At 70.9% G+C, this 114151-nt stretch carries 98 protein-coding genes (2 of these 98 running past the window's edge); 38 read left to right on the forward strand and 60 right to left on the reverse strand.

All coding sequences use genetic code 11. From position 1 onward, the window contains the following. Nucleotides 1-1437: the 5' portion of a cytochrome c oxidase assembly protein gene (locus ACQEVI_RS10650; RefSeq protein ID WP_432897991.1), read on the reverse strand. The gene continues 612 nt to the left of window position 1, outside the view; 1437 of the gene's 2049 nt are visible here — the first part of the coding sequence; the start codon lies at nt 1435-1437; its stop codon lies beyond the left edge, outside the window. A gap of 66 nt (nt 1438-1503) precedes the next feature. On the opposite strand from ACQEVI_RS10650, the gene ACQEVI_RS10655 reads away from it, so the two are divergent. Next, on the forward strand, nt 1504-1887 hold the full coding sequence (locus tag ACQEVI_RS10655; RefSeq protein ID WP_432897993.1) for a WhiB family transcriptional regulator: 384 nt from the start codon (nt 1504-1506) through the stop codon (nt 1885-1887). 188 nt (nt 1888-2075) lie between these two features. Here the strand turns inward: ACQEVI_RS10655 and ACQEVI_RS10660 are convergent, their stop codons facing one another. The 4 genes from ACQEVI_RS10660 to hisC all read right to left on the reverse strand — a co-directional run bounded on the left by ACQEVI_RS10660 (nt 2076) and on the right by hisC (nt 7253). Continuing rightward, on the reverse strand, nt 2076-3542 hold the full coding sequence (locus tag ACQEVI_RS10660; protein WP_432897996.1) for a dihydrolipoamide acetyltransferase family protein: 1467 nt from the start codon (nt 3540-3542) through the stop codon (nt 2076-2078). 64 nt (nt 3543-3606) lie between these two features. Continuing rightward, a complete protein-coding gene (locus ACQEVI_RS10665; protein WP_432905896.1) occupies nt 3607-4638 on the reverse strand; it encodes an alpha-ketoacid dehydrogenase subunit beta in 1032 nt (343 codons plus the stop codon). Between the two features lie 5 nt (nt 4639-4643). Then, nucleotides 4644-5813, reverse strand: a complete 1170-nt coding sequence (gene pdhA, locus ACQEVI_RS10670) for a pyruvate dehydrogenase (acetyl-transferring) E1 component subunit alpha (protein ID WP_432897999.1) — start codon at nt 5811-5813, stop codon at nt 4644-4646. A gap of 351 nt (nt 5814-6164) precedes the next feature. Further along, complete coding sequence (gene hisC / locus ACQEVI_RS10675) at nt 6165-7253, reverse strand: histidinol-phosphate transaminase (RefSeq protein ID WP_432898002.1); 1089 nt, start codon at nt 7251-7253, stop codon at nt 6165-6167. A gap of 14 nt (nt 7254-7267) precedes the next feature. Between hisC and ACQEVI_RS10680 the strand changes: the two genes are divergently transcribed. Further along, nucleotides 7268-7675 (forward strand): phage holin family protein, encoded by a 408-nt coding sequence (locus tag ACQEVI_RS10680; protein WP_432898005.1) that lies wholly within the window; start codon nt 7268-7270, stop codon nt 7673-7675. On the opposite strand, the gene ACQEVI_RS10685 is transcribed toward ACQEVI_RS10680, so the two are convergent. Both ACQEVI_RS10685 and ACQEVI_RS10690 read right to left on the reverse strand, forming a co-directional pair. After that, nucleotides 7665-9245 carry a hypothetical protein gene (locus tag ACQEVI_RS10685; RefSeq protein WP_432898008.1) on the reverse strand — a complete coding sequence of 527 codons (1581 nt, stop codon included), beginning with the start codon at nt 9243-9245 and terminating at the stop codon, nt 7665-7667. The two genes, ACQEVI_RS10680 and ACQEVI_RS10685, sit on opposite strands and share 11 nt — an antisense overlap. Further along, a complete protein-coding gene (locus tag ACQEVI_RS10690) occupies nt 9242-9499 on the reverse strand; it encodes a hypothetical protein (RefSeq protein WP_432898011.1) in 258 nt (85 codons plus the stop codon). The genes ACQEVI_RS10685 and ACQEVI_RS10690 overlap by 4 nt, the downstream gene beginning before the upstream one ends. 221 nt (nt 9500-9720) lie before the next feature. On the opposite strand from ACQEVI_RS10690, the gene purB reads away from it, so the two are divergent. The 3 genes from purB to ACQEVI_RS10705 all read left to right on the forward strand — a co-directional run bounded on the left by purB (nt 9721) and on the right by ACQEVI_RS10705 (nt 13067). Then, nucleotides 9721-11217, forward strand: a complete 1497-nt coding sequence (purB, locus tag ACQEVI_RS10695) for an adenylosuccinate lyase (protein WP_432898014.1) — start codon at nt 9721-9723, stop codon at nt 11215-11217. 28 nt (nt 11218-11245) lie between these two features. Next, nucleotides 11246-12616 carry a M20 family metallopeptidase gene (locus ACQEVI_RS10700; RefSeq protein ID WP_432898017.1) on the forward strand — a complete coding sequence of 457 codons (1371 nt, stop codon included), beginning with the start codon at nt 11246-11248 and terminating at the stop codon, nt 12614-12616. 76 nt (nt 12617-12692) lie between these two features. Continuing rightward, nucleotides 12693-13067 carry a hypothetical protein gene (locus ACQEVI_RS10705; protein WP_432898020.1) on the forward strand — a complete coding sequence of 125 codons (375 nt, stop codon included), beginning with the start codon at nt 12693-12695 and terminating at the stop codon, nt 13065-13067. Between the two features lie 98 nt (nt 13068-13165). Here ACQEVI_RS10705 and ACQEVI_RS10710 read toward each other — a convergent pair whose 3' ends face one another. Together ACQEVI_RS10710 and ACQEVI_RS10715 are read right to left on the reverse strand one after the other, a co-directional pair. Next, on the reverse strand, nt 13166-15475 hold the full coding sequence (locus ACQEVI_RS10710; RefSeq protein WP_432898023.1) for a hypothetical protein: 2310 nt from the start codon (nt 15473-15475) through the stop codon (nt 13166-13168). Then, nucleotides 15472-18351, reverse strand: coding sequence for an MMPL family transporter (locus tag ACQEVI_RS10715; RefSeq protein WP_432898026.1), 2880 nt, complete (start codon nt 18349-18351; stop codon nt 15472-15474). The genes ACQEVI_RS10710 and ACQEVI_RS10715 overlap by 4 nt, the downstream gene beginning before the upstream one ends. Nucleotides 18352-18476: 125 nt before the next feature. On the opposite strand from ACQEVI_RS10715, the gene ACQEVI_RS10720 reads away from it, so the two are divergent. Continuing rightward, entirely contained in the window at nt 18477-19172 is a 696-nt protein-coding gene (locus ACQEVI_RS10720) for a TetR/AcrR family transcriptional regulator (RefSeq protein WP_432898029.1), read from the forward strand. Nucleotides 19173-19237: 65 nt separating this feature from the next. Here ACQEVI_RS10720 and ACQEVI_RS10725 read toward each other — a convergent pair whose 3' ends face one another. Continuing rightward, nucleotides 19238-20221 carry a glycoside hydrolase family 6 protein gene (locus ACQEVI_RS10725; protein WP_432898032.1) on the reverse strand — a complete coding sequence of 328 codons (984 nt, stop codon included), beginning with the start codon at nt 20219-20221 and terminating at the stop codon, nt 19238-19240. 193 nt (nt 20222-20414) lie between these two features. Next, complete coding sequence (pgm, locus tag ACQEVI_RS10730; protein ID WP_432898035.1) at nt 20415-22106, reverse strand: phosphoglucomutase (alpha-D-glucose-1,6-bisphosphate-dependent); 1692 nt, start codon at nt 22104-22106, stop codon at nt 20415-20417. Nucleotides 22107-22180: 74 nt separating this feature from the next. Between pgm and ACQEVI_RS10735 the strand changes: the two genes are divergently transcribed. After that, on the forward strand, nt 22181-22516 hold the full coding sequence (locus ACQEVI_RS10735; protein WP_432898038.1) for a rhodanese-like domain-containing protein: 336 nt from the start codon (nt 22181-22183) through the stop codon (nt 22514-22516). 50 nt (nt 22517-22566) lie between these two features. On the opposite strand, the gene ACQEVI_RS10740 is transcribed toward ACQEVI_RS10735, so the two are convergent. Both ACQEVI_RS10740 and ACQEVI_RS10745 read right to left on the reverse strand, forming a co-directional pair. Further along, nucleotides 22567-24267 (reverse strand): family 10 glycosylhydrolase, encoded by a 1701-nt coding sequence (locus tag ACQEVI_RS10740; protein WP_432898040.1) that lies wholly within the window; start codon nt 24265-24267, stop codon nt 22567-22569. Between the two features lie 263 nt (nt 24268-24530). Then, nucleotides 24531-24851 carry a GNAT family N-acetyltransferase gene (locus ACQEVI_RS10745; protein WP_432898043.1) on the reverse strand — a complete coding sequence of 107 codons (321 nt, stop codon included), beginning with the start codon at nt 24849-24851 and terminating at the stop codon, nt 24531-24533. A gap of 117 nt (nt 24852-24968) precedes the next feature. Between ACQEVI_RS10745 and ACQEVI_RS10750 the strand changes: the two genes are divergently transcribed. The 3 genes from ACQEVI_RS10750 to ACQEVI_RS10760 all read left to right on the forward strand — a co-directional run bounded on the left by ACQEVI_RS10750 (nt 24969) and on the right by ACQEVI_RS10760 (nt 28304). Beyond that, a complete protein-coding gene (locus ACQEVI_RS10750; protein WP_432898046.1) occupies nt 24969-26189 on the forward strand; it encodes an MFS transporter in 1221 nt (406 codons plus the stop codon). 108 nt (nt 26190-26297) lie between these two features. Beyond that, nucleotides 26298-26759 carry an NfeD family protein gene (locus ACQEVI_RS10755; protein WP_432898049.1) on the forward strand — a complete coding sequence of 154 codons (462 nt, stop codon included), beginning with the start codon at nt 26298-26300 and terminating at the stop codon, nt 26757-26759. Nucleotides 26760-26849: 90 nt separating this feature from the next. Beyond that, nucleotides 26850-28304, forward strand: a complete 1455-nt coding sequence (locus tag ACQEVI_RS10760) for a flotillin family protein (RefSeq protein WP_432898052.1) — start codon at nt 26850-26852, stop codon at nt 28302-28304. Between the two features lie 87 nt (nt 28305-28391). Here the strand turns inward: ACQEVI_RS10760 and ACQEVI_RS10765 are convergent, their stop codons facing one another. The 4 genes from ACQEVI_RS10765 to ACQEVI_RS10780 form a co-directional block, all read right to left on the reverse strand. After that, on the reverse strand, nt 28392-29702 hold the full coding sequence (locus ACQEVI_RS10765; protein WP_432898055.1) for an MFS transporter: 1311 nt from the start codon (nt 29700-29702) through the stop codon (nt 28392-28394). Nucleotides 29703-29961: 259 nt separating this feature from the next. Continuing rightward, the gene (locus tag ACQEVI_RS10770) at nt 29962-31083 is read right to left on the reverse strand and encodes a hypothetical protein (RefSeq protein ID WP_432898058.1); all 1122 of its coding nucleotides are present in this window, start codon (nt 31081-31083) and stop codon (nt 29962-29964) included. Nucleotides 31084-31164: 81 nt separating this feature from the next. After that, the gene (locus ACQEVI_RS10775) at nt 31165-32619 is read right to left on the reverse strand and encodes a hypothetical protein (protein ID WP_432898060.1); all 1455 of its coding nucleotides are present in this window, start codon (nt 32617-32619) and stop codon (nt 31165-31167) included. A gap of 225 nt (nt 32620-32844) precedes the next feature. Further along, nucleotides 32845-34059: a VIT1/CCC1 transporter family protein gene (locus ACQEVI_RS10780; RefSeq protein ID WP_432898063.1), complete on the reverse strand. Its 1215-nt coding sequence runs from the start codon at nt 34057-34059 to the stop codon at nt 32845-32847. A 144-nt stretch (nt 34060-34203) separates the two neighbouring features. Here ACQEVI_RS10780 and ACQEVI_RS10785 point away from each other — a divergent pair, with 144 nt between their 5' ends. Continuing rightward, entirely contained in the window at nt 34204-34812 is a 609-nt protein-coding gene (locus ACQEVI_RS10785; protein ID WP_432898066.1) for a ribonuclease H family protein, read from the forward strand. Nucleotides 34813-34932: 120 nt separating this feature from the next. Here the strand turns inward: ACQEVI_RS10785 and ACQEVI_RS10790 are convergent, their stop codons facing one another. From ACQEVI_RS10790 to ACQEVI_RS10835, 10 genes are all read right to left on the reverse strand, one after another. Continuing rightward, nucleotides 34933-36462, reverse strand: a complete 1530-nt coding sequence (locus tag ACQEVI_RS10790) for a class-II fumarase/aspartase family protein (protein WP_432898069.1) — start codon at nt 36460-36462, stop codon at nt 34933-34935. Between the two features lie 513 nt (nt 36463-36975). Beyond that, nucleotides 36976-37113: a hypothetical protein gene (locus ACQEVI_RS10795; protein ID WP_432898072.1), complete on the reverse strand. Its 138-nt coding sequence runs from the start codon at nt 37111-37113 to the stop codon at nt 36976-36978. A 163-nt stretch (nt 37114-37276) separates the two neighbouring features. Next, the gene (locus tag ACQEVI_RS10800; RefSeq protein ID WP_432898075.1) at nt 37277-38293 is read right to left on the reverse strand and encodes a branched-chain amino acid ABC transporter permease; all 1017 of its coding nucleotides are present in this window, start codon (nt 38291-38293) and stop codon (nt 37277-37279) included. Next, on the reverse strand, nt 38290-39189 hold the full coding sequence (locus tag ACQEVI_RS10805) for a branched-chain amino acid ABC transporter permease (RefSeq protein ID WP_432898078.1): 900 nt from the start codon (nt 39187-39189) through the stop codon (nt 38290-38292). The genes ACQEVI_RS10800 and ACQEVI_RS10805 overlap by 4 nt, the downstream gene beginning before the upstream one ends. Before the next feature lie 39 nt (nt 39190-39228). Beyond that, nucleotides 39229-39945: an ABC transporter ATP-binding protein gene (locus ACQEVI_RS10810; RefSeq protein WP_432898081.1), complete on the reverse strand. Its 717-nt coding sequence runs from the start codon at nt 39943-39945 to the stop codon at nt 39229-39231. Continuing rightward, a complete protein-coding gene (locus ACQEVI_RS10815) occupies nt 39942-40739 on the reverse strand; it encodes an ABC transporter ATP-binding protein (RefSeq protein WP_432898084.1) in 798 nt (265 codons plus the stop codon). Before ACQEVI_RS10815 ends, ACQEVI_RS10810 begins: the two co-directional genes overlap by 4 nt. 48 nt (nt 40740-40787) lie before the next feature. Beyond that, entirely contained in the window at nt 40788-42098 is a 1311-nt protein-coding gene (locus ACQEVI_RS10820) for an ABC transporter substrate-binding protein (protein WP_432898087.1), read from the reverse strand. A 122-nt stretch (nt 42099-42220) separates the two neighbouring features. Further along, nucleotides 42221-43120, reverse strand: a complete 900-nt coding sequence (locus tag ACQEVI_RS10825) for a dioxygenase (RefSeq protein WP_432898090.1) — start codon at nt 43118-43120, stop codon at nt 42221-42223. Then, nucleotides 43113-44942: an FAD-dependent oxidoreductase gene (locus tag ACQEVI_RS10830; RefSeq protein WP_432898093.1), complete on the reverse strand. Its 1830-nt coding sequence runs from the start codon at nt 44940-44942 to the stop codon at nt 43113-43115. The genes ACQEVI_RS10825 and ACQEVI_RS10830 overlap by 8 nt, the downstream gene beginning before the upstream one ends. Nucleotides 44943-45006: 64 nt before the next feature. Further along, nucleotides 45007-46044 carry an AraC family transcriptional regulator gene (locus ACQEVI_RS10835; RefSeq protein WP_432898096.1) on the reverse strand — a complete coding sequence of 346 codons (1038 nt, stop codon included), beginning with the start codon at nt 46042-46044 and terminating at the stop codon, nt 45007-45009. A gap of 183 nt (nt 46045-46227) precedes the next feature. On the opposite strand from ACQEVI_RS10835, the gene ACQEVI_RS10840 reads away from it, so the two are divergent. Both ACQEVI_RS10840 and ACQEVI_RS10845 read left to right on the forward strand, forming a co-directional pair. After that, a complete protein-coding gene (locus ACQEVI_RS10840; protein WP_432898099.1) occupies nt 46228-46911 on the forward strand; it encodes a histidine phosphatase family protein in 684 nt (227 codons plus the stop codon). Between the two features lie 15 nt (nt 46912-46926). After that, nucleotides 46927-47418 carry a PH domain-containing protein gene (locus ACQEVI_RS10845; protein ID WP_432898102.1) on the forward strand — a complete coding sequence of 164 codons (492 nt, stop codon included), beginning with the start codon at nt 46927-46929 and terminating at the stop codon, nt 47416-47418. Between the two features lies 1 nt (nt 47419). Here ACQEVI_RS10845 and ACQEVI_RS10850 read toward each other — a convergent pair whose 3' ends face one another. Continuing rightward, nucleotides 47420-48256, reverse strand: coding sequence for a MerR family transcriptional regulator (locus tag ACQEVI_RS10850; protein WP_432898104.1), 837 nt, complete (start codon nt 48254-48256; stop codon nt 47420-47422). A gap of 42 nt (nt 48257-48298) precedes the next feature. On the opposite strand from ACQEVI_RS10850, the gene ACQEVI_RS10855 reads away from it, so the two are divergent. Beyond that, entirely contained in the window at nt 48299-48790 is a 492-nt protein-coding gene (locus ACQEVI_RS10855) for a DUF6194 family protein (RefSeq protein WP_432898107.1), read from the forward strand. A gap of 23 nt (nt 48791-48813) precedes the next feature. Here ACQEVI_RS10855 and ACQEVI_RS10860 read toward each other — a convergent pair whose 3' ends face one another. From ACQEVI_RS10860 to ACQEVI_RS10870, 3 genes are all read right to left on the reverse strand, one after another. Continuing rightward, nucleotides 48814-49533 (reverse strand): MOSC domain-containing protein, encoded by a 720-nt coding sequence (locus ACQEVI_RS10860; RefSeq protein ID WP_432898110.1) that lies wholly within the window; start codon nt 49531-49533, stop codon nt 48814-48816. Between the two features lie 99 nt (nt 49534-49632). Beyond that, nucleotides 49633-50874 (reverse strand): metallophosphoesterase family protein, encoded by a 1242-nt coding sequence (locus ACQEVI_RS10865; protein WP_432898113.1) that lies wholly within the window; start codon nt 50872-50874, stop codon nt 49633-49635. Between the two features lie 75 nt (nt 50875-50949). Beyond that, a complete protein-coding gene (locus ACQEVI_RS10870) occupies nt 50950-52320 on the reverse strand; it encodes an amino acid permease (RefSeq protein WP_432898116.1) in 1371 nt (456 codons plus the stop codon). A gap of 80 nt (nt 52321-52400) precedes the next feature. Between ACQEVI_RS10870 and ACQEVI_RS10875 the strand changes: the two genes are divergently transcribed. The 4 genes from ACQEVI_RS10875 (at nt 52401) to ACQEVI_RS10890 (ending at nt 56971) form a co-directional block, all read left to right on the forward strand. Further along, nucleotides 52401-53789: an NAD(P)/FAD-dependent oxidoreductase gene (locus ACQEVI_RS10875; RefSeq protein WP_432898119.1), complete on the forward strand. Its 1389-nt coding sequence runs from the start codon at nt 52401-52403 to the stop codon at nt 53787-53789. A 101-nt stretch (nt 53790-53890) separates the two neighbouring features. Further along, the gene (locus tag ACQEVI_RS10880; RefSeq protein ID WP_432898121.1) at nt 53891-54952 is read left to right on the forward strand and encodes a glycoside hydrolase family 5 protein; all 1062 of its coding nucleotides are present in this window, start codon (nt 53891-53893) and stop codon (nt 54950-54952) included. Between the two features lie 140 nt (nt 54953-55092). Next, complete coding sequence (locus ACQEVI_RS10885; RefSeq protein ID WP_432898124.1) at nt 55093-56133, forward strand: low molecular weight phosphatase family protein; 1041 nt, start codon at nt 55093-55095, stop codon at nt 56131-56133. A 100-nt stretch (nt 56134-56233) separates the two neighbouring features. Then, nucleotides 56234-56971 carry a VOC family protein gene (locus ACQEVI_RS10890; protein WP_432898127.1) on the forward strand — a complete coding sequence of 246 codons (738 nt, stop codon included), beginning with the start codon at nt 56234-56236 and terminating at the stop codon, nt 56969-56971. 33 nt (nt 56972-57004) lie between these two features. Here the strand turns inward: ACQEVI_RS10890 and ACQEVI_RS10895 are convergent, their stop codons facing one another. Next, the gene (locus tag ACQEVI_RS10895; protein ID WP_432898130.1) at nt 57005-57646 is read right to left on the reverse strand and encodes a uridine kinase; all 642 of its coding nucleotides are present in this window, start codon (nt 57644-57646) and stop codon (nt 57005-57007) included. A 205-nt stretch (nt 57647-57851) separates the two neighbouring features. Between ACQEVI_RS10895 and ACQEVI_RS10900 the strand changes: the two genes are divergently transcribed. Next, nucleotides 57852-58475, forward strand: coding sequence for a hypothetical protein (locus tag ACQEVI_RS10900; protein WP_432898133.1), 624 nt, complete (start codon nt 57852-57854; stop codon nt 58473-58475). On the opposite strand, the gene ACQEVI_RS10905 is transcribed toward ACQEVI_RS10900, so the two are convergent. Continuing rightward, complete coding sequence (locus ACQEVI_RS10905) at nt 58472-58954, reverse strand: CoA-binding protein (RefSeq protein ID WP_432898136.1); 483 nt, start codon at nt 58952-58954, stop codon at nt 58472-58474. The two genes, ACQEVI_RS10900 and ACQEVI_RS10905, sit on opposite strands and share 4 nt — an antisense overlap. Then, nucleotides 58951-60306, reverse strand: coding sequence for an O-acetylhomoserine aminocarboxypropyltransferase/cysteine synthase family protein (locus tag ACQEVI_RS10910; protein ID WP_432898139.1), 1356 nt, complete (start codon nt 60304-60306; stop codon nt 58951-58953). Before ACQEVI_RS10910 ends, ACQEVI_RS10905 begins: the two co-directional genes overlap by 4 nt. 110 nt (nt 60307-60416) lie before the next feature. On the opposite strand from ACQEVI_RS10910, the gene ACQEVI_RS10915 reads away from it, so the two are divergent. After that, nucleotides 60417-63902, forward strand: coding sequence for a S41 family peptidase (locus ACQEVI_RS10915; RefSeq protein WP_432898142.1), 3486 nt, complete (start codon nt 60417-60419; stop codon nt 63900-63902). A gap of 36 nt (nt 63903-63938) precedes the next feature. Here the strand turns inward: ACQEVI_RS10915 and ACQEVI_RS10920 are convergent, their stop codons facing one another. Next, nucleotides 63939-64664, reverse strand: a complete 726-nt coding sequence (locus ACQEVI_RS10920; RefSeq protein WP_432898145.1) for a class I SAM-dependent methyltransferase — start codon at nt 64662-64664, stop codon at nt 63939-63941. Nucleotides 64665-64901: 237 nt separating this feature from the next. On the opposite strand from ACQEVI_RS10920, the gene ACQEVI_RS10925 reads away from it, so the two are divergent. The 10 genes from ACQEVI_RS10925 to ACQEVI_RS10970 all read left to right on the forward strand — a co-directional run bounded on the left by ACQEVI_RS10925 (nt 64902) and on the right by ACQEVI_RS10970 (nt 74304). Beyond that, nucleotides 64902-65825 carry a cation diffusion facilitator family transporter gene (locus ACQEVI_RS10925; protein WP_432898148.1) on the forward strand — a complete coding sequence of 308 codons (924 nt, stop codon included), beginning with the start codon at nt 64902-64904 and terminating at the stop codon, nt 65823-65825. Beyond that, the gene (locus ACQEVI_RS10930; RefSeq protein ID WP_432898151.1) at nt 65822-66769 is read left to right on the forward strand and encodes an AraC family transcriptional regulator; all 948 of its coding nucleotides are present in this window, start codon (nt 65822-65824) and stop codon (nt 66767-66769) included. Before ACQEVI_RS10925 ends, ACQEVI_RS10930 begins: the two co-directional genes overlap by 4 nt. Nucleotides 66770-66849: 80 nt before the next feature. Continuing rightward, a complete protein-coding gene (locus ACQEVI_RS10935; protein WP_432898154.1) occupies nt 66850-67647 on the forward strand; it encodes an amino acid ABC transporter substrate-binding protein in 798 nt (265 codons plus the stop codon). Between the two features lie 44 nt (nt 67648-67691). Further along, nucleotides 67692-68351 carry an amino acid ABC transporter permease gene (locus ACQEVI_RS10940; protein WP_432898157.1) on the forward strand — a complete coding sequence of 220 codons (660 nt, stop codon included), beginning with the start codon at nt 67692-67694 and terminating at the stop codon, nt 68349-68351. Continuing rightward, nucleotides 68338-69168 carry an amino acid ABC transporter ATP-binding protein gene (locus ACQEVI_RS10945; protein ID WP_432898160.1) on the forward strand — a complete coding sequence of 277 codons (831 nt, stop codon included), beginning with the start codon at nt 68338-68340 and terminating at the stop codon, nt 69166-69168. Before ACQEVI_RS10940 ends, ACQEVI_RS10945 begins: the two co-directional genes overlap by 14 nt. A 76-nt stretch (nt 69169-69244) precedes the next feature. Then, nucleotides 69245-69913, forward strand: a complete 669-nt coding sequence (locus tag ACQEVI_RS10950; protein ID WP_432898163.1) for a hypothetical protein — start codon at nt 69245-69247, stop codon at nt 69911-69913. Between the two features lies 1 nt (nt 69914). Beyond that, nucleotides 69915-70874 (forward strand): hypothetical protein, encoded by a 960-nt coding sequence (locus tag ACQEVI_RS10955; protein WP_432898166.1) that lies wholly within the window; start codon nt 69915-69917, stop codon nt 70872-70874. 51 nt (nt 70875-70925) lie between these two features. Continuing rightward, complete coding sequence (locus ACQEVI_RS10960) at nt 70926-71249, forward strand: DUF6507 family protein (protein ID WP_432898169.1); 324 nt, start codon at nt 70926-70928, stop codon at nt 71247-71249. Between the two features lie 137 nt (nt 71250-71386). Next, nucleotides 71387-73618 carry a hypothetical protein gene (locus ACQEVI_RS10965; RefSeq protein ID WP_432898172.1) on the forward strand — a complete coding sequence of 744 codons (2232 nt, stop codon included), beginning with the start codon at nt 71387-71389 and terminating at the stop codon, nt 73616-73618. Next, nucleotides 73615-74304, forward strand: a complete 690-nt coding sequence (locus tag ACQEVI_RS10970; RefSeq protein WP_432898175.1) for a hypothetical protein — start codon at nt 73615-73617, stop codon at nt 74302-74304. Before ACQEVI_RS10965 ends, ACQEVI_RS10970 begins: the two co-directional genes overlap by 4 nt. Nucleotides 74305-74549: 245 nt before the next feature. Here ACQEVI_RS10970 and ACQEVI_RS10975 read toward each other — a convergent pair whose 3' ends face one another. The 6 genes from ACQEVI_RS10975 to ACQEVI_RS11000 all read right to left on the reverse strand — a co-directional run bounded on the left by ACQEVI_RS10975 (nt 74550) and on the right by ACQEVI_RS11000 (nt 81085). Then, nucleotides 74550-75275, reverse strand: a complete 726-nt coding sequence (locus tag ACQEVI_RS10975) for an ABC transporter ATP-binding protein (protein ID WP_432898178.1) — start codon at nt 75273-75275, stop codon at nt 74550-74552. Continuing rightward, entirely contained in the window at nt 75272-76306 is a 1035-nt protein-coding gene (locus ACQEVI_RS10980) for an ABC transporter substrate-binding protein (protein ID WP_432898181.1), read from the reverse strand. The genes ACQEVI_RS10975 and ACQEVI_RS10980 overlap by 4 nt, the downstream gene beginning before the upstream one ends. Continuing rightward, nucleotides 76303-77091: an ABC transporter permease gene (locus ACQEVI_RS10985; RefSeq protein ID WP_432898184.1), complete on the reverse strand. Its 789-nt coding sequence runs from the start codon at nt 77089-77091 to the stop codon at nt 76303-76305. Before ACQEVI_RS10985 ends, ACQEVI_RS10980 begins: the two co-directional genes overlap by 4 nt. Continuing rightward, nucleotides 77088-77381 carry a thiamine-binding protein gene (locus ACQEVI_RS10990; protein ID WP_432898187.1) on the reverse strand — a complete coding sequence of 98 codons (294 nt, stop codon included), beginning with the start codon at nt 77379-77381 and terminating at the stop codon, nt 77088-77090. Before ACQEVI_RS10990 ends, ACQEVI_RS10985 begins: the two co-directional genes overlap by 4 nt. Before the next feature lie 329 nt (nt 77382-77710). Then, a complete protein-coding gene (locus tag ACQEVI_RS10995) occupies nt 77711-78691 on the reverse strand; it encodes a Gfo/Idh/MocA family protein (protein WP_432898190.1) in 981 nt (326 codons plus the stop codon). Between the two features lie 87 nt (nt 78692-78778). Continuing rightward, the gene (locus ACQEVI_RS11000; protein ID WP_432898193.1) at nt 78779-81085 is read right to left on the reverse strand and encodes an immune inhibitor A domain-containing protein; all 2307 of its coding nucleotides are present in this window, start codon (nt 81083-81085) and stop codon (nt 78779-78781) included. A 256-nt stretch (nt 81086-81341) separates the two neighbouring features. On the opposite strand from ACQEVI_RS11000, the gene ACQEVI_RS11005 reads away from it, so the two are divergent. Next, complete coding sequence (locus ACQEVI_RS11005) at nt 81342-82574, forward strand: MFS transporter (protein ID WP_432898196.1); 1233 nt, start codon at nt 81342-81344, stop codon at nt 82572-82574. Here ACQEVI_RS11005 and ACQEVI_RS11010 read toward each other — a convergent pair. Next, nucleotides 82555-83094, reverse strand: a complete 540-nt coding sequence (locus ACQEVI_RS11010) for a septum formation family protein (RefSeq protein WP_432898199.1) — start codon at nt 83092-83094, stop codon at nt 82555-82557. The two genes, ACQEVI_RS11005 and ACQEVI_RS11010, sit on opposite strands and share 20 nt — an antisense overlap. Nucleotides 83095-83281: 187 nt before the next feature. Between ACQEVI_RS11010 and ACQEVI_RS11015 the strand changes: the two genes are divergently transcribed. Further along, nucleotides 83282-84580 carry an endonuclease/exonuclease/phosphatase family protein gene (locus ACQEVI_RS11015; protein WP_432898202.1) on the forward strand — a complete coding sequence of 433 codons (1299 nt, stop codon included), beginning with the start codon at nt 83282-83284 and terminating at the stop codon, nt 84578-84580. 90 nt (nt 84581-84670) lie between these two features. Beyond that, nucleotides 84671-87010, forward strand: coding sequence for a S9 family peptidase (locus tag ACQEVI_RS11020; protein ID WP_432898205.1), 2340 nt, complete (start codon nt 84671-84673; stop codon nt 87008-87010). 8 nt (nt 87011-87018) lie between these two features. Here the strand turns inward: ACQEVI_RS11020 and ACQEVI_RS11025 are convergent, their stop codons facing one another. The 7 genes from ACQEVI_RS11025 to ACQEVI_RS11055 all read right to left on the reverse strand — a co-directional run bounded on the left by ACQEVI_RS11025 (nt 87019) and on the right by ACQEVI_RS11055 (nt 95483). Continuing rightward, on the reverse strand, nt 87019-88275 hold the full coding sequence (locus ACQEVI_RS11025; RefSeq protein WP_432898208.1) for a glycoside hydrolase family 3 N-terminal domain-containing protein: 1257 nt from the start codon (nt 88273-88275) through the stop codon (nt 87019-87021). A gap of 60 nt (nt 88276-88335) precedes the next feature. Continuing rightward, a complete protein-coding gene (locus ACQEVI_RS11030) occupies nt 88336-89439 on the reverse strand; it encodes a threonine aldolase family protein (RefSeq protein WP_432898211.1) in 1104 nt (367 codons plus the stop codon). A gap of 97 nt (nt 89440-89536) precedes the next feature. Next, on the reverse strand, nt 89537-90322 hold the full coding sequence (locus tag ACQEVI_RS11035; protein ID WP_432898214.1) for an ABC transporter ATP-binding protein: 786 nt from the start codon (nt 90320-90322) through the stop codon (nt 89537-89539). Next, a complete protein-coding gene (locus ACQEVI_RS11040; protein ID WP_432898217.1) occupies nt 90319-91458 on the reverse strand; it encodes an ABC transporter ATP-binding protein in 1140 nt (379 codons plus the stop codon). Before ACQEVI_RS11040 ends, ACQEVI_RS11035 begins: the two co-directional genes overlap by 4 nt. Next, nucleotides 91448-92434, reverse strand: coding sequence for a branched-chain amino acid ABC transporter permease (locus ACQEVI_RS11045; protein ID WP_432898220.1), 987 nt, complete (start codon nt 92432-92434; stop codon nt 91448-91450). The genes ACQEVI_RS11040 and ACQEVI_RS11045 overlap by 11 nt, the downstream gene beginning before the upstream one ends. A gap of 13 nt (nt 92435-92447) precedes the next feature. Beyond that, nucleotides 92448-93878 (reverse strand): branched-chain amino acid ABC transporter permease, encoded by a 1431-nt coding sequence (locus ACQEVI_RS11050; protein WP_432898223.1) that lies wholly within the window; start codon nt 93876-93878, stop codon nt 92448-92450. 321 nt (nt 93879-94199) lie between these two features. Further along, entirely contained in the window at nt 94200-95483 is a 1284-nt protein-coding gene (locus ACQEVI_RS11055) for an ABC transporter substrate-binding protein (RefSeq protein ID WP_432898226.1), read from the reverse strand. Between the two features lie 532 nt (nt 95484-96015). Here ACQEVI_RS11055 and ACQEVI_RS11060 point away from each other — a divergent pair. After that, a complete protein-coding gene (locus ACQEVI_RS11060) occupies nt 96016-96219 on the forward strand; it encodes a cold-shock protein (protein ID WP_116677330.1) in 204 nt (67 codons plus the stop codon). Nucleotides 96220-96410: 191 nt separating this feature from the next. Then, entirely contained in the window at nt 96411-97145 is a 735-nt protein-coding gene (locus tag ACQEVI_RS11065) for a hypothetical protein (RefSeq protein WP_432898229.1), read from the forward strand. A 101-nt stretch (nt 97146-97246) separates the two neighbouring features. Here ACQEVI_RS11065 and ACQEVI_RS11070 read toward each other — a convergent pair whose 3' ends face one another. Continuing rightward, nucleotides 97247-101245, reverse strand: a complete 3999-nt coding sequence (locus ACQEVI_RS11070) for a TM0106 family RecB-like putative nuclease (protein WP_432898232.1) — start codon at nt 101243-101245, stop codon at nt 97247-97249. A 157-nt stretch (nt 101246-101402) separates the two neighbouring features. Here ACQEVI_RS11070 and ACQEVI_RS11075 point away from each other — a divergent pair, with 157 nt between their 5' ends. After that, nucleotides 101403-102605: an excalibur calcium-binding domain-containing protein gene (locus tag ACQEVI_RS11075; RefSeq protein WP_432898235.1), complete on the forward strand. Its 1203-nt coding sequence runs from the start codon at nt 101403-101405 to the stop codon at nt 102603-102605. A gap of 161 nt (nt 102606-102766) precedes the next feature. On the opposite strand, the gene ACQEVI_RS11080 is transcribed toward ACQEVI_RS11075, so the two are convergent. From ACQEVI_RS11080 to ACQEVI_RS11095, 4 genes are all read right to left on the reverse strand, one after another. Next, a complete protein-coding gene (locus ACQEVI_RS11080) occupies nt 102767-104104 on the reverse strand; it encodes a hypothetical protein (protein WP_432898237.1) in 1338 nt (445 codons plus the stop codon). Between the two features lie 2 nt (nt 104105-104106). Then, the gene (locus ACQEVI_RS11085; protein ID WP_432898240.1) at nt 104107-104958 is read right to left on the reverse strand and encodes a SigE family RNA polymerase sigma factor; all 852 of its coding nucleotides are present in this window, start codon (nt 104956-104958) and stop codon (nt 104107-104109) included. 90 nt (nt 104959-105048) lie between these two features. Further along, a complete protein-coding gene (locus ACQEVI_RS11090; protein ID WP_432898243.1) occupies nt 105049-106464 on the reverse strand; it encodes a hypothetical protein in 1416 nt (471 codons plus the stop codon). Beyond that, entirely contained in the window at nt 106461-107036 is a 576-nt protein-coding gene (locus tag ACQEVI_RS11095) for a SigE family RNA polymerase sigma factor (protein WP_432898246.1), read from the reverse strand. Before ACQEVI_RS11095 ends, ACQEVI_RS11090 begins: the two co-directional genes overlap by 4 nt. Nucleotides 107037-107238: 202 nt before the next feature. On the opposite strand from ACQEVI_RS11095, the gene ACQEVI_RS11100 reads away from it, so the two are divergent. Together ACQEVI_RS11100 and ACQEVI_RS11105 are read left to right on the forward strand one after the other, a co-directional pair. Then, nucleotides 107239-107961: a response regulator transcription factor gene (locus ACQEVI_RS11100; protein WP_432898249.1), complete on the forward strand. Its 723-nt coding sequence runs from the start codon at nt 107239-107241 to the stop codon at nt 107959-107961. Continuing rightward, entirely contained in the window at nt 107958-109001 is a 1044-nt protein-coding gene (locus tag ACQEVI_RS11105) for a sensor histidine kinase (protein ID WP_432898252.1), read from the forward strand. The genes ACQEVI_RS11100 and ACQEVI_RS11105 overlap by 4 nt, the downstream gene beginning before the upstream one ends. Before the next feature lie 61 nt (nt 109002-109062). Here the strand turns inward: ACQEVI_RS11105 and ACQEVI_RS11110 are convergent, their stop codons facing one another. The 6 genes from ACQEVI_RS11110 to ACQEVI_RS11135 form a co-directional block, all read right to left on the reverse strand. After that, entirely contained in the window at nt 109063-109878 is an 816-nt protein-coding gene (locus tag ACQEVI_RS11110; protein ID WP_432898254.1) for an amino acid ABC transporter ATP-binding protein, read from the reverse strand. Continuing rightward, nucleotides 109875-110849, reverse strand: a complete 975-nt coding sequence (locus tag ACQEVI_RS11115) for an amino acid ABC transporter permease (RefSeq protein ID WP_432898257.1) — start codon at nt 110847-110849, stop codon at nt 109875-109877. The genes ACQEVI_RS11110 and ACQEVI_RS11115 overlap by 4 nt, the downstream gene beginning before the upstream one ends. A 31-nt stretch (nt 110850-110880) precedes the next feature. Then, complete coding sequence (locus tag ACQEVI_RS11120) at nt 110881-111807, reverse strand: ABC transporter substrate-binding protein (RefSeq protein ID WP_432898260.1); 927 nt, start codon at nt 111805-111807, stop codon at nt 110881-110883. 277 nt (nt 111808-112084) lie between these two features. Further along, on the reverse strand, nt 112085-112261 hold the full coding sequence (locus ACQEVI_RS11125) for a methionine/alanine import family NSS transporter small subunit (protein WP_432898263.1): 177 nt from the start codon (nt 112259-112261) through the stop codon (nt 112085-112087). Next, nucleotides 112258-113820 carry a sodium-dependent transporter gene (locus tag ACQEVI_RS11130; protein WP_432898266.1) on the reverse strand — a complete coding sequence of 521 codons (1563 nt, stop codon included), beginning with the start codon at nt 113818-113820 and terminating at the stop codon, nt 112258-112260. Before ACQEVI_RS11130 ends, ACQEVI_RS11125 begins: the two co-directional genes overlap by 4 nt. A gap of 48 nt (nt 113821-113868) precedes the next feature. Next, on the reverse strand, nt 113869-114151 hold the 3' end of the coding sequence (locus tag ACQEVI_RS11135) for a D-arabinono-1,4-lactone oxidase (RefSeq protein ID WP_432898269.1). 977 nt of this gene lie beyond the right edge of the window; 283 of the gene's 1260 nt are visible here — the last part of the coding sequence; its start codon lies beyond the right edge, outside the window — the gene reads right to left on this strand; the stop codon is at nt 113869-113871.

The following is a 114151-nucleotide window of genomic DNA, read 5'->3' on the forward strand; positions in this document are numbered from 1 at the left end:
GCGTGCCGGGACCGCCCGGGCGAGCAGGGTGACCGGCGCGGCCAGCACGAGGAACAGCGGCACCACCATCGCGAGGACCATGTGCTGGACCATGTGCGCGCTGAACAGGACGTGGCCGTAGGCGGCCGCGCCGCCGTTGGTGGCCCAGAACAGGACCAGGATGCCGAGGCACCAGGAGATGGTGCGGCCGACCGGCCAGGCGTCCCCACGGCGCCGCAGCCGCAGCGTCCAGCGCACGTACACGAGGACGGCGGCCGCACACGCGAACGCGACGATGACGTCCCACTGGAACTCGGTGAACCAGCGCAGCACGGTGGGCTCGGGCGGCAGCGGGTGGCCGGTGACGAGCTCGGCGGGGGTCGGGTCGGCGATCTCGTCGTCGGGCACGGGCGGTGCGGTGGAGCCGAGGGCGACCGCCACACCGGACACTGCACCCATCACCCCGATCTCCACGGCGGCGAGCCGCCAGAACAGGCCGATCGCCGCGTTCCTGGTGGTGGTCGCGGCGGAGAGCCGGTTGATCACCGTGGTGCGGTGCAGGTAGCCGAGGCTGCCGAGGACGACCAGGAGTGCGGCCTTGACCACGAGCAGGATCCCGTAGTCGGTGCTCAGCCCGTCGAGCGAACCGATCCGGACCCAGGCGCTGACGACGCCGGAGACCGCCACGGCCGCAAAGCACCAGAACGCGATCTCCGAGTAGCGCCGGATCACGTCGGCAGTCGCGGCATGCCGGAGGCCGACGAAGGCGATGGCCGCGAGCCCGCCGATCCAGAGGGCAGCACCCCCGAGGTGGAGGAACAGGGCCGAGATGGCGACGTCGTGGCTGGCGGCCCCGGCGGCGTGGCCCGTCGAGGACTGCATGCCGAGGGCGAGCAGCGGCAGCGCGATGGTGCCCAGCGCGCCCACGGGCCCGCGGACCAGCAGGGCGACGGCCGCCGTCAGCGCGGCGACGATGACTATCCCCAGGTACGTGCGGCCCACGGGGATGGTCGTCACGTACTCGATCAGCGCGGGGCCGAACCCCTCCGCGTCCAGCGGCAGGTACCAGGACCACGAGAACCGCAGCACCAGCTGCACCAGCGCCGCGAGCGTCCAGACCCCGGCCGCGACGCCGGCGACGCCGAGGGCCCGGTCGGCCAGCGGCCCGCGCGGCAGCACGAAGGCCGCCAGCGCGAGGGCCCCGACGGTCAGCGCCACGGCCAGCTCGGTGATCACCGTCGCGACCGGAGCGCCCCAGCGCACGAAGGCGCCCGGGTCGGTGAAGTTCGCGAACGCGGTGAAGGCGCCCGAGAACGTGCCCGCAGCGAAGAGCACAGCGAGCGCCACGAGGCCAGCCGCGGGCAGGGCGGTGACGAGCCACGAGGGGCTCGTCGGGCCGCTCGCTGTGCTCGTCCGAGCAGGTCTGCTGGTCCTGTTCCGGGCGTCGGTCGGCGTCACGCAGACCAGCCTACGGCGCGGTCCGTAGCAGTTCCGACCGTCCGTGGGCGTCCGGTTGACCACGTCATGACCCCGGAAACCAGGCATTTCGACCGAGTTCAGACGAAGCTCAAGAAGAATCTGGCGGATTTGTGCACCAAACCCAACCCTTTAGCCCTCTTCTGCGTTGTGACCAGTGTGGACCTCGCGAACATCATCACCGTGACCGACGCCTCCGTGCCGTGCTCGGAACAGCCCGAGCTCTGGTTCGCGGAACATCCCGCGGACCTCGAGGAGGCGAAGCGCGCGTGCGCAGTCTGCCCGCTGAAGGCGCAGTGCCTCGCGGGCGCGCTCGCACGCCGCGAACCGTGGGGTGTCTGGGGCGGCGAGATCGTCGTCGACGGCACCGTGCGCAGCCGCAAGCGCCGTCGTGGCCGGCCCCGGTCGATCGGAGGGATGCGCGTGGCGTGACCGCCACGTGACCAGAGACTTTCCCTGAGGCACGGCGATCGAGTCCATTCGCCGTGAGAAACCGAGGCAGTGCGCTCTCCGCACCGAGGATCTCCCAGACGGATCCGGACGAGCGCACTGCCCCGGTCGTACTACGAGTCAGACCCCCAGGTCACCCGCCTGGGGGTCTGACTCGTTCTCAGCTCTTCTCAGCCCCAGACGAGGCCGTGTGCGGGCTCCTCGAGCACGCGGGCGACGTCCTTGATGAACCGCGCGCCCAGCTCGCCGTCGGCCAGCCGGTGGTCGAAGCTGAAGCTCAGCTGCGTGACCCACCGCGGCTTCACCTTGCCCTTGTGCACCCAGGGCTGTTTGCGGATCGCGCCGAAGGCGAGGATGCCCGCCTCCCCCGGGTTGAGGATCGGCGTGCCCGTGTCGATACCGAAGACACCCAGGTTGGTGATCGTGATGGTGCCGTCGGACATGTCCGTGACCGAGGTGCGTCCGGCCCGTGCGGTCGCCGTCAGCCCGGCGAGCGCCTTCGCGAGACCGAGCAGGTCGAGCGTGTGCGCGTCCTTGATGTTCGGCACCACGAGCCCACGGGGTGTCGCCGCGGCGATGCCCAGGTTCACGTAGTGCTTGTAGACGATCTCCTGTGCGGCGTCGTCCCAGGAGGCGTTGATCTGCGGGTGCCGCTTCACGGCGAGCAGGATCGCCTTGGCCGCGACGAGCAGCGGCGTCACCTTGACGTCCGCGAAGTCACGGTCCTCCCTGAGGTTCGCGACGAGCTTCATGGTCTTGGTGACGTCGATGGAGTGCAGCACCGTCACGTGCGGTGCCGTGAAGGCGCTGGCGACCATCGCCTCTGCGGTGCGCTTGCGCACCGACCGCACCGGGACACGCGTCTGACGCCCGTCCGGTGAGACCACGCCGGAGGCGAGCCACGGCTCGTCGTCCGGGTAGTGGGTGAGGGTCCGCACCGACGAGCGCTCGGCGTGGGCGACCACGTCCTCACGCGTCACGATGCCGCCCGGACCCGACGCGTGCACGCCCGCCAGGTCCACCCCCAGGTCCTTGGCGAGCTTGCGGACCGGCGGCTTCGCCAGCACCCGCGCCCTCGCGGCGGTGGTGGTCCCGGTGTCCGACGCCGGGGCCGCCGCCCGCACCGGAGCGGCTGCCACGGGGGCTGCCGCTGGTGCGGGTGCGCGGGTCTCGACAGGTTCGGCCACCGCTACGGGTGCCGGCGCGACCGGTGCCGGGGCGGGCGCGCCCGCCTGGTGCCGGCGACGACGTCCGCTGGCCTTGGCCTCCACCGTGCCGTAGCCGACGAGCACCGATCCGGAGCTCTCGTCCTGGGCGCCCCCGGCTGCGGGGGTGCCGTCGGAGCCGGCCGCCGCACCGGACGGGGCCGAACCGACAGAGCCTCCGGTGTCCGGCACGGTGATCTCGATGATCGGGGTGCCGACGTCGACGGTGGTGCCCGCCTCGACGAGCAGGGCGGACACCGTCCCCGTCCACGGCGACGGCAGGTCGACGAGCGACTTCGCCGTCTCGATCTCCACGATCGTCTGGTTCACCTCGACGGTGTCGCCGACGGCGACCTGCCACTCGACGATCTCGGCCTCGGTGAGGCCCTCACCGACGTCGGGGAGCGGGAACCTCTGGGTCTTCAAGCTCACTCTGGGCTCACTCTCGGCTCATCCAAACAGCAAATCCGTGGCTGCTTCATCTCTCGCTCACCGGTCAGTGCGCGAAGGCGCGGTCGACGGCGTCGAGCACACGGTCCACGCTCGGCAGGTACTCGTGCTCGTGCTTCGCCACCGGGTACGGGGTGTGGAAGCCGCCCACGCGGAGCACGGGCGCCTCGAGAGCGTAGAAGCACTCCTCGGTGACCCGGGCCGCGATCTCGGCGCCCGCTCCGAAGAACACGGGCGCCTCGTGGATCACCACGCAGCGTCCGGTCCTACGCACGCTCGCCACGATCGCCGCCGTGTCGAGCGGGGAGATGGCGCGCAGGTCGAGCACCTCGGCGGAGCGGCCCTCCTCGGCGAGCGCGTCTGCAGCCTTGAGCGCCGTCGCGACGGACGGGCCGTAGGCGACGAACGTGACGTCGGTGCCCTGGCGGACGACGTGTGCCGAGTTCAGCGTCTCCGTGCCGACGGGTGCGTCCAGGTCGACCGCGCCCTTGCCCCAGTACCGGCTCTTGGGCTCGAAGTACAGCACCGGGTCCGGGGAGGCGATGGCCTCCTGGATCATCGTGTACGCGTCCTGCGGGGTGCTCGGCGAGACCACGCGCAGGCCCGCGGTGTGCGCGAACAGCGACTCCGGGCTCTCGCCGTGGTGCTCGACGCCGCCGATGCCGCCGCCGTACGGGATGCGGATGACGACGGGCATCTGCACCGCGCCGCGCGTCCGGTTGTGGATCTTCGAGAGCTGCGTGGTGATCTGGTTGAACGCCGGGAAGACGAACCCGTCGAACTGGATCTCGCAGACCGGCCGGTAACCGCGCATGGCCAGGCCGATGGCGGTGCCGACGATGCCGGACTCCGCCAGCGGCGTGTCCACGACGCGCTGCTCGCCGAACTCCGCCTGCAGACCGTCGGTCACGCGGAAGACGCCGCCCAGCGGGCCGATGTCCTCGCCCATGAGCATGACCTTGTCGTCGCGGCGCATCGCGGCGCGCAGGCCCTCGTTGATCGCCTTGCCGAACGAGAGCGTCTGGATGCCCGACGCCGGTTCGGGGGCGCCGGATGTGGTGTGCGTGCGTTCCGCCATGGTTGTCATCGTGCGCCTCCCTGCGCTGAGTCCGCGATCGCGTACTGCGGGGCCGGCGGGTCGCCGGCGTCGTAGGCCTCGTACCAGGCACGTTCGGCGGCGACCGTGCCGTGGGGTGTGGCGTACACGTCGTCGAACATGCTCGAGACGGCCGGACCGCCGTCGAGGGCGCGGACGCCGTCGCGCAGCTCTGCGCCCAGCTCGTCGCCCTGTGCCTTGATCTCGGCCTCGAAGTCGTCGTCGAGCGCGCCCTCGGCACGCAGCAGCGCGCCCAGCCGGTCGATCGGGTCGCGGCCCCGCCACAGCTCCTCCTGCTCGGAGGTGCGGTAGCGGGTGGGGTCGTCCGACGTCGTGTGGGCGCCCATGCGGTACGTGAACGCCTCGATGAAGCTCGGGCCCTGGCCCGTCCGGGCGCGCTCGAGCGCTTCCTGGGTGGCGGCGTACACGGCGAGCACGTCGTTGCCGTCGACCCGCAGGCTGGGCAGACCGAACGCCTCGCCCCGCTTGTACAGCGGGGTCTTGGTCTGCCGGGTGGTCGGCTCGGAGATGGCCCACTGGTTGTTCTGCAGGAAGAACACCACCGGCGCGTCGTTCACCGCCGCGTAGACCATCGCCTCGTTGACGTCCCCCTGCGAGGTGGCGCCGTCGCCGAAGTAGGTGATCACGGCGGTGCCGTCCTGCTTGTCGAGCGGGGTGTCGTCCCGCTGGACGCCCATGGCGTAGCCGGTGGCGTGCAGCGTGTGCGCGCCGATCACGATCGTGTAGACGCTCGTGTTGTGCTCGGTCGGGTTCCAGCCACCGTGGTCCGAACCGCGGAAGAACCGCAGCCGGTCGACAGGGTCCAGGCCGCGGACGTGCAGCACACCGTGCTCCCGGTAGGACGGGAACACGTAGTCCTGCGGCCGCAGCGCGTAGGCACTGCCGACCTGCGCGGCCTCCTGGCCACGAGCGGGCGCGAACAGGGCCAGCTCACCCTGTCGCTGGAGCGAGGTCGCCTCGTCGTCGAACCGGCGAGTCAGGACCATGTCGCGGTACATGCCACGAAGGTCTTCCGTGGTCAGGGCCGCAGCGCGGTCGCGATACCCCTTGGACCCGCGCGTCGTGACGCGGTTCCCTTGGGGATCGAGTAGCTGCAACGTCGGGATCGCCTCGTTGGAGCCGTTGGTCGTAGTCACGCTTCCTCCTTCAACTGCGGACGCGAGCGCCCGCTGTTGCGGAGACGCCCGGCCCGTCCCGGGGACCTTTCCATCCTGGCACGGGTCCGGCCGGAAATTTAGCCGATCCGCAACCTACGCTCTCGTAGCCTACGCAAGCGTAGGCTACGGAACCGTAGGTTGGTCTGCCGTGATGTGGGCCAATCCTGCGGCGGAGCGTTTGTCGGATTCCACCAAGCCGCGCGACGGAGTCTCGACGCACGGGCTTCGGCGTTCGCCGAGAGGCGCCTCGGTCTCGGCGACGTCGGCCGGGGCGGTGCGGTGCGGGCCGGTTCCGCAGGGCCGATGCGCCCGAGGTGCTCGCCCGGACGATCAGCGCCAGCTCGACGCGACGGCCAGGAAGGCGTCGTTCGCCTCGGGGTCGCCGATGCTCACCCGGATCCCGTGGCCGGCGAAGGGACGCACGAGGACGCCCGCCTCCTTCGCCTCCGCAGCACGCTGCATGGTCGGCTCGCCCAGGTCGAACCACACGAAGTTCGCGTGCGTCTCCGGCAGCACCCAGCCCTGATCACGGAGGCTCTCCACGACGCGAGCGCGCTCGCCGACCAGCGTCTCGACGTGCTCCATCAGCCGGCCCTGCGCCTCCGGCTCCAGCGAGGCCAGCGCCGCGGCCTGCGCGACGTGCGAGACGCCGAACGGCGTGGACACCGCACGGATCCCGGCGGCGAGACGCGGCTCGGCGATCGCGTAGCCGACGCGGAGCCCCGCCAGGCCGTGCGCCTTGGACAGGGTGCGCAGCAGCACCACGTTCGGGTGGCGCGTGTACACGTCGAGGCCGACGGGCGCCTCGGGGTCACGCACGAACTCGAGGTACGCCTCGTCCAGCACGACCAGCACGTTCTTCGGTACCGCCGCCAGGAACGTCTCCAGCTCGTCCGCGTGCACCGCGGGGCCGGTCGGGTTGTTGGGCGAGCAGACGAACACCACGCGGGTGCGCGGCGTGATCGCGGCCGCCATCGCGGGCAGGTCCAGCCGGCCCGTGCCCTCCTCGAGCGGCACGGTCACGGCCTTGCCGCCGGACACCGCGGCAGCGATCGGATAGGCCTCGAACGAGCGCCACGGGAACACGATCTCGTCCCCGTGATCGACGACGGCGCTCAGGATGTGCGACAGCAGCGCGACGGACCCGTTGCCGACCACGACGTTCTCGACGGCCACGCCGCTGTGTGCCGCGAGCGCCCCGACGAGCTCCTCGGCGTACATGTCGGGATACCGGTTCACCTCGGCCGCGGCACGTGTGATGGCGGCCTGGACCGACGGCAGCGGTGCGTACGGGTTCTCGTTGGACGAGAGCTTCCACGCCGGTGCGCCCGCGCCGACGCGCGCGCCGGGAACGTAGGCGGGGAGTGCCGACACGGCCGGGCGGAGCGGTACGAATGCTTCTTCCACGGGGGTCAGCATGCCACGATGGCCAGATGAAGCTCGTGGCGCGCATCCTCATCACCGCACTTGCGATCGGGCTGTCAGCCCTGATCCTCGGCTCCCACATGGACATCGTCAGCGACGGCACCACACTGGGCACGATCCTCGCCACGGTGATCGTCGCGGTGATCTACGGCCTGGTGCACATGATCGTGAAGCCGATAGTCCAGCTCATCTCGCTGCCGCTCTACATCCTCACGCTCGGCCTGGTGTCGCTCTTGATCAACGCGTTCATGCTGTGGATCACGACGCTCATCACCAACCAGTCGTGGTTCTCGGACCAGCCCAACTGGGGTCTCGAGGTGACCGGCGGCTTCTGGTGGTTCGTGCTCGCGGCGCTCGTGATCTCGGTGGTGCAGACGGTTCTCCTGGCGGTCCTGCCCAACAAGGTCACGGACTGAGAGATCGCTGACTGACCCGTTCCGCGCGGTAGAAGGCGGTGCTCACCGTCGTCCCGTCCAGTCGCGGACCGATCCGGTCCGCCACCTCGGTCACCCTGGGGTCGCCGAGGCCGATGGCCAGGTCGAGCGTGCGGACGTGCGTGCTGACCGAGTGGGCTCGCGCCACGTCGCCCGACGCCGCACGGTCGTCCGCGTCGGCGGAGTCCCGGAGCGAGCGGACCACCGTCACCCGGTCCCTGGTGCGGGGGTTCTCCGAGGCGGACCGGCCGTCGGCGTGCGAGACGACCTCTTCCGGGGTCTCGAGGTGCAGTGCCGGGATACCCGGCGGCGTGGTCAGCAGGCCTGTCGGTGACCCGGCGGTGACGAGCCCACCGACCCGGTAGCGCTCCGCGAAACCCGCCCGCGACACCAGCGCCGCCGCGGCGATCCCGCCGAGGCTGTGTCCGACGAGGGTCACCGGCTCGTCGGGTCCGACGCCGGAGTCGGCGAGCGCACGCTCGACCGCGGCGGTGGCGCCGTCCGCCTGGTCGGCGACGAGCTCGACGTCGGTCCGGCCGTCCCACGGATGTTCCGCGGGCAGCGCCGACTGGGTGCCGGGGATCAGCACGGTCCACGAGACCCCGCCGTCGGGCGCGGTGACCTTCTGGACAGCGACGGTGCCCGGCGGCGCCCCGCCCGTTGCCGGGTACAGGCTGTCGATCCTGGCCACTGCCTCCTGCACGGACCCGGCGCCGGTGTCCGACCAGGCCGGGGGCGAGCCGTCCGCGAAGTCCTCCGCGGTGATCCGCGTGACCCGGACCCCCTGGTCGTCGTTTCCCAGCAGCGGGAGCTCCCGGGACACGTGCGCGAGCACACGTGCCCCTCCGGCTATGCCGGTGTTGCCGTTGGCGAGCCCCGGCTGCGCCCGCCCGACACCGCTGCCCAGGCCCGCGAACACCTCGTCCGAGTACGGGGCCAGGTCGCGCACGGCGGCCGGACCGAGCCAGGAGCCGAGCCATCCGCTGAGCGCCCAGGGCACGCCGCCGGTGATCAGTCCCCCGCCCGTACGGCCCGCCAGGTCGCCCGCGGCCAGGATGCCTGCTCCTGCCAGCCCGAACCCGCCCTGGCTGCCGAGTGCGGCCCCCGTACCGAAGGCCCCCGCGGTCACGAGGGCACCGACCACTCGCTCCGCCGTCGACTCCGCCTCCTCGTAGAGGCCCGCCGCGCGCAGCAGCCGCCAGCCCAGCAGGTCGCACAGGTCGGCGTGCTGGACGAGGCTTCGTGCCACGTCGTGCACGGCCTCCTCCAGCGCGCGGACCACGGGGGCGAGCGCGGCGACGGGTCGGCCGATCCCGGCGCCGGGGCCCCGGGACATCGTTGCTCCGGTGACTCCGGGCAGCACGATGTCCGCGCTCGCGGCAAGGCACAGTCTCGCGGCCGACCGGAGGTCCTCGGCGGCAGCAGCCACCCGGGCTGCTGCCGCGCGCACCGAGTCGGACTCGACCGCTGTGACACCCGCGCCCCCGAACACCGTGACGGTGTCGGGCGCGAGGCGCGGGCCGTCCGGCGGCGCCGTCAGGGGTGTCGTCATCCCGGCCCGCCCGCGGCACGCAGGACGGCGACCCGACTCATCGCCTCCTTCAGCTGTGAGACGTCGCGTGCGACGGTGAGCGCCGCCTCGGCCACGTCTGCCCGGTACAGCTCCGCCGCGGGCGCCTCCCAGTCAACCTCCGCGGCAGCGGCCAGCAGCTGGTCGGTCCCCCGGGCCAGCAGCTCCACAGCGGCCGCGAACGCCGCCGTCGGATCCCCTGATCCGGGTACGAGCGGTCCGCACGCGCCGGTCATCGACTCTTCCTCGTTGCTCGCTCTGCCCTACGCATCCCTCGTGCTCCCCGTCTGGTTTCTCATCCGTGACGACGACGCTATGCGCGGGCCGGGCCCCGTCGTCGGCCGGGGACGACCGCCTGTGCACAGGCCGCCGAACCGGTCGGGTGTGGTCGGGCTCGCAGCGGTGCGGTGCCGTCGTGCGGGTCTGCGCGGGTCCCCTGCGGATCTCCCGTGGGACAATGGAGAACGTGCCTGAGACGACCGCGCCCGCCGCCAGCCCGACCAGCCCCGCCACCCGCGTGACCCTCGCGGAGGTGAGCCCGGCCATCGCGCTCGGACCGCTCGACGGCCGGTATCGCAAGGCCGTCGCCCCGCTCGTCGACCATCTGAGCGAGGCCGCGCTGAATCGCGAGCGCATCCACGTCGAGGTGGAGTGGCTCATCACGCTGTGCAACGGCGCGGCCGGCATCGCGGCGCCCGTGGTCCCCGGCGCACCGACCCTGTCGGCGCAGGAGATCGACTACCTCCGAGCGATCCCCGCGACGTTCGGTGCGGACGAGATCGCCGAGCTGGCCGATATCGAGCGCGAGACCGTGCACGACGTCAAGGCCGTCGAGTACTTCATCAAGCGCCGCATCGCCGCGGCGCCCGAGGCCCTGGGTACGACGAGCCTCCCCGCGGCGAGCGAGCTGGTGCACTTCGCCTGCACGAGCGAGGACATCAACAACCTCTCGTACGCGCTGATGGTGCGCGGCGCGGTCCGCGACGCCTGGCTCCCGGCCGCGACCGCCGTCGTCGACCAGCTCGCCGGCATGGCGCGCGAGCACGCCGCCGCGCCGCTGCTCAGCCGCACGCACGGCCAGCCGGCGACGCCGTCCACCCTGGGCAAGGAGCTCGCCGTCCTGGCGCACCGCCTGCGGCGTCAGCTCCGGCGCGTCGAGGGGGCCGAGTTCCTGGGCAAGCTGAACGGTGCCACGGGCACCTACGGCGCCCACACCGTCGCCGTCCCGACCACCGACTGGCCCGCCGTGTCGAAGGCGTTCGTCGAAGGTCTCGGGCTGGACTGGAACCCGCTGACCACGCAGATCGAGTCGCACGACTGGCAGGCGGAGGTCTACGCCGACATCGCGCGCTTCAACCGGATCCTGCACAACCTCGCGACCGATGTGTGGACCTACATCTCGCTCGGGTTCTTCACGCAGATCCCGGTCGAGGGCGCCACCGGCTCGTCCACGATGCCGCACAAGGTGAACCCGATCCGGTTCGAGAACGCCGAGGCCAACCTCGAGATCTCGTGCTCGCTCCTGGACACGCTCTCGGCGACGCTCGTGACGAGCCGTCTGCAGCGCGACCTCACGGACTCGACGACCCAGCGGAACATCGGCCCGGCGTTCGGGCACAGTCTGCTCGCGATCGACAACGTCTCGCGCGGTCTGGACCGGCTCGCCGTGAACGAGAGCCTGCTGCGCGAGGATCTCGACGCGAACTGGGAGGTGCTGGGCGAGCCCGTCCAGTCCGCGATGCGCGCGGCGTCGGTCGCGGGGGTGCCCGGCATGGAGAACCCGTACGAGCGCCTCAAGGACCTCACCCGCGGCCAGCGCGTGGACGGCGCGCGCATGCGCGAGTTCGTGGCAGGCCTCGGCCTGCCGGACGACGTCGCCGCCCGCCTCGCCGCGCTGACCCCCGCCACGTACACGGGGCTGGCCGAGCAGCTGGTGAAGGTCTACCTCGGCTGAGCACGGGCGCCTTCCATACGATGGCCGTATGAGCCGTTCCACCCCGCCCAGCACCGCCTACCTGGACCACCTGGTGGCCGAGACCGCCGGACGACGGGGGGCACTGGCCGGCGTGACACCCGCGGGCGGCCTCGGCCTCGCGAGCGGGCAGGATGCTGAGCTGCCCGACGGCGGCGCGCCGGCCACCCTGGTGGCCGCCGTCGAGCGCGCGGCCGAGCGGCTGGAGCCGGAGCTCGCCGAGATCGTGCGGCGGCTGCACGAGCACCCCGAGACCGCTTTCGAGGAGCACCGCAGCGCGGCGACGCTGATCGAGGTGCTGGCTCGGTACGGCGTCGAGGCAGAGCTGGGCGCCCACGGGGTGCCGACGGCGTTCCGGGCGGAGATCGGCGATCCCGCTGGGCCGACCATCGCGATCTGCGCGGAGTACGACGCGCTGCCCGGCATCGGTCACGCCTGCGGCCACAACGTCATCGCGGCGTCCGGTGTCGGCGCGTTCCTCGCCCTGCACGAGGTCATGACCTCGGTCGACGCGCCCGCCGGACGGGTGGTGCTCCTCGGCACACCTGCCGAGGAGGGACACACCGGCAAGGAGGTCCTGGCGCGCAACGGAGCCCTCGACGGAATCGATGCCGCGATCATGGTGCACCCGTACGGGCTCGACGTCGCCAACCAGGTCTGGCTCGGTCGCCGGCTGCTGACCTGGACCTTCACCGGGCGGCCCGCGCACGCCTCCGCCCAGCCGTACATGGGCCGCAACGCGTTGGACGCCGCGAGCCTGGCCTACCAGGGCATCGGCCTGCTGCGGCAGCAGATGCCGCCCGTGGACCGGGTGCACGCGACGATCGCGGAGGGTGGCACCCGGCCGAGCATCATCACGGAGCGGGCAGTCGTGCACCTGTACGCGCGGTCCAAGTACGCGGACACCTTGCGCGACCTGTCGCGCCGCCTGGACGACATCGCACACGGCGCCGCGCGCATGACGGGCACAGATGTCGAGATCACCTGGGACGACGGCGCACACCCGAGCCTCCCCGTGCGCACCAACCAGCGGCTCACCGACCGCTGGGTCACGGCTCAGCGCCGCCGTGGGCGTGACCCGTTACCTGCGGGCGTGCTCTCGGAGACGCTCGCGGCGTCGACCGACTTCGGCAACGTCTCCTTCCGCGTACCCGGGATCCACCCTCTGGTGCAGGTCTCGACCCCGGACGTCGCGCTGCACACCGCAGAGTTCGCCGCTGCGGCAGCAACCCCGGCGGCGGTGTCCGCCGCGGTCGACAGCGCGGCTGGGCTCGCGTCGACGGCCCTGGACTACCTGTCCGACGCCGGGCTGCGAGCGGCGGTGCACGCGGAGTTCGCCGAGGAGGGCGGCGCCGTAGACGTGCCCGCGTACTTCGACTGACCGTCGGACCGGGCTGCGGTCGGTACGGGTCGAAAAACAGGAGGCCTCGGGCAGCGGCCGACCCTATGGTCGGGCCATGACGACGCCGGAGATCGCGCCCATCGACACCTGGCTCGCCGTCACGCGGGAGGACGGCGAGACCGTTGGCTACCTCGAACCGCTCACCGCCGACTACGCCGACGTGATCCCGCGCAACCGCCTCGGTCATGCTGTCGGCGAGGCGCAGGACTATCACGCGGCCGAGGAGCTCGTGCTCGAACGCGGTCTGGGCGAGCTGGCGGAGTACTGGTTGCTCGACGGCGAGGGTCCTGAGCTCACGGTCATCGAGCTCTCGCCCGAAGGGATAGTGCTGCGCGACGCGTTCCTGTCCAAGGCGCTGTCGCCCACGAAGCGGGTGCATGTCCCGTGGCCGGACACGGCGGAACGTCTCCACCGAGCCCCGGCGAGGTAGAACTCGTGGCGAAGTACTGGGGCGAGGTAGAACCGCAGCATCTACGGTTCTACCTCGCCCTAGTTCGCCAGGGTTCTACTCGGGCCTCGTGACCGGGGTCAGGCCGTTCGGAGCAGTTCCGCGACCCGGACCGTGCGCTGTCGCGCCACCATCATGGTCGTGACGGCCAGGCCGGCGATGCCCCACAGGACCACCGAGGCGGTCGCCAAGCCGACGCTTCCCGTGCCGGGTTCGATGAGGCGGCCCAGTCCGACGATCGCGGGACCGACCGGCAGGAACGCTGCCAGGCCTTCGAGCACCGCCGGCACCGTCGACACGACGCCCGTCGCGATGACGAGCACCGCGATCAGCAGGCTGATCCCCCGGCCGACGTGTCCGAGCGCCGCTGCGAGCGCCTGGTTGACCGCGACGAAGGCGATCGAGACCAGTGCGCCGACGCCCATGGTCGCCGCCCATCCGCCGGCGTCGAGATCCTCGATCCCAGCCAGGACGGCGCCCGCCGCGAGGCCGGTAGCCAGACCGACCGCCGCAGGGACGGCGAACGTCTCGAGCGTGAGCCGCAGCGCACCGCGAGTCGACCCACGGGCGTGCAGCGGGACCGGCGAGAACACGGTCATCAGCGCGAGCGCGCCGAGCCAGAGCGCCAGGACCGCGAACATGGGGCCCGTCGCACCGGTGTCGAGGTCGGTGACCTCGCCGTCGGTGGCGACCGGGTCGGCCACTACGGAGGCGAGCGACTTGCGCTCATGCTCCGTGTAGGACGGGATCTCCTCGGTGGCCTGCCCCAGACCGTTCGACAGGTCCTTCGCTCCGCCGGCCAGCTCGCCGACGCCGTCGGCCAGGCCATCGACGCCCGTCGCGAGCTGACTGGTGCCGGTCTCCAGCTCACCGACACCGTTGGCGAGCTCCGTCGCACCGGACGCGATGCCGCCGGCTCCGCCGGAGAGCTCACGCGCGCCGCTGGCCAAGCCGGAGGCACCGGAGGCGAGCTGCGACGAACCGCCGGCCAGCTGGGTCGCGCCGGACGCGACCTGTGTCGAGCCGGACTCCAGCTGACCGAGGCCGTCGGCAAGCTGCTGACTGCCTGACGACAGACCCTTTACACCACCAGCGAGCTGGTCGATTCCACCGGAGAGCTGCTTGGCGCCCTTTGAAGCCTCAGAGGCTCCGGCGGCGAGGGCGTACAGGCTCTCCGAGCTCTTCTTGTCCGACATCGCGGCGAGGCCGTACTCGACGGTGCCTGCGTCGACAGGAAGGTCTGGGTACTTGGCAAGAACGGCACACAGGTCCGAGACCTGGACCGCGAGAAGCGGATCCGCGCAGACTTCCGCCGTCTTGGTGACCAGGGCCACGGCTCCCGCTGATGCGTCGGCCGCGTGACCGGCTAGGACCTGCGCACCGTCCGCGGCGCCCTTCGCGCCCACGGCTAGCTTGCCGGACCCGTCCGCGAGAACTGAGGCACCCTCCGCAAGGTCGGAGGCACCGACAGAAAGCTGCCCCGCACCGCTGGCCAGCTTGTCCGCTCCCTCAGCGCTCTGCCCCACACCGTCCGCCACCTGGTTGGCACCGTCCGCAAGACCGTTGGCGCCGGAAGCCAGTCCCGCCACACCGGCGGAGACCTGGTCCGCACCCGCGGCCCACTGGTTCGCACCCGTGGCCCACTGCCCGACACCGCCGGCCAAGCTGTTCACGCCGTCGCCGACCCCGGCCACGCCCGCTGAGGTCTGATGTGCGCCGTCGGCCAGCTTCTCCGCGCCCTTGCCCGCGTCGTTCGCACCGTCAGCGAGCTGGTCGGCGCCGTCGGCGGCCTTGCCCAGTTCCTCCGAGAGTGTGGAGAAGCCGACGAGGACGTTGTCCACGTAGGTCTCGGTGAGGGTGCTGCCGAGCACGCCGGTGGCGGTCTGCGCCACTATCTGCGCGAGGGCGTCGTCGAGCACGCGGCCGTTGGCCGGGGTCGCGACGTCGATGGTGGCCTGGCGTGCCTCCGTCGGGTCGTCGCCGCCGAACGACGTCGCAGCGGCGGAGAAGCCCTCCGGGATGGTCACGACGGCGGCGTACGTGCCGTCGGCGAGACCATCGGCCGCGCTTGCCTCGTCACTGATCTCCCAGTCGTAGCTCGCGTCGGACGCGGGGATCGCTGCCGCCTCGCCGGCCGGGGCGTCCGCTGTCTCACCGCCGCTCACCAGACCTGCGGCGAGCTGACGGCCGAGCGGAACGGTCTGACCGTTCACCTTCACCGGCTCGTCGAGGTTCACGATCGCTGCCTTGACGGTGTCCAGCCGGTCCTGCGGGTTCCACAGGGCGGAGATCAGCAGCCCCAGGATCATCAGCGGTAGAAGCGCTACGGCAACTGCGCGCCACGGGTTGCGGAACGGCTCGGGCCGCAGCCATCTCGTTGCGGTGCTCATGCCCGCACCTCCTGCTCTGTCACGTTGGTCGGCTGGTCACGTGGCTGGTCACGTGGCTGGTCACGTTCTGTAATGAGGGAATCGGCGCGCGCACCCGCGCTGACGTCCAGCACCGGGGTGCCGGACGGCGCGAGGTCGGTCGCCGCTGATCCCGTCGAACCGAGCAGCACCGCGACGCCCGCGCGCTGCGCGCCGGCCACCGCCTGCGCCAGCTCGGCTCGCGCCGTCAGGTCACCGACCGTCTCGGTGGCGTCCACGACGAGCACGCGGGGCTTGTCCCGCAGGGCCTGGCGGACCGCCTCGGCGGGGTGTCCGCCCTCGGCGGCCGCATCGATGACCGCCACGTTGTGCCGTACCGACGACGCCCGCTCGGGCAGGACCAGCCCGGCGGTCTTCGCCACGCCCCCCGTCACGCGGAGCCGGCCGGACACCGCGAGCAGGAAGGCGCTGACCGGCGCGGTGGCGTCACCGCGGACGAGCAGCGTGCCGCCGTCGGGCACCCGGACGCTCACCGGGCCGACGACCAGGCCCGACCGGCCGCTGACCTCGAGGTCTCCGGTGGCCACCGCGTCGGTGGCGCCCGGCTCGGGCCAGTCCGCGAGCGAGAGCTCGCGGGCCAGGCCCTCACCCTCGACGTCGAACGACGGCAGCACCCGGTCGAGCCACTTCGGCATGTACCAGGCCTTCTCCCCCAGCAGCGCGAGCACGGCCGGGACAAAGATCATGCGGACGACGAATGCGTCCACGGCCACACCGACGGCGAGGCCGAGTGCAATCGGCTTCATGTTCATGTCGCCGTGCGGCACGAACGCCACGAAGACCGCGATCATGATGACCGCCGCGGCCGTGACGACCTTGGCCGAACCCTGGAACCCGGTGGTGATCGCGTGCTTGGCGCTGCCGCCGTGCACATAGTCCTCGCGCATGCGGGACACGAGGAAGACCTGGTAGTCCATGGCGAGCCCGAACAGGATGCCCATGAGCACGATCGGCATGAAGCTGATGACCGGACCGGTGCGGGACACGTTGAGCGCCTCCGCGAGGACGCCGTGCTCGAACACGAGCGAGACCACACCGAAGGCCGCGCCGACCGAGAACAGGTAGCCCACCGTCGCCTTGATCGGTACCGCGATCGAGCGGAACACCATGGTCAGCAGGATCAGCGACAGACCCACCACGACGAAGGCGAACGGCAGCAGCGCGTCGCCGAGCTGGTCCGAGACGTCGATGCCGACGGCCGTGAAACCGGTGACGGAGAGGTCCACGCCGTACTCGTCGAGGAAGTGGTCGTGCTGCGCGCGGATCTCGCGGACCAGGTCCTCCGTCTGGGCGGACGTCGGGCCGCCCTCGGGGACCACCTGGATGATGCCGGTGTCGGCCGTCTCGTTCGGGGTCGAGAGCGGCACGTCCGCGACACCTGGCATGCCCTCGATCTCGTCCCCGATCTCGTTCATGAGCGCGAGCGGGTCGGTGCTGGTCACGATCGATCCGGTCACGATCAGCGGGCCGTTGAAGCCGTCACCGAAGTGTTCCGAGACCAGGTCGTACGTGACGCGTGCCGGTTCGTCCTCAGCCATCACGCCCGCGTCCGGGAGCGCGAGGCGGAGGTCCAGGGCGGGGTAGCTCAGCGCCCCCATGGCGACGATGACCAGAGCGACCGTCAGCGCCGGAATCTTGGTCACGGCCCGGACCCAGCCGGTGAAGAACCGGTTCGGCTTCTGCTCGGGCAGCACCATGGCGGCGGCCGGCTCGTCCGCGGGCTGGAGCGCCCGCGGTCGGGTCGCCTCGGCGTCGGCAGCGGCCCTGGCCGCCTCGGCGGTCTTGGCAGCAGCCCGCCGGGCGCGCCGCGACGGCTTGGGCCGCAGTCGCTCCCCGGCGAACCCGAGCAGCGCCGGCAGCAGCGTGAGCGACACCAGTACGGTGATGCCCACGGTCACCGCGGCCGCCACGCCCATGGTGGTGAGGAACGGGATACCCGCCACACCGAGGCCCACCAGCGCGATCATCACGGTGAGGCCCGCGAAGACGACCGCGGAACCGGCCGTCCCGGTCGCCCGCGCGATCGACTCGTCGACCGCGAGCCCCTTGCCGAGCTGTTCTCGGTGCCGGGACACGATGAACAAGGCGTAGTCGATACCGACCGCCAGGCCGAGCATCACCGCCAGCAGCGGGGTGGTCGAGTTGATCGGGCCGAGCGCGGTCGCCGCGAACAGGAGCCCCATCGACGCACCGACGCTGAGCAGCGCGTTCAGCAGCGGCAGGCCCGCAGCCACAAGTGAGCCGAGAGTCAGGACCAGCACCACGAGCGCGACCAGCAGGCCGATGCCCTCGGTGAGCGTCATCTCGGGGAGCTCCGACGAGAAGAGCTGGCCGCCCAGGTGCGCCTCCGCACCGTCAGGCAATGCCTGCGCCAGCGCGTCCGCCTCTTCGCCCAGCGCGTCCTTGGTCGCGTCGGTGATGGACCCCTGGTCGCCGTCGAGCTGGATCGTGAGGAGCGTCGCACGCTCGTCGTCGGACACCGAAGCCGGCATCAGCTCGTCGAAGGGCGAGGTGACCGCGGCGACCTGGGAGACGTCGCCGATGGCCTCTACGCCGTCGGTGATGGCCGAGCGCATGGACTCGTCCTGGATCGACGCACCCTCGGGCGCGACCACTATCACCTGCGCAGACGCGCCACTGACCTGCGGGAATGTTGCTTCCAGGCGGTCGAGTGCCGCCTGGGACTCGGTGCCGGGGATGGTTACCTCGTTGCTGAGACCTTGTTGCAGCAAGCCGGCCGCACCGCCCACGAGGACGAGCACCACGAGACATCCGGCTACGACGAGCCGGCGGGCACGGACGGCCCAGCGGCCGAGTGAATAGAGAACGGAGGACACACAGGCTCCTGGGCGTGGCAAGGGGGACGAGGAGGGCAATCGATGCACCACTGTATCCGATACATGAGTGCATCCAATACGCGGGTGTATTGATAGGCTGGTCACTTCCACCCTGAGGAGTTCCTGTGACCACTGAGCCCACCGCTGACGTCGGCTCCGGGTCGGCCGTCGAGCGTGCGCTCACCACCGCCCTGACGCCGCGACGTGAACGAACCCGCGAGCGCCTGCTCGACGCCGCTTTCACCGTCTTCGCGCGCCATGGCATCCACGGCGCGTCCATCGAGGCCGTATGCGAGGCCGCCGGGTTCACCCGTGGCGCCTTCTACTCGAACTTCAGCAGCAAGGAGGAGCTGTTCCTCGCGCTCGCCGAACGGGCGATGCGTCAACAGCTCGCCATGCTGGAGTCGATCGGCAAGGAGCTGCAGCCGGACATCGTCCGCGGTGGCACCGTGGACCACGAGGCGATCAGCGCCATCCTCTCGGTGATGGTCACCGACCCGGGGGACGCCCAGCAGTGGTCGCTGATGCATGCCGAGCTGGAGCTGCTCGCGATGCGCGAGCCTGCCGTCGGCCGTCCGTTCCTCGCGCAGAAGGAGATGCTCCGTACGGAGCTGGGGGCTGCCATCGAGCGCATCCTCGAACACCTGGGGCTGCGGTTCACCGTTGACGTGCGCACGGCGGTCGATCTGCTGCTCAGCGTGCACGAGTCGTCCGCCCGGGCCGCGATCGTCGCGAGCTCCACGCCGGAGGACGGCGACGCCGCTCCCGGCACCGCCGTCCTGACCGAGCTCGTCAACCTCCTGGTGACGACCGCCGACTGACCTGGCTGGGCGCACGCACCCAGCGCACGCACCCAGCGCGCACGCCCAGTGCCCTCAGACAGCGCTCACCAGCGCGCGTTCGCGGCGAGCTCCAGCGCTATCTCCTGCCACCACTGCCCGGCCGCGGGGCCGCCGTTGCACGCGCCGTCCGACTCGCCCGGCAGCTTGACCCACAGCAGCGCGTCGAGTGATGTCGCGTCGTCGACGAACCGGGGCCGCTCGCCCAGGGCACGACCGCGCGGGTTGCACCACTGGCCGTTGGAGCCGTTGCCGTTGCGCGACGTGTCGATCACGTAGGGGCGCCCGCCCACCTGCGACGACACCTGCTCGGCGTAGGCCTGGGTGTCCGCCGTCGTCTGGTAGTTGGACGTGTTGAGCGCGAAGCCGACGGCGTCCGTGAAACCGATGAGCTGCAGTCGCCGCGCGGCCTCGCTCGCGCCCAGCCACCCGGAGTGCCCCGCGTCGATGTAGACGCGCGCACCGGCGTCGGCCAGCGACGCCGCCGCGTACCGCAGGTAGCCGACGCGGTCGCCCTGGCCGTCGCAGTCGCCGAGCTGGGCCAGCGCGTCCGGTTCGAGGACCACCACCGGGTTGCCCACGATCCCGCTCGCCACCGTGTCGACCCACCGCGCGTACTCGCTCTCGGGCACGCCGCCGCCCGAGTGGTTGCCGCAGTCGCGGCCCGGGATCGCGTACACGGTGAGGACGCCGGTCTGCCCGGCGGCCGCCGCACGGCCCGTGTAGTCCGCGACCTGCTGGCGGGTCTGGTCTGCGCCAGCCCAGTCGCCCACCCAGTACGCCTGCGGCGTCAGGGCGATCTTGGCGAGCAGGTCCTTGTTCGTCCCGCTCGCCGCCTGCCACGCGGCGTACGCCTGGGTGGTGGGGTCCACGTAGAGGTCCGTCGCCGCGGGGGACGCCCCGAGGCTGGTCACACCGAGACTGGTCACACCGGCCGTGGCGCTCTGTGAGACCGCGATGGTGCCGGTGGTCATGAGGGCGAGGGCAGCGGCCAGGGCCGCCGTTCGGGTACGACGTCGTACGCGAGACATAGCGCTCTCCGTTCAGGTCGGGTTCACCCCGGCCGGACCGACCGAGGCGTACCCGCGTGACGCTAGGAAGAACGCGACCGCCCGAGAACCACACGAATCGTTTAACCCCGCACAAGCGCGTCTTGGTCGTGAGCGTGACGGTCGCGACTACATGCCCGTTCCAGACGCAACGGTCGCGCCCACAACCAAGTCCTCAGGCCAGGGCTTCGTCCACCAGCGTCTTTGCGGCCTCCTGCACCTCCGTCAGGTGCTCGGCGGACACGAACGACTCCGCGTAGATCTTGTACACGTCCTCGGTGCCGCTCGGCCGCGCGGCGAACCAGGCGTCCGCCGTCGTGACCTTGAGCCCGCCGATCTTCGCGCCGTTGCCGGGCGCCTCCGTGAGCTTCGCCGTGATGTCCTGCCCGGCGAGCGTGGTGGAGGTGACAGCCGACGGCGACAGCGCGCCGAGCCGGGCCTTCTGCTCGCGTGTGGCGGCGGCGTCGACGCGGGCGTACCAGCTCTCCCCGAAGCGCTCGACCTGCGCCGTGTGGTGCGCGGACGGCGACGTGCCGGTCGTGGCGAGGATCTCCGAGGCGAGCAGGGCGAGCAGGATGCCGTCCTTGTCGGTGGACCAGACGCGGCCGTCCTTGCGCAGGAACGACGCGCCGGCCGACTCCTCACCGCCGAACCCGACCTCTCCGGAGAGCAGGCCCGGGACGAACCACTTGAAGCCGACAGGCACCTCCAGGAGCTGGCGGTTCAGGTCTCCGGCCACCCTGTCGACGAGCGCCGACGACACGAGGGTCTTGCCGATCGCCGCACCCGCCGGCCAGCCGGGACGTGCCCCGCCGTAGAGGTACTCGATGGCCACCGCGAGAAAGTGGTTGGGGTTCATGAGGCCGTCGGGCGTGACGATGCCGTGCCGGTCCGAGTCGGCGTCGTTCCCCGTGGCGATGTCGAAGGGCGCCCCGCCTGCGACGTCGGTCCCGGTCATCTTCTCCACCAGCGACGCCATCGCGTAGGGCGAGCTGCAGTCCATCCGGATCTTGCCGTCCCAGTCGAGCGTCATGAACGCCCAGCGGGGGTCGACCTGCGGGTTCACGACCGTCAGGTCGAGGTCGTACCGCTCGGCGATCGCGCCCCAGTACTCGACCGAGGCCCCGCCCAGCGGGTCGGCGCCGATGCGCACCCCGGACGTGCGGATCGCCTCGAGGTCCAGCACGTTCGCGAGGTCGTCGACGTACGAGGACAGGAAGTCGTGGCGGTGCGTCGCTTCGGAGGCCAGCGCGGCCTCCAGGGAGACGCGCTTCACCTGCCCGACGCCGGTGCGCAGGATCTCGTTGGCCCGGTCCGCTATCCACCCGGTCGCGTCGGACCCGGCAGGCCCGCCGTGCGGCGGGTTGTACTTGAAGCCGCCGTCCCGTGGCGGGTTGTGCGACGGCGTCACCACTATCCCGTCCGCGAGACCGGCGCCGGCGGCCGCCAGACCCGGCGTCCCCTCGGCGAACCGTGTCTGGTTGTGCAGCAGGATCGACTGGCTGACGGCGGGGGTCGGCGTCCAGGAGTCGCGAGCATCGACCATGATGTCGACGTCGGCGGCTGCGAGGACCTCCAGCGCCGTCTGCCAGGCCGGCTGGGACAGCGCGTGCGTGTCACGGCCGATGAACAGGGGCCCGTCAGTGCCCTGGCCTCGTCGGTACTCCACGATCGCGGCCGTGATCGCCACGATGTGTGCCTCGTTGAAGGCGTGGTCCAGGCTCGACCCGCGGTGACCCGAGGTGCCGAACGCCACCTGCTGCCCAGGGTCGTCCGGGTCCGGCGAGAGGTCGTAGTAGGCGCCCACCACCTGGTCGACGTCGATGAGGTCGCTGGGCTGGGCGGGAGTTCCGGCACGCGCATCCATGCAGCCGATACTGCCAGGTACCGGGCGGGTCCGTCGCCGCCGGAGCGCCGGCGGTGTCGTCGTAGGCTGGAGCCATGTTCCAGCCGATGCTGCCCGAGGTTCCCTCGGTCCACCCCACCGAGCTCGACCCCACCTCTCCGGTGCCCGACGGGTCCGTGCTCCTGGACGTCCGCGAGCAGGACGAGTGGGACGCCGGCCACGCCCCCGGCGCCGTGCACATCCCGCTGGGCGACCTGCCCGCGCGGTACGGCGAGCTGGACGCGGACTCGCAGGTCCTGGTCATGTGTCACTCCGGCGGACGCTCCGCGCGGGCCACGCAGTGGCTCAACGAGGCGGTGGGCCTCGAGGCGACAAACCTCGACGGCGGCATCGTCGCGTGGCAGGGCATCGGGCTACCCGTCGAGCGCTGAGGCTCGGCTCGCCGGGAGCCCGGGACGCGGCCTACCCGGTGGGACGACGCCTACCGGGTGCCGCGCGGCCGGCTCGGCTCGGTCTCGTTCCAGACCCGGTCCAGCGCGGTGACGACGTAGGTGTACTCGGTACCGGACGCGGCCGACGTGTCGAGCCACGACTGGACGCGCCCGCCGGCGGAGCGAAACGTCCCGATGAGGTGCGCAGGGTCGTCGATGTCCACGGAGCCGACGGAGCCGGCCACGCGGTACACCGCGAACGACGTGGCCCTGGCGGACCTGGGGCCGATGTCCGCCAGGTGGATGCGGACACCGTCGCGCACCCTGCGCACGTTCGTGAGCACCGGGGTGACGACGTCCTCCGCCGGCAGGTGCGGCGTCGGCGGGATGAGCGCCGGGTGCTGGTAGTGGTCCGCGACGACCTTCGACATCCCGCCCTGTGCGTCGAGCGGCACGTGCTTGGCCGAGTAGTAGACGTTGCCGTGGATCGGCCCGACGTCCCGGCTGACCTCTCGGCACAGGTCGATGTGGTTGGTCATCTCGGCCGGGTCCGTGAAGACCCCGCTCGTCATCTTGTACAGGCCCTCGCCGACGTAGAGCTGCGTGCCGGACTGCGCGGCGACCTCCGCCCACCACGGGACGAGAGCCGAGTAGTCGGCGACCGCAAGCCCGATCTGCCAGTAGATCTGCGGGTTGACGTAGTCGAGCCAGCCCTCGAGCACCCACTTGCGGGTGTCGGCGAACTGGTCGTCGTACGACTGGGAGCCCCCGGTGTCCGAACCCAGCGGGTCGGTACCGGCGTTCCGCCAGATGCCGAACGGGCTGATCCCGAACTTCACCCAGGGCTTGGTCTCCTTGATGCGGCCGCTCATCGTCTCGACGAAGCGGTCCACGTTCGCACGGCGCCAGTCCTCGATGGAGTCGAAGTCCTCCCCGTACTGCTCGTACGTCCCGCCGTCGGGCAGCGTCTGGCCGGCCACCGGGTACGGGTAGAAGTAGTCGTCGAAGTGGACACCGTCGATGTCGTACTGCTCGACGGCGTGCAGGATCGCCCGCTGGATGTGCTCCTGCGCCTCGGGGATGCCCGGGTCGAAGTAGAGCTTGCCGCCGTACGCCCACACCCAGTCCGGGTGCTGCCGCGCCGGGTGGTCGGCTACCAGCCGTGCCGGGTCGGTCTGCATCGACACGCGGTACGGGTTGAACCAGGCGTGCAGCTCGATGTTGCGCTTGTGCGCCTCCTCGACCATGAACGCGAGCGGGTCGTAGCCCGGGTCCTGACCCTGCGTACCGGTGAGGTACTGGGACCACGGCTCGTACGGGCTGTCGTAGAACGCGTCGGCCGTGGGCCGCACCTGCACGAACACGGCGTTCAGCCGGTTCTCCTCCGCGACGTCGAGCCAGTGCAGGAACTCGGCCTTCTGGGTCGCGGCGTCCAGCCCGCTCGTCGAAGGCCAGTCGATGTTGGCCACCGAGGCGATCCACATGGCGCGCAGCTCGCGCTTCAGGCTCAGGGCCGACGACGGCTCCGGCGTGGCGTTACCCGTCAGGGCAGGCGCGCCGAGTGCGGTGGCCGGGTCGAGCGCTGCGATCGTCACGCTGATCGCGGCTGCTCCCGTGCCTGCCGCCGCCATCGTGAGGAACTCACGGCGACCGATCCCCGACATCACCCCCGACAGCCTTGCCGGCGGAAGCGACGTGGTGCGCGCATAGGCGGGCATCGGTGTCGCCTCGCGGCGGGAGGGGTGCCTCACGTACTTGACCTCCGGTAATGGCTGCTGGGGGTTGGTGCCGTGGCGCGTCGTGTTGTGTTGTCGTCGTACTGCTGAGTCGTACTCCTGAGGCGTACTGCCAAGTTGGCCGGCGCCGATCCGGGAAACACTGAGGTGACGAACAATGCCACCGGGCGGCGCCGTGAGGAAACTCTCGCACATGTCGCGTCGGATGTGAAGTTTGCAGTGCGGTCGAGATTGTGAAACTTACTTTCTCCGCCGCCCGCGGACTCGGCCCACGTGCCTCAATCCACCGCAGGCTGCCGCAGCAGGTCGTCATACTCCGGTGCGTGCTTCTTCACGTAGGAGCGGATGTAGGGGCACAGCGCGACAACCTCCCCGCCTGCCTCGCGCACCATCCCGAGCGAGGCCTTCGCGAGCCGCCCGGCGAAGCCACGACCCTCGTACTCCTCGAACACCTCGGTGTGCACGAAGACGACGGCACCACTGTCGATCTCGTAGGCGGCGAAGCCGGCCAGGGCTCCGTCCACGCTCACCTCGAAACGGGACTTCTCGGGGTTGTCGGTAACTGTCACCAGCGGTTCATCGGCCATCTCATCGGTCATAGGGCAATCGTGTGCCATCGGGACCCCCGCCTGCCACTCTGCTCGCCGCCCGGCGGAAACCGGCTGCCCACCAGAAGCTGTCGGACCGGTGTCAGTGGTCGATGGCACACTCGATCCGTGCCACAGACCGCTGCCTCACCCCGCTCCAACCCCTACGCAGCGGTGCTCCGTACCCCTGGAGCGCTCAGGTTCTCCGCGGCCGGAGCGCTCGCTCGCCTGCCGATGTCGATGGTCGGGATCGGCGCCGTCCTGATGGTGCAGGGTCTGTACGACAGCTACGCCATGGCGGGCCGCGTCGCGGCGGTCCTGGGGCTGGCGCAGGCGTTCCTCGCCCCGCAGATCGCGCGCTGGGTCGACCGGCGCGGTCAACGGACGGTCCTGCTGCCTGCGCTCGTCGTGTCGGTGATCGGCATGGGCGGGCTCATCGCGGCCGCGGTGCTCGGCGCGCCCGAGTGGGTGCTGTGGCCGTTCGCCGTGCTCGCCGGCGGCAGCCAGGGTTCGTACGGCTCGATGGTCCGGGCGCGCTGGAACCACGCGCTCGACGACCCGCGCCGTCTGCACACCGCGTACTCGCTGGAGTCCTCGGTCGACGAACTGGTCTTCATAGTGGGCCCGGTGCTCGCCACGACACTCGCGACGGCGGTCGCGGCGCCGTCGGCCCTGGTGCTCGCCGGCGTGGCAGCCCTGGTGGGCGGCGTGCTGTTCGTGGTGCAGCGCGCGACGGAGCCACCGGTCGTCGCACCGGACGCCGGAGTGCGGCACCGCGCCGTCGTGCTCATCCCCGGCATGCCGGTCATGGTGCTCGTCTTCGTGGCGATGGGCGTGATCTTCGGCTCCATGGAGGTCACCACCGTGGCGTTCGCCGAGGAGCTGGGCAGCAAGGGCATGTCGGGTGTCGTGCTCGCGGTCTTCGCGCTCGGCTCGATGATCGCCGGGCTCGCCTACGGCGCCCGCCACTTCGTCAGCCCGGCGTCCCGGCGGTTCGTGATCGGCATGGCGACGCTCGGCCCGGGTGTGTCCCTGTTCCTGCTGGCGCAGTCGCTCTGGATGCTGGCGATCGCGATGTTCGTGGCCGGGCTCGCCATCGCTCCGACGCTCATCACCGGCAACGGTCTGGTGCAGGACATGGTCGGCAAGCACCAGCTCACCGAGGCGCTGACCTGGGTCGGCACCTCGATAGGCATCGGCGCCTCGCTGGGCGCATCGATCGCCGGAGCACGCGTGGACGACGCGGGGGCGGCCGCGGGCTTCCTCATCACCGTCGGTGCGGGCTGGTTCGCGACGCTCCTGACCCTCGCCGCGAGCGGAACTCTCCGGCGGCAGTCGGCAGCGCGCTAACGAGAGGTGAAGATCGCGGCGGCAATTCACCCCGTTCGACGCCCGATCGCAAAGGTCCCCCTGATACGTTGCATCCGACTTTTCCAAATCTTCACGAACGGACCCGGGATGCTCGTCTTCATCATCATCGGTCTGCTCGGGCTCGCGCTGGCGGTCGCCTCGCTCGTGCTCGGCGACTTCCTCGACCTGGCCGACGGTGCCCTCTCGGGCACCTCGCTGGGCGCCGGCGGGATGCTGTTCGGCGCCACGGGCATGGTCGTGCTGTCGTCCGGGCTCGAGCCGTGGGTCGCCTACCCGGCCGGGATCGTGGTCGGCATCCTGGTGATCGTTCTCGTCAACGTGCTGCTCAAGCGCCTCAAGGCCGGCGACGACGGCACACCCGTCTCCCTCGTGGGCAGCCAGGGCTCCGTCACGTCCGACGTCGACCGCGGCCACGGCGAGGTCTCCCTCGATGCCGCCACCGAGCTCGAGACCCGGCTCGCGTTCTCGGACGAGCCCATCGAGCAGGGCACGCGGATCGTCGTCGTCGAGCAGCACGGTGCGCGCGTCAAGGTCGAGCCGGTGCGCTGAGCCGCACCCCGCCGTCCGCCGTCTTACCCCCGCACAACCACATATCCGGCCGGGACCGCATGAGCCGGGCCGACGCACCCCAGGAGCAACATGGAAATGACCGGTCAGCTGGTGGGCATCGTCGCCGTAGTGGCAGGTGTGCTCGCGATCTTCCTCGTGCTCGCGTTCATCGCGAGCCGCATCCGGCGCGTGCCGCCGAACGAGGCGTTGATCATCGTGGGCCGCGGCGCGGGGAAGTCCGAGGCGCAGATGGCGAGCCAGCGCGTCGTCGTCGGCGGGCGGGCGTTCGTGTGGCCGGTGCTGCAGCAGGGCTTCGCGATCTCCCTGGAGCAGCGCCAGATCGGCATCACCGTCGAGGGTGTCGACAAGAACCGCATCAAGATCGCCATCAAGGCGTCGATCAACTTCAAGGTGCGGGGTGACGAGGAGGGCGTCCGGCGGGCCGCCCAGCGCTTCCTGTCCCAGCAGCACCTCCTGACCGAGATCATCAAGGAGTCCCTCGAGGGCTCCCTGCGGTCGATCGTCGGCGACATGACGATCGAGCAGATCATCTCGGACCGTAAGGGCCTGTCGGACCGCGTCGTGCAGTCCACCAAGACCGATCTCTCCGAGCAGGGTCTCCAGGTCGACCTGCTGAACATCTCCGACATCTCGACGCCGGGATCGGACTATCTCGCGAACCTCGGTCGCGCCGAGGCCGCCAACGCCCGTCAGCTCGCCGAGGTGTCCGAGGCGGAGGCCAACCGCGCCGCGGAGTTCGCCGTGATCGAGGCGGCCGAGCAGATCGCCGTACGCAAGAAGGCCCTCGACCTCAAGAAGGCCACCATCAAGGCCGAGACGGACCGGGCCAACGCCGAGGCCGACGCCGCCGGCCAGCTCGCCCGCGCCGAGCAGGACCGGCTCGTGGCCCAGCAGGAGCGCGAGGCCATGGCCGAGAAGGCCCGCGTGGAGCAGGAGCGGCTCGACATCGAGGTCCGCAAGCCCGCCGAGGCCCAGGCCTACGCGGAGGTCCAGGGCGCCAACGCCCGTCGTGACGCCAACAACGCGGCCACGGAGGCCGAGGCGTTCAAGCGCACCACTATCGCCGGGGCGAACAAGACGGCCGCGCTGCAGGACGCCGAGGCGTCCGCCGAGTCGGTGCGCCGCGCCGGTGAGGCCGAGCGCGACAAGCAGGTCGCGTTGGCCGCCGGTGTCGAGGCCGAGGGCCGGGCGCGCGCCATCGCCATCGAGGCACAGGGTCTCGCCGAGGCGACCTCCATCGACGCCAAGGCCGAGGCGCTGCGCAAGTACGGCGAGGCCGCACTGGTGCAGGAGCTCATCGAGCGTCTGCCCGAGATCGTCCGCGCCGCTTCCGAGCCGATCGCGTCGATCCAGGGCATGACCGTCATCTCCACGGACGGTGCCTCCGCGATCACGAAGAACGTGGCGTCGGTGCTCGGTGAGGGCCAGGGTGTCATCAAGCAGCTGACGGGCGTGGACATCAACCAGCTCATCTCGAACCTGGCGGCGGCCCCCGCCAACGGCGACCCTGCCGAGAAGAGCTGACCCACCGAACTGCCGCGCTGAGTGCTGGGTATTTGTGCGATCGAACGCTTCGATCCCACAAATACCCAGCACTCAGCGCGTTGTGGGTCAGGGTTCCGGGTGGCGGGCGTCGTAGCGCCAGAAACGTGGGGTCAGGCGGACAATCAGCCAGAGGAGTGCCAGGCAGGTCAGGCCGCCGACGACGGCCGCCCAGCCCTCGCCGAACCATGTCGCCTCGGCGCCGAGGACCATCTCGCCGAGGCGGGGTCCGCCGGCCACCACCACGATGAACACTCCCTGCAGCCGCCCGCGCATGTGGTCGGGCGTGGCGGTCTGCAGGATGCTCTGCCGGAACACCGACGAGACGCTGTCGGACCCGCCGGCGAGCGCCAGCGCGACCCCTGCCGCGACAACCGCCCAGACGATCGGCCCGTCGGGCGAGCCGCGTCCCACGAGCACGAGGACCAGCCCGAAGGCGGCGATCGACACGGCCCATGCGGTGATGGCCCAGATGATCACCTGCCCCTGCTTGCGGATGCGTGTCAGCCCGCCGGAGAACACTCCCGCGAGGATGCCGCCGGCGGCGAAGGCCGCGGCGAGCAGGCCGGTGGTCGTCTCACCGCCGCCGAGGTAGATGACGCCAGCAGCGGGCCACAGGACGCGCGGGAACGACAGGACCATCGCGCAGACGTCGACGAGGAAGGTCGTGCGCACGTTGGGCTGGGTCGCGAGGTAGCGCAGGCCGTCCAGCACCGAGCGCAGCCCGACGACGCCTACGCGGCCCTTGGGGTTCAGCGCACCGGCGTCGGGCTCCGTGCCCTCGGGCGGCACGGGCGGCAGCCGGAACACGGCCCAGAGCGCCGCGAGGAACAGCACCATGTCGAGCGTGTACGCCCAGGCATAGCCGAGCTGGGAGACCAGCAGCGCGCCGATCAGCGGCCCGCCGGTCAGCGCGACGTTCCAGGAGAGCGTCATCAGCGCATTCGCCGCCGGCATGAGCTCCTTGGGGAGCAGCCGCGGGATGATCGCCGACCGTGCTGGGTTGTTGATGGCGAAGGCCGCGCTCTGCACCGCGACGAGCCCGTACAGCAGGTGCACCGACTCCACCTCGAACCACGCCTGCGCGGCGATGCCGGCGACGACCGCCCACAGCACCAGCGACGACAGGAGCGACACCTTGCGCCGGTCGTAGTGGTCCACGAGGGCCCCGCCGTACAGACCGAGCACCACGAGCGGGACGAGCGAGAACAGGCCAAGCAGGCCGACCGCGAGCGTCGATCCGGTCATGGCGTAGATCTGCAGGCCCACCGCGACGATGGTCACCTGCGTGCCGATGTTCGAGACCGAGAGCCCGAACCAGAGCCGCCGATAGTCGGCCGACACCTTCAGCGGTGTGGTGTCGGCGAGCAGATGGCGCATGGTGCTCCGATACTAGGCCTCGCACGGACGGCGTCACGCAGACGACAGAGCGGGCGCTCAAGACACCCCCCGATGTCCTGAGCTCCCGCTCTGTGCTGTCCTGGTCCGCGGGCCGGGGCGCCCCCCAGCGGCGCCCCGACCCTACGAACCTGCCGACCCGGGTGTTGACCGGCCCTCGGTCATGAGTCACCGTGATGGCTCATGAACGCTGACCGCGCCCGGATCGTTGTCAACCGGCGAAGCGTGGTCTAGCCACGCTTCATCGGCGACGCGTTCGGAGCGCCGCGATCCCCAGCCCCAGAAGGAGCGAGATCAGCGAGAGCTGCCCCGTGATCATGTGGCCCGGCTCGGGGAGGGTGGGGTCAGGCACCATGACCGGTACCGCCTCCACCTCCGCCTCGGGCTCTGTGGTGAGGTTCAGGTCGTCGCCCAGACCCCCGGAGAGGTAGCTTCCCTCGTAGCTCTGCGGGGCGGGGCCGGACTTGTCTCCCCAGCCGATGTCGACACCCTCGTCGGCGTGGTCCCGGCCAGTGTCCGACCCGGCCGTGTCGTCGTCCTCGTCACCGCTGGACGTCGAGCTGACGCCGACGCTGGTGCCGTACTCGCCTCCGACCGTGACGCTGCCGGTCTTCTGTCCGTATCCGGCTCCCGGTGTGTGCACGTCGGGACCGTCGGTCCCGGACCATCCGGTGCCGGGACGCTCGGTGCGCGGACCGCCCTCGCCGTCGCTGCTTCCCGGTCGGCCCGTACCGGGGCCGCCCGTACCGGGGCGGTCGGTTCCAGGTCCGTCGGTTCCAGGTCCGTCGGTTCCGGGCTCTTCCGCGCCCGGCTCCTCAGTTCCAGGCTCCTCGGTACCGGGCTCTTCCGTACCCGGCTCCTCAGTGCCCGGCTCCTCAGTTCCAGGCTCTTCCGTACCTGGCTCCTCGACGCCCGGTTCCTCCGTACCCGGCTCCTCGGTCCCCGGCTCCTCAGTTCCAGGCTCTTCCGTACCCGGCTCCTCAGTACCCGGCTCCTCGACGCCACCCGTCAGCAGGTCGTCGACCAGACCGTCCTCGCCCAGCGCCCCGTCGACAACCCCGGCGACGTCGGCCTCCAGGAGCGATCCGATGATGCCCTCGCGGCCGACGAGGTCGCCCACCAGGCCCTTGCCATCGGTGGCGGGGCCGGCGTCCGCGGCGTCGACTCCCGAGCCCGCCGGGGCGCTCTCGACCACGTCGAGGTCACCGCGCGCGGCGGGCTCTTCCGCTACCGAGTCGACAGCTCCCTGAGCGACTGGATCCAACAGACCTTCCTCGGCGGCGTGCGCGGAGGAGGCGCCGACGACCATGAGGCCGCCCGCAACAAGTGCCGTGTAGAGCACGCGCTGGAAGTTTTTGTCCATGGGTCTCTCCTAGCCTGGCGTGGAGCCGACGGCAGATGCACCGTCGGGCTATGCCGCACGTGAAGGCGCGGCCCAGCCAGGTCAGGCAGGAGAGACAGGGATATCCGTGTAGCTGCTCGAAAGCTTCGCACGCGCCTCGTCGGTCGCTGCGCTCCAGGAGCGGGCCCGGAAGACCAGCAGGGCGGAGAGCGCTGCGAGGAGCTCGCCGCCCGGCACCTTCAGCTGGGGTGCACCGCCGCCGAGGAGGCCTGCGGCGCTCCCGGCCACCGCGTTGCCGGCGCCACCGGCGCCGAACGGAAGCTCCGCACCGAGGAGGCCGGGGCCGCCCGAGTGGACGACGTCGGTCGTCGCGGCGCTCAGCGCCGCGGCCGATGCGGCAGCGCCCAGGGGGGCGCTCACCTGCATCAGGTCGAGCATCGCGTGCCGGACCCCGGCAGAGGTCCAGACCACGACTGCGACGTCACCGGGAGCCTGCAGCGACCCCGGGTACGTCGACTCGGTGCCCTCGGCCTGCTCCGCCGGGACCACCGTGCTTGGACCGTCCGGCCGCGAGGGCTGGACGACGGGAGTCTCCGGCACCAGAACACCGGGCACCGGAGCGATCGGCTCGACGATTGGAGCCACGGGCTCGACGATCGGAGTCAGGGGTTCGAGGATCGGAGCCACCGGCTCGACGATCGGGGCGACTACCTCGACGACCGGTGTCAGGACCGGGTCGAGAAGATCCGTGACGGGGGCGGTGACGGGCTCGAGCGCCCCCACGATCGGCGCGGTCACGCCGCCCACGATGTCGGTCACCGGAGAGACCAGGCCGACGACGGGCGTCAGCACACCGCCGGTGACGGGAGCGAGCGACTCGGTCACCGGCTTGACGACCGCGCCGACCTGCTCGGTGACCGGCTTGAGGACCGGGTCGAGGATCGGGTCGGTGACCTGCCCGACGATCTCGGTCACCTGCGCGACCGGCTGCTTGGTGACCTGCGCGACGGCGTCGCCCACCGGCTTCGTCACCGTCTCGCGGACGGGCTCGGTCAGCGGCTCCAGCACGCCGCCGGTGACCTTCTCGACCGTGCCCTTGACGGTCTCGGTGACCGGCTCGTCCACCGTCCCGGCCGGTTCGGGCGCCGGCTTCGGTGCCGCGACGACGGGCTCTTCCTCGACGGCGGACGCCTCCTGCGGCGCGGGCTCGGCGGCCGGGCCGGGCGCGGGCGCCGTCGGCTCCGGTGCGGGCGTCTCCGGTGCGGGCGTCTCCGGTGCGGGCGGCTCCGTCGCCGCCGAGGGGCTGTCCGCCGTGGCCTGGCCGGCCGTGGTCCTGGTCAGCCCGAGCAGGTCGGTGGTTCGCGTGACGGTCTGCGTCGTCGCCTCGACCGTGTCGCCGAGAACGGCATCGAGTGGGCCGCGTTCCGCGGCGCTCGAAGGGGCCGCGAGAGTGACGCCGAGCGCGAGGCCCGCGGCGCCGAGGGCCACGGTTCCGACGGCGCGCGCGACAGCACGACGGAGGTGATCCCCCGTGCTGGTCAGCGCGTCCTTCGACATCGGTCTCCCGGCTCTCCGGCCCTTGGCGGGCCGCTGTCAGAGATGCATACACATTCAATCTGGTGGGGGTTCCAGATATCGGCAACTGCAGACCTGCGGTTTGCGGATCGCGAGTTTTGTGCTTAGGAACTGCGACATGTCAGGAGAGGCGCGCCATCTCGCCCTTCCCGCGCTTATCCACCCTATTGGAACACGGCAAAGGGCCCCTGTGGGTGAACTCTCGAATCACCCCACGGTGGCCCCGAAGACGAGGCCGAGCACGTAGGTGACGCCCGCCGCACCGAGGCCGATGGCGATCTGGCGCAGCGCCCGGGTGAGCGGCGAGGTACCCGACAGCAGCCCGACGACGGCGCCCGTCACCAGCAGCGCGAGCCCGACGAGGGCCGTGGCGACGATCACTGCCGCGAGACCATCGAGGCCGAGCAGGTAGGGCAGCACCGGAACCACCGCGCCCGACGCGAAGAAGCAGAAGGACGAGAGCGCCGCACCCCACGCGGTCCCGTGCGTCTCAAGATCGTCCACGTCGGCCGCGGAGTCCGCGGAGTCCGCCGAACGCTCCTCAGCCGGCTCCGCGTGCACCCGCAGGAGCGGTCCCTGCTGCTCCATGGGTGTGACGGCGAGCCTGGCGAGCACCGCGTCGGCGTGCGCCGTCGCGTCCTCGATGCTCATCCCCCGGGCGCGGTACACAAGTGCCAGCTCGTTCGCGTCGACGTCGAGGTGCGGCAGCGCGGCGTCCGCTTCAGCAGACGGCGACGACGCCTCGAGCAGCTCGCGCTGTGAGCGCACCGACACGAACTCCCCCGCGCCCATCGAGAGCGCACCCGCGAGGAGGCCGGCGAGCCCGGACAGCAGCACGGTGCTCGTCGCCACACCGGACGCGCCGATGCCGAGCACCAGCGCGAGGTTCGACACGAGCCCGTCGTTCGCACCGAACACGGCGGCGCGGAACGTGCCCGAGAGCCGGTTCCGACCCCTGGTGGCCAGCGCGCGCACCACTTCCTCGTGGATCTGCTCGTCGGCGGCCATGGTCACCGTGGCGTCGGCGTCGTGCGCGTACGACGACCTGGCCTCGGCGCGCTGCGCGAGCGCCAGCACGAAGACGCCGCCGAAGCGGCGCGCGAGGAACCCGAGCGCGCGCGTGCGCAGGTCACCGCGTACGGGCGCGCCGACGTCGGGACCCAGGAGGTCGAGCCAGTGCGACTCGTGTCTCTTCTCCGCGCGCGCGAGCGCGAGCAGGATCTCGCGTTCCTCGCCGGTGCGGCGTCCGGCGAGGTCGCGGTAGACCGCCGCCTCGGCCCGTTCGTCCGCGAGCAGCCGCCGCCACCGCCGGATGTCGGCGCGGGTCCGACGGCGGGACGGGTGCAGCTCCTGCGCACGCTCGGCGGGCGTCGGAGTGCCGGCGGACGGGCGCCGGGCCGGGTCGGACGGTAGGTGAGGCACTACGTCATCATGCCCACGGATCGCGGGGCGCGGGTTTCGTGGCTCCAGTGCACATTTTTCGCTCCGCCGAACTCTGTGGCCGGCCAGACCCGAACGCGCCGTTCACCGGCCTGCCGTACGGATTCTCGGGTAGAAGGAGGCACAATGGACGCCGTGATCATCGTCAGCACGCACGGGTCGGCCGCACCCGGCGGCGCGATCGGATGGGCGTGGATCAACCACGCGGGCGGTCAGTTCGACTCGGGCGGCGCTGCCCGGGGAAACGACCAGGTCGCAGCGCTCTCGGCCCTGCTACGAGCCATCGAGGCGCACCCTGGTGACGAACCCTTGCTCGTGGAGTCCGGCTCGCAGTACGCCATCCGATCAGTGTCCGAGTGGTCCGAAGGATGGAAGCGCAACGACTGGCGCTCCCCGTCCGGCGACCCGGTCCCGAACCTCGACCTGGTGCAGGGCATCGACCGCGCTGTCACGGAGCGCACGGGTCCGGTCCGGTTCCACTGGGTGCGGGGCCACGTGGGCAACCCGTACAACGACCGGGTCGACCAGCTCGCCGGCTTCGCGGCCGAGGAGTGGGACGCGGGGCGGGGCGGCGTCGGCGAGATGCTCGTACCCGACGCCGGGATGATTCCCGACGCCGAGCTGCGCGGCGCCGGCTTCACCGCCGAGCCGCCGGAGGTTCCCGTTCGGGTGACGCCACCTGCCCCGGTCGGGACGAGCGCCGGGCGGGCGTGGGAGTCGGGCACTCTCTTCTGACGGGCTCTTGTCCGCGGACCCTGCACTCGCGAACATGCGACGAGGGCCTGCGGCCCTGACTCGACGTACCTGGTACGTCGAGTCAGGGCCGCAGGCCCTCGTTCTGAGCTGCCGGGAAGATCAGAGGCCGACGAGCAGGAGGTCCTCAGGGGTCCGGGCGACGGGGGCCATCCGGTCGGAGTCCTGGTCCATGCCCGAGTCCGCGTCGAGGTGCATGCCCGTGTCGTGGATGCCGCTGTCCGTGGCGACCGGGTCGGCGTCGCCGTCGTCCTTCGTGGCCGTCTCGCGCAGGAAGTACGGGACGGGCTTGGCCGTGCGGGCGCTGAACTCGAGCCGGTCGGCGACGGCGCGCGCGTGCTGCGCCATCTCGTGCGCGATGGCGACGCTCTCGCCCAGGTACGCGCGCGGGTCGATCAGGCGCTGGATCTCTTCCCTGTCGAAGTAGGCGCTGACCGTCGTGTTCCGGACCAGCAGGTCGAGGAACTGCGCGTCGCCGCACGCCGACTCCTGCGCCACCTCGTACACGACCTCGTGCGCCTTCTGCCGGCCGATGCGTTCGCCGAGCTCCATCATGAGCGACTCCGACCCGATGAGGCCCTCGCTCAGCGCGAGGTTGGCGCGCATGCGCTGCTCGTCCAGCTCGAGACCGTCGAGGATGACGTCGAGCCGGGTCAGGATGTCGCCGCCGAGCACCGTCGCGCGCTTGACCGTCTCCTCCAAGAGGTCGGTCATGCCGCCGTTCGCCTCGTGGTCGTGCTGCATCGACTCGAGCGCCGGTGCCGCGAGCGCGCGCAGCTGGGCGCTCATCGACAGGAGGTCGAGGGCGAGCTGCGGGTTGCGCTTGTGCGGCATGGTCGAGCTTCCGACGGTGCCGTCGGGGATGGGCTCGAACGCCTCGCCGAACTCCGGCTGCATCATCGAGTAGATGTCCTTGCCGATCTTGCCCGCGGTCCCGGCCACCTGGCCGAGCACGAGGACGAGCTCGACGATCCCGTCGTTGATCGCACGCGACGGAACCGGCATGGTGCCCAGCCCGAGGTGGTTGGCGACCCGGCGCTCGACCTCGCGTCCGGCGGGCCCGAACGACGCGAACGTGCCGACGGCGCCACCCATGAGAACGCGGAACAGCCGGTCCTCGAGGCGCTCCAGGCGGTCGGTGTGGGCGGTGAGCTCGTCGATCCAGACCGCCACCTTGAAGCCGAAGGTGATCGGGACGGCGTGCTGGCTGTGCGTGCGGCCCGCCATCAGCACCGCGGCACTGGCCTCCGCCTGCTTCGACATCCCACGCAGCACCTTGGCCAGCAGGTCCTTGAGCGCCCGGTGCGCGTCGCGCAGCACCAGTACGTCAGCCGTCTGCGTGATGTTCTGCGTGGTGGCGCCCCAGTGCACCCAGCCGCCGTGCTCCCGCCCGACCACCCGTGCGAACTCCTCGATGAGGGGCATCAGGGGGTGGCTCGCCGACACCGTCTCGGCGGCCACGCGGGCGAGGTCCAGCTTCTCGATCTGCGCGGCCTGCGCGATCGCCTCACCGGCGGGCTCAGGGATAAGGCCTACCTCGGCCTCGGCCAGTGCGAGTGCGGCTTCGACGTCGAGCCGCGCCTGGAATCGGTTCTCGACGCTGAAGAGGTGCGCGATCCCGGCGTCGGGCACGCGTCCGTCTGTAAAGTGTCGAATCGATTCGTCGTTCATCCCTGGGTTCCCCACTCGGTTTTGTCGCCGTACGTATCTGAACGTGCTCTGGCCGGCCCGCCCCTGGTGGGACCGCACCGGCGGCGAGTTCCTTCTCAACGTCGTACCGACCGCCGCGGGGCCTTGCCCGCATGACCTGCTGTGCCGAACTCGCTGTATCCACCTGCGTGTCGCATGGACCTGCTGCGACTGACCTGCTGCATCAGATTGTGGAAGAAGATGCTTGTGCAGGCTACCGGAATTGTTTCCGGAATGTAACGCCAGTGAGGTCCGTCACAGGATCTGTTCCCGCCGCAGCCGCCCGGACCGGTAGGTCTGGGCGCCGACCCGAGCGCAGCGGGTGAACTCTGGCCGCGGTTGTATCCGTCTCGCATGGTGGACGGCAGACGCACTGAGCCCGGCCGCACCCGCCATCAGGGGGCGTGCGGCCGGGCTCACTGTCGAGCACCAGCTGTTCGGCGCGAGCGGGCCGCGTCAGCCGGCAGCGGCTTCGTCGGGGGCTTCGCGGTCCTCGCGTTGCGCCCCATATGTGTCGCTGACGCTCCGATGCAGGAGCGTGATCCGGCGAGGGTTGGCGATGGAGTGGTACTGAGCGTCGTCGGCGTCCGTCATGGTCCTCCTCCGGTGCAGGCGTACGAGCTACGGTGCACGTGGTTCTCCGCTGGCGTGCGGGTCTACAAGTTTCGTTGATACCCAGTCGCGGCGTCGACCGAAGAGCCTGTGACATCGCCCTCACCGCCCCGTCGCAACTTTGTCGCGGGCGCGATCGTTGCGGCTACCTGCCCGTTTCAGACGCAACGGCCGCGCCCGCAGCGAAGGGGTGGACGCGGTGGGTGGTCGGGAAGAGCTGGTAGCCCCCGGCGACCAGACCCCAGAGTCCGCGGGGCGCCACGAGGACCACCGCCACGGCGCCGAGCACCACCAGGTACCAGGTACCGAGCGGCGCCAGGAACTGCTGCAACGCCCAGTAGAGAAGGGCCCCGACGAGTGGGCCCTCGATGGTTCCGATACCCCCGACCACCACGATGAAGATCATCGCGGCGGTCCAGCTCACGGAGTAGATGGATCCCGGCGTGACCCCGAGGGTGCTCAGCGCGATCAGGGCTCCCGCGAGCGCCGCCCCGGCCGAGCCCGCGACGTACACGAGGCGGCGCCCGCGGTCCACGGCCACTCCGAGGCTGCTCGCCGCGACGCGGTCGTCGCGGATCGCGGTGAGCCCGAGTCCCACGCGCGAGCGCATCAGCAGGTACGTCCCGAGCACGACGACGACCATGAGCGCCAGCGCGAACCAGTAGACGAACGCCACGCGCTCCACCCGGTCGGTGCCGCGGAAGGCGCTCAGCGACAGCCCCGCCCCGCCACCGAGACCGTCGATCCGCATGGTGACGAGGCGGAACACCTCTGCCACCACCCAGGTGCCGATGGCGAAGTATCCGCCCGCCAGACGGAACACGAGATAGCTCGTCGGCAGGGCGATCGCGGCGCCGATCAGGCCGGCGGCGGGCACGGCCAGCCACGGCGGTGCGCCGACGGCGTCGGCGAGCTGGATCAGCGCGTAGCCGCCCACCCCGACGTAGGCCTGCTGGCCGACGCTCACCATGCCGCCGTAGCCGGCGAGCAGGTTCCAGGTGGTACCGAGTATCACCAAGGCGAAGAGCATCACGAGGCTCGACAGCGCGCCGAGGGTCACCACGTAGGGCACGACGGCGGCGAGCAGCACGACGACGAGCAGCAGGACGCCACCGCCGACCAGGGATCCACGACCGCCTCGGGTGACCTCGGGGCTGCTCATGCCTGCACGCTCCTTGGCATCAGGCCGCCCGGCCGAACCACGAGGACGACGAGGAAGACCAGGTGCCCGGCGAGCACCCCGGACTGCGGGTCGAGCTGTGCGCCGATCGTCTGGGCCAGGCCCAGGACCATGCCGCCCGCGAGGGTGCCCCACAGCGAGCCGAGCCCGCCGATGATCACCGCCTCGAACGCGAACAGCAGCACGAGGTCCCCGTAGCCCGGCGAGAACTGGGTGCTCATGCCGACGAACACGCCCGCGAGCGCCAGCGTGGCGAAGGCGAGGGCGGTCGCCACGGCGTACATGTGCTTCGGGTCGACGCCCGACATGGCGGCGGCTCCGGCGTCGTCGGCGACCGCGCGCATGGCGCGGCCGGTGGTGGTGCGGGCCAGGAAGAGCTGGACCGCGCCGATGACCGCCACCGCGACAGCCAGGGTGATCAGCGGCAGGACGCCCACCGAGAGAGCGCCGACGGGCAGACCGGCCGAGGCGAGGTCGCCGGTGGGGATCTTGCGGGTGTCGGCGCTGAAGACCTCCTGGAGCAGGTTGGTGAGCGCGACGGCGACGCCGAACGACACGAGCAGCGGCGCGAGCTCGCCCGCCCCGCGCGCACCACCCGCCGCGTCCCTGTCGATCTGCGCGAGCGCCGGGTTGAACAGGCCGCGCTGCACCGCGTAGCCGAGCGCGGCGAACACCGGGACCACCACGATGATCGCGAGCCACAGCGGCAGCCCCTGCTGCACCAGGACCAGCGAGAGGTACGCGGCGAGCACCGCGAGCACGCCGTGCGCGAGGTTGACTATGCGCATCACACCGAAGATCAGCGACAGGCCGCAGGCCAGCAGGGCGTACTGCCCGCCGAGCAGCACGCCCTGCGCCCCTGCGTTGAGCCAGTCCATCAGGCCTCCGGTTTCGCTCGGTCCTGTCTCGGCACGGTTCTACCTCGGCGAGGTGTGGGTGATACCGAAGTAGGCGTCGGCCACGGTCTCGCGGTCCAGGCCGGCGGCCGGAGCCTCCAGGACGGTCCGGCCGCCGAGGAGGCACTGGACCCGGTCCGCCACGCGTAGCGCCTGGTCCAGGTCCTGCTCGACGACGAGTGCGGTGGTACCCGCCGCGGTGATCCGCCGGACGGCGTCGTAGAGCTGGGTCACGACGGCGGGCGCGAGCCCGAGGGACACCTCGTCGAGCAGGAGGACCCGCGGGTTCGCCAGCAGCGCCCTGCCGATCGCCACCGCCTGCTGCTGGCCGCCGGACAGCACACCGCCCCGCCGGTCCTTCATCTCCGCCACCAGGGGGAACATGTCGTAGACGGCGCGCAGGTCCCACGGTCCGGGGCGCTTCGGGTAGCGGCCCATGAGCAGGTTCTCCTCGACGGTGAGCGAACCGAAGATGCGCCGCCCCTCCGGGACCAGCGCGATCCCGCGCCGGACGCGCCGGTAGGCAGGCACCCGGGTGACCGGCTCGCCGTCCAGCAGCACGCTGCCCGACGTCGGCGGGTGCGTCCCCGCGAGCGCCGCCAGCAGCGTGGACTTTCCCGCGCCGTTGGCGCCGAGCACCGCGAGGGTCTCCCCCTCGGCCAGAGTCAGGGATATGCCATCCACCGCGAGCAGGTCGCCGTACCGGACCTCCAGGCCGGTCGCCTCCAGGACGTTCATGTGGTCCCCTCGGTGGGCTCGGGGTTCGACGCGGGGTCCGCCGGGGACTCCACGACCGTGTCGACCGTCGAGCCCAGGTAGACCTCGATCACCTGGGGGCTGCGGATCACCTCGTGCGGGTCGCCCTGCGCGATCACCTCGCCCCCGGCCAGGCACATCAGCCGGTCCACGACGTCGAGCAGCGCGTGCAGCACGTGCTCTATCCAGACGATCGCCACGCCGTCGTCCCGCAGGCGGCGCACGAGGCTCACGACCTGCGGCAGCTCGCTGTCGGTGAGGCCGCCGGCTATCTCGTCCAGCAGCAGCAGGCGCGGAGCGGTCGCGAGCGCCCGTGCGACCTCCAGCCGCTTGCGGTCCAGCAGGCGCAGGCTGCCCGACGGCGTGTTGGCCGCCTCGGTCATGTCCGTCACCTCGAGCGCGTGCCAGGCCTGCGCGTGCGAGTCCCGTGCCACCCCTCTCCCGGCGTGCCGCCGCCCCGAGAACGACGCTCCGACCAGTACGTTCTCGTACACGGTCAGGCCACCGAAGGGCCGCGGCACCTGGTACGACCTGGCGATCCCCCGGTCGGCGCGGGCCGCGGCGCCGAGCCGGGTGACGTCGTGGCCGTCGAGCACCACGGTCCCGGCGTCGGCCCGCTGGGTGCCCGCGACGATGTCGAGGAGGGTGGTCTTGCCCGCGCCGTTCGGGCCGACGAGGCCGAGCGCCTCGCCCGCGACGACGTCGAAGGACACGTCGCGGGCGGTGACCACGCGGCCGAAGCGCTTGGCGACGGCCGACACCTCGAGGAGGGGCACGCGTGCAGTCCTTTCGGGGTCTCGACAGGCTCGACCAGCGGGGGCGGGTTACCCGAGCGGCTCGACCTCGCCGCCCGTCGGGATCTCCGGGGCCAGCTTGTTGGAGACCACCACGAGCTCGTAGGGGTGCTCGCCCTCGTCCTCGCCCTCGTCCAGCCGCCACTGGCCGCCGGCCAGCGGCGTCTTGGCGACGTACGGCGGGACCGTGTCGTCGGCACCCCAGGCGACGTCGCCGACCACCGTGGAGACCTCGAGCGTGGACAGGGCCTCGGTGATCGCGTCGGGCTCGGTGGACCCGGCCTTCTCCACGGCGGCGACCGTGATCTCGAACAGGGCCTCCGCGAAGCCGAGCGGCTGCGTCCACTGCTTGCCCGTGTCGGCCTCGTACTGGTCGGCCAGTTCCTGCGCCGTCTGCCCGGTCAGGGACGAGGAGAACGGCGCGGTCGGGTGCCACCACACCTCGGAGGTGAGGCCGTCGCCCGCGTTGCCCAGCGCCTCGACCGCCGAGGGGAAGAGCAGCGCCTTGCCGATCGTCGCGACCTTCGGCTGGTAGCCCTGCTGCCCGGCCTGCTGCCAGAAGGTGGTGAAGTCCGGCGGGATCGGCACGCCGACGAGGATGTCGTGGCCCTTGAACGCGGAGAGCTGCGCCGAGAAGTCCTGGGTGCCGTTCGGGTACAGGCCCGGGTCGTCGATGGTGACTCCCGTGTCCGCGGTGAGGGCGGGGAAGTTGGCGCTCCACGCCTGGCCGTCCGGGTCGTTCGGAAACAGACCCGCCGCCTTGGAGTTGGTGTCGACCTGGCTCCAGATGTCCGCGTAGACCGCGGAGACGTCCTCCAGGCCCCAGAACGCGTGATAGCTGTACCTGAGGTCGGCCGGCTGGTCGCCCTCGCGGATCGCGAAGGGCTGCCAGGGCGCGACCGTCGAGATGCACGGGACCGAGTTGGCCTCGCACTGCTCCGAGACGGGGTTGGTGATGTCCGGCGTGGACGAGGTGAGCACCAGGTCGACGCCGTCGGTGTTGATCAGCTCCGCGGCGACCTCACCCGCACGCGCCGAGCTGGACTGCGAGTCCTTCACGATGATCTCGACCGTGTGCTCGCTCCCGTCGACGGTGACCGGGTTGTCCGCGAACCACTTCTCCATCGCCTCGATCACGTAGGTGTTGGCCTCGCCGAACGGCGCCGACGGACCCGTCTCGGTCGAGACGAAGCCGATCTTCAGCACGTCGCCGTCCCCGCCGTCCCCGCCGATCGGTCCACCGCCGACGTCGCCGCAGCCCGCGAGCGTTCCCGCGAGCACCGCCGTCGACGCCCAGGCCGCTGTCGCCCTGACCGTCCGGACCCGTCCGTTGCGAACCATCGTCGTCACTCCAAGTCAGTAGTCGAGCCGGTAGTTGTCAGACGTACGGGTCACCGGGGTGACCTGTACGTCTGACACGTCGCTGTGACTTTCAGGTGGTGCGGTGGTGCGGGTGGTGCGGGCTACTCGCGTGGGGCGAGCACCATGTCGAACCGGGTGCGCGACCACGTGCCCTCTACCGCGCGGCCGTCCGGCGTCGGCGTGCCGGCCGACAGTTCCTCGAAGTCCATGACCAGCGAGTCCTTGACCCCGAACACGGAGTCCGAGGCGAGCTGCTCGTCGCCGCGCACGAAGATGTGGGTCACCAGGGTGCGCAGCTCCGGCGCGGTCACCATGAAGTGCAGGTGCGCCGCGCGCATGGGCGAGCGGCCCGACGCCGCGAGGAGCGCGCCCACCGGCCCGTCGTGCGGGATCGGGTACGGCGTCGGCGTGATGCCCCAGAACCGGTAACCGCCGTCGTCGTCCGAGTAGAGGTGCGCGCGGCCGGCGGTGCGCTCGTCGCCGTACTGGACGTCGTAGAACCCGTCCTCGTCGGCCTCCCACACCTCGATCCGGGCCCCTCGCACCGGTCTGCCGGACGTGTCGGAGACGGTGCCCTCGACCCAGCAGGGCTGCCCCGTGGCGCCGCCGGCGATGTCGCCGCCGTTCTCGATCCGCGGGGCGTCGTCCACGAAGAACGGACCGAAGACCGTCGCCTCCGTGGCGTTCGCGTAGGCCTCGTTGTTGATGGCGATCGTCTGCATGGAGGCGCCCAGCACGTCGGACAGCAGGATGAACTCCTGCCGCTTGTCGTCGGTGATGTGGCCGGCGGCCGTGAGGAACTCGATGGCCTTGTTCCACTCGTCCTCGGTGAGGCGCACCTCGCGCAGGAACGCGTGCAGGTGCCGGGTCAGGGACTGCAGGACGGTCCTCAGCCGCTCGTCGTCCGGGCCGTCGAAGGACGCCGCCACCCGGTCGGTGAGCTCCTGCTCCCGGGCGGCCTGCTCGGCGGCGGCCGCGCCGTTGGGGACCGGTTCAGTCATCGTGCTCGCTCCGTCCCAGCACCGTTCGCAGCGCGTCACCCAGCGCGCGCGCCGGGTCGTCGGCGAGCGCCTGCGCACGCCACGCCACGTGCGAGTCGGGACGGACCAGGATCGCGCCCGACTCCTCGACGCCGCGCATCTTCGCCCAGTCGTAGTAGGTGTCGATGACCTCGCGGCCCGGCCCGATCACCACGGCCGCCAGCGGCACGCCGAGCTCGTCGGCGACCTTCGCCGCGGCGTCGGCCCAGGCCTCGCCCGCGATGCCGGTCACGAGCGTGAACTGCCCGTACGGCACGAGGTCGTGCGTCGAGCGCTTGTGCCCGTCGACGTCGGCCACCCACACGTGCGGGAACCGCGCGCCGGGGACCGTGGACTGCTTGTAGTAGAGCTCGGGGTCGCGCTCGTCCACAGGCTGGGGAGAACCGTCGGGCACGATCGCGGCGGACTCGTAGAACTGCCCCATGTCCACGCCGTGCGCGTTGAACTCGTAGTGCTTGAGGTCCATCGCCTCGACGAGCGCCGCGCGCTTGGCCGCGCCGGCCGGGGTGTTCGCCTTGCGCTCGTCGATGGCGGCCTGCATCGCCTCGGGCGTCTCGGCGTCCAGGACGCCCAGCACCTCCATGAACCGGAACTCGCCGCCGGACTTGTTGGCCCGCAGCACTATCTGCTCGGCGACCGGAGCGCGCTCGGTCGAGTAGGTGTCGAGCAGGGACGGCGCCGCCTGGCCGTTCAGCACCGCGGCGATCTTCCACGCCAGGTTGTACGAGTCCTGGACCGACGTGTTGGAGCCCAGGCCGTTGCTCGGCGGGTGCCGGTGCACGGCGTCGCCGGCACAGAAGACCCGACCCTGCTGCAGGTGGGTCGCGTACATCTGGTTGTTGCCCCACAGGGAGTAGCCGGTGATCTCGACGTCCAGGTCGTCGACGCCGACGAGCTGGCGCACGATGTCGGCGGCCGCGGCGTCGTCGAGCTGCGGCGGGTCGCCCGCGATGTCGTAGCCCCACACGATCAGCCACTCGTTCCACGGCCGCACCATCCGGACCAGGCCCGCGCCGATGCCGCCGACGTCGGACCCCGGCTGCAGCACCCAGTACAGGACCGACGGGCGATGGCCCACGAGATGCGTGAGGTCCGCCTTGAACGTGATGTTCATGGAGCCGGCGATGTCCATCGCGCCTTCCATGGGCAGGCCGAGGTCGGCGGCCACCTGGGAGCGGGCGCCGTCTCCGCCGATCAGGTACCTCGACCGGATCGTGTACTCCGTGCCGGTGACGCGGTCGAGCACGCGGGTGCTGACGCCGTCGGCGTCCTGGGTGTGGCTCAGGTACTCCGTGGAGAACCGCGACTGCGTGCCGCGCTGGGTCGCGTTCTTGACCAGGATCGGCTCGAGGTAGGTCTGCGGGATGTCCACCGTGAGCGACGGCGAGGCGAGCCGCGCGTCCGCCTCGCGCGCGGGGTGCGTCTCCCAGGTGAGGATGCGGCCGATCTCCTCGCCCGCGATCGTCGTGCAGAACACCGTGTCGCCCACCAGCTCGTGGGGCGTGGCGTCCGCGAGCACCTGGTCCTCGATGCCGAGGTCGCGGAAGATCTCCATCGTCCGCTGGTTCGTGATGTGCGCGCGCGGGGTGTTCGCCGTCCAGCGGTACTTGGTGATCATGATGTTGCTGATCCCCAGGCTGGACAGGAACAGGGCGGCGGAAGCACCCGCGGGCCCCGAGCCGACGACCAGCACGTCGGTATCGACGACGACGTCGGTGGGCGTGGCGCCGGCAGGGCTGCTGGGCAGTGCGGTCTCGGTCAGACCGTCGTCGAACTCAGGCATGCGCACAGGCTGCCGTGGCCTCCCACCAGGGAAAAGGGATGACCACGAAAGTCGGCGGAAATCCTCAAGAGTCGATGGGGAGGCTGTTGGACGGGCCCGGGTACCGACGGGCCTCAGACGGCGACATGCCCGACTGCTCCCGGAAGACGCGCGAGAACTGTGCGGCCGACGAGAAGCCGCAGCGCAGTCCGATGGCCTCGACCGTCTGCTCGGCGTAGGACGGCATGCGCAGCATGCGGGCCGCCATCTCCACCCGACGACGGGCGACGAGCCGCGGCACGCTCGTGCCGCACTCGGCGCACACCCGCGAGAGCTGCCGTTCACTGAGTCCTATCGCGTCGGCGATGCGGCGCGCGGACAGCGTGGGGTCACGCAGCCACTGCCGCACGTACTGCTCGGCGGCGGCGAAGTGGGCGCCCGTCGTCGGCGTCCTGGTCGCGGGCGGGGTGTCGGCGGTGTCCGGCTCGGTCAGTACCGCGGCGACCAGCTCGAGCAGCGCGTCCTCGTTCGCCGAGCCGCCCTCCTGGGAGACCACGGCGCGCGCGACCAGCGCGGCCAGGGCCGCCGCGTAGGGGTCCGCTCCCCGGGCCGGTGCCGATCCTCCCGAGCCGGCCCGCGTGCGGAAGTCGACCACCCTGGCGGCGCGCGGCATGGTGACGCCCGCCGACCGGAGCACGTCGTAGGGCACCTTGACCGCCAGCTCCTCCAGCCCGTGCGCGAAGCCGCGCAGGAACGGCCGGTCGGCGTCGCATACCAGGAGCTGGCCGGGGCGCAGCCTCCGGGTGCCGTTGTCGTCGGCGAAGATCGCCTCGCCCGCGAGCGTGAGGTACAGGGCCACCGACTCGGTCGGGCGGGCGCGAACGGTCCGCGCGGTGCGTTCGACGGCGTGCGGGTTGGCCACCACGTGCGCCAGGTGCAGCCGGTCCAGCTGGAGGTTCGCCTCCGCGGCCTCGAGCGCCGACTCGTCGAGCATGCGGGCCTGCAGCGCCACCAGGGCGTGCGCGTTGTGCCTCTCCCAGAGCTCGATCCGCCGCGTTGCGGGCAGGCCTCGTGTGGAGAAGCGATCCACGGCGCCGTGCGACGCCGGTGTGCCTCGGGTCACGGTGCCCAGAGTAGGTCCGGTGAGTGTGGGCGCACCAGGATTCTCCGTGATCCCCCGGCGTGTTGGCCTGGCGTGTTCGGGCAGGTCAGAGGCGGTCTCGACAAGCTCGACCACCGAGGGCAGGTCCCGGCGCCCCGGCGAGCCGCGGGTGCGGGCGGCCGTCGGGCGCGGGATGCTCCACGTATGTCTGACGCACCCCGCACCGAGCCACGGCCGCAGCCCCTGAAGCCGTCCCGCGACCCGCAGCTCGTGCTCCTGCGGCACGGCGAGACCGAGTGGAGCGCGAGCGGACAGCACACGGGGCGCACCGACATCCCGCTCACCACGGCCGGCGAGCAGCAGGCACGGTACGCCGGGGGCGCCCTCGCGGACTACGAGTTCGCCGCCGTGTACACGTCCCCGCTGACCCGGGCGCGGCGGACGGCGGAGCTGGCGGGCCACGCGGACGCCGTCGTCGACGAGGACCTCGCCGAGTGGGACTACGGCCCCGTCGACGGCCGCACCTCGCGCGACGTCTCCGCGGAGCTGGGGCGGGAGTTCCTCATCTTCGACGACGGCGTGCGCGTGCTGCCGCCGTCGGCAGAGCACGGCGAAGGACGGCCCGGGGAGACGCTGGACGACGTGGCGGCCCGGGCCGCACGGGTGGTGGCGCGGGCGGAGGAGACGCTCGCCGCCCGGGCCGAGGACGGCGGCGGTGACGTGCTGCTCGTGGCGCACGGGCACCTGCTCCGCGTGCTCGCCACGGTCTGGCTCGGCGTCGACCCGCGGCTCGGGGCCCGGTTCGAGCTCGGGACCGCCGCCGTCTGCCTGCTGGGGTACGGACACAGCCTGCGGACCGTAGAAGGATGGAACCTGGCAGCCCAGTAGGGCAGTATTCGCGGAATGAGGGAAGAGCACCTCGCCGAAGGCGAGACCATCGTGATGCAGCTCCGGACCCACCCGAAGAAGGTCATCAAGCCGATCCTGCTGCTCGTGGTGCTGATCGCCGCCCTCGTCGCGCTGTGGGTGGTTCCGCTGCCGGTCGACGGAGTGGTGCTCGGGCTCGCGACGCTCGCGCTGGTCGTGCTCGGCCTGGCCGCCGCCGCCGGGCCGTTCCTGCGCTGGCGCACCACGCGGTACATCATCACCAACCAGCGCGTCGCGCTGCGCACCGGCATCCTCACCCAGACCGGCCGGGACATCCCGCTCTACCGGATCAACAACGTGACCTTCGAGAAGCAGCTCAGCGACCGGTTCTGGGGCTGCGGCACCCTCGTGATCTCCGACGGCACCGACCAGCCCGGCATGGTGCTCGACGACGTGCCCGACGTCGAGCGGGTGCAGCGCGCGCTGCAGGACCTGGTGCGCCAGGGCAAGCAGCTCAGCGACGACTGACTCAGCTTCTCGCCCCCTGCCGCCCCACGTCGTCGAGAACAGCGGCCAGGTCGGCGCCCGCGCGGAGCAGGGCGACCGTGCGGACGGCGATCTGGTCGAGACGCTGGTCCAGTATCCGCTCCGCCCGGACGGCTCCTTCGGCGGCGCCGTCGACCTGTCCTTCGGCGACGCCGACCTGGCGGAGCGTCGCGACGACGTCCCGCACGGCCGGGATGCCGTACCCGCTGCTGCGGAGGGCCGCGACGATACGCGCCTCCTGGATCGCTCCGGTCCCGTACTGGCGAGCGCGCAAGGTCGTCACGCGGTCGGGGACCGCGAGCCCCTCCTGCTCCCAGAACCGGAGCGTCGACGTGCGCACGCCGAGCGCCGCGGCGAGCTCGGTGATCGTCATGGTGTCGCCGGTACTGTCAGGCGGGGCGCCTGTGGGGTCGGCGTCCGGTGCCACGGCTGGGGCGGCGGCCTCCGCCCGGATCGCACGGAGCGCCGCACGGGCGCGCAAAGCCTCGTCCCGCTCACGTGCGAGCCGGACGTGCACCGCACCGATCGCGGCGGCGGCGTCGGCGAGGCGCGTTCCGGGCTCCGCGAGATCGACCTGTGCCGCGGCGAACGTCGTGGCGAGCAGGCACCGCGCGTCCACGGGCCCGGCGGCGCTCGCGAGCCCACGGTAGGCGCGCAGCGCCCGGACGTGCGTAGCCGTGTAGGCCCGATACCCGTTGGGGGCCCTGACGGCGGACGGTAGGACGCCGAGCCGTTCCAGGTCCCGGACCTGCTGCACGGAGTATCCGGACTCCCGCGCGACGTCGGCGGTCCGGAGCGGTGGCCGGTCCTCTCGCGTCATCCGCCCAACCCCACACAAGCACTTGAAGGTGATGCTTGAACCATGAGCACCCACCTGAGTATCGACCAGATCATCGGCACCGTGCGGGATCTCGACGGCTCGCTCGTCGTGGCGCCCGCCGTCGGCGACGCCGACTTCCCCGAGCTGGCCTGGGGCGACACCTTCTTCTACTACGCCCCCGACGGCCAGATGCCGCGGACCGTCCAGCCCTACGGCACGGTCGTCACCAAGAACTACCCGGACGACACCGGATCGGATCTCGACCCGGCCGGGCGCTGGCGCGTGAACATCCATGTCGACCGGGCGACGTTCCGCGAGCTCACGACCACCCGGGACGCCGGAGCCGGGCTCGACGGCGCGGAGGCTTCCGCGATCGATCCGGCCACGCCCGACGTCGTGCTGCCGCACCCGGTCTACGGGTCCGCCGGCTGGATCGCCGTCGTCAACCCTGGACCGGAGACCGCCGACACGGTCCTGCGCCTCCTCCGCGAGGCGCACGACGCCGCCCGCACCCGCTACGCCCGCCGACACTGACACGGGACCGGACCGGACCGTGGTTAGTCGACCGGGATGGTTGTCGCCTGGGTGGTGCGGCGGAGCATGCCGGCGCTGAGCCGGATCTCGCCGAGGGTGTGCGCGGCCAGGAGCCGTCGTGCCAGCTTCTCCAGCGCGTCCGGGTCGGGTGCGCCCCGGCCGTCCGCGGTGTCCACGGCGTCGCCGGCCTCCTGGCGGGCCAGGCCGTAGCTCGCCGCGAACCAGTCCGCGACGGTCACCCCGTGCACGGGCGTGTGCACGACGTCGACGGTGTCACCCGCGCCGATCTCACCGTTCTCGATCACGCGAAGGTAGGCGCCCGTGCGGTTCGCCTGCGTGAACCGGCGCACCCAGCGCTGCTCGCCCAGCCGGCGGCCGAAGGTCTGGCAGGGCACGCGCGGGTGCGTGACCTCGAGCAGCGAGGAGCCGACGCGCCAGCGTTCCCCGATCACCGCGCGGTTCACGTCCAGCCCTCGCACGCGCAGGTTCTCGCCGAACAGCCCGGGCGTGACGTCGCGGCCCAGCTCGGCGGACCAGAAGTCGGCGTCCTCCTGCGCGTACGCGTAGACGGCCTGGTCGAGGCCGCCGTGGCTCGCGCGGTCCGCCTGGACGTCCGCGTACAGGCCGTACGGCCGGACCTTGACGCGGCCCTCGACCGGGCGCTTGTCGATGGCCGTCACGCCCACGGTGCCGGCGTCGGGGAGCAGGACGTGGACGCGGCAGACCGCGAGAAGCTCAACCATGCGCACATGCTCCCACCCCCGGAAACCCCTTATTCGCACGTGTCAGACGCTCAGGTCACCAGGGTGTCCTGAGCGTCTGACACGTGGGAGGGTCGTGCGTCACTTGCCCTTCGGCAGCGGGAGCGGCTCCATCCACTGGTCGTTGGCCGTGAGGTCGATGCCGAACTCGCCGGCGAACCGCATCCGCGTGCCGGTCAGGACACCGTCCGCCGACTCGTCGAGGTCGTAGACGCGCGCGCCGCGCAGGCGGTTGCGCTCCGGACCCGACAGGCCGTACGTGCCGAACCCGGTGTTTCCCGCGTAACCGAGCAGCACGCCGTAGTAGTCACCCGAGTAGGTGTTCACGTGGTCGTGGCCGCAGAACACGCCGCGCACGTCGCCGCGCTGCTGGATCGCCGAGAACATGCCCGAGTTGAACGGCCCGGGGCACTCCTCCTCGTTGCGCTCGCCCTCGATGCGGTGCCGGGCCTTGCCCCGCTCGTGGTCGGCGTCGGTGCGGCCGTCGACCGAGCCGAACCACATGAACCGGTACTCCCACAGCGGGATGTGGATGAACATCAGCGCCGGGACGACGCGCCCGGCCTTGCGCTCGATCTGCACCGACGTGTCGTAGTACCACTTGACCTGGTCCATGCGCAGCCAGTCCCACGTCGGATAGCCCTCGAAGTCCTGGCCGGCCAGCAGCTCGGGGGCGTAGCGCCCGGAGTCGAGCAGCCAGACGTTGAACGCCGGGCGCCCGTTCGAGCCGTCGATCAGGAGGTTCGAGTTGCCCTGGCCGGTGACGCCGCGTGCCGTCGGGCCGTTCACGTTGTACCGGTAGGACCGGTAGAAGGCCAGCATGTCCGTCTCGTCGACGCCGCTCTTCGGCGTCGAGTCCTCGTCGTGGTTGCCGAAGGTGATGGCCCACGGCACCGCGCGCTCCTCCATCGGCTGCACCACGTTGTTCATCGCCTGGTGCATCTCGAGCGGGGTGTCGCAGCCGCCCGTGATGTTGTCGCCGTTGAGGATCACGAGGTCGGGCCGCTCGTCGTCGAGCACGGCGCGCATCAGCTCCAGCGTGCGGCGGTCGACCTTCTCGTCGTCCTGCGTGTCGTTGAACTGGACGATCTTGAACTTGCCGTCGCGTCCGAACCGCAGCCCGCGCTGGGGGTGCCTGCTGAGCTCCGTCGCACCGGCGGGCGCGGCAGCCGCGACGGTTGCGGCGGTCGCGACCCCTGCCGCGCCGAGGCTGCTCAGGGACAGGAACGTCCGGCGGTCGACGGCAGGCGTCCCGCTCTCCGCGGTGCCGCTGTCGGCCGGGTTGATCTCGCTCGGCATGCCGCCGGCAGTCTTCTCGCTCATGCCGACGACGATCGGGGGCCGGGCTGGCGACCGTCCGACCGGCGGATGGACCCCCGGTGACGGTCTGCTGAACGCCTACCGCCGCACGGCCCGCGCGATCGCGTAGACCACCAGGATCACGACGACCAGGCCCGCGGTCGCGGCGATCTGCGGCCGAGCGGCGGCGTCGGACAGCATGAGGCCCACCACCGCGACGAGCGCCACGAGCGTCACCCAGGAGAGCCACGGGTAGCCCCAGGCGCGCAGGCGGAGCTTCTCGCCCCGCGCGGCGGCCTCGGCCTCCAGGCGTGGTCGCAGCCGCAGCTGCGAGACGACGATCAGCAGCCACACCACGAGCAGCGCCGAGCCGACGGCGTTGAGGAGCACCCCGAGCAGCGACTCGGGCAGCAGGTAGTTGAGCAGCACCGCGACGACGCCGAAGAACACCGAGACCAGCACCGCCACCCACGGCACCTCGCGTCGCGAGACCCGGGTCGCGACCGCCGGGGCATCACCGCGCCCGCCGAGCGAGAACAGCATCCGCGACGTCGCGTAGACGTTCGCGTTGAAGGCGCTCAGGAGCGCGAGCACCACCACGACCTCCATGAGCCGGGCGGCGCCGTCGAACCCGGCCATCTCCAGCACGGACACGAACGGCGACTCCAGGCGGGCGGCGTCGGTCCAGGGGATCAGGGCGACCATGATCGCGACGGAGCCCACGTAGAAGAACAGGATGCGCCAGAGGATCGTGCGGGTGGCGGTCGCGACCGCCGACTGCGGGTCCCGCGCCTCGGCCGCCGCGATCGTGACGATCTCGATGCCCCCGAACGCGAACACCACGGTGAGCAGGCCGGCCGCGATACCGGGCAGTCCGGCGGGCGCGAAGCCGCCGTGCGCGGCCCAGTCCCCCAGGGCGCTGCCCGTCACCGGCACGACGCCGGTCACGATGAGCACGCCCAGGACCAGGAACCCGACGATCGCCGCGACCTTGACGGCCGCGAACCAGAACTCGGCCTCGCCGAACTGGCGCACGCCGACGAGGTTGATCGCGCCGAACACCGCGACGACGACGGCGGCGACCGCCCACTGCGGGACCGCGGGCCACCAGCCGTGCACGATCCAGGCCACGCCGGTCACCTCGACGCCGAGCACCATGACGATGGTGAACCAGTACAACCAGCCCAGCAGGAACCCGGCCCAGCGGCCGAGCGCGACCTCCGCGTAGACGGAGAAGGACCCGCTCGACGGGAGCGCCGAGGCCATCTCCGCGAGCATCCGCATGACGAGCACCACGATGGCGCCCGCTATCGCGTAGCTGAGGAGGACGGCGGGCCCGGCGGCGGCGATGCCGAGGCCGGAGCCGAGGAACAGGCCGGCTCCGATGGCTGAACCCAGGCCCATCATCGTCAGGTGCCGGGGTCGTAGTCCGTGGGCCAGCTGCTGGTGCAGGACGTCGGTGGTGCTCACGACCGACCACGGTAACCCGGGCGCCCGGGTGCCGGTCCACACCGGATGTGAGTGGCCCATCCGGTGAGAGACTTTAGGGCGTGACCGACTCCGCACATACCCCCGTGCACGCTGGTGAGGCCCGCTCCGTCGAGAACGAGGACTACGGCCTCGAGACACCCCTGGAAGGGCACCCGGAACCGCTGCCTCACGTGGTGGTCGTCGGCGGCGGGTTCGCCGGCATGGCCGTCGTGAAGGCGCTGCGGGACGCGCCGGTGCGGATCACGCTGATCGACCGCCGGGTCTACAACACGTTCCAGCCGCTGCTCTACCAGGTGGCCACGGGCGGGCTGAACGCCGGCGACGTCACCTACTTCCTGCGCGGGATGCGGCTGAAGCAGAAGAACGTGCACGTGGTCCACGAGCACCTCGTGGAGGCGGACCACCAGGCGAAGAAGATCCGCCTCCTGAACGACCACTGGGTCAGCTACGACTACCTCGTGGTGACGGCGGGCGTGACCACCAACTTCTTCGGGACGCCGGGCGCCAAGGAGTTCGCGTTCCCGATGTACTCGCGGTCACAGGCGTTGCGGATCCGCGACAACCTCTTCATCCGCCTGGAGAAGGCGGCGAAGTCCAAGCGGCTGGACGACGGTCTGCGCGTCGTCGTCGTGGGCGGTGGCGCCACCGGGGTCGAGGTGGCGGGCGCGCTCGCCGAGCTGCGGACCGCGGGACTGGCACCTGCCTACCCCGAGATCCACGGCGACGCGTTCGAGGTCAAGATCGTCCAGCGCGGCGGCGAGATCCTCAAGGCGTTCGCGCCCAAGCTGCGCACCTATGCCGCCAAGGAGCTGACCCGGCGTGGGGTCTCGCTGCACCTGGGCGCCGGCGTCGCCGCCGTCGAACGGGATGCGGTGGTGCTCACCGACGGCAAACGCATCCACGCCGACCTCACCGTCTGGTCCGCGGGTGTGCACCCGCACGCGGAGGTCTCCGAGTGGGGCTTGCCGCAGGACGAGTACGGCCGCATCAAGGTCGGCGAGGACATGCGGGTCGAGGGGTTGACCGGCGTCTTCGCGGCGGGCGACATAGCGGTCTCGCCGTCGGACCTGCCGCAGCTGGCCCAGCCCGCGATCCAAGGGGGCACCGTGGTCGGCCGCAACATCAAGGCGCTCCTCGAGGACCAGCCCCTGCAGCAGCTCCGCTACGTCGACAAGGGCACGATGGCGGTGATCGGCCGGCGCGCCGCGATCGCCGAGATCAACCTGCCGGGTGGCAAGTCCCTGCGGATCACCAAGGGCATGGCGTGGCTGGTCTGGCTGTTCGTGCACATCATGTCGCTGGTGGGCCCGCGCAACCGGGTCACGACGCTCGCGGGCCTGGCCACGCGCTACGGGTTCCCGTTCCACCGCCGTCCCGTGCCGATCGTGGGCGACGTCCCGACGGTGCGGCCGCCCAAACCTGGGACTCCGCCGGCTCCCGAGGCCTGAGCCCGGCCCGACTTAAGCGTTTCGCTTCCTGTCTCTCCCGCAGGCGCGCGGGAGACCCTTCGAGGGTCGTAATCGATGTACACCCTCGAAGGGGAGGAACTATGAGACCCACGCGCGCGACCATCTCCGGTACCGCAACGGCCGCGATGTTCGGCCTGCTGCTCGTCCCGCTGCTCGCCCAGTCCGCAGGCGCCGTGACGCCCGCGGCCCTCGACGGCCGCACTGACGCCGGCGGGGTGGACGCCGTCGGCATCCACGTCTCCGGCGGGCAGCTCGTCGAGAGCGACGGCTCGCCCCTGCTGCTGCGCGGCGTCAGCCACGCCCACACCTGGTACGCCTCGGAGATCGGCTCGTTCGCCGACATCGCCGAGGCCGGCGCCAACTCGGTACGGGTGGTCCTCAGCGACGGGACCCGCTGGACGCGCAACGAACCGGCCGACGTCGCGAACGTCGTCAGCCTGTGCGAAGGGAACCGGCTGATCTGCGTCCTGGAGGACCACGACACGACCGGCTACGGCGAGGAGGCCGCCGCGAGCACCCTCGACACCGCCGCCAGCTACTGGATCTCGCTGCTGCCCACGCTGCAGGGCACCGAGGACCGCGTGCTCATCAACATCGGCAACGAGCCCTACGGCAACAACGCGGCGGTCAACGCGAGCTGGGCCGCCGACACCTCCGCGGCGATCCAGCGGCTGCGCGACGCAGGGTTCGAGCACACGATCGTCGTGGACGCGCCGTCCTGGGGCCAGGACTGGCAGGGCATCATGCGGGACTCCGCGGCGGACGTCCTCGCGGCCGACCCGGACGGCAACACGGTGTTCTCCGTGCACATGTACGGCGTGTACGACACCGCCGCCGAGGTCACGTCCTACCTCGACGCCTTCACGGGCCAGGGCCTGCCGATCATCGTGGGCGAGTTCGGGCACGACCACTCCGACGGCAACCCCGACGAGGACACGATCATGTCGTACACCCGGTCGCAGGGGATCGGCTGGTTCGCGTGGTCCTGGAGCGGCAACGGCGGCGGGGTCGAGTACCTGGACATGATGACGGGATTCGACCCGGCGCAGCGCACCGCGTGGGGCAACCGGGTCATCACCGGGCCGGACGGGCTCGCGGAGACGTCGGTGCGGGCGCGCGTGTTCGCGGACGTCTCGTCCTGAGGTCTCGAAGGGGCCGACAGGGTCTCGACAAGCTCGGCCGGCGGTCGTACCGCTGGTCGGGCTGGTCGAGTGCTCTGCTCAGCGAAGCCGCGAGGTAGCCTCGCTCCTGGCGCCCGGCCACACCGCGCCAAGGAGAGATCATGACCCCGGACGAGCTGCGCTCCGCGCAGAGGCTGACGATGGCGAACCCCGAACGGTTACGCCTGCTTGCCCGCATGCTCACGCATCCGGCGGGCCGCGCGACCGCCGAGGACCTGGCGCAGTACACCGTCGACGACGCGCCGGGAGACGCTGTCGACGTACCGGCCGTCGCGGACGTGGAGCAGGATCTCGACGCGCTGGTGGCGGTCGGCCTGGTCGCCGTCGTGGGCCCGGTGCCGTCGTACCGGGTGTCGTCGCGAGGGATCGCGCGGTTCGGTGCGGCGGCCCTCGCGGCGCCCCGGTACCCGGGCGAGGCAGCGCTCGACGTGCACGACCACGGGGCACTGCTCGACCGGGTGGTCGAGACCCTCACCGTCGGGTTCGCCGCGAACGCGGGCACGGGGACCGTGGATCGACTCGTCCACGAGTGCTACTCCTCGCTGCGCCGGCGGATCGGGTCGTCCGGGCACCTGCCCGCGCTGGCCGCGTGGCTCGCGGCCGACCGCCTCGCCGCGATGACCGAGGTGACGCACGGCTCCCCGCGCGACGTGCTCTTCGTCTGCGTCCACAACACCGGCCGGTCCCAGATCGCGGCGGCGGTCACCCGGCGCCTCGCGGGTGACCGCATCCGCGTGCGCACCGCTGGGACGAGGCCCGTGGCCGAGCCCGACCCGATGACGGAGACGGTCCTGGCGCGCCGCGGCCTCGACGGGCTCATCGAGTTCCCGCGTGAGCTCACGGACGACATCGTGCGCGCCTCCGGCGTCATCGTCACGATGGGCTGCGGGGACTCCTGCCCCGTCTACCCTGGACGCCGCTACCTCGACTGGCCGCTCGACGACCCCGCGGGCCGTCCGATCGAGGAGGTCGAGCGGATAGTCGACGACATCACCGCGCGGGTCCGCGTGCTGCTCGTGGAGATCGCCGCGGCGGACGAGGCCGGATCGTTCGACGGCTCACCGGCGTGGGTGTCGTCCGGCGCGCAGCCACGCAGCGACCGCCAACCTATTCACAGGCCTGTGGACGAAGCCTGTGGATAACTAGACTCGCGACTGGTCCGGTGGGGAGTGTCAGTGGCTCGGTGCATGGTGGAGGAGCGAAAGCACTGTCCGTGACACGACCTCTTGAAGGGCTAAGTCAATGACCGCACCAACTTCTGCCGTGCCCGCGCCTGACGGGGTGGGCACCCTGGACTCCGTCGTCCTGGACGTCTCGAACCTCGCTGCCGAGGCGGACTTCTGGAAGGCGCTGACGGCCGGAACTGTCTCGAAGGCGGACGACGACTGGATCACCGTCGTGACCCCTGACCGCTGGGGCATCGCGTTCCAGCTGGCTCTCGACCTCGTGCCGCCGCAGTGGCCGGGCCAGGAGCACCCGCAGCAGGCGCACCTCGACCTCTACGCGTCGGACCTGGCGTCCGCGAGCGCCCGCGCGGTGGAGCTCGGGGCCACGGTGCTGCGGGAGGGCGAGCAGTGGATCACTCTCGCCGACCCTGCGGGGCACCCGTTCGACCTCTGTCTCAAGGAGGAGGCGGAGGGCGTCACCGTCATGGGTGCGACCTTCGACTGCCCTGACGCGTCGCAGCTCGCCCAGTTCTGGTCGGGCGTGGTGGGCGAGCCGGTCACCTACGACGCCGAGGGGGTCGCCATGCTGGGCGGTCCCAAGCCGCTGCTCTTCCAGTCGGTGGAGGGGTACAACGCGCCGCGGTGGCCCGATCCCGCATACCCGCAGCAGGTCCACCTCGACATCGAGGTGGCCGACCTCGACGCCGGCGAGGCAGCGGTCCTCGCTCTGGGTGCGACGCGTCTTCCCGGCGGCTCGGAAGGGTTCCGGGTGTTCGCCGACCCGGCGGGCCACCCGTTCTGCCTGGTGCGCTGACTCACTGTTGCACTGACTCATTGCTGCACCGGCTCAGGTGTGCACGAGGGCCGGGTGGTCCGGGTGGTCGACCCGGACCATCAGGTCGGATGCACCCTCGATCTCCTGGGCGTAGCGCTCGTAGGTGGAAATGGTCCAGGCCTCAGCGGGCGGCGTCCGACGGCGGAGCGTCGCCGGCTTGAGCGCGAGATGTACGGCGAGGTCGACGTCGAGCCCGCGTCCGACGGCGAGCGCCCCGTCGAGCACGACGACGGTCCCGGGTGCGGCGGACGCGTAGCCGACCCGGGTGGCGCGGTCGGTGTCGGGGTTGCGCAGGCTGGGCAGATATTCCTGCCGGTCGACGACACGCGTCAGCACCTCACGGTTCAGCGCCCCGACGTCGATCCAGTCGTGGAGCAGGCTGTCCGGGTCCTCGCGCCCCCGTTCGAGCCGGAGGGACCGTGGACGGAGAAAGTCCCCGACACTGACCCGTGCCACGGGACGGCCTGCGGCCTCGAGCGGCACGACCAGCGCGTCGGCCAGCAGCTCGGGGTGCGTGGACGGGTGCCCGTCGACGAGCAGGCGGAGCTGATGGCCGGCGGGCTGCCCGGCCGGACCTGCGGCGCGGGCAAGGACGAGGTCCACCACACGCTCGACGAGGAGCACCTGGGTGACCGGTTCTACGCGTGTGGTCATTGTGGATCGACTCTAGGCCGTGCCGACGGCGGAGCGGACCGGCCGACGGGACCGCAACGGAACGAGCCCGACCACAGGTCGCCGATTCGACCCCTTGTCCACAGATTGCGAAACGCAGCCCCTCGGGTGCTTCCAGCCGGTCGAGGATCGTGCCCGGACGGGTGCCGAGCACCATCACGATCACAGGCCGAACCGCGGGGGACACATGCCAGGAGCACGGGACGTCCAGGACGCGTCGGTCATCGACCTGAGCGCACGCCGACAGGGTCGCGACCGCCGACAGACGCTCGGGGCCGCCACGGCTCACGACGACTCACCGGGCTGGCTGCTGCGGTCCCCCGCGTACCGGGTGGTGGACAGCCTCGTGCCCTGGGCCGGTCTCGCCGACGGTGGCAGCTTCGCCACCCTGCTCGGCGACCCGATCGACGCGCACCTGATCCGCACCACGTTCCCGCCCCATGCCCTGGCCCGCAGCTTCTGCGGCGGGCCAACGCTCGGACAGGTCACGTACGCGATCACCAGGGAGCCGCGGCGGATCAAGGCACGGGTGTGGGTCGGCGGCTACGGAACACCCGACGAGGGGATCAGCGTCGCTGCGGTCTACGTGCGGTTCGAGGGCGGCCGCACCGACGCCGACGCGCGAGCCGCGCAGCATCCCGCGCTCTGGGCGTGGCTGGCCGGTCGGCTGAGGCGGGACGGTGCCCGACCCTGCTGGCCCGAGCCCGACGAGATCGCCGCGGACAACGCGGACGTGCGGGAGTCCGGCAGCTGGTGGCGCCTGCGGTGGGGTCCGTCGCGCACGCCGCAGGCCCGGCCGGTGGGGTCTTAGTGCTCCGCGCGCCGGGAGCTGATCACACCGGTGTTGAACCCTGCCAGGTGCAGCCCACCGTGGAAGCGCGCGTGCTCGATCTTGAGGCACCGGTTCATCACCACGTCCAGCCCGGCGGCCTCAGCCCCGCGCGCGACGTCCTCGTGCCACAGCCCGAGCTGCAACCAGAGCGTCTTGGCGCCGACGGCCACCGTCTCGTCCAGCACGCTCGGCAGGTCGTCGTGCCGCCGGAAGACATCGACCAGGTCGGGCACCACGGGCAGGTCGGCCAGGCTCGGGTACGCGGGGCGGCCCAGGATCTCGGTCGCCCGCGGGTTCACGAAGTACATGTCGTACGAAGAGGAGGAGAGCAGGTATGACGCCACGAAATAGCTCGCTCGAGCGGGGTTCTCCGACGCCCCGACGATCGCGACAGAGGTGGTCGTACGCAGGATCCGCATGCGGTCCTGCAGGCTCGGACCCTGCCAGGTCTCGCTCATCGGTTCGCTCCCGTCGCCTTGGTCAGGGCCTGGTCGAGGTCCCAGAGGATGTCCTCGATGTCCTCCAGCCCCACGGAGATGCGGACGAGATCCTCGGGCACGCCCGCCGCCTCGAGCTGCTCGCCGCTCAGCTGCTGGTGCGTGGTCGACGCCGGATGGATCACCAGGGTGCGCGAGTCGCCGACGTTCGCCAGGTGCGATGCGAGCTGGAGCGACTCGATGAACCGCCGGCCGGCGTCCCGGCCGTCGGGCGCACCACCGACGTCGGGCACGCTCCCGCCGTCGGACAGGTCGGTTGCCGCTGGGACCCGCAGGCCGAACGCGAAGACCGAGCCCGGCCCGAGCGGCAGGTACTTCTGCGCCCGCTCGTGGTGCGGGTGCGAAGGCAGCCCGGCCCAGAGCACGTACGAGACCCGCGGGTCGGCGTCGAGCCACTCGGCGACGGCCCGGGCGTTCGCCAGGTGCGCGTCCAGGCGGTACGACAGCGTCTCGACTCCCTGCAGCAGCTGGAACGCGGACTGCGCCGAGAGCGCGGGACCGATGTCCCGCAGCTGCTCGGACCGCAGCTTGGTGAGGAACCCGTACTCGCCGAAGTTCGCCCACCAGCTCACGTTCCCGTAGGACGGGACGGGCTCGGTCATCTGCGGGAACTTCCCGTTGCCCCAGTTGAACCGGCCGGACTCCACGACCACACCGCCGAGCGTGGTGCCGTGCCCGCCGAGGAACTTCGTCGCGGAGTGGATCACGATGTCGGCGCCGTGCTCGATCGGACGCACGAGGTAGGGCGTCGCGAGCGTCGCGTCCACGACCAGCGGGATGCCGGCGGCGTGGGCCACCTCGGCGAGCCCTTCGAGGTCGGCGACCTCGCCCGACGGGTTCGCGACGACCTCGGTGTACAGGACCTTCGTCCCGGGCGTGATCGCTGCCGCGTAGTCGGCGGGGTCGGTACCCGGCACGAACGTGGTCTCCACCCCGAACCGGCGCAGCGTCACGTCGAGCTGCGTCACGGTCCCGCCGTACAGCTGCGCGGACGCGACCACGTGGTCACCCGCCCCGACGAGCGCGGCGAAGGTGATGAACTCGGCGGACATGCCCGACGCCGTGGCTACGGCGCCGATGCCGCCCTCCAGCGAGGCGATGCGCTCCTCGAGTGCTGCGACCGTGGGGTTGCCGATGCGCGAGTAGATGTTGCCGTACTTCTGCAGCGCGAAGAGGCTCGCGGCGTCCTCGGTGTCCCGGAACACGAACGACGTCGTCTGGTAGATCGGCACCGCCCGTGCTCCGGTCGCCGCGTCGGGGATACCCCCTGCGTGCAGGGCCCGCGTGCGGAACCCGAAGGTGTGCTCGGTCATCGTCCTCACCGTAGTAGCCCGGGTGCGGCCCCCGGAGCAGCACCCGCCGCGCCTACTGCCGTGAGCGATTTCCGATGACGGGTGTCGGACCGCGCGAGTACGTTGAACCGGTGACCCAGCCCTATCTCCGCTTCCCTCATGTCCATGGCGACCAGGTGGCCTTCGTAGCCGACGACGACGTCTGGCTGGCCCCGGTCTCCGGCGGCCGCGCATGGCGTCTGACCAGTGATCACGCGCCTGCGGCCACCCCGCGCTTCTCCCCTGACGGCACGCGTCTCGCCTACGTGTCGCACAAGGACGGCCACCCCGAGGCCTACGTGGTCGAGCTGGCCGACGGCGCTACGCGACGCCTCACCTGGCTCGGCGGAACCACCACCATGGTGCTCGGCTGGGACGACGCCGGACGCGTGCTCGTCGCCTCCAACGCCGGAGCACACGAGCGCTCGCTGACCGTGGTGCGCGCGGTGGGTCTCGACGGCACCGTCGAGACCCCGCGCTACGGGCCGTCCTGGGGCGTGGCCGAGCACCAGGGTCCGGACGGCGGGCGCACGACGGCCCTCGTCTCCGCCGGCTACCGGACCCCCGCCTACTGGAAGCGGTACCGGGGCGGCACGGCCTCGGTGCTCTGGATCGACCGCGGTTCGGGCGACTGGGAGCGCCCGCTGCCCGACGACGAGGCAGGCGTCTACGACCCGCACTGGATCGGCGACGCGCTGGTGTTCACGTCGGACCGCGGGGCCACGTTCCCGGACCACGCCGACGAGCAGGCGAACCTGTGGGTGCTCGACGGCCTCGCGACCGGCGCGGAGACCCCCGAACCGCGACAGCTCACCACCCAGTCGGAGGCGGAGGGTTACGTCCGCGACGCCACGTCGGACGGCTCGCGCATCGTGTGGCACAGCCGCGGCGACCTCTGGCTGCTCGACGGCCTCGACGGCACCCCGCGCCGACTCGACATCACGCTCACCGGCGCGCTGCCGCAGCCGTACTGGGTGGACCCGGAGTCGAGCCACGCCGGCATCGACGGCCTGGCCGTGGACAGGACCGGCGACGCGAGTGTCGTCGGCTGGCTCGGCACCGCGTACTGGGTGACCCATCGTGCGGGTCCGGCCCGGGTGCTCGTGGCCGACCCGTCGGTCCGTGTGCGGGAGCCCGTGCTGCTCGACACCGGGCGCGCGGTAGTCGTGACGGATGCGCCCCGCACCACCGAGCAGGGCGAGAGCAGGGAGGACGCGCTCGAGGTCCACGCCCTGCCCGGTACCTCCGCCGACAGCCCGAACACCGAGCCCCAGCGCTTCGCGGCCGGCGAGCTCGGTCGGGTGCTGCACCTCGCCGCGAGCCCCGTGGGAGACAAGGTGGCAGCCGTCTCGCACGACGGTCGCATCAGCCTGATCGCCATGCCCGCCGTGGACGGTGCTGACGGCGCCGGCACGGACGACGCCGACGCCGTCGAACCCGGCACGATCACCCCGCTCGGCCGGTCGGGCAACGGAGAGGCCGCGTCACCGACGTTCTCCCCGGACGGGCGGTACCTCGTCTGGTCGAGCCCCACGGGCAGCGAGGGCGACCACCACCAGCTCCTCGTCGCGGACCTGCACGCCGAGAACCCCACGGCGACGGCGCTGACGTCCGGCCGGTTCCACGACTTCTCCCCCGCGTTCAGCGATGACGGCAAGTACGTGGTGTTCCTCTCGGACCGCACGTTCGACCCGTCCTACGACTCCCACGAGTTCGCCCTCTCCTTCAGCGCCGCCACGCGACCGTGGCTGATCCCGCTGGCGGCCACCGAGCCCGCGCCGTTCGGTCCCAGCACCGACGGCTGGCGCCTGGCCAAGCCCGACGACAAGCCCGACGACAAGTCCGACGACAAGTCCGACGACAAGGACACCGGTAAGGACGGCGACCAGACGGGCGACTCCGGCGAGGCGACCGGCAAGAAGCAGAAGGCCGAGAACACCTCGCCCGACATCGACTTCGACGGTGCCGAGGAGCGGGTGGTGCCGTTCCCGGTCGTGTCGGGGCGCTATCGCGACCTGTTCGCCGCCAAGGGCGGGGTGCTCTGGATCCACGAGACCGACGACGCCGGTGTGCTCGGCTCGCGCCACGCTGGCTCGGAGGCAGACCCGGTGCCCAACGTGCTGCAGTTCTGGTCGTTCGAGGCGCGCAAGGCCACCGACGTCGCGGAGAAGGTCCGCGCCTACGCGGTGTCGGGCGACGGCGAGCGGGTGGTGATCCGCACCGGGTACGGGCTCAGCACGCAGTCGGCGACGAGCAAGTCGGGCGACGACGACCCCGGTGCGTTCGACGTCGACCTGTCGCGCGTCCGTTACGAGGTGGACCCCCGCGCGCAGTGGCACCAGATGTTCGACGAGAACGCCCGCATCATGCGCGATCACTACTGGCGGGCGGACATGAACGGCGTCGACTGGGACGGTGTGGTGGCGCGCTGGCGCCACCTGGTCGACAGGGTCGCCACGCAGGACGACCTCGTGGACGTGCTCTGGGAGACCGTCGCGGAGCTCAACACGTCGCACGCGTACGTGCGCAAGCCGCACGAGCCGGGCGACACGTCCCGCAGGCTCGGCCTGCTCGGCGCGGACCTCTCCCGGACCGCCGACGGCTGGCGGATCGACCGCGTCCTGCCGAGCGAGTCGTCGGACCCGGGTGCGCGGTCGCCGTTGCGCGCCGCCGGGGTCGACGCCCAGCCGGGCGACCTGATCGTCGCGGTGGACGGACGGCCGGTGGACCCGACGACCGGCCCGTCCGCGAACCTCGTCGGTGCGGCCGAGATCCCGGTCGAGCTGACGCTGCGGCGACCCGCCGTCGGGCCGGACGGCGCTGCTTCGGACGGCGCTGCTTCGGACGGCGGTCAGGTGCGGACCGCCGACCGCCGCGTCGTCGTCGTGCCGCTCGCGAACGAGGCCGACCTGCGCTATCAGGACTGGGTACGGTCGCGCCGCGAGTACGTCGCCGAGAAGTCCGGCGGCCGCCTCGGGTACGTGCACGTCCCGGACATGATGAGCACCGGATGGGCGCAGCTGCACCGCGACCTCCGGCTCGCCACCGACTGCGAGGGCATCGTCGTGGACGTGCGGTTCAACGGCGGTGGCCACACGTCGCAGCTCGTGATCGCACGCCTCGCCGCGCGTGTCGCAGGCTGGGGCCTGAACCGGCACTACGACCGTCCCACCTCCTACCCGGACCGCGCCCCGCGCGGGCCGGTGGTGCTGGTCACCAACGAGTACGCCGGATCCGACGGCGACATCGTCAACGCGGCCGCGCAGGCGCTCGACGTCGGACCGGTGGTCGGCGTCCGGACCTGGGGCGGCGTGGTCGGCATCGACGGTCGCTTCGACCTGGTGGACGGCACGGGGATCACCCAGCCGCGGTACGCGTTCTGGCTCGAGGGCAAGGGTTTCGGCGTCGAGAACCACGGTGTCGACCCCGACATCGAGGTACGGCACACGCCGGCGGACTACTTCTCCGACGTCGACCCGCAGCTCGACGCCGGTATGGCAGAGGCGTTCCGCCGCCTCGCGGAGCGCCCCGCCGCCGCCCCGCCCGCCATGCCGGAGCCGCAGGTCCGCCGCCGCTGACCCCCGGCGCCGATCCCCCGCTGGGCGACCGGCCGGTCAGGGCCGTGACGCCTGGACGAACGTGATCGGCCCGAAGCGATGCTCCATCCGCTCCACCTCGCGGGCGCCGGCGAACCCGGCGTCCGCGAGGAGGCGCACCAGGTCGGCCGGGCCGTGGCCGCGGGGCCTGCCGTGCTCACCACGGCGCCCGTGCCCGCGCCGGTCGTGCCCCCCGTGCCCGTGCCCGCTGTGGTCCGAGTCGTCCGAGCCGCTGGCACTGTCCGCGCCCCCGAAGTCCACGATCGTCACCTTCCCGCCCGGGCGGAGCACCCGAAGGGCCTCGCGGGCGAACAGGACCCGGCCCTCCTCGGGCACATGGTGCAGCGCGAGCGCCGACACGATGTGGTCGAGCGACCCGTCGCCGTTCGGGAGCCGGTCGGCGAAGCCCTGCACGAGCGTGATCGGCACCCGGCGCCGGGTCGCCTTGCGGGCGGCGACGCGCAGTGCTCCGGCGTCGGGGTCGAGGCCGGTGACGCGCGCGGCCGGCTGCGCACGCAGCACGGTGAGTGCCAGGTTCGCGGTACCGCAGCCGACGTCGAGCACGGACTGGCCGGGTGCGATGTCGGCGAGCGCCGCCGCACGCTCGTGCAGGGCGCGTGCCCCGACGCGGCGTGAGAACAGGTCGTAGAACGGGAGCAGCCACGGCTTGCCCATGCCGGGCAGGAACTCGCGCTCACGTTCCTCAAGGGTGCGATGGTCGAGGATCTGCACGGTCGTGCTCATCCGGGAGGCCTTCCGTCCGGTGGTGACTCGGGTGGTGACTCGGGTGGTACGCGGGTCCCTGCCCCGCAGGTCCCGCCGCACTCCAGCATCGGACGTTCTGCGGGACCAGCGCAGCACAGAATTCGGCGGCGATAGCACGATCCTCGGTCTCGCCAATCGGATCGGCCTGCCGCCGAGGGCGGGCACTCCGGCCGGGACAGCGGTAGCGTCGAACGGGTCACGACGGAGGGGGAACGCATGGCGCGGGACAGGGGCGGCTCGGCGCTGACCGTGGTGATCGCTTTCGCCGCCAACTTCGCGGTGGCGACGGCCAAGACGATCGCCGCGGTCCTGACGGGCTCGGCGTCGATGGTGGCGGAGGCCGCCCATTCCTGGGCCGACACCGGCAACGAGGTGTTCCTCCTGGTCGCCGAGCGGAAGTCGAGCCGCGCGCCGGACACGGACCGCCCGCTCGGCTACGGCCGGGAGGCCTACGTCTGGTCGATGCTCGCCGCGCTCGGCCTCTTCGTCGCCGGTGGTGTGGTGTCGGTCTATCACGGCATCCAGGAGTTCGACGCCACGGGCGAGACCGGCTCCTACACGGTCGGGTACATAGTGCTCGCCGTCGCCTTCTGCCTCGAAGGGGTCTCGTTCCTGCAGGCCTACCGGCGCACCCGGAAGGAGGCCCGGGCGCTCGGGCGGGACCTGCTCGACCATGCGCTGGCCACCTCGGACCCGACGCTGCGCGCGGTGCTCGCCGAGGACGCCGCGGCTCTCGTCGGCCTCGCCATCGCGGCCGGCGGTATGGCGCTGCACCAGGTGACCGGCGACGGCCGGTACGACGCGCTCGGGTCGATCCTCGTCGGGCTGCTGCTGTGCGTCGTGGCGGTGGTGCTGTTCGACCGCAACCGGCGGTTCCTGACCGGTGAGGTGGCGGACGAGCGGATCCATCAGGCGGTCCGCGAGCGGATCGAGGCCCTGCCCGGTGTCCACCGGGTGGGCCGCCTGCGGCTCGAGTTCGTCGGACCGCGACAGATCCTGCTGGTCGCCAGCATCGACCTGCCCGGCGACGAGTCCGAGTCGCACGTAGCGGTCCGGCTGCGCGACCTCGAGGAGCAGCTCGAGGGCATCCCGCAGATCGTCGACGCGGTCCTGACGCCGGCAGTGCCGGACGACCGGTGAGTCGCACCGCGGCCAGCCTGCGCACCGTCCGCCCGGACGGCACCCCCGTGTATCGGCACCCGACCCGGGCGGGCGCGCTGCCGGTACAGGTCACACGGATCGACTTCGAGGTCGATCACCCGCACGCCCCGCCGGACCACAGGCACGCGCACGACTTCCTCGTGCTCGTCTACGTCGAGCGGGGCGGGGGCACCATCGCGTTGGGCGGCGAGCACACACCGCTGCACGACGGCGACGTGCATGCCATCCCGCCGGGGCAGGCGATCGGCTCCGCGACGCCGGCCGACCTGCACCGCTGCCGGGCCTGGAGCGTCGCGTTCACGCCCGACGCCGTCCCCTCGCTCGCGTCGGTCTCGCCCCTCGCCTGGGCGCACCACCCGATCCTCGCGCTGTTCGCGCTCGCGACGCCGCCCGCCGGGGCCGGGGCCGGGGCCGGGGCCGGGGCCGGGGCCGGGGCCAACGTGCCGCAGGCCGAGCGCCCACGCTGGTCCGGGTGGCTGACGGAGCTCGAGGAGGAGCTGACGGAGCCGAGCCGGCTGGGGGCACGCGAGGCGGCGTCGGCCGTGCTGACCCGGATCCTCGTCGCGGCGGCCAGGCTGGCGCCGGTGGACGTCGCCTCGCCCCACCCGCTGGTGGCGCGCGTCTTCGACGAGATCGAGTCGACGTTCCGGGAGCCGGTGTCGGCGTCCGACGTCGCACGGGCGCTGGGCTACACACCCGGGCACCTGACCACCGTGGTCCGCGAACGGACGGGCCGCACGCTGCTCGAGTGGATCACCGAGCGCCGCATGACCGAGGTGCGCCGGATGCTCCGCGACACCGACCTGCCGCTCGGTGTCGTGGCCGCCCGGACAGGCCTGCGGGACGCCACCTATCTGGTCCGGCGGTTCAAGGACCGGTACGGGACCACCCCCGACCGGTGGCGCCGGAGCGAGCGTGTGTGAGTTCCCACCGACTATCAGTTAGTTTTGGGGCGCGCATCGGCAATGTCGATGTGTGTCAACCGTCGAACGGAGCCTCCACCATGTCTCGCAACCGCACCCTCCTCACGGCCGCCGCAGCCTCCGCTGCCCTCCTGGCCCTGACCGGCTGCGGCAGCTCCGGCGAGCCCGGCGGCGCCGGCGAGGAGCTGGGGCTGGTATCCGGGGACACGCTGACCGTCGCCACCGAGGGCACGTACCGGCCGTTCAGCTACCACGACGAGTCGGACAAGCTCGTCGGGTACGACGTCGAGGTCGCCGAGGCCGTCGCCGAGAACCTCGGCGTGGAGATCAAGTTCCAGGAGACCCAGTGGGACGCGATCTTCGCGGGCCTCGACGCCGGCCGTTTCGACACGATCGCGAACCAGGTGACCATCACCCCGGAGCGTGAGGCCGACTACCTCTTCTCGACGCCGTACACGGTGTCCACGGGCGTGCTCGTCGTGACCGCTGACAACAACGACATCACGAGCTTCGCCGACCTCGACGGCAAGACCACCGCCCAGTCGCTCACGAGCAACTGGAACGACCTCTCCAAGGAGAGCGGCGCACAGGTCGAGGCCGTCGAGGGCTGGGCACAGGCCGTGGCGCTGCTGGAAGAGGGCCGCGTGGACGCCACGATCAACGACAGCCTGACCTACCTCGACTACGCGAACACCGAGGACGCCTCAGGTATCAAGGTCGCCGCGGAGACCGACGAGGAGTCGCAGTCGGCGTTCGTCGTGACGCCCGAGCGCGAGGCTCTCGCCACGGCGATCGACGGCGCCCTGGACGAGCTGCGCGCGGACGGCACCCTCGCGGAGCTGGGCGAGAAGTACTTCGGCGAGGACGTCTCCGAGTAACGCTCCGCGCCACACGTCTCCGCTGATCGCGGGGAGAGGGATACATGGACTGGCAGCTCGCCGTCGACTCGTTCTGGCCGCTCCTGCGAGGCGCACTCATCGGCACCATCCCGCTCGCCCTCGTGTCGTTCGCCTTCGGGCTGGTGATCGCGCTCGTCGTGGCGCTGCTGCGGTTGTCACCGAACCCGGTGCTGTCGTGGGTCGGCCGCGCGTACATCTCGGTGATCCGTGGCACGCCGCTCCTGGTGCAGCTGTTCATCATCTTCTACGGCATGCCGAAGCTGGGGATCCTCTTCGATCCGTGGCCCGCGGCCATCACCGCGTTCTCCCTGAACGTGGGCGGCTACGCGGCCGAGGTGATCCGCGCGGCGATCCTGTCCGTGCCCAAGGGGCAGTGGGAGGCGGGCTGGACGGTCGGCATGTCGCCGGCCAGGACGCTGGGCCGGATCATCCTGCCGCAGGCCGCGCGCGTCTCGGTGCCTCCGCTGTCGAACACGTTCATCTCCCTCGTCAAGGACACGTCGCTGGCCGTGGTGATCCTGGTGACGGAGATGTTCCGCAAGGCGCAGGAGATCGCCGCTTCCTCCAACGAGTTCCTGCTGATCTACGCCGAGGCGGCCCTGATCTACTGGATGTTCTGCACGGTGCTCGCCGCCGGCCAGAACGCGATCGAGAAGAGGCTGGACCGGTATGTCGCTCATTGAGGATGCCCCGAGCGCGAACCTCCTGACCGCCCGCGGCATCCAGAAGTCGTTCGGCACCAACCACGTGCTGCGGGGTGTGGACCTGCAGGTCCAGCGCGGCGAGGTGGTCGCACTGATCGGCGCGTCCGGCAGCGGCAAGACGACGGTCCTGCGCTCGCTCAACGGACTCGAGACACCCGACGCCGGGCTGCTGGAGCTCGACGGCGGCCCGACCGTCGACTTCGGCGCCCAGGCCGCCGCGCCGGGCGGCGGCTGGGGTGCCCGACGCGCCGGCGCCCGCCTGGCGAAGGCGAACCGCGCCGCCCTGCGCGACCGGTCCGCCATGGTGTTCCAGCAGCACAACCTGTTCCCGCACCGCACGGTCGTGGAGAACGTGATCGAGGGCCCGACGCAGGTCAAACGGATCCCCCGCGCGACGGCGATCGGCCGCGCCGAGGAGCTCCTGGACCGCGTCGGGCTCGCCGACAAGCGCGACGCCTACCCGCACGAGCTGTCCGGCGGGCAGCAGCAGCGCGTCGGCATAGTGCGCGCGCTGGCGCTCGAGCCTGACCTCCTGCTGTTCGACGAGCCGACGTCGGCCCTGGACCCCGAGCTCGTGGGCGAGGTGCTGACCGTGATGAAGGAGCTCGCGGACGAGGGCTGGACCATGGTCGTGGTGACGCACGAGCTGCAGTTCGCGCGCCAGGTCGCGGACGAGGTGCTGTTCCTCGACGGCGGCGTGGTGGTCGAGCGCGGCGCGCCCGCGCAGATCTTCTCCCAGCCGGCCGAGGAGCGCACCCGCCGCTTCCTCGACCGGGTCCTGCACCCCCTCGACTGACAGGATGTTTCGTTGCCGGGGTGAATTTGACCGGCTAGCGTGAATTCCGATATTCCGTCTTGCTGAGGTGTTGTGCGTGGTCGAACCGTTTTCGATCCATTTGATGCTGGAGGAGTCGGTTCTCGTGACCCGTATGACGACGCGCCTGGGTGGCGTGGTGGCTGTCGCTGTCCTCTGTCTGGGTCTGGCGGCGTGCCAGTCCGAGGACGAGCCGTCCGGGCTGCCACACCTGACCGATCCGGCGCCGAGCCCGACGGCGTCTCCGAGTCCTAGCCCGAGCGTCGAGCCGTCGGAGGCTGCGATCGCTGAGCGGGCGGCTGAGGCGGAGCAGCGTTACCAGGAGTACCTGGAGATCACCGACCGGCACCGCATCGAGGGCACCCGCGCCTCCCAGGAACTGTTCGACGAGAGGGGGCTTCTCGGCGAGCCCGCAGTGTGGGATGCCGTGGAGGTGGATGACGATTTCTACGCCGACGAGAACCTCAAACAGGTTGGGCAGACCCGGATCGCGTCCATCAAGGTGACCGGCTACGACGGTGACCCACTGGTCGATGGAATTGGTGGCCACCGGGTGAAGTTCGCCGTGTGCCTCGACTACAGCGAGCTCGACATTGTCCGAGAGGACGGCACCTCGGCCATCGCGAAGGGGCAGCGCGACCGAGTCTTCATGAAGGTCGTCATGCAGGGTCAGGAGGACGGGACGTGGACCGTCAACAAGCTCGATCCAGTGGACAGGAAGTGCTGACATGCGCGCATTCGCATCGCTGGCGGTCATGATCCTGGTCGCTCTGACTTTCACACCAGTCGCCGCGGCGATTCCGGTCGAGACGACTCGTTCCGCACCCGTGGTGATGGATCCCTGCGCAGGCAGCGGCATGCAGACGGGCGCGAGAGGTATCAGTCTCGTGGCCGAGGACTGTGGCGGCACCGAGACCACCCCGGCGGGTTCTGGCTCGTCGGGGGGCGGGAAGACGGAGATCGATTGTCCCGAGGTGAACGGCAAGGTGACGTGTCAGTGGGCTGGAGGTACGTGGACCGGTCGCTGTTTCGCGGGTGTCGTCGGCACGGAGCCTGACCCGGACGATCCCGCCTGGAAGGGGCACGACGACGGCGTGCTGGTGCTGTGTAGGACGCTTGCCTGCGCCGAGCGCCTGGACCGGGACGACGAGGCCCACTGCTCGGGTTTTGAGGAACGCAGGTACTGGGCTGCGGTGCCGCCCGGTACGGAGGTCGACTTCGAGGCTCTGGCCCAGCGTGCGGTGGAGAGCATCGGGATCGAGCCGGTCACGATCGGCATCGTTCCCGAGGACGAGCCTGGCCGGGTCGGGATCGTGGGTATGCCGGTGTGGATGTGGGTCCAGGAACCTGGCCCGACGACCTATGGTCCCGGCGTGGGAGAGGCGACCGCGGGGGCTGTGACGGTGACGGCGTCCGCGCGGGTGGTCCGGATCGTGTACGACATGGGTGACGGGACGAAGGTCGCCTGCACGGGCCCGGGGACGCCGTACGAGGATCGGTACGGCATCGCCGAGTCGCCCGACTGTGGCCACCAGTACGACAGGCAGGGTGACCCGTACACGGTGACCGCGACGTCGTACTGGGTCGCGGACTGGCAGGGCCCGGGCGATATCGGCGGCACGATCAGGCTGGACCGCACCGCGGAGACCCAGGTCGTCGTCGGCGAGGCGCAGGTCATCACGCAGTAGACCGCAGGGCGGGCGTGGCACTCCAGGACGGTATCGGGGAGAGGGTTCGGGATGAGGTTCAGCGTGGAGCCGACATCGGCCCGCCGGGTGGTGCGGCAGGCGGGTGATCGGGTCGAGGAACTGACGGATGTGGTGCGCGAGGCGCGGGGAGTCGATGCCGGTGACGCCGGTTCGTTGCTGGTGGGTGGCGCGGTGAGCGTGTTCTTCGAGGACCGTGCGGAGGCCGTCGAGAAGCTGCGGACCAGGGCGGGGTCAGTAGTCCGGGCGGCGGGTGAGGTGATCGAGGTCTACGAGGCGGGCGATCGGGAGATGGCTCAGGAGACCGAAGCGCTCGCGAGGCGCGGGGAGGTCTCTGGTAGGGGTGGTCTCGCGTGACGACGTTCGCGGATCTGCAGGACTCGGACGGGCTGATCGATCTGAGCCGGTTCCCGTACCGGTCGTCCTCGCTGGGGATCGAGTGGGTGGCGCAGCAGGCAGTGCTGGCGCGCCAGCTGGGCGCCAAGACGTCGAGCGTGACGCTGGAGGTGCACGGGACCTGGCAGTCCATGGGCGAGTACTACAGCGCCCCTGAGGCGCCGGACCTGCTCGCGAAGATGACTGCTCTCAAGACCGGTGGTCAGGACGAGCACGAAGCGTTCTTCACCGGCGCTGATCACATGGACGTCTGGGTGGAAGAGGTCTCGGCCTGCAAGCAGCGGCTGGAGAACATGGAAGGTGAGACCGAAAGCCTGCGCCGGTCGGTGGCGATGCGGGGCGAGTCGTGGGTGGTGACCAAGCTGGCTGCGGCGCAGGATCTGCAGGCGAGGCGGCTGGTCGAGCACCACGAGGACCTGCTGGTGCTGGCGCGTGGGGTGATGGAGCAGCTGCGGGCGGCGGACGAGGAGCTGGCGCGCAAGCTGCACGGGCAGGGCAGCGGCCCGGGTGCCGGCGGGTTCGGGCCGTTCGGCGGCGTCGGGCAGGGCTTTCGCTCTTTGCCGGGCTCGCCCGGCTTCGTACCGGACGAGGAGTGGCTCCGGACCGCGTCGCCGGCCGAGGTGCTGGCGTGGTGGAACGGGCTGCCGTCGTGGCAGCGGGAGCTGATGGCTGACGCGATCGACGAGTCGGACCTGCCGGCGCAGGACCGGCGTCGGCTGGTCACCGACGCGCTGGTCGATGCGGGGGCGATGGACGCTGACGGGTTGGACGCGCGGGCGTTGGTGCTGGCGACGGACCTGTTCGGTGGGGCCAAGATCATGCCGTCCGCGGTCGCCAGTGCTGGTGGGGCCGCGGTGGCTGCTGCGATGAGCACCATCGGTGCCAGTGCGTACGACGATCGTGACGACGAGGTCTACGGGGCGGCTGCGCTGGCGGCGTTGGTCGCGGTGCGTGCGGGTGTGGTGGGTGCGAGCCGGGTCTGGGACGGCAGAGGGCAGGCTGGGCAGGCCAAGGCGAGGAAATTCGCCCAGGACATGATGGTCGGGGTGAACGGCCGGCGTGACGGTGCGCCGATCGGGTTCCTGTTCACCGGTCCGGAGCTGATGGGGCGTGAGCTGACCGTGGCGATGGCTGACGAGCTGGACTATCGGGAACGCGGGACTGGGCTGGTGCCGGCCCAGCCGGGGATCGGTTACCTCGCCGCCCAGGCTGGCGCTGACGGCACTGCCGCTGACGGGGTGATTGGCGGCGGCGGGGTGGTCGGTGGGGGTCAGGGTTTGTGGTGGGACGAGAGCACGCTGGTGCTGTCCACGCTGGCGCAGTATCCCGACGCCGCCCTGGACTGGCTCACCGGGGCCGAAGCAGACCCGCTGACCGGTGGAAGGTTGGGAGCCGAGCGGGTGGCGCACTACTTCAGCGAGGTCGGCATCGACCGGCAAGGACGGGTCGAGACCGTGGCCGACCTGTGGTCCAGCGCCCAACATGCGGAGGGTTCGCTGCTCGGGGGCGGCAGCGACAGAGATATCCAAGAAACGGTGGCTGTGCTGTCCACCGAGGTATTCGACCAGCTTGCGAACAATGAGGGTCTGGCTCCGGAGCGGCTCACTCCGGCGGCCGCTGAGCGTCTGGCTGAGGCGATGATGCAGCAGTTGCCGCAGTTCGCGTTCAACGGCGTGCTTGGGGAGCCCTCGGGCACGGATTACGCCGAGGCGAAGCTGATGGGTGGCGACGAGCAGGTGCCGGTGGTGAACGCGACGCGGGAGGAGCTTGCTCGGGCGTTGGGGCCGGTCCTGTCCCGGGAAGCGGGGATGACGGTCGCGGACCGGCACATGGATGGGTTCCGTGCGCAGGTGCTGGCCTCGTTCGGGTCCACGAGCGCGCTGGAGTCGGGCGAGAACGCGAACCTCATGTTCCAGGTCGGCGGCGCTCTGGAGGGTGCCCGGCTGGTGGCTGTGAGCGAGGAAGCCCTACGGGCCGACCAGCAGGTCGAGGGTGCGATCGACCTGGGAACCTCGGTCATCGGTGCCGGTGCGAAGAAGGTCGCCCCGGAGTTCGTCGTGAACTGGTCGATGGAGAAGATCAACGAGATCGCCGACACGCACCTGGCCACCCAGGTCGAGGAGGTCCAGCAGGCCGAGCGTGCTCGGTTGGCGGGCATGGCCGATGAGCTGGCCGGTAAGTCCTCTGTCGCCTACGACGCCTACATTGGCGTGCATGGGCGGCAGTCGTTGAGCGTGACAGAGTTCACCGACCATAAGCAGACGACGTTCGGTGACGCGTACGAGGCCTGGATCAACCGGACCGAACAGGAAGGCGAAAGCGGCACGTGAACACCATCAGGAACCTGACCAGCATCGCTGTGACGGGAGTCATTGCGGTACTTGTTGCCGGATGCGGGCCCACTGCGCTTCCAGTGCATGCCGAGGTCGAGTGGGAGGGTACGAACACGGGCAAGTTCGAGGACGATCCGCGCGTGCAGATCGTGCGCGATTACGTCGTGCAGAAGTACGCCGCGGACAACTCCTTCAACTATTCCGACCCCGCCCTGGCCCAGACCGCGACGGACGCAACAGCTCTCAGCATCGCCCGGGCAACTGCTTCCTTCATCCGCCAGTCCCCGGTCGACAGCGCGACCCTGTGGGAAGGGCCGCCGTCTTTCACCGTGACCGACGTCGTGCAGCGCGAGCGCCAGGAGCAAATGTTTGAGGTTCGCGTGTGCCAGAGGTTGGCTCCCCGCTGGACTCTCGCGGTAGGTGACACGTTCGAGGAGGGAAAGATCCAGGAGCGAGACGGCGCCTACCGGATCGAGGAGGAACACTTCGTCGAGCGTGAGTATTGGCTGTGGGATTCTCCCGACGGGTGGCGTGTTGACGGTGGAGGCGAGTCAACCCAGGAGTGCGAGCCGACCGACGACTTCGCGGTAGGCACGTACACGACCCCGCCGGACATCGATCTCCTGCGTGAGGCGACCCCGGACATGGTGATAGGCCCCGATGGAAAGCGTGTTGACGATTAAGTCTCAGCGGCACGTGAACACATCAGCACGCTGACCACCGCCGTCACAGCCAGGGCTCCGGAAGAGTCATTCCTAGGAGAAAGCGGCTGGATGGGTTAGTTGAGGTCTCTGGCGTGGTGACGGGTGGCTTCGGCGAGATTGTCCCAGCCGGTGGTGCGCAGGATCGCGATCACGAGGTTGCATAGCGAGGCAATGCTCTGGGGGTCCTCGTGGTCCCGACCGGCCGGTCGGGACCACGAGGGCGCTCAGTACTCCAGCGCCGCCAGCACCTCAGCCCGGCTCGGGCCCGCCGCGTCCAGCACCACCCGGCCCGGTCGTGCGCTGAGCACCACCACGCGGTCGGCCAGGGCGAGCGCCTCGTCCACGTCGTGCGTCACGAGCACCACCGCCCGCTGCCCGACGCCGGGAGCGGCGTCCCCGACCGGGCCGCCGGCCAGCCCCACCCCCGCGAGCCACTCGTTCATCCGCCGCCGCGTGATCGGGTCGAGCGCGCCGAACGGCTCGTCGAGCAGCAGCACCGGCCGACCGGCCAGGCAGGTCCGCAGCAGCGCGAGCCGCTGGCGCATGCCGCCCGACAGCTCGTGCGGCCACGCCCGCTCGAAGCCGCTCAGGCCGAACGTCTCGAAGAGCTCGGCAGCGCGTGCCTCGGCGTCGGCCCGAGGGACCCTGGCGATCCTGGCCCCGAGCAGCGCGTTGGACCACGCGCGGCGCCAGGGCAGCAGCCCGTCCCGCTGGGGCATCCAGGCGGTGGCGGCTCCGCCGTCGGGCAGGCTGGGGACACGCAGCGTGCCCGAGACCTCCGCGCTCGGCGGCAGCATGCCGCCGAGCGCGCGCAGGAGCGTCGACTTGCCGCACCCCGACGGCCCGACGACGGCGACGAACTCGCCGTCTGCCACCGAGAACTGAACGTTCTCCAGCGCGGCGACGTCACCGAACCGGACGCTCAGCCCGTGTGCGGCGAGCACGCTCACGGCTGGTCGCCCGCCCTGCCCGGGAGGAACTCGTCGGTCCAGGCCGCCTCGGTATCGAAACCGGGCTCGGTGAGCCCCTCCTCCGCGAGGAACGATACGAACCCGTCCCACACCTCGGCCCGCTGCGTGCCCCAGTCGCCCGACGCGTACTGCGGGCCCAGCCATTCCGCGCTCGCCTCGACCAGCTCCGGGTCGAGCTCGGGCGCGGCCGCCAGCAGTGCCTGCACCGCGCGGCCGGGGTCTGCGGCCGCCTCGCCGTACCCGCGCGAGAGCGCCGCGAGGAAACCGCGCGCGACGTCCGGCTCGTCGTCGAGCAGGGAACGGGACGTCGCGACCAGGGGTGTGTACCAGTCCGGGATGCAGTCGAAGTGGTCGCGGAACGCGATGGTCTCGACGTCGAGGCCGTCGACCTCACCGAGCCGGACGGTGTCCCACGCGTCGAAGACCCAGGCCGTGTCGAACTGGTCCTCGGTGAGGCCGATCCGGAAGTCGTCGCTGACCAGGGGCGTGAACTCGACCTTGGCGGGGTCGCCGCCGTCGCACTCCACAAGCTTGCTGATCAGCGCCTTCTCCAGATCCGACTCGTACGAGCCGTACCGCTTGCCCTCGAGATCACGGGGGCGAGTGATGCCGTCGTCCGACAGGCTGATCAGGGACGACGTGTTGTGCTCGATGACGGTGGCCACCGAGACGACGTCGGCCCCCGCCGCGCGCGCCGGGACCAGACCCTCCGCCACGGAGTAGGCGAAGTCGGCCTGGCCGGCCGCGACGAGCTGCAGCCCGGACGTCTCGCCGGGCTCGATGATCTCGACGGTGAGCCCCTCGTCCTCGAACCAGCCCTCGGCCTGGGCGAGATAGAGGCCGGAGTGGTTGGTGTTGGGCGTCCAGTCGAGCACGACGGTGACCTTGCGGAGATCGCCGTCGGACGCCGGGTCCTGGCCGCCGGCCGACGCACCGCAGCCGGCGAGCGCCAGTGGCACCACCGCCGCGAGGGCGGTCGAACGGAGAAGGAAGGTCGGGGAGTGCTTCATGATTTTCCTCTCTGCCACGGCGTCGCGACGCGCGTGAGCACGGCGACGAGGGCGAAGAACAGGCCGGACAGCAGGGCGATCAGGACGACCCCCACGAAGATCTGGTCCACGGCGTAGGCCTTGCGGGACCGCTGCACGAACACGCCGAGCCCGGACTGCCCGGCGAGGTACTCGGCGACGACGGCCGCGCCCACCGCGTACGTCGCGGCGACCCGCAGGCCCGCGAGCGACCCCGGGATCGACGCCGGCAGCCGGACCAGCAGGAACTGGTCCAGCCGGGTGCCGCCGAGGCCGGCCACCATGTCGGCGTGCTCGGCGTCGACGGCGCGCATCGCGCTCACCGCCGAGACGAGCACGGGGAAGAAGACGGTGAGCGCCACCAGGACGATCTTGGGCAGCAGGCCGAAGCCCGTCCACAGGATCATCAGCGGCGCGAGCACCACGACGGGCACCGTCTGCGTGAGCACGACCAGCGGGTACACGGCGTCGCCGGTCACGCGCGAGGCGGTGACCAGGATGCTCAGGACGAGGCCCGCGACGGTGCCGAGCACGAGCCCGGCGACCGCCTCGGTGAGCGTCGTCAGTACGTGCGGGCCGAGCAGGGGCGCCACCTCGACTGCGGTGCGCGCCACCTGTGACGGCGCGGGCAGCACGAACTCGGGCACGCCGGTCAGGCGCACCACCGTCTCCCAGACGGCCAGCAGGACGGCGACGGTGAGGAGCGGGGCGATCACCCGCCCGGCACTCCGCCGTCGGTCGCCCTGCTGGTGGACGCCCTTGCTCACGCCCGAAACTTGGTGATGAGCTCCGAGATGGTAGGACCACCGGAGTCGGCGGTCTCGCTGACCTTGATGTTGGACTGGACGCCGTCGGCGCCCGCCTCGATCGTCGCCTCGTGGACGGCGCGCAGCAGTGCCCACACCTCATCGGGGTTGCCCTGGACGAACGTGCCCATGGCACCCACCTCGTAGGTGAGTCCGGACGCCTGGATGACGGCGATCGCGGCGTCGACGTACGCGTACTTCGCGTCGGGCGTGCCGCTGGGGCGGGGAGAGACCTGGATCTCGGCGAGCATGTGTGCGACCTCCGTGCACGGGCACGCCAGAGGTCGCCGGTTCCTGACAGGGGCGCCGCCGCGTCCCCGTCAGGGGACAACATCGACCGAACGCCCGCGCCGTCAGGCACGTCCTTCCGCTGGCATTACCCAGTTCAAGTGATCGGGTCGATGGCGTCGGGCACGATACCCAGGCCATACCTCTCAGCCCGGCTACCCGAGCTCCCCGCGTTGGCGAGGACACGCTACCTCCCCCGACAGGATCCGCGAAGTAGAGCGCCTGTCCGACACTCCCTCGGTGACCCCGGGAGACTCGGACAGGCGCTCTACTTCGCGGATCTACCGCGGGACTACTCGCCCGGGTACTTCAGGCCGATCTGCTCGCGGATCGTGTCCAGCGTGGCCATGATGGCTACCGTCTCCGCGCGCGAGAGGAGCGGGCTGTCGAGCTCGCCGGCCGCGACCAGGCGCTCGGCCTCGGCGGCCTGGAACTGCATGCCGCGCCCGGTGATCTCGGCGGTGAAGGTCTCGGTCTCGGTGCCCTCGGCGTCGTACACGTGGACCGTCGTTCCGCTGTACCAGACGGCGTCGATCTCGATGCGTCCCTCGGTGCCCAGGATCGAGGCCCGGTTGGGACCCCTCGTGTCCGACGCCGAGATGGTGGTGGCGACCCGGGCGCCGTCGTACCCGAAGATCGTGGCGATGGTGGCGTCCGCACCCGTCTCCTTGAACGTCGCGTGCGACTGCACGGTGAGCGGCTCACCGAACAGGTCCCAGGCGAACGAGACGGGGTAGATGCCCAGGTCGAGCAGCGAACCGCCGCCGAGGGCCAGGTCGTTGATGCGGTGCGCAGGGTCGTCCGGCAGGTCCTGGGTGTGGTCCACCATCAGGGTCCGGACCTCGCCGAGCACGCCCGACGCGATGATCTCGCGCACGCGTGCCATGTGCGGCAGGAACCGGGTCCACATCGCCTCGAGTGCGACGAGGCCCTTCTCCTCGGCGAGCTCCGTGATCTCGCGCGCCTCGGCGGCGTTGACCGTGAACGGCTTCTCGACCAGCACGTGCTTGCCGGCCTCCAGTGCGAGCTTCGCGGCCTCGGCGTGCATCGGGTGCGGCGTGGCGATGTAGACGATGTCGACCTCGGGGTCGTTCACGAGGTTCTCGTACGATCCGTGCGCCGTCGGGATGCCGAAGCGGTCGGCGAAGGCTCGCGCCTTCTCCAGGGACCGGGACCCCACCACCTGCACGGTGAAGCCGTTGTCGTTCAGGTCTGAAGTGAAGGCCGCGGCGATCCCGCCGGCCGCCAGGATGCCCCATCGCAGGTGTGTCATACGTTCGAGCGTAGTGCCCTCGGAACGTGTCAGACGCTCAGGTCACGGGAGTGACCTGAGCGTCTGACACGTTCGTGAGGGGAGGTGTCAGTTGACCTGGATGGTCATGTGGCCCCTCTTGGTGTCCTGCGTGAGGACCTTGATCGTGGTGCCGGTGCCACCGACGATCACCGAGTTACCCGGGTTGCTCTTCTTCCAGTACGCGTTGGGGTTGGTGTCGTCGAACGTCCGCACCGGAGCCTGCTTGCCCTTGACCAGGCGGGTCGCCTCGGTCTCGGACACCTCGCGGTGCAGCGAGAGCTTGTCGGTCCGCTGCAGGCCGAACGTCGCGTCGAAGGACTGGATCCGGGGTCGGGCGATCGTGCCGTCCGACCACTTCATCACCTGGGGACGCGCGTCGACCGGGAGCGCCTGGCCGTGGCCCGGGTGCTGCGACACGTTGTTGTCGCTGTACCGGCTGTTCACGTACCAGATCAGCAGGCCGTCCTGGTAGGGGTAGTGCTCCACCCGGTTGCTGTTGCTGAAGGTCCAGCCGAAGTTGTACGGGCCTTCCTTCAGCGTCGCGTCGTACCCGCCGTACACGCGGTTCTCGGCGACGTAGTAGTGCGAGAACTCGACCTCGTAGGTCCCGTCGGCACCGACCGTCTGGAAGCCCTCGGAGGCCCAGTCCGAGGAGTCCTCGAAGTCCTCGGTCAGCGCGGCGCCCACGGCGACGTCGTCCACCATGAAGCCCGTCTCCGTGGTGCCACCGTCGGTCGAGTAGCGGAACCGGACCGACGCCGTCTGGCCGGCGTACTCGGAGAGGTCGGCCGTCAGGTCGACCCAGGCGCCGTCCGAGCTGCCCGTGATGCCGTTACCGGGGTTGGTCCCGTTCGGGTCCTCGTTCGTCGAGAGGTTGGTCGGCAGGGACGTCCACGAGGCGCCGTCGTCGGTGGAGACCTCCGCGAACGCGTAGTCGAAGTCCACCTCGATGGCGTACTGGACCTTGGCGGCGAGCGAGCCGTCAGCCGGCACGGTGAACGACGGCGACGCGATCGTGTTGTTCAGGTCGTCCGCCTTGCCGGAGTAGACGAACTGGCCGTCGACCGGCGTGACGCCGAGGTCCTCCTTGGCGACGCCGTCCGGCAGGTTGACGATCGCCGCCTGCTCACGCGTGGTGGCGTGGTACGACGGGCCGAGCTTGACGCGCTCGGTGTCACCCGGCTCCACCACCTCGTAGTCGAGCCAACCCAGGAACAGCTTCTCGGTGGCGCCCATGTGGTTCGGCGTGGTGCCGATGGTGCCGTCGCCGTGGCCCATCCACGAACCGGAGCTCATGAGGTTCCAGAAGCCGGTGCCGTTCTCGCCGCCGTCGGTGTCGTAGTAGTCCGGCAGGCCGAGGTCGTGGCCGAACTCGTGCGCGAACACACCGAGGCCACCGTTCTCCGGCTCCGTGGTGTAGTCGCGGATCCAGAGGTCGGAGTCACCGATCTTGATGCCGCCGACCTTCGCGAAGTCGGCCGGGCCGTCCGAGCCGAAGCCGCCCTGGTTCACCGCCCAGCGGTGGGACCAGATCGCCGACTCGGGCGCGCCGGCCTCCTCGCCCTCACCGGCGTGGATCGCCTGGAAGTGGTCGATGTAGCCGTCCGGTTCCGACGTGATGCCGTCGCCGTCCAGGTCGTACCGGTCCCAGACGTCGAACGACTCGAGGTACGCGTCGATCTCCTCGGCGGTCTTGCCCGCCGCGACCTGCTGCTCGTACCAGGCGTCAGCGGTGTCCTGGATGAACCGCGTCATGTCCTCGCCGGACTCGGTGGTGCCGTAGGACGCGGTGCTGTGCGGCACGGTGACCCAGTCGGACACGTCGCCCTGCAGGTCGAACCGGCCCGACGACATCTCGTCGTAGATGCCTGCGAACGACTCACCGCCCTGGTCCTCCAGGCCGGTGAAGAACATCTCCTTGAAGTGCTCGCTGGAGAAGTCGGGCTCCCAGTAGGTGGAGTTGTCGCTGCGCACCGGCTCCGGGATCTCGTTGTGCACCGGGCCTGCTGGGGCGTCCGGGTAGCGCTCGTCGGCCTGGTCACCGAACTCGACGAGGATGCTGAAGAGCTGCGCCGTCTCCTCGACGCCGTACTCCACGTACTCGCGCGGCGAGATCTTCACGACCTTCGACGCGCGGTCGCCCTTGCCACGGATCTCGACCTTGGCCTCGCCGGTGGCGACCAGGTCGACCGCGCGCTGCCGCTTCTCGGTCTGCTTCTCCGCGAGCGGGTCAGGACGGTCGTCCTCCTTCGCGGGCGCCGCCTGCGGCGGCACCTCCTCGGCCGAGGGGGCCGCCGAGGCTGTGATCGGTACGAGGGCTGCGGAGAGCAGCAGGGCAGCTCCCGCGCCGACGGCACAGATGCGTTGGTTCATGTTTCCTCCGTGAAGAGTTGCGGCGTCCGGGACGAGGAGGTGATTCGGGTCGCCGGACCTGCGGGACACCTTTGTCCCTGGAGGAGGAAACCAGGGAAATATTACGACAATGTTGCCTAGGACACACGAATGGCTCACGACCCACGTCTGATATTGGTACATCGAATCGGTCCGACGCCGCGTAGGTTGGTCGCCGTCCGCCGGGCCCGTTCGTCGTCCGGGTGCACCCACGCCCACCGAGCAGCCGGAGTACAGCATGACCTCGAGCAGACCCGTCGCCGCCGCGCGCTTCGCCGCGCCACCCGTGGACCAGCGCCGGGCCGTCATCGCCCTCCTCGCGCTCTCCACGAGCGCCTTCACGTTCGTCACCGCGGAGAACCTGCCGGGCGGCCTGCTCACCCTCATCGCCCCGGACCTGGGCCGGAGCACCTCCGAGATCGGCCTCCTGGTCAGCGCCTACGCCGCCGTCGTCGTCCTCACGTCGCTGCCGCTCTCGCGTCTCACGCGCCGGTTCCCGCGCCGCTTCGTGCTCGCGGCCACCACCGCGGTCTGCACGGTCGGGACGCTGTGGTCGGCGGTGGCGCTCGGCTACGCCGACCTGATGGCCGCTCGCATGGTCACGGCGCTGGGGCAGGCGCTGTTCTGGTCGGTGGTGACGCCGGCCGCGGCGAGCCTGTTCGCCCCCGCTGTCCGCGGCAAGATGATCGCGCGGCTCGCCATCGGCAACTCGCTCGCACCGCTGCTCGGCGTGCCGCTCGGCACCTGGGTGGGTCAGCAGACGAGCTGGCGCACCGCCTTCCTGATGTTCTCCGTGGTGAGCCTCCTCGCGTGCCTCGCGATGGTGATCGCCATGCCGAACGTCGACGCCGAGGAGAGCGGCACCGCCCGCGGCACGCACCCCAGCACGCGCCGCTTCGTGGTGCTCATGGTGGTCACGGTGCTGCTCGTGACCGGCGGGTTCATGATGATCACGTTCGTCACCCAGTTCGTGCTGGAGACGGCGGGCTTTCCCGACCGGTACCTGAGCGTGCTGCTGCTGGGCCAGGGGGTCGCCGGCATGGCGGGGACGCTGCTGACCGGCCAGGTGCTCGACAAGCGGCCGTGGCAGACGATGCTCGTCGCGCTCGGCCTGCTGACCGGGGCGCTGGTGCTCCTGTGGGGCCTCGGGCACGTCCCGGTGCTCGCCCTGGTCGGGCTCGCGCTGTTCGGCCTCGCGTTCAGCGCGCTCCCGCCCGCCCTGTCGTTCCTGTCCATGCAGGTCGCCCCGGGCGCCACCGAGTCGGCGACCGCGATATCGAGCTCCGTGTTCAACCTCGGGATCGGCGGCGGGGCGGCGCTCGGGGCATTGGTGGTCGCCACCGTCGGGGTCAGCACGGTACCCCTGGTGGGGGCGGTGTTCGTGCTGGGCGCCCTGGCGGTGGTCGCGACGGACCTGCGGCTGACGGCGCGACGCGGTGCCGCGCCGCGTCCTACTCCGCTACACCCTTGAGGGTGTCCGTGACTGGTTCCTCGGAGCTGACTACGCACTGCAGGGTGCGGTCATCGAGCCGGTCCCAGGTCTCCTGGGTCGGGAAGAAGCCCGTGTACCCGTACACCGACTCGTCGTAGGACAGGCCGACGAACTTCTCGAACTCGGCGTAGCACCACTCGTCGAACTTCTTCGTCACGGCCTCTGCGCCCGGGAACTCGTTGCCCTCCATGATCAGCTCGGCGTAGACCTCACCGGTGTGCGGCTCGGCGCATGGCACCACCGGCACCGACTCGACCTCGAACTCGTCACCCTCGGAGGAGTCGCCGTATCCCTTGAGCGCCAGCAGGTCTATGCAGTCGCCCTTCAGGATCTCGAAGGCGTCGGCCTCGGCGGAGGCGGTGATCTCGCCGCCGGGCTCGTCGCGCGGGGCATCACCGCCTGACGTGATCTCGTCCAGGATCGCTCCGCAGCCAGTGAGCATCGTGAGAGACACGGTCACAGCGGCGGCCGTGGCGGCGAAGCGGAAAGCTCGGTTCATCGACTCTTCCTCAAGAAACTGCGCGACGGCGAATGCCGTCACCGCGCGGCCGACTGGCCGCCCCGGAAAACTACCGTTATGAACCCTCTGTGCAGGGCTGTTCACACACAGTTCACCCGGTCGAACCGCCTCGGCCCTACGGTGGCTGACGCGGACCACCCGCACGGCACCCGAAGAAGGAGCAGTCATGCGAGCCAGTACCCCCGTGCGCCTGACCAGCGCCGCCGCGGCAGCGGCACTGCTGGCCGGAGCGTTTCTCGCCTCGGCGGGCACAGCGTCGGCAGGCACGGCCACCGTGGGTGCGCCCACGGCAGGCACGGACCGGGCCGGCGCCGGCCACCCCGGCGTCGGCCACCGGTCCCTGCGTGCCGCCACCTACAACCTGTCGCTCAACCGCGCGACGGAGGGTGAGCTCGTCGCCGACCTGTCCACCGGCGACGACGTCCAGGCGGCGACGGTCGCCGAGGTCATCCAGCACGCGAACCCCGACGTCGTGCTGCTCAACGAGTTCGACTACTCGGGCGAAGCCGACCCGTACGCCGCGGCGGACCTGTTCCGCGAGAACTACCTCGAGGTGCCGCAGGGCACGGGCAAGCCGGTGGAGTACCCGTACGCGTTCGTCGCGCCGTCGAACACGGGCATCCCGAGCGGGTTCGACCTGAACAACGACGGGACCGTCGGCGGGGGCGACGACGCGCTCGGCTTCGGTCTGTTCCCTGGGCAGTACGGCATGCTCGTGCTGTCCAAGTACCCCATCCAGCACGACCGCGTGCGCACGTTCCAGGACTTCAAGTGGCAGGACATGCCGGGCGCGCTCCTGCCGGACGACCCCGCCACCGCCGCACCCGCCGACTGGTACTCGGCCGAGGAGCTCGCGGTGCTGCCGCTCTCGAGCAAGTCCCACTGGGACGTCCCGGTGCGGGTCGGCCGTGAGACGGTGCACGTCCTGGCCGCGCACCCGACCCCGCCGTCGTTCGACGGCGCCGAGGACCGCAACGGTCTGCGCAACCATGACGAGATCCGGTTCTGGGCCGACTACGTGCGCGGCGGCTGGCGCTCCTGGTACCAGTACGACGATGAGGGCCGGCGCGGCGGGCTGCGTCCCGGCTCGTCGTTCGTGATCGTCGGCGACTACAACGCCGATCCCGTCGACGGCGACTCCGTGGACTCTGCGATCAACCAGCTGCTGCGCCACCCGCGGATCACGGACCCGCGGGCGACGTCGGCGGGCGGGCCCGAGGCCTCCGCTCTGCAGGCCGGCGCGAACCTCGCGCACCAGGGCGACCCGGCGTTCGACACCGCCGACTTCGCCGACACGACGCCCGGCAACCTGCGCGTCGACTACGTGCTGCCGTCGCGTGACCTGCGCGTCCGGGACGCCGGCGTCTTCTGGCCGGTGGCCGCCGACCCTCTGTCGCGGCTGACGGGCGTCTTCCCGTTCCCGAGCAGCGACCACCGCCTCACCTGGACCGACCTGAAGCTCTGACCCGTCGAGTGCGGGATATTCGCCCTGACAGCCCTGTCCGGACGGCGAATATCCCGCACTCAACGAAGTTTGCGCGGATACGCTTGCGCGGTGCCTGATGCCCTGACTCCTTCAGAGACCGCCCCCTCTACCGCAGAGTCCCCCCTGACGGAGCGCCGCCCGATCGAGCGCACCTTCCACGGCGACACCTTCACCGACGACTACGAGTGGCTGCGCCGCAAGGACGACCCGGACGTCGTCGCGCACCTGGAGGCGCAGAACGCCTGGACGCTCGCCCAGCAGGAGCACCTCGCGCCGCTGCGGCAGACCCTGTTCGACGAGATCAAGGGCCGCACCCTCGAGACCGACCTCTCCGTCCCGTCGCGCGACGGTGACTGGTGGTACTACGCCCGCACGGTCGAGGGCCAGCAGTACCCGATCCACGCGCGCTACCGCGCCGCGGGGCCGGACGACTGGACGCCACGCGTGCTCGAGCCCGGTGAGCCGGTCCCCGGCGAGCAGCTGCTGCTGGACCAGAACGTCCAGGCCGAGGGCCACGACTTCTTCGCGCTCGGTTCGCTCGACGTGTCCGACGACGGCGCCCGGCTGCTCCACGCCACCGACACAGCGGGCGACGAGCGCTACACGCTGCGCGTCCGCGACCTGGCGACCGGCGAGGACCTCCCGGACGAGGTGCGGGACACCGCTCCGGGCGCCATGTTCTCGCCCGACGGCGAGCACATCTTCTACCTCACCGTCGACGACGCCTGGCGGCCGTGGCGGGTGTGGCGGCACCGACTCGGCACACAGTCGTCCGACGACGTGCTCGTGTTCGAGGAGCCCGACGAGCGCTACTGGGTGGGCGTAGGGCTCTCCCGGTCGAAGAAGTACCTCCAGATCGAGCTCGGCTCCAAGGTGACGAGCGAGTCGTGGCTGCTGGAGTCCGACAACCCGACCGGCGACTTCCGCGTGGTGTGGCCGCGCCGCGAGGGCGTGGAGTACACGGTGGAGCACGCGGTGCTGCCCGCCTCGATGGTCGAACCGTCCTCGCTGTCCGAGCCCCCCTCGCTCATCGACCCGCCCTCGCTGGTCGAGCCAGGCGAGACCCGGGACGTCCTCCTGATCCTGCACAACAAGGACGCGCTGAACTTCGAGCTGGTCAGCTCACCCGTTCCCGCGCCCGGCGACACGGTGACCCCGGAGGCGGCGACCGTCGTCGTGGCACACGACGCGGACGTGCGGCTGGAGGGCGTGAGCGCGAGCGAGCGCTACCTGGTGCTCTACTACCGCCGCGGAGCGATCTCCCGCTCGGCGGTCCTGTCCCTGGTCGAGCCCGTCTCGCAGGCCGAGCCCGTCGAGACCCCCCGGCTCGCGACGCCCCGGGCCACCTGGAGCTTCCAGGAGATCTCGTTCGGCCAGCCGCTGGAGTCGGTCGGCGCGGGCGTCGGTGTGTGGGAGCAGCCCAACCTCAAGGTCGGCTACACGTCGTTCGTCACGCCGCAGTCGCTCTACCTGTACGACGTCGCCTCCGGCGAGCGCATCCTGCTCAAGCAGCAGCCGGTGCTCGGCGGCTACGACCCCGGCGACTACGACCAGCGCCGCGAGTGGGCGACGGCCGAGGACGGGACCCGAATCCCGATCTCCCTCGTCTGGCGCAAGGACAAGGTGCGGTTCGGGAACTCGACCGGCTCGGTCACCGAGGGTGGCTCCGCCGGCGAGGCGGGCGCGCCCACCGAGCCCGCGCCCCTCCTCCTGTACGGGTACGGCGCGTACGAGTCGTCGATCGACCCGTACTTCTCGGTCCCGCGCCTGAGCCTGCTCGACCGGGGCGTCGTCTTCGCGATCGCCCACGTGCGAGGCGGCGGCGAGATGGGCCGCGCCTGGTACGACGACGGCAAGCTGAAGTCCAAGCTCAACACGTTCACCGACTTCGTGGCCTGTGGTCGGCATCTCGCCGACACCGGCTGGACGGCGTCCGACCGCATGGTGGCCGACGGCGGCAGCGCGGGCGGGCTGCTCGTCGGGGCCGCCGCCAACCTGGCGCCCGAGCTGTTCGCGGGAGTGCTGGCCGGGGTGCCGTTCGTGGACGCGCTGACGTCGATGCTCGACCCGACGCTCCCGCTGACGGTCACCGAGTGGGACGAGTGGGGCGACCCCCTGCACGACCCCGAGGTCTACGCCCACATGCGCTCGTACACGCCGTACGAGAACGTGGCCGACGACGCCTCGCACTACCCCCGGATCCTCGCCACCACCAGCTTCAACGACACCCGCGTGCTGTACGTGGAGCCGGCGAAGTGGGTGGCCCGGCTGCAGACAGCGGGCGCGCCCGCGATGCTGAAGATCGAGATGTCGGCGGGGCACGGCGGCGTGTCCGGACGGTACTCGGCGTGGGAGCAGATCGCGTTCGAGCACGCATGGGTGCTGGACGTGCTGGGCCTGGCCAGGTAGGACTGCCGCTAGAGGTTCGCTTTGGCCGCGACGACCCGGGCCGCCGCCGCGTCCACCTTCGCGGCGAAGTCCGGGTCGTCCTGCGCTTTCCTGACCAGCGCGTCCACCATCGCCGGGGCGACCGACGGCCGCGCCGAGGCGAGCACCAGGTCCACCCCGGCGTCCACCGCACGGACCGCACGCTCGCCCGGCGGCACACTCTCGACCTGCACCGCCGCCGACAGGTCGTCGGAGATGATGACGCCGTCGAACCCGCGCTCGCGCACCAGGCCGACCACGGTGGGACTGAACACCGCGGGGGCGTCCGGATCGATCCGCGAGTAGACCGCCGACGACATCATGACCAGCCCGGATCCCGCCTCGATCCCCGCGTCGAACACGGCGACCGACGGAGCGTCCTGGCCGGTGACCGTGTCGGTCACGCCCGCCGTGTCGTCGGTGTTGCCCGCGACCCGGCCCAGCCCGGGGAAGTGCTTGATCGAGGTCTGGACGCCCGCGTCGCGCTGGCCCTGCGCGAACGCGTTGCCGTGCGTGATGACGGACTCCGCGGTGTACCCGTAGTTCCGCCCGAAGGAACCGATGGGTGCGTTGGACGACGCGGCGGACTGCGGCACGAGGTCCAGCACCGGCGCGAGGTTGAGGTTCACGCCTGCGGCGGCGAGCTCTTCGCCCCAGACCTCGGACCGTTTCCGCAGATCGGGCGCGGCGAGCGCTGCCTGGTCGAGCGCGCTCGGGATGTCACTGAAGCCAGGGCCGCGGAGCACCTGCACCGCGCCGCCCTCCTGGTCCGTAGCCACGAAGAGGGGCTCCTGTTGCCGGTCCGCCGCGTCGACGGCGGCGTCCACCAGGTTCTTCACCGGCTGCCGGCCCGCCTTGGTCCGGCCGTGCAGGAACACGCCGCCGATCTGGCCGTCGCGGAGCATGTCGAACGTCGGCTGGAACGGGCCGGCGACCGGCAGACCCACCATGAGGATCTGGCCGACCTTCTCCTCCAGGGTCCAGCCGTCCACCAGCGAGAGGTCGGGCTCCCCCGGTGTCGGCCCGGGCGTGGGTCGTGCGGTCGGCGTCGGCCGAGCGGTCGGCGTGGCACTGGTCGTCGGCTCCCCCGGCGACGCACTGCTCGGCGCAGGGCTCGGCTGTGCGTCAGTCTGGACCGGTCCGGGGAGCGACGACGGATCAGGCTCCCCTGTCAGACCGGAGCAGCCGGCGGTCAGGACCGCCGCCGTGAGAACCGCGGCGACGGCGCGCGGGCGAAAACGGGTCATGGACCTCAGTCTCACCCCATCGGGTGAACCACGGGCGACGAGAGGCCCGGTCCGGTCTGCTCAGACCGCGCCGACGAGCGCCCGCACGAACCCGTCGACGTCCGCCTCCGTGGTGTCCCACGAGCACATCCAGCGGACCTCGACCCGGTCCGCCGTCTCGCCCGGCGCCCAGTCGTAGAACCGCGCGTGGGCACGCAGCCGGTCGGCCGCGCCGCGGGGCAGCGTCGCGAACACGACGTTCGCGTCGGTGGGGCAGGTGATGCGGACCGGCTCGGTCAGCCCTGCCGCCTCGATACCCGCCCGCAGTCGCGCGGCCATCCCGTTCGAGTGCGCGGCGTTCCGCAGCCACAGCGGCGCACCCTCCCCCGTGCCCGACGTCGGCGTGCCTGGCTCGCCGAGCAGCGCCAGGAGCTGCGCGGACACGAACCGGGTCTTCGACGCGAGCTGCATCGTGGCCTTGCGCAGGTACGGGACGGCCTCGCCCAGGTCCGCCCGTACACCGGCCGCGTGGCCGCCGTCGGAGAGCACCACCACCGCCTCGCCCAGCATGCCGCCGTTCTTCGCGGCTCCGAAGGACAGGACGTCGACGCCGACGTCGGTCGTGATCTCCCGCAGCCCGACGCCGAGCGTCGCCGCCGCGTTCGCGAGGCGGGACCCGTCGACGTGAACCTGCAGGCCTGCCGCGTGGGCGGTGTCGGCGAGAAGCTTGAGGTCGGCAACCGAGTAGACGGTGCCGAGCTCGGTGACCTGCGTGAGGCTCAGGACTGCGGGCTGGGCGCGGTGCACGTTGCCGATGTCGCCGGCGTAGCGGTCCACGGCGTCGGGCCCGATGCGGCCCGCCACGCTCGGCGCCGTCAGGATCTTGAGGCCGCCGACGCGTTCCGGGGCGCCGTTCTCGTCCGTGTGGACGTGCGCGACGTCGCTCGCGATCACGGAGCCCCAGCGTGGGGCGGTGGCCATGAGGCTGATGACGTTCGCACCGGTGCCGTTCAGCACGGGGAAGATGCGGGCGCGCTCACCGAACACCTCGGCTGCCCGGTTCTGGAGCCGGGCGGACACGGGATCGTCGCCGTAGGACACGGCGGGACCGTCGTTCGCCGCGACGATCGCGGCCATGACCTCGGGGTGGACGGGGGCGTAGTTGTCAGAGGCGAACTGCTGCACCCGGCCATTCTCCTCCCCGTTGCCGAAGTAGAGCGCCTGTCCGGGTCTCCCTCGTACCACGAGGGAGACCCGGACAGGCGCTCTACTTCGGCAACCTTCAGGAGGCCTTGTCGACGTCCTCCGCCAGCGTCCCCAGGTACAGCGAGATCACCTTGGGGTCGGCCTGGAGCTCCCGGCCGGTCCCGGTGTGCGCGTCCGTACCCTGGTCCAGCACGTAGCCGCGATCGCAGATCTGCAGGCAACGCCGCGCGTTCTGCTCCACCATGATCACGGACACGCCGGCCTTGTTGATCATGCGGGTACGCAGGAACGTCTCGTCCTGACGCACCGGCGACAGACCGGCGGACGGCTCGTCGAGCAGCAGCACCGACGGGTTCATCATGAGCGCGCGGGCCATGGCGACCATCTGACGCTCACCACCCGACATGGCGCCCGCCCGCTGGTTGCGCCGCTCGCCCAGGTTCGGGAACAGGTCGGTGATGAACTCGAACCGCTCCTTGAACGTCTTCGGACGCAGGAACACACCCATGCGCATGTTCTCCTCGACGGTGAGCGAGGGGAACACGTTGTTGTTCTGCGGGACGAATCCGACGCCGCGCTCCACGAGCAGGTTCGCCTTCATACCCGTGATGTCGTCGCCCTCGAGGACCACCTTGCCGCTGTGGATCTTCACGAGCCCGAACAGGGCCTTGAGCAGCGTGGACTTGCCGGCGCCGTTGGGGCCGATGATGCCGACGAGCTCACCCTTGCCCACCTCGATGGAGCAGTCCTGGAGGATGTTGACGCCGGGCACGTAGCCGGCCACCAGGTGCTCGGCGCGCAGCAGCAGCTCGGGGGTCTTCGCCTCGGTCTGCTGCGCCTCGGGAGTTGTCGCCTCGCTCATCGCTTCTCCTCCTCGGCCTCGAGCCGGGCCAGCACTGCGGGGTCGAGCAGCGCGTCGTCCCCAAGATCGGTGTCGTGGTGGGCGCCGAGGTAGGCGTCCACCACTGCCTGGTCCTGCATCACGCTGTCCGGCGGGCCCTCGGCCACGATGCGGCCCTCCGCCATGACGACCACCCAGTCGGAGATGTGCCGCACGGCGTGCATGTCGTGCTCGACGAAGAGCACGGTCATGCCCTCGTCGCGCAGCGCCTGGACGTGGTGGAGCAGGGACTGCACCAGGGCGGGGTTCACGCCGGCCATGGGCTCGTCGAGCATGATCATGGTCGGGTCGGTCATGAGCGCCCGCGCCATCTCCAGCAGCTTGCGCTGCCCACCGGAGAGCGACCCCGCGAAGTCGTCCTTCTTCGCGGCGAGGTTGAACCGCTCCAGGATCTCCATCGCCTTGACCGTGTTCCGCTTCTCCACGCCCGACCACAGCGGCCGGAACAGGGAACCGAACAGGTTCTCGCCCGGGTTGCCCGGCGCGGCCAGCAGCATGTTCTGCAGCACTGTCAGGCGCGACAGCGCCTTGGTGAGCTGGAACGTGCGGACCATGCCGGTGCGGGCCAGCTTCGCGGCGCTCGTGCGGGCGATCGGCCTGCCCTCGAACTCCCACGTGCCCTGGTTGGGCTTGTCGAAGCCGGTCAGCAGGTTGAAGAAGGTGGTCTTCCCGGCACCGTTGGGACCGATCAGCGCGGTGATGGCACCGCGCTGCACCTCGAGGTGGTCCACGTCGACGGCGGTCATGCCGCCGAAGCGGCGCTGCACACCGGTGGCCATGAGGATCACGTCCGGCTTGGCGACGCCGACCTTCGGCTCCACGTGGCTCAGGATCTCGGTCACCTTCTTGGCCGCCGCGCTGCGCTCGGACCCCGAGGCCGCCGCTTCGGCGTCGGCGGCAGCCGCCGAACCGATCAGCTCGTCGTCCTCGTCGGACGTGACGGGCTCAGCGGTCTCGGACGCCACGCCGGGCTCAGCGGTCTCGGCAGGCTCGACGGTCTCGACCGGTCCAGCGGTCTCGGCAGGCTCGACGGTCTCGACCGGTCCAGCGGTCTCGACCTGCTCGCCAGGCTCGTTCTCGTTCTTGTCAACGGACATCGAAGGCGAGCTCCTTCTTGTTACCCAGAATTCCTTGCGGCCGGAAGATGACGATGCACATCAGCGCGACGCCCACCATCAGACCGGCGAGGTGCTCCACATTCTCTGAGGGGATGACGTCGCCGAGCCCCGCACGCATGCCGGTACGGAGCAGCATGTAGACGAAGAAGAACAGCATCGAGCCCAGCACCGGACCCCACAGGGTGGCCGCGCCGCCGAGCAGCATGACGGTCCAGACGAAGAACGTCAGGGTGCGGCCCATGTTGTCCGGCGCCACGGATATCGGTAGCACGAACAACATGCCCGCCAATGATCCGGCGATGCCGCCCAGGACCAGCGCCTGCATCTTGTAGGAGAAGACGTTCTTGCCGAGGGCGCGCACGGCGTCCTCGTCCTCGCGGATGCCCTTGAGCACACGGCCCCACGGGCTACGGGTGATGAGCCAGACCAGGAGCACGGCGATCAGCACGACGCTCCACGCGAAGATACGGGTCCACCAGGAGTCCGACCCGTTGTGGATGTACTCCAGCGGTCCGATGGCGGTACGGCCGTCGGGCAGCGGGGACAGGTCCTGGAAGGTGCCCTTGTAGGCGGTACCGGCCAGGCCGGAGGCGCCGCCGGTGTACTCGGCCCAGAGCGTGGACCGCCCGGCGAACCGGATGATCTCCGCGGCGGAGATGGTCACGATCGCGAGATAGTCACCACGCAGCTTCAGTGTGGGGATACCCAGGACCAGGGCGAGCAGCGCGCCCGCGGCCGCCGCGATGAGGAACGCGATCCAGAACGGCGCGCCCTCGATGGTGGCGATCGCGAACCCGTAGGCGCCCATCAGCATGAACCCGGCCTGGCCGATGTTCAGCAGCCCGGTGTACCCGAAGTGCAGGTTGAGGCCGATCGCCGCGAGGGCGTAGGCGGCGGTGGCGGGCGCGACCAGCTGGGCGAGCGCCTGGATGAGGATACGAATCAGTTCGTCCATGACGATTCTCCTTTCAGCCGACCCGCACGGCGCGGCCGAGCAGGCCCTGCGGCCTGATCAGCAGCACGAGGATGAGGATCAAGAGGCCCGACGCGTACCGAAGGCTGCTCGGCATGCCGGGGATGAGGGTGGACATCTCGACCACGAGGCCGATCACGATCGAACCGGCCAGGGCGCCGAACGCGGTGCCCATGCCGCCGAGCGTCACGGACGCGAACATCAGGAGCAGCAGGATCATCCCGAGCGTCCAGGTGAACGACCCGAACGAGATGGCCAGCAGCATGCCGGACAGGCCGGCCAGGCCGGTGGACATCGTCCAGACGATGCGGACGATGCGGTCCGGGTTGATCCCGGTGGCGGCCGCGAGCGCCGGGTTGTCCGACACCGCACGCGTGGCACGACCGATCCGCGTCTGCGTCAGGAACCAGGCGATGGCCCCGATCACGCCCAGGGCCACGAGCATCGACAGCCAGGACGCGGCGCTCAGGGTGATGCCCGCGATCTCCACCGGTCGTGCGTTGAACGGCAGCACCCGCTGCGAGCGGCCGCCGATGAACATCTGGATCACGTACTGCAGCGACATCGAGAGGCCGATGGTCACGATCATGAGCTGCATGACTGGGGTGCCACGTCTGCGTAGTGGCCCCCACAGGACAACGTCCTGGAACCACCCCGTCGCGGCGCAGATGACGATCGTGGCCAGGACGGCCGCCCAGATGGGCAGGTCCCACCAGTTGACCGAGATGAATCCCAGCAGGGCACCGAGCGTCACCTGCTCACCGTGCGAGAAGGTCGAGATGCCGGTGGTCCCGTAGATCAGGCTGAGCCCCACCGAGGCGAGCGCGAGCAGCAGACCGAACCGGATGCCCGAGCCGAACTGCTGCCAGACCTGGCTGAAGGCGGGCCAGCCGGACACGTTCTCGGTGGTTCCCTCGCCTCCGATACCGCTGTCCTCTGCCTCGGCGTCGCTCCCGCCGCCGGTCTCTGACGGCGCTGTCGTCGAACCGGTCTCCGCCGGGGCCGCACCCTCCGTGACGCGGAACGCGCCACGCGCCGTCGAGCCCGTCTGGGCGACGACCTGACGCTCCGGGACGTCCGTGCTCATGCCGTCGGGCACCGTCGCCGGGTCGATGGTCAGCGTGTAGCGGCCCACCGTGGGCACCGCGACGGACACCGGTCCGTCCGTGGAGGTGACGACCTCCTCGAAGTCGTTACCGGTGATCGTCACGTCGATGCCGGGCACGGGATCGTTGTTGGTGTCGAGCACGATCGGGGAGACGCACGCGGTCGTCCCGTCAGGGGTGCAGTCAGTGGCGATGTCCGCACTGGATGCGGCAGCGGGTGCGGCGAGCATCGCCGCGCTCGCGGTCAAGCCCGCGAGCACCGCCACGCCTACGGCGAGAGCTCGCCGCGCCGCGGACGCGATTGGTCGGTCGGCTGTCATGGACCGGGTCCTCCGTGGTGTCAGGGCTGGTCCCGGGGTTCTCCCGGTTCCATCGTTCTCCCCGTGATGTAGCAGCCCTGAACGGGCCGTGTATCGCAAGGGTTTGCACAAGCGTGCCGGAAGTGTAGCCGTGCTTTGTGTCACATCTGACGGGGCCGTGTCACACGGAAGCGTTAGCCTCCGGCCTCCGTCTGCCCACGGGTCGGTGACCTGGGCGGGTACGACGACGGCCCGGTCGCCCTCCGCACGGAAGGCGATCAGGCCGTCGTCGTCAGGGGCTGGTGGCCGACCGCGGTCGGCCGGTCACCAGGAGATCGCGGACTACTCCGCGACCTCACCCTCGATGGACCGCGCGAAGACGTTCACGTTGTCCTCGCCGTACTCGTAGACGCCGATGAGCGCGGACGTCGGGTCGTTCTGCTCGTTCAGCGGGCCTACACCGGACTGACCCTTGTAGTGGATCTCGTCGCCGGCCTCGAGGGCCGTGACGCCCTCCTCGAACGATGTGACCTCGGTGCCGCCCTCCGCACCGGAGACCGCCTTGATGTTCTCCGAGATGGTGGTGCCGTCGGTGCCGTCGCCGCGGACCGCGGCGAGCGCGGCCAGGATCACGGCGTCGTACGACTCGGCCGCGTAGGAGTAGTCGGAGAGCTCGCTGCCCTCGTTCTCCTCGTACCAGCCGGTCAGCCGCTCCCGGAACTCCTCAGGGGCCTGCGCACCGGGGATGGTGCCGACGACGCCCTCGAGCGTGCCGGGGTCGAAGTCCTCCTCGTACGACGCGGTGTTGCCGTCGCAGAAGTAGGTGGTGCCGTTGAAGTCCCAGTCCTGCGAGGTGAGCTCCGAGACGATCGCCTTGGTCTCCTCGAAGGCGATGACCGCGATCGCGTCCGGCTCGGTCGACAGGGCGCTCGTGACGATCGACGAGAAGTTGCTCTCCCCGGGGGGGAACTCGTCGCCCTCACCGGTGGCGCCGTACACGACCTCGCCGCCGCCGGCCTCGATGGCCTGCTGGACGTTGTCACGCAGACCGGTGCCGTAGGCCTCGTCCTGGACGATCATGGCGACCTTCTGGTGGCCGCCGTCAAGGATCAGCGAGCCGAGCGCCGCGCCCTGGACGGTGTCCGGCGGCGCCGTGCGGGTGAAGAAGTCGCTCGCACCCGACAGGTCGGTGGCCGTGTTGGCCGGCGAGATCTGCATGACGCCAGCCTCGGTGAACTGGTCCACCACGTTGAGGCTGACGGCTGACGACGCGGCGCCGATGACCACCTGGGCGCCCTTGCTGATCAGGTCGGTAGCGGTCTGCTGCGCGACGCTGGTGTCCGTCGTGTCACCGGAGTCGCCCTGCTCCATGGTGACGTCGTTGCCGAGTACTCCGCCGGCTTCGTTGATGTCGTCGATCGCCAGACCGACGCCGGCGACCTCGGGCGGGCCGAGGAAGGCGAGCGTGCCGGTGAGCGGGAGGATGGTGCCGACGATGAGCGGATCCTGGGACCCAGCGCCGTCGCCGTCGCCACCCGCATCCGTGGTCGTGGAGCAGGCCGCGAGGCCCACGCTGAGGACAGCTGCGATCGCGAGACCGCGCGCCGCCGTGGAACGTCGAATCATTCTGCTGTTCCCCTTCGAGCGGGAGTGAACCTGACGTGGCGACTTGCCTCGTCGTGGCGTGAACGTAGTCACACTCTGTGTCACCAATGTGTCTAGTCCGCCACACCGACTCGATCGTTACGAGGATGTTACCCGGGTCACACAGTGCCCCAAGAGCAGGGGTGAAAACGGGATTCGGACGGAAAAGAGGCATGGCGGCGGCGGCGCGGAAAGGTCACTTCCGGGCCCGGCGCACGCCGCCCTGGGCCACTCGGTTCAGCTGCGGAACTGCGTGAACGAGGCAGTCGCCGGGTTCGCGCCGATCCGGCCGTCCGACGAGTCAAGGTCGACGCCGAGGCCCAGAAAACTGGGCCTCGGACCCCTCGGATACAACTCAGATGCAAGTCACTGAAGATTGGTCGGGCTTTCCTTGCGTCTGGCGGGTAGGGTAGGGGCGTTGCAGTGCCTCGATCGTTCTTCCGTGAGATGACGACGACACCGTGATTATGCGATCCCGACGGTCGGGGTCGTCGCCTCATGCAAGGAGCAGTACATGGCATTCGGAACCGTCAAGTGGTTCAACGCCGAGAAGGGCTTCGGGTTCATCGCACCCGAGGACGGTGGGCAGGACGTGTTCGCTCACTTCAGCGCGATCCAGTCGGACGGCTACCGTTCACTGGAGGAGAACCAGCGCGTCGAGTTCGACGTGAAGCAGGGCCCCAAGGGCCTGCAGGCGGAGAACATCCGCCCGATCTGATCCCTCAGACTTCGCAACCATCGCGCTGAGCTCAGCTGAGTTCGTCGCAGGTTGTACGACGTCGGCCCGGTCACCTTTCGAGGTGACCGGGCCTTCGCCATTTCAGCCAGTGGACCGACGGCTCGATCCGGAACCGTTGGGCCGCGCCGGGCGTTCCCCACCTGGACCGTCACCCTACGAAGGACGAGATCATGGGCTTCCTCGACCGACTGCTCGGCCGCGAGCCGCGCGAGCAGATCCCCGGCATGTACCAGGGCGGCAGCATGCCGCGAGAGCAGTACCGGCAGCAGCCGGGCCGGACCCCCGAGTACGGCAGCGCACCCGTCTACGGTTCCGCCGCGAGCACAGGCCGCAGTGAGGACGAGGTGGCGATCGAGCGCTACCGCTACCTGCTCCGCACCGCCCCGCCGGACCAGGTCGAGGAGGCGCACGCCGAGGCGTTCGCGCAGCTCACACCTGAACAGCGGAGGCAGGTCCAGGCGCAGCTCAGCGAGACCGTACCGGCGAACGAGCGCGCCACCTCGGACGAGCCGCGCGACCTGGCGCGCATGGCGACCCGTGCCGAGATGCGCAACCCCGGCACCCTGGAGCGCAACTTCGGGCAGAGCCGCGGCCCGGGCTTCGGCTCCATGCTCGGCGCGAGCATGCTCGGCACGATCGGCGGCATGGTCATCGGCTCCGCCGTGGCGGACATGATGTTCGGCAGCTCCTTCGGCGACCCGGCGCAGGACTTCGCCGGTGGCGAGGAAGGCGCCGGCGAGGCCGGCGGCGCGGAGGAAGCGGGCGCCGAGGGTGGCGAGGCCGGCGCTGAGCCGGTCGAGGCCTCCGGCGGCGACGCCGGTGGTGATGCGGGCGGTGGCTTCTTCGGAGACTTCGGGGGCGGCGGCGACTTCGGCGGGGGCGACTTCGGGGGCGGCGAGTTCTGACCCTCCGCTGGACGGGCGCCGTCCCGTTGGTCGAGCTTGCCGAGACCCCTGTAGGTCTCGGCAAGCTCGACCGGCGGGTCTTCGGTCTCGGCCGGCGGCGATCAGCCGCCGATGAGGCGCAGGAATCCGCCTAGCTCCATGAGGTGGCGGACACCGTCGGCCTCCAGGTCTCCCGGAAGGTAGTCGGTGAGCCGGGGCGACGAGATGACCACTGCCTGCCACTGCGCGCGCGAGACCGCGACGTTGATGCGGTTGCGCGACAACAGGAAGCCCATGCCCCGGGAGACGTCGTCGGGCGTCGAGGCGGCGAGCGTCAGGATCGCGACCGGCGCCTCACGCCCCTGGAACATGTCGACGGTTCCGACCGGCACGCCGTCGAGACCGGCGTCGCGCAACGCCTGGCGGACCAGGTGGACCTGCGCGTTGTATGCGGCGACCACCACCACGTCGTCTGCCCCGAGCGGGCGGGACTGCCCGCCGCCGCCCGGCGTCCACGTGCGCCCGACCACGTTCCGCACCTGGCGCACCACCTCGGCGGCCTCCTCGGGGGACGACGTCGAGTGCCCCTCGTGCACTACCGGGACGTGCAGCACTCCGGGGGTCACCCCGTCGAGCGATCGCGTGGTCGTGACCGGATGGGCCGAGAGGCGTCCGGCGTACGAGAGCTCGGACACCGCGGCGCAGACGTCTGGATGCATGCGCCACGACTCGGGCAGCAGGTAGCCGAGCCCGTCCGGGAGCACGGCGCTGCCGGCCGCGAGCCAGGCGAGTGCCGACTCGTCAACGGGTTCAGGGTGCTTGCCCTGGCTGACCTGCGGCAGCTGTTGCGGGTCGCCGAGCAGCAGGAGCCGCTGAGCGGACCGGCCGACGGCGATCGTGTCGGCGAGCGAGAACTGGCCGGCCTCGTCGATGACCAGCAGGTCGAGCCCTTCGTCGGGCCAGCGCTCGTGCGCGAAGTCCCATGCGGTGCCTCCCACCACGCAGCCGCCCGAGCTGTTCGCCGCGAAGTCCGCGAGCTGGGTGCTCGACAGCTCTACCCATGGCTGACCGCTGACCTGCTCGGCGCCCTTCGCCCGCTGTTTCTTCGCCACGAGCTCGGCGGGCACGTCCGCCTTCTCAACCACGGCGCTCAGCATGTTCTCGACCGCCGCATGCGACTGGGCCACCACGCCCACCCGCCAGCCGGCGCCCACCAGCTTGGCGATGACGTGCGAGCCGACATGGGTCTTGCCGGTGCCGGGCGGTCCCTGGACCGCGAGGTAGGAACGGTCGAGCCGCTCGACGGCCGCGTGCACCGCCGCCTCGAGATCGAGACCGCCGCCGAGACCACCGTCCCGTTCGTCGCCGAGCTCGGGCAGCGCCCCGCCGACCAGTCGCGGCTGCCGTCTGCGCAGCAGATCGACCGCGGCCCCGTCGGGCAGAATCCGACCCGTGTCCCACGAGGCGAGCGCTGCCCGGGCGGCTTCCTCTACCGCCCGCTCCTGCGCGTCGCGTGCGGGTCCGCACTGTGGCGCGAGAGCGACAGGCGCCTGTTCGTGCGGCTCCGCTCCCCCGGAGAGCCGCTCCCGCAGCACGACGACGTCGCGTCCCCGAGGCACGTCGCCCCGCTCACCAGGTTCCCGGACCTCCTGGATCACGCCGCCGGAATGCTCCCCGCGCACGGCCCGTGCCTCCAGCTCGCCGACGACGGCCGGCACCGGCTGGTCGTACAGCACGTGCACCGTGTTACCGACGCCGAGATCGGACCCGTCGACCCGCGAACCGTCGAGCATGCGCCCGACCAGCTCGATCTCCCGTGAGGGCAGCCGATCACGCCCCACGACCCCCCAGTCGCGCAGCACGGTCGAACGTTCCACGTGGAACGTCGACCTCCGGCCAGGCCATTCGTCGAGCGGAAGCTCAAGCCGCGCGTAGTGCTCCTGCCAGAACGGCTTGTCCTCCCGCTGGTAGTACCCGACGGCGGCCCCCAGCAACGCGAGCGCCTGCACCTCGAGCGACCGTTCCCCACGGTTCTCCCCCACGCGAGCCGATATCTCGGCGGCCAACGCCAGCCGCCGCTCCCGCCCCTCCCTCCGAGCCACCCCCCGAGCACTCTCCCCTCCACGCCCCGCCGACGCCCCCGCGACCCCCAAGGTCTCGCCAGGCTCGACCAACGGCACTCCCCCAGCCACCCCACCCGCACGCGGCCCGATCTCCCCACCCGACGCGGGCTCACCACCCCCGGAAGGTGAGTCGGCAACGAAGGCCGTGGGGAGCGAGAATGCGCGCGCGGATGTATTCCTTCCCGAAGTGGAGGGCCCCCTGGGGCCCGTGAACGCATCCGCGCGCGCATTCTCGCTCCCCACGGCCGCCCCAGCAGACCCAGCAGACCCACCAGCGACAGGACCACCCACGGAGGCCCGCGCACCCCCCAACCACTGGAGGAGCCGCAACGTAGACCGACAGTCGTACTCGTTGTAGTCCAGGATCCGCTGCTTCAGCTCCACAGCCCGCTCCGCCCCCTCAGCGGCCAGCTTCGCGTACTCCGCATACTCCGTGACCGAGGCGGTCGCACTGGTGACCCCCTCCCGCGCCGGGTCGTCCTGCATGTAGAGCGGTTCGAGCTTCTTGATCGACTTCGACCGGTTCGAGATGCGCAGGCACGACCGGACCACCGCGTAGAGGTCGACCAGCACACCGTCGCGCAGGAGCTGGTCCACCTCGTCCTCGTACACCCCGTGCCGTGCCGCGATCGACAGCAGATGCGTCTTCTCGTAGGCCGCGTAGTGGTAGACGTGCAGGTCAGGGTAGGTCTGTCGCCGTGCGTTGAGGTAGTCGACGAACTGGACCAGCGCAGCACGCTCGCCCGCCAGGTCGTCGGCCCAGAGGCCGTGGAACGGCGGGGTCCCGTCACCTGGACCGGGGCGTTCGACCCAACCGAACAGGTAGTCGAGCCCCATGGCGCGTGCCTGGTCGTCACCGGGCAGACGGGCCTCCTCCCACAGGGGGTCGCCCTCGAAGTCGAAGAACACGTCGCCCGCACTCGGTGGCGGAAGCCGGTCGATGGCCTCCGTCGCGGTGAGCTGCCAGCGAAGCCGTGCGTCGGGCCCGTCCGGATCCACACCGTCGGGCAGGTGGTCGAGCGCTACCGAGCCGTCGCCGTCGTCGAGCCCGAGCTGGAGGCGCGCCTGGGCGCGCAGGTTCTCGAAGCGAGCGGCAGCCATACCGTCGGGCGGCTCCTCGGTGGTCGCCAGGGCGTCGATGGTGGAGATCCCGGCCTCCGACAGCTTCGACCGCTGCACGCCATACACCCCGCCGACCAGCAGGACGTCGCGGGCCTGAGCGGCGGCCTCTGCGCAGTCGGGGCAGCTACGGAGCTTGCCGCAGGCCAGGTAGCGGCCGTCGTCCCAGGTCACCGGTGCGTCGTCGGCCACGTGGGTGTCCAGGACCTCGACAAGCCGGGTACGCCGCTTGCGGAAGACGGGCAGCAGGTCGGCCAGCCGGTGCGACGTCGTCTCCCCCGTCCCGAGCACGAGGTGGACCTCGTCGGTCGGGTCGATCCGCGCGTCCATGAGCTGGTCGGCGTACGCAGCGAGCTGGAGCAGTGCGCGCACCTTGGTGCGGCGCGCGAGCTTGGAGTCGTGCACCGCGTAGCGCGGATGAGGATGGCGCGGCTGAGGCGCCCCGCCCCTGTGCACCATCTCGCCGAGCGGGTCGCGTACCAGGAAGTCGGCGCGGCCATGGAACCGGCCGTCGAAGAACGAAGCCTGGTAGACGACGTCGGCGCCCTGTTCCATCGCGGCCAGCGTGCGCGCATGCGCCTCGATCAGCTCGTCACGGGCCATCCGCCGCGCGGCCGGGACCTCGAGGACACCGCCCGGGCGTCCGGCGTCGGCCGGGCCGAAGGTGCGGAGGTGACCGTCGAGGACCCGCCGTTCGTGGTCCTCACCGAGTGCCGCGGTGCGGGCGAGCATCTCGTCCTCCTCCCGCGGCCGGCGCGGGCTGCGACCCAGGAGCTCGTCAAGGCGTCTCAACAGGCGGAACTCGCACTCGCCGGCGATCACCAGGTCGCTTGCCGAGTGCACGAGAGTGCCCGCGTCGTCTCGCTCCAGGAGGAACATGCCCCCAGGTCTACCAGTGACCCCTGACACAAGCGCGCTAATGTCACCCTCGCAGGCGGTAGATATGTCCGGTTAGACCCCTAGTCGTGGCGCCTGGTTCTGGCGCCGAACCGCCTGGATGGCCGATAGTGGGGCCGACCGTATCGAAGGAGCAACCATGCCCGTGCGCTTCAACCCGCCTCCGGGTTGGCAGGTGCCCCCGGGATTCCGGCCCGATTCCGCCTGGGCTCCCGACCCGTCGTGGCCACCGGCCCCGCCCGGTTGGAACTACTGGGTCGACCGACCCGATGCCCCGCAGCCCGCCGCCGAGACCCGCGTAGCAGCACCACCCGCACCACCTGGACCACCCGCGCCCCCGGCCTCCTCCGGCCCGACCCCACCCGCCGTCGTCCCGGCGGGCGCCGGCGGCGACACGATGACCGTCGCGATCCAGGTGGTCGGTGCCCCGCCGGCCCGCCCGGCGTCAGCCGTGCCGTCCGCGGCCGGCATGTCGGCCGCCGAGGCGATGGGCTCGACCATGACGATGGCGCCGATCAGCGCTCCCCCGGCCGCGCCTCGCCCCGGCTCCGGCCCGCAGCCGGTCTACCCGCCGCATCCCGGGACGGCGCCACCGCCACCACCCCCGGAGGGGCCGAAGAAGGGCCCGACGACCGGCGTGCTCGCCGCGCTCAAGGGTCTGGGCGGCAAGGGTTCCGTCGCGGCCGCCGGCCCGTCGGCGCCCCCGTCCCGACCGGGCCCCGGCCCGCTGAGCATCGACGACGCGAACCGCACCGGACCCGGCGGACCGGTGACGTCCGCGCCCGTCGCGGTCGCACCCGTGTCCGCAGGACCCCACCCCGGCGGGCCACGTCGAGGTCCGCGTCCGCCAGGAGTCGGCATCATGATCGCCGTCGCCGTGGCCGGTATCGCACTCGGCGTGATCATCGGCGTGATCGTCACCGCCGGCCAGCAGGCCGACGCGAACCAGGCGATCGCCGACGCCCAGAACGTCCGCTCGGAGATGGAGGCGAACCAGGCCGAGATCGAGGAGCAGCGCGCCCAGGTCGACAAGCAGCGCGACGAGGTGGCGGAGCGCGAGCAGGCGCTGGGCGAGCGTGAGGCGCAGCTCAAGGAGCGCGAGAAGGCGCTCGAGCAGCAACAGCAGCAACAGGAGCAGCAACAGCAAGAGCAGGAACAGCAGCAGGAAGAGCAGGACAACGACGGCAACGGAAACGGTGGCGGAGGCCCGGGCACCGTCTTCTACTGGAACTGCGACGCGGTTCGCGCGGCCGGCGCCGCCCCGCTCCAGAACGGGCAGCCGGGCTACATGCCCCACCTCGACGGCAACGGCAACGGCACGGCCTGCGAGGAGGGCGAGTAGGCCGGACGAAGCCAGATAGCGGCCGGCCGGAACCGGCCGGAGACGTGGCCGCACGGAAGAAGCATGGAACGGGCCGAGGCAGATCCCCAGACTCTGCCTCGGCCCGCTCGTGTGTTCCCGGTCCACGCCATCTCCCCAGACGAGACGCGGACCGGGAAGTCCTAACCCCCGAAGAGTCCCTCCAGGAGTGCGCCGAGGCCGAGGGGATCCTCGTCCTCGGGAGCTGGTGTCGGCTCCTTGCTCGGAGCCGGGCTCGGCGTCACGCCGCCGGGCGGCGGAGCCTCGCTCGTCGAGGCGACCTGCAGCGCCTCGCTCATGTCGATCAGGCACAGCCGCCAGGCGTCGGCGTCCACGCCCTTCGGCGCCTGACCGAACGACTTGCCGGTGAGCCGCGGCGGCGCCGCCCACTCCTTGCCGGTGCGCTGCGCGACGCAGGTCTCCATCGCGGGCACCTCGTTCGCCGCGGCGTCCTCGGTCAGCATCGGGACGAGCCGGGCGACCATCGGCGCGGGCTCGGCGGCCTTGGGCGTCTTCACGGACTCGCCCGCCACGTCGTGGATGACCGCGCACTCGGGCGACGTGCTGTGGCACCAGGATGCGCTCCACGTGTCCTGGTTCGAGTAGACGAACCCGCGTGGCTCCGCCGTCGAACGGTCGACCTGCAGGACCCGCATCCACACGCTGCCGTCGCCGAGCACGTCGAACGGCGTGACCCGGAGCGACGTGCCCGCCTCTGGCGCACCCGAGGCCGCGTCGTCGGGCTCCGGTGCCGCGGGCGCCCCCTGCGCGCCCGCGGCACCACCGGTCACAGGGTCGTCGAAGACCAGGAACTGGTCCCCTTCCACCGCGCCCGAGAAGCCGAACACGAGCGCCGGTCCGCCGTCGGACGGCAGGATCATCGCGTCGGACGTGACGCCTCGCCACAGCAGGGTCCCCCCGAGGTTCCCCGCACGGAGGTTCTGGAGGGCGGTGTCACCACCGGCGAGCAGCTCCAGGTCGGTGGCGCTGTGGTGCCCGTCGATCTTCGCCAGGGTCACCACCGCGAGATAGCGGTCGCCGCCCCCGGCGTCCAGGCCGAGGTCGAGCACCACGGTGTCCCTGTCGACGGGGTAGGTCGCGGGATCCGCCACCGTGCGCACGCCAGGCGCGAGGTAGGCGAGCCTGGCCTCCGGATCCGGGAGGTCGGTGGGCGACGGCGCAGGCGGGTCGACCATCACCTCGCCCTCGGCCGTCGGTCCGGCACTGCTGGGCGCCACCTCGACCGGCGCGCTGCTCCAGAAACCCGGGATGCCAGGGAGCGCGCCGGCGGCTCCCGCACCCACCGTGGCGAGCGCGAGCGTCGACGCCAGCGTCACGCTCGCACGCCGGGTGGCCTGCTTACGCCGACTCGACCGCAGGACGCTGTTCAGGTCCAGCGTCGACGCGGGTACCGCAGCGTGCGCCGACTCGCGGACCCGTGCGACGAAGTCGTCGTCGGGGGCGCCGTGGGAGGAGTTCATGTTCATCGGGTTCCGCCCAGTGAATCGACGTCGAGGATCGAGCGCAGGTGGGCGAGGCCGCGCGAGGCGGTGGACTTCACGGTGCCGAGAGGTATGCCGAGCTCGCTCGACACCTCGGACTCCGACAGGTCCAGCAGATGACGCAGCACCACTACACGGCGCTGCTTCAGGGGTAGGCGCAGGAGGGCGCGCACAACGGCGTCGCGGTCGTCCACCGTGCGCGTGGGCATCCGGGCGGCCGCCCGGGCGACGCGGACGTCGTCCTGGGGCAGGTCGTCGGGACCGGTCAGTACCTCGCGCCGGGTGCGGCGCCAGGCGTCGATACGCAGGTTGGCCAGGACCCGCCGGGCATAGACCAGCGGGTCACCCGCCCTGGCCTTGTGCCAGTGCCGGTAGCACCGCTCGAAGGTCTGCTGGGTGAGCTCCTCCGCGCGGTGCGCATCACCGCTCAGGAGGAAGGCCATCCGGTGGAGGGGATCTCTGGCCTCTCGCATGAACGCGGTGAACTCTTCGTTCTTCGAGATCTGTGCGTTCCTGCGCGCGTGAGTGGCCGTAGGCCGGTCTGTCCGCACGGGCAGCGAGGCTACGTCATCGACGTCCGCCGCCCCACCTCGGACCACCGTGAGCGGCCGGGTAGCCGGGACCGTATCGGTCCTCGCGGTATCGGCCTGCACGGGGGCAACGCCCGACGCCGGGTCCGGCGTCGTCGTGGATAGGGAGTCTGGGGTGTTCTGCTCGGTGGTCACGGTCTCCAGGTCGTCCGCAGAGCTGGAGTCGGCGCGCACGACGCGCAGGGTCACGGGCTTGGGGACCCGGGACTCTGGCGCCAGTGCGCGCGGACTCGTGACTGTCACGAACGGAACACGGGCCGGCGACGCCGAAGGTTCCATCCAGGTCCACGATTTTTTTCCGAGCCTGGGCACGAGCCCGCGCGCACTGCGCCGTCACCGCCGGAAGTCGAGCGTCCCCAGGAAGGTGTGGAGATCCTGCCAACCTTGCTTGCCACCGTCGAAGTCGACCACCAGGAACAGGTTCTCGCCCTGGCCCTCCTGGTGGAGGTAGATGCTCGCCGAGTAGTAGTCGGGCTCACCGTCCACGTTGTTGAGCGTCAGCTGGACCTCGGCGTAGTCGGCACCGGGCACGTCGATCAGCTGTGACTCGGGCGCCGACATCGTCTGGCTCCACCAGTTGCCACCGGGCTTGCCGCCCTGGACGTAGACCCGTTCGAACGAGGTCATCTCCTCGGCCGCTCGCGCCTTCTCCTCCTCGGTGGCGTCCGTCCACAGCTCGAGCGTCGCGGCGTCGATGCCCGGTTCGACATGCGTGACGGTCGTTCCCGTCCACTCGACGCCCGGCGAGAACTGGCCCTCGGTCGGCTCGGACGTCCAGCCCTCCGGCACGCCGAACGTCAGGTCGTTGTGCTCGGTCTTCTGCCAGCCGGCGGGGATGCCCCGCTCGATCTTCGCCAGAGTCGGGTGCTCGAACTGCGGTTTGTACCAGTCGGGCTCACCCGCGTCCTTGAGCCAGAGGTTGCCGACGAAGTTCCGCAGCATGGTGTCGCCTGCCGCATCTGCGGAGAAGCGGGTCTCGATGATCCAGCCCTCGGCGCCACTGCGGATCCGGATCGTCGCGGGGCGGACCTTCCCGTCCCTGCGGTGCTGCTCGATGACGACAAGATCGGCACCCTCGATGTCCAGGGTCGTGGCGCCGGAGTCCTTCGCCGGCACCGTCCAGTCCGCGACGTCGGTGACGTTCCGCAGCTCGAGCGTCGCGTCCAGGTCGTCGATGCTCATGTCGAGCGGGTCCGGGTCGAAGCTCGTCGCCATCGGATGTTCGGGTTCGAGGAACCCGGCCACGCCGCCCGCATTGACATCGCCGACCGCGTACCAGCCGCCCGGCGGGACCTCGTACCAGAGGCCACCGAGGATGTAGGGGTGGTGCCCGTCGCCCTCGACCACCCCGCGCTCGACCGCGGGCAGCACCGGCAGCGTCCCGCCGCCGGTCTCCAGGTACTCCGTGGGCGCGGCGTCCGGCTCACCGCTCGGGCTCGGCGAAGGGCTCGCGCTGGCCGGCGGCTCACTCGCCCGAGTCGACTCGGCGGTCGTCTTGACCGTGCCGGGCAAGGGCTGCTGGTCGGCGTAGATCGCGCCGACCGCACCGATGCCCGCGCCGGTGAGCGCGAGCGCGGCCACGCTCGCCGTCGCCGCGACCACCATCCGGCGTCGACGGACGTTCCGCACCGCACGCACGGCCATGGTCGTCGGGTCCAGCGAGGTGGGCGGCTCGATGGTCGAGCCGGCCGCGCGGAGACCGGCCATCATCGCTGCGTCCTGCTTCGAGTGGATGTCGTGCACGTTCATGATCGGCTCCCTTCGCCGTCGGACACCACGAGGGTGCGCAGCCGCGCCAGGGCGCGTGAGGCGGTGGACTTGACCGTGCCGGTGGAGACGCCCAGCTCGGCCGCGGTGTCGGACTCGGAACGGTCCAGGAGGTAGCGCAGGACCACCACCCTGCGCTGCTTGACCGACAGTGACATCAACGCACGGACGAGACGGTCACGCTCGGCCAGCTGGGCGTCCGACGCCGGGGCGCTCCGCACCCGGGTGCTGCTCGTCGGGTCGTCGGTGAGCACCTCGCGACGGGTGCGACGCCAGGTGTCGATGCGCGCGGTGGCCAGCACGCGGCGCGCATAGGCGAACGGGTCGCCGTCGCCCACCTTCTTCCAGGCCTTGAACGTCCGCTCGAGGGCGAGCTGCACGAGGTCCTGCGCGCGGTGCTGGTCACCGCAGAGCAGGTAGGCGATCCGGTACAGCGCGGGAGTGTTGGCCTGCGCGAAAGCCGTGAAGTCCGCGACGGGGTCCACACCGCTCCGGACGACGACCATCTCGCCTGTGCTCGGCTGCACCCCAGGACTCACCGCTACCTCGCTCATCCCGAGCACCGCCCGGAGCCATGTCCGGGAACCTGCCCCGGCACTGGTCTGCGGCGCCCTGCGCGTCGCTTCGTCTGCGTCATGCACCATAGACGCAGGCGGGGACGGTTGGGGTTGCGCCCTTTCGAAACGGGTTCTTACGAGTTCCTCACCACGTCGCCGGAACGCGGGTCCTCGCGACGACCGACCGTACCCTTCAGAAGTGGCCCGAGTTCTCGTGATCGACGACGACGCCACCGTCGCGCAGGTGGTCGTCGCCTACCTCGAACGCGCCGGTGTCGTGGCCGAGCACGCCGCCGACGGCCCGGCCGCGCTGGCGGCCGCCGCCCGGAACCCGCCCGACGCCGTGGTGCTCGACCTGATGCTGCCGGGCATCGACGGCCTGGAGGTGTGCAGACGCCTGCGTGCCGCCCGCGCCGACCTGCCGGTGCTCATGCTGACGGCGCGGAGCGAGGAGGAGGACCGGGTGCTCGGCCTCGAGACGGGTGCCGACGACTACGTGGTCAAGCCCTTCAGCCCACGCGAGCTGGTGCTGCGGGTGCAGTCGCTGCTCCGGCGCGCGGGGGTCGCCGTCGCGCCCGCCCGGGAGGCGCCCAGCACGCTGTGCGACGGCGATCTGCGCCTCGACCCGGCCGCACACCGCGTCCTCCGCTCCGGGGTCGAGCTGCAGCTGACCGCGCGCGAGTTCGAGCTGCTGCGCTGGTTCCTCACCCACCCGGGTCAGGTGCACGGCCGGGAGGCGCTCATGCGGGGTGTCTGGGGCTGGGAATACGGCGACCGGTCCACCGTGACGGTCCACGTGCGCCGGCTGCGCGAGAAGGTGGAGGCCGATCCGTCCAGGCCGACGCGCCTCGTGACGGTGTTCGGCGTCGGCTACCGGTGGGACGCCACGCCACCCGCTGCCGGACGGGCGGACGGCGCGTGAACGACCTCGAGGGCGTCGTCCTGTCCGTCGCAGTGGCCGCGGTGGTCGGCGCGCTGGGTGCCGTCGCGCTGTTCACCCTGGCCCGTCGCCGGGTGGGGCTCGCGGCGACCCTCGCGCCGCTCGTGGTCGTGGGATCCGTGGCAGCGGGTGTCTACGCGAGTGCCCGGGCGATGTTCCTGTCCGACGTCGACTCGACGACCGTCCTGCTGCTCCTGCTCGCGACGGTGCCGGTGGCGCTCGGCGTCGGCCTGGTGCTGACGGTGCGGATCCGCAGGGTCACCACCGAGGCGGCCGCCGAGAAGGCGGCCCGCGAGCGCGACCGCGAGATCGAGGTACGCCGCCGGGAGATGGTGTCCTGGGTGTCGCACGACCTGCGCACACCCCTTGCGGCGGTGCGGGCACTGGCGGAGGCGCTGGAGGACGGCGTCGGCCCGGTGGACGAGCACGTGCCCCGGATCCTCGCCGAGAACCGGCGGATGGCCGCGATGGTCGACGACCTGCTCGCCCTCTCCCGACTCCAGTCCCCCACGGCGACGCTGCGGCGCGAGCCGGTCGCCGTCGCCGACCTGGCCTCCGACGCGATAGCGGCCGCCCAGCCCCTTGCCGACTCCGGCGGAGTGCAGCTGGCATGGGACGTCACCGACCCGGTGGTGACGTCGCTCGACGCTCAGCAGGTCGGGCGCGCGCTGGAGAACCTGCTGGTGAACGCGATCCGGCACACGGGACCGGGCGGCACCGTCCGGGTGTCCGTGGCGTGCGCGGGGACCGCGGCGGGCGGTGCGGAGGCGTCGGGCACCGTGACGATCACCGTCGAGGACGAGTGCGGCGGCATCCCGGAGGCAGACCTCGATCGTGTCTTCGAGGCGGGCTGGCGCGGCTCGGGGGCACGCACCCCGGAACGGGAGAACGTGCCGGGAGGCGGCGCGGGCCTCGGCCTCTCCATCGTTCGAGGAGTGGCCGAGGCCCACGGAGGCACGGCGTCGGCCACCAACACGCGTGGAGGCTGCCGCTTCACCCTCCACCTCCCCACCGCTCGCTGAGTGCTGGATATTCGCCCTCGAAAGCGCGTTTCCAGGGCGAATACCCAGCACTCAACGGTGGTCAGAGGACGTGGGAGAGGAAGTCTTGCGTGCGGGCTTCCTTCGGAGCGTCCAGGACCTCCGCCGGCGGGCCTGCCTCGACGATCACGCCCTCGTCCATGAAGACGACGTGGTCGGCCACCTCACGGGCGAACCCGATCTCGTGCGTCACCACGATCATCGTCATGCCGGACTTCGCCAGGTCCTGCATCACCGACAGCACCTCGCCCACCAGCTCGGGGTCGAGGGCCGACGTCGGCTCGTCGAACAGCATGAGCTCCGGATCCATCGCGAGCGCCCGGGCGATGGCGACCCGCTGCTGCTGGCCGCCGGACAGCTGGGCCGGGTAGTGCTCCATCCGGTCGGACAGCCCCACGCGCTCGATGAGCTCGAGCGCGCGCTGCTTCGCCGCCTTCTTCGACATCCCCCGCACCTGCACCGGCGCTTCCATGATGTTCTCGAGCGCCGTCATGTGCGGGAACAGGTGGAACCGCTGGAAGACCATCCCGATGCGCGAGCGCTGCTTCGCGACCGCCTTCGGGTGCAGCCTGTGGAGGGTCCCCTTGGCGTCCTTGCGGTAGCCCATGAGGTCCCCGCCGACGACGACGGAGCCGCCGGTGATCTCCTCCAGCTCGTTGATGCAGCGCAGGAGGGTGGACTTGCCGGACCCGGACGGGCCGAGGATCACCGTGACCTCGCCCCGCGCGACGTCGAGGTCGACGCCCTTCAGGACGTGCACGGCGTCCTGGCCGTGGCCGAACACCTTGTGCACTGCACGTACGGAGACCATGTCCGTGGTGTCCGCCGGAGCGGCCGCGGAGTCGGCGACGACGCTCATGGCGTGACCTCCTTCGTGATGTCTACTTTCACGGTCCCGGCAGCCGCGATGGCGGCCTGCCGGCCACCCGGGCCCTTGCCGCGCCCGCGCCGCCCGGTAGCGGTGCCGAACCCGCGCCCGTAGTACTGCTCCAGGTAGTGCTGGCCCACCATCAGGATCGAGGTGATGAGCAGGTACCAGAGCGCGGCGATGACCAGGAACGGGATGGTCAGGAACTGCCGGTTGCCCATGGCGGAGGTCGCGTACGTCAGCTCAAGGGTGAGCGGGACGGCGACCACCAGCGAGGTGGTCTTCAGCATGGAGATGGTCTCGTTGCCCGTCGGGGGCACGATCACGCGCATGGCCTGCGGCAGGATCACACGGCGCATGATCTTGCCGTCCTTCATCCCGAGCGCCTTGGCGGCCTCGGCCTGGCCCGGGTCCACGGAGGTCAGGCCAGCACGCATGATCTCGGCGAGATACGCCGACTCGTTGAACGCGAGGCCGAACAGCGCCAGCCAGAACACGGTGAGGACGTCCTCGGTGCGGAACGAGAAGAACTCCGGACCGAACGGGATACCCAGCGAGAGCCGCGGGTAGAGCACCGCCAGCAGGCCCCAGAAGATCAGTTGCGTGTAGATCGGCGTGCCGCGGAAGAACCAGATCCAGAGCCAGCTCACCCAGCGCATCACCGGGTTGTCCGACCGGCGCATCATCGCGAGCGTCACCGCCAGCACCACGGCGACGGCCATGGAACCGAACGTGAGGATCAGCGTCCACATGACGCTGCGGACGACGAGGGTGTCACGCAGGTAGAGCCAGACCACGTCCCAGCGGAAGTTGTCGTTCGTGATCAGCGCGTTGGCCGCCATGGCGGCCAGCACCAGCACGATCGCCGCCGCGACGAAACGGCCGGGTCGCGGCACCGGTCGCGCACGGATCCGGTTGGGCACCGGGTCGTGACCCGATCCCTGAGTCTTGCTGGAGCTCATCTCGCCCCTCTTCTCTGTCCGCGGGCGCTGGTCACTCGGCAGGGTTGAGCTCGGCCTCGTCCACGACGACGCCCTCGCTGCCCCAGCCGGCGAAGATCTCCTCGAGCGTGCCGTCGTCGATGAGCTTCTGCAGCGCGGCCTGCACGGCCTCGGTCAGCTCCTCGTCGTCCTGCGCGACGACGATGCCGTACGGCGCCGCGTCGTTGATCTCGCCGATCGTCTCGACCTCACCGGACGTCTGCTCGACGGCGTAGGCCGTGATCGGCGAGTCGGCGTACATGGCCTGGAGCTTGCCACCCACGAGGTTGGTGGTGACGTCGGCCTGCGACTCGTAGCGGACGACGTCGACGGGCTCCTCGCCCTCGTCCTCGCAGTCCTTGGCGGCCTCGGTGAGCTCCTCGTCCTGGATGGTCGAGGTCTGCACGCCGACGGTGCTGCCGCACAGGTTCTCGGGGTCGAAGCCATCGGGGTTGTCCGCGGCGACGCCGAACTGCGAGCCGGCGACGGCGTAGCTGATCATGTTGGCCGCGGCGGTGCGCTCGTCGGTGATGGTGAACGCCGAGATGCCCACGTCGTACTTGGAGCCGATGGCGGGGATGATCCCGTCGAAGGCCGCCGTCTGGACGTCGGCCTCCAGGCCGAGCACCGCGGCGACGGCGTTCACCGTGTCGATGTCGAACCCGACAGGCGTCTCGCCGTCGACGTCGATGAACTCTGCCGGCGCGTACGCCGTGTCGGAGCCGACGGACAGCGTGCCCTTGTCGGCGATCTCCTGCGGGAGCATCGCGGCGATCTCCGCGTCGGCCTCGATGGCCGACGGGTCGAACGATGCCTCGGCGCTGGCCTCGTCGGTCGCGGTGCCACCAGCGGGCTGCTGTGACGCGTCGGTGCACGCGGTGAGGACGAGGGCGGCAGCGGTAAGTGCCGTGGCAGCAGTGAAGGCGGGAAGCCTGCGCATCAGGGGTCTCCTGGGTCGGATCGTTGGTGTGTCACGAGGCGCTACGACCCGGCAGATCTCCGTCATCAGGGGAGCAGAGGACCCGACGGCGCGCTGGGCGCCTCGTGTGCGAGTCTCACCTAACCGTGACGCCCTCCTGGCGTAAACCCGGAGGATCGAGACTGATGTCACATTGTGATGTTTTGCGCGTCTCGTTAACATTTTGTCCACGTCTATGTGGTCTGGCCTGCGCAAACACCCCGGCAAGCCGGCCGCTGGCCGACTTGCCGGGAGTTGCTCAGGTGTCGTGCTCGACGGGCTCGTCCGGCCGGTCCTCCGGACCGCCCTCGTGCTGCCAGCCGTGCGGGAACTCGGTCCGCTCGGGCCGCCGGACGAGGGCGACGATGCTCGCCGCGAGCCCGCCCCACACGATGACGAGCGAGACGACCAGAAGGGCGATAGCTTCGCCGGTCATGACTTACCTCCGTAGGTGGGCCACGCATCGAACTTGTCGGGCTCGACCCGCCACCGCATCAGGGTGAGCACCAGGGCCCCGACCACGAGGACGACGACGGTGCCCCACCCCGCGAAGCCGAGGTACGTCGCGTCGTACTCCTCGTACGGCTCCTGGATCAGGCTGACGATGCGCGAGACGAGCATGTAGGTGAGCACGACCGGTCCGAGCACGATGATGCAGAAGGACCACCAGCGGCCCACCTGGAGCGTGGAGACCGAGTTCAGGTGGAACCGCATCTCCTCGGAGCGCCGCAGGATCCACCCGACGACCACGGTGGTGACCACCGCGGAACCGACGATGCCGATGTTGTTCGCCCAGTTGTCGACCGTGTCGAGAGCGATCAGGCCGGTGGTCGTGGAGAACCCCACCACCGAGATCACCGCCGCCACGATGCCGATACGAAGTGCGGCCCCCTGGCGCGTCCAGCCGAACTTCTCCTGGAACGACGCGGAGACCACCTGGAGGATCGACAGCAGGGACGTGAACCCGGCCATCACCAGGGAGCCGAAGAACAACGCCCCGAAGAGCGCCCCTGCCGGCATCTGGGACACGATCGCCGGGAAGGTGACGAACGCGAGGATGGGTCCTGTGATGCCCTCGAGCTCTGCGATGGCCATGCCCTGCTGGTTCGCGAGGAAGCCGAGCGCCGCGAACACACCGATGCCGGCGAACACCTCGAAGCCGGAGTTGGCGAACGCCACGACGAAGCCGGGCGAGGTCAGGTTGGCGCGGCGCTTCCGGTAGGAGGCGTACGTGATCATGATCCCGAACGCGATGGAAAGGGAGAAGAAGATCTGGCCGTAGGCCGCGATCCACACGTTCGGATCGGTGATCGCGCTCCAGTCCGGCGTGAACAGCGCGTTGAGACCGTCGGCGGCGCCCGGCAGCGTCAGGGACCGGATGACCAGAGCGCCGAAGGCGACGAACAGCAGCGGGATGAAGATGAAGTTGACCTTCTCCACGCCCTTCGCCACGCCGGCGGCCAGCACGACGATGGCCGCCACCCACACGAGGACCAGCGGGATCAGCACGGCGGAGACGAAGTCGAACGTGAACCACGGGTCCGCGCCGCCGACGTCGGCCAGCTGGAGGTAGCTGCCGGTGAAGAAGCCGGCGGTGTCGTCACCCCAGCTCAGGTCGAACGAGTACACGAAATAGCTGAGCGCCCAGGCGATGATCACCGCGTAGTAGACGGCAATCACGAAGCAGATCATGACCTGGAACCAGCCCAGTCCTTCCAGCCAGCGCTTGACCCGGCGGAAGGCCAGCGGTGCCGAACCTCGGAACCGGTGCCCGACCGCGTAGTCCAGCAACAGGATCGGGATGCCTGCCGTCAGCAGGGCCACCAGGTAGGGCACCAGGAACGCGCCCCCGCCGTTCTCGTATGCCACCCCCGGGAAGCGCCAGATGTTCCCCAGCCCGACAGCGGAGCCGATAGCGGACAGGATGAATCCCAGCTGTCCGCTGAACTCCTCCCGCTTCTCGGGCTGCGCGGTTGTTCTCTGCGCGTCGCTCATACGTTGATCCTCCGAGAAAATCGCCTTGAACGCGATATCGTTGCCATATCAATTTCCTTCCGTGAGCAGCTTCTCGACGTACCCACCGCGGAACTTGCCCGTCGGGTCCAGGCGCGCGGCCAGATCCGCGAAGTCCTCGAAGCGCGGGTAGAGGCCCGGGAGGTCCGCCACGGGGACCGTGAACAGCTTGCCCCAGTGCGGGCGCGCACCCAGCGGCAGGAGCGCCGCCTCCAGCTCGGGCAGCAGCTCCCGCACGGCAGGCCAGTCCTGCTGCCAGGTGAAGTGGAACGCGATGCTGTCCTCGCCGGTGGTGCTGAGCCACTGGTCGTCG

The sequence above is a fragment of the Promicromonospora sp. CA-289599 genome (genome assembly GCF_050936155.1).
Lineage (GTDB): Bacteria > Actinomycetota > Actinomycetes > Actinomycetales > Cellulomonadaceae > Promicromonospora.

What these genes read in the sequence shown, in the direction of transcription:
- ACQEVI_RS10655 (WP_432897993.1), top strand. Translation starts at nt 1,504, where the DNA reads ATGACCCCGGAAACCAGGCATTTCGACCGAGTTCAGACGAAGCTCAAG.
- ACQEVI_RS10665 (WP_432905896.1), bottom strand. Translation starts at nt 4,638, where the DNA reads ATGGCGGAACGCACGCACACCACATCCGGCGCCCCCGAACCGGCGTCG.
- hisC (WP_432898002.1), bottom strand. Translation starts at nt 7,253, where the DNA reads ATGCTGACCCCCGTGGAAGAAGCATTCGTACCGCTCCGCCCGGCCGTG.
- ACQEVI_RS10680 (WP_432898005.1), top strand. Translation starts at nt 7,268, where the DNA reads ATGAAGCTCGTGGCGCGCATCCTCATCACCGCACTTGCGATCGGGCTG.
- ACQEVI_RS10685 (WP_432898008.1), bottom strand. Translation starts at nt 9,245, where the DNA reads ATGACGACACCCCTGACGGCGCCGCCGGACGGCCCGCGCCTCGCGCCC.
- ACQEVI_RS10690 (WP_432898011.1), bottom strand. Translation starts at nt 9,499, where the DNA reads ATGACCGGCGCGTGCGGACCGCTCGTACCCGGATCAGGGGATCCGACG.
- purB (WP_432898014.1), top strand. Translation starts at nt 9,721, where the DNA reads ATGGAGAACGTGCCTGAGACGACCGCGCCCGCCGCCAGCCCGACCAGC.
- ACQEVI_RS10700 (WP_432898017.1), top strand. Translation starts at nt 11,246, where the DNA reads ATGAGCCGTTCCACCCCGCCCAGCACCGCCTACCTGGACCACCTGGTG.
- ACQEVI_RS10705 (WP_432898020.1), top strand. Translation starts at nt 12,693, where the DNA reads ATGACGACGCCGGAGATCGCGCCCATCGACACCTGGCTCGCCGTCACG.
- ACQEVI_RS10710 (WP_432898023.1), bottom strand. Translation starts at nt 15,475, where the DNA reads ATGAGCACCGCAACGAGATGGCTGCGGCCCGAGCCGTTCCGCAACCCG.
- ACQEVI_RS10725 (WP_432898032.1), bottom strand. Translation starts at nt 20,221, where the DNA reads ATGTCTCGCGTACGACGTCGTACCCGAACGGCGGCCCTGGCCGCTGCC.
- pgm (WP_432898035.1), bottom strand. Translation starts at nt 22,106, where the DNA reads ATGGATGCGCGTGCCGGAACTCCCGCCCAGCCCAGCGACCTCATCGAC.
- ACQEVI_RS10735 (WP_432898038.1), top strand. Translation starts at nt 22,181, where the DNA reads ATGTTCCAGCCGATGCTGCCCGAGGTTCCCTCGGTCCACCCCACCGAG.
- ACQEVI_RS10745 (WP_432898043.1), bottom strand. Translation starts at nt 24,851, where the DNA reads ATGACCGATGAGATGGCCGATGAACCGCTGGTGACAGTTACCGACAAC.
- ACQEVI_RS10755 (WP_432898049.1), top strand. Translation starts at nt 26,298, where the DNA reads ATGCTCGTCTTCATCATCATCGGTCTGCTCGGGCTCGCGCTGGCGGTC.
- ACQEVI_RS10760 (WP_432898052.1), top strand. Translation starts at nt 26,850, where the DNA reads ATGGAAATGACCGGTCAGCTGGTGGGCATCGTCGCCGTAGTGGCAGGT.
- ACQEVI_RS10765 (WP_432898055.1), bottom strand. Translation starts at nt 29,702, where the DNA reads ATGCGCCATCTGCTCGCCGACACCACACCGCTGAAGGTGTCGGCCGAC.
- ACQEVI_RS10770 (WP_432898058.1), bottom strand. Translation starts at nt 31,083, where the DNA reads ATGGACAAAAACTTCCAGCGCGTGCTCTACACGGCACTTGTTGCGGGC.
- ACQEVI_RS10775 (WP_432898060.1), bottom strand. Translation starts at nt 32,619, where the DNA reads ATGTCGAAGGACGCGCTGACCAGCACGGGGGATCACCTCCGTCGTGCT.
- ACQEVI_RS10785 (WP_432898066.1), top strand. Translation starts at nt 34,204, where the DNA reads ATGGACGCCGTGATCATCGTCAGCACGCACGGGTCGGCCGCACCCGGC.
- ACQEVI_RS10795 (WP_432898072.1), bottom strand. Translation starts at nt 37,113, where the DNA reads ATGACGGACGCCGACGACGCTCAGTACCACTCCATCGCCAACCCTCGC.
- ACQEVI_RS10800 (WP_432898075.1), bottom strand. Translation starts at nt 38,293, where the DNA reads ATGAGCAGCCCCGAGGTCACCCGAGGCGGTCGTGGATCCCTGGTCGGC.
- ACQEVI_RS10805 (WP_432898078.1), bottom strand. Translation starts at nt 39,189, where the DNA reads ATGGACTGGCTCAACGCAGGGGCGCAGGGCGTGCTGCTCGGCGGGCAG.
- ACQEVI_RS10810 (WP_432898081.1), bottom strand. Translation starts at nt 39,945, where the DNA reads ATGAACGTCCTGGAGGCGACCGGCCTGGAGGTCCGGTACGGCGACCTG.
- ACQEVI_RS10820 (WP_432898087.1), bottom strand. Translation starts at nt 42,098, where the DNA reads ATGGTTCGCAACGGACGGGTCCGGACGGTCAGGGCGACAGCGGCCTGG.
- ACQEVI_RS10825 (WP_432898090.1), bottom strand. Translation starts at nt 43,120, where the DNA reads ATGACTGAACCGGTCCCCAACGGCGCGGCCGCCGCCGAGCAGGCCGCC.
- ACQEVI_RS10830 (WP_432898093.1), bottom strand. Translation starts at nt 44,942, where the DNA reads ATGCCTGAGTTCGACGACGGTCTGACCGAGACCGCACTGCCCAGCAGC.
- ACQEVI_RS10840 (WP_432898099.1), top strand. Translation starts at nt 46,228, where the DNA reads ATGTCTGACGCACCCCGCACCGAGCCACGGCCGCAGCCCCTGAAGCCG.
- ACQEVI_RS10845 (WP_432898102.1), top strand. Translation starts at nt 46,927, where the DNA reads ATGAGGGAAGAGCACCTCGCCGAAGGCGAGACCATCGTGATGCAGCTC.
- ACQEVI_RS10850 (WP_432898104.1), bottom strand. Translation starts at nt 48,256, where the DNA reads ATGACGCGAGAGGACCGGCCACCGCTCCGGACCGCCGACGTCGCGCGG.
- ACQEVI_RS10855 (WP_432898107.1), top strand. Translation starts at nt 48,299, where the DNA reads ATGAGCACCCACCTGAGTATCGACCAGATCATCGGCACCGTGCGGGAT.
- ACQEVI_RS10860 (WP_432898110.1), bottom strand. Translation starts at nt 49,533, where the DNA reads ATGGTTGAGCTTCTCGCGGTCTGCCGCGTCCACGTCCTGCTCCCCGAC.
- ACQEVI_RS10865 (WP_432898113.1), bottom strand. Translation starts at nt 50,874, where the DNA reads ATGAGCGAGAAGACTGCCGGCGGCATGCCGAGCGAGATCAACCCGGCC.
- ACQEVI_RS10880 (WP_432898121.1), top strand. Translation starts at nt 53,891, where the DNA reads ATGAGACCCACGCGCGCGACCATCTCCGGTACCGCAACGGCCGCGATG.
- ACQEVI_RS10885 (WP_432898124.1), top strand. Translation starts at nt 55,093, where the DNA reads ATGACCCCGGACGAGCTGCGCTCCGCGCAGAGGCTGACGATGGCGAAC.
- ACQEVI_RS10890 (WP_432898127.1), top strand. Translation starts at nt 56,234, where the DNA reads ATGACCGCACCAACTTCTGCCGTGCCCGCGCCTGACGGGGTGGGCACC.
- ACQEVI_RS10895 (WP_432898130.1), bottom strand. Translation starts at nt 57,646, where the DNA reads ATGACCACACGCGTAGAACCGGTCACCCAGGTGCTCCTCGTCGAGCGT.
- ACQEVI_RS10900 (WP_432898133.1), top strand. Translation starts at nt 57,852, where the DNA reads ATGCCAGGAGCACGGGACGTCCAGGACGCGTCGGTCATCGACCTGAGC.
- ACQEVI_RS10905 (WP_432898136.1), bottom strand. Translation starts at nt 58,954, where the DNA reads ATGAGCGAGACCTGGCAGGGTCCGAGCCTGCAGGACCGCATGCGGATC.
- ACQEVI_RS10910 (WP_432898139.1), bottom strand. Translation starts at nt 60,306, where the DNA reads ATGACCGAGCACACCTTCGGGTTCCGCACGCGGGCCCTGCACGCAGGG.
- ACQEVI_RS10920 (WP_432898145.1), bottom strand. Translation starts at nt 64,664, where the DNA reads ATGAGCACGACCGTGCAGATCCTCGACCATCGCACCCTTGAGGAACGT.
- ACQEVI_RS10925 (WP_432898148.1), top strand. Translation starts at nt 64,902, where the DNA reads ATGGCGCGGGACAGGGGCGGCTCGGCGCTGACCGTGGTGATCGCTTTC.
- ACQEVI_RS10935 (WP_432898154.1), top strand. Translation starts at nt 66,850, where the DNA reads ATGTCTCGCAACCGCACCCTCCTCACGGCCGCCGCAGCCTCCGCTGCC.
- ACQEVI_RS10940 (WP_432898157.1), top strand. Translation starts at nt 67,692, where the DNA reads ATGGACTGGCAGCTCGCCGTCGACTCGTTCTGGCCGCTCCTGCGAGGC.
- ACQEVI_RS10945 (WP_432898160.1), top strand. Translation starts at nt 68,338, where the DNA reads ATGTCGCTCATTGAGGATGCCCCGAGCGCGAACCTCCTGACCGCCCGC.
- ACQEVI_RS10955 (WP_432898166.1), top strand. Translation starts at nt 69,915, where the DNA reads ATGCGCGCATTCGCATCGCTGGCGGTCATGATCCTGGTCGCTCTGACT.
- ACQEVI_RS10960 (WP_432898169.1), top strand. Translation starts at nt 70,926, where the DNA reads ATGAGGTTCAGCGTGGAGCCGACATCGGCCCGCCGGGTGGTGCGGCAG.
- ACQEVI_RS10980 (WP_432898181.1), bottom strand. Translation starts at nt 76,306, where the DNA reads ATGAAGCACTCCCCGACCTTCCTTCTCCGTTCGACCGCCCTCGCGGCG.
- ACQEVI_RS10990 (WP_432898187.1), bottom strand. Translation starts at nt 77,381, where the DNA reads ATGCTCGCCGAGATCCAGGTCTCTCCCCGCCCCAGCGGCACGCCCGAC.
- ACQEVI_RS10995 (WP_432898190.1), bottom strand. Translation starts at nt 78,691, where the DNA reads ATGACACACCTGCGATGGGGCATCCTGGCGGCCGGCGGGATCGCCGCG.
- ACQEVI_RS11000 (WP_432898193.1), bottom strand. Translation starts at nt 81,085, where the DNA reads ATGAACCAACGCATCTGTGCCGTCGGCGCGGGAGCTGCCCTGCTGCTC.
- ACQEVI_RS11005 (WP_432898196.1), top strand. Translation starts at nt 81,342, where the DNA reads ATGACCTCGAGCAGACCCGTCGCCGCCGCGCGCTTCGCCGCGCCACCC.
- ACQEVI_RS11010 (WP_432898199.1), bottom strand. Translation starts at nt 83,094, where the DNA reads ATGAACCGAGCTTTCCGCTTCGCCGCCACGGCCGCCGCTGTGACCGTG.
- ACQEVI_RS11015 (WP_432898202.1), top strand. Translation starts at nt 83,282, where the DNA reads ATGCGAGCCAGTACCCCCGTGCGCCTGACCAGCGCCGCCGCGGCAGCG.
- ACQEVI_RS11025 (WP_432898208.1), bottom strand. Translation starts at nt 88,275, where the DNA reads ATGACCCGTTTTCGCCCGCGCGCCGTCGCCGCGGTTCTCACGGCGGCG.
- ACQEVI_RS11035 (WP_432898214.1), bottom strand. Translation starts at nt 90,322, where the DNA reads ATGAGCGAGGCGACAACTCCCGAGGCGCAGCAGACCGAGGCGAAGACC.
- ACQEVI_RS11040 (WP_432898217.1), bottom strand. Translation starts at nt 91,458, where the DNA reads ATGTCCGTTGACAAGAACGAGAACGAGCCTGGCGAGCAGGTCGAGACC.
- ACQEVI_RS11045 (WP_432898220.1), bottom strand. Translation starts at nt 92,434, where the DNA reads ATGGACGAACTGATTCGTATCCTCATCCAGGCGCTCGCCCAGCTGGTC.
- ACQEVI_RS11050 (WP_432898223.1), bottom strand. Translation starts at nt 93,878, where the DNA reads ATGACAGCCGACCGACCAATCGCGTCCGCGGCGCGGCGAGCTCTCGCC.
- ACQEVI_RS11055 (WP_432898226.1), bottom strand. Translation starts at nt 95,483, where the DNA reads ATGATTCGACGTTCCACGGCGGCGCGCGGTCTCGCGATCGCAGCTGTC.
- ACQEVI_RS11060 (WP_116677330.1), top strand. Translation starts at nt 96,016, where the DNA reads ATGGCATTCGGAACCGTCAAGTGGTTCAACGCCGAGAAGGGCTTCGGG.
- ACQEVI_RS11065 (WP_432898229.1), top strand. Translation starts at nt 96,411, where the DNA reads ATGGGCTTCCTCGACCGACTGCTCGGCCGCGAGCCGCGCGAGCAGATC.
- ACQEVI_RS11070 (WP_432898232.1), bottom strand. Translation starts at nt 101,245, where the DNA reads ATGTTCCTCCTGGAGCGAGACGACGCGGGCACTCTCGTGCACTCGGCA.
- ACQEVI_RS11075 (WP_432898235.1), top strand. Translation starts at nt 101,403, where the DNA reads ATGCCCGTGCGCTTCAACCCGCCTCCGGGTTGGCAGGTGCCCCCGGGA.
- ACQEVI_RS11080 (WP_432898237.1), bottom strand. Translation starts at nt 104,104, where the DNA reads ATGAACTCCTCCCACGGCGCCCCCGACGACGACTTCGTCGCACGGGTC.
- ACQEVI_RS11090 (WP_432898243.1), bottom strand. Translation starts at nt 106,464, where the DNA reads ATGAACGTGCACGACATCCACTCGAAGCAGGACGCAGCGATGATGGCC.
- ACQEVI_RS11095 (WP_432898246.1), bottom strand. Translation starts at nt 107,036, where the DNA reads ATGAGCGAGGTAGCGGTGAGTCCTGGGGTGCAGCCGAGCACAGGCGAG.
- ACQEVI_RS11110 (WP_432898254.1), bottom strand. Translation starts at nt 109,878, where the DNA reads ATGAGCGTCGTCGCCGACTCCGCGGCCGCTCCGGCGGACACCACGGAC.
- ACQEVI_RS11115 (WP_432898257.1), bottom strand. Translation starts at nt 110,849, where the DNA reads ATGAGCTCCAGCAAGACTCAGGGATCGGGTCACGACCCGGTGCCCAAC.
- ACQEVI_RS11120 (WP_432898260.1), bottom strand. Translation starts at nt 111,807, where the DNA reads ATGCGCAGGCTTCCCGCCTTCACTGCTGCCACGGCACTTACCGCTGCC.
- ACQEVI_RS11125 (WP_432898263.1), bottom strand. Translation starts at nt 112,261, where the DNA reads ATGACCGGCGAAGCTATCGCCCTTCTGGTCGTCTCGCTCGTCATCGTG.
- ACQEVI_RS11130 (WP_432898266.1), bottom strand. Translation starts at nt 113,820, where the DNA reads ATGAGCGACGCGCAGAGAACAACCGCGCAGCCCGAGAAGCGGGAGGAG.